The sequence below is a fragment of the Streptosporangium sp. NPDC002544 genome (assembly GCF_040295965.1).
GTDB lineage: Bacteria > Actinomycetota > Actinomycetes > Streptosporangiales > Streptosporangiaceae > Streptosporangium.
Window position 1 is genome coordinate 1 of record NZ_JBEOWJ010000023.1, and the last position, 115343, is coordinate 115343.

Below are 115343 nucleotides of genomic sequence, written 5' to 3' on the forward strand. Positions count from 1 at the left end.
CGGTCACCGCAGCACGCTGCGGCTCCCTCCTCCGCCTTGCGAGACACCACCTGACCGATCCTCGCCACGGCAAGATCCGCAGGACAGGGCCTAGCCGTAGAGGGACTCGACCTGCTTGGCGAAGTCGCGCATCACGACGGCGCGCTTGACCTTGAGGGTCGGGGTGAGGTGTCCGCTCTCCTCGCTGATGTCGACGTCGAGCACGGTGAACTTCTTGATCTGCTCGGCTTTGGAGACGAACTTGTTGGCGTTGTCCACGGCCTTCTGCACCTCGGCGACGATGGCCGGGTCGGAGCTGAGGGTGGCGAGGTCCGCGTCCGTCCTGCCGTTGGCGGCCTTCCACTGCTCCAGGGCCTCGGCGTCGAGCGTGATGAGCGCCGCGACGAACGGCCTGTCGTCGCCGACCACCATCGCCTGGCTGATCAGCGGGTGGGCGCGGATGTGGTCCTCCATCGGGGCCGGGGCGACGTTCTTGCCCGCGGCGGTGACGATGATCTCCTTCTGGCGGCCGGTGATGCGCAGGTAGCCGTCCCCGTCCAGCTCACCGATGTCGCCGGTGTGGAACCAGCCGTCCTTGTCGATCGCCATGGCGGTGGCCTCGTCGTTGTTCCAGTAGCCCTCGAAGACATGGCGGCCCTTGACGAGCACCTCGCCGTGCTCGCCGATGCCGATGGTGACGCCGGGGAACGGCTTGCCGACGGTGCCGATCTTGTTGGCCCCCGGCAGGTTGACCGAGGAAGGCGCCGAGGTCTCGGTGAGGCCCCAGCCCTCGAGCACCTCGATGCCCACGCCGCGGAAGAAGTGGCCGAGCCGCTCGCCCAGGGCGGAGCCGCCGGACACGGCCGCGGTCAGCCTGCCGCCGGTCGCGGCGCGCAGCTTGCCGTAGACGAGCCTGTCGAACAGGGCGTGCTTGAGCCTCAGGCCCAGCCCCGCGCCGCCGGTGGACTCCGCCCTGCTCCAGGCGACGGCGGTATCCGCCGCGGCGTGGAAGATCTTCCCCTTGCCGTCGGCGGTGGCCTTCTGCTCGGCGGCGTTGTAGACCTTCTCGAACACGCGGGGCACGCCCAGCAGGAACGTGGGCTTGAAAGCCTGCAGGTCGGGGCCGACGTTCTTCATGTTGGGGGTGTGCGCGAGGACCGTGCCCGTCTCGATCAGCACGATCTCGATGATGCGGGCGAAGACGTGCGCGAGCGGCAGGAAGAGCAGCGCCGCCCTGTCGTCCACGGTGAAGAGGCGCTCCAGCGGGCCGTGCGCGACGTTCCTGGCGGTGAACAGCAGGTTGTCATGGGTCAGCCGGCAGCCCTTGGGCCTGCCGGTGGTGCCCGAGGTGTAGACGATGGTGGCCAGGTCGGCGATGCCGCGGCTGGACCTGCGCTCGGCGAGCGTGTCGTCGCCGACCTCGGCGCCGAGCGCGGTCAGCTCGTCCAGGGCGCCACCCTCGATGCGCCAGACGTCCTTGAGGCCGGGCAGCTCCGAGATGCCCTCGCGGACCGTCTCCTCGTTCGAGTCCAGCTCGACGAAGACGGCCTTCGCGCCGCTGTCGGAGATGATCCAGGAGGCCTGGTCGGCCGAGGAGGACTCGTAGATCGGCACGCTGACCGCGCCGGCGGCCCAGATCGCGTAGTCGATCACGGTCCACTCGTAGCGGGTGCGCGACATCAGCGCCACCCGGTCGCCGGGTTCGACGCCGGCCGAGATCAGGCCCTTGGCCACTCCCGCGACCTGGTCGCGGAACTCGCGGGCGGTGACGGCGGCCCAGTCGTCGCCGACCTTGCGGCGCAGGGCGACGGCGCCCGGCTCCTCTTCGGCACGCCGGAACACCGTGTCGGTCAGGTTGGCGGAGGCGGGGACATCCACCAGCACGGGGACGCTGTACTCACGCACGGATCACTCCTGGAGACGCACGGATCGATGGGCTGCCTGGAAGCTATCGCGATAAGTTACGCATGAGTAAATTCGTCACCCAGGCGTTATGAAAGGCGATTTCACCGTACCAACTGCTCTCGCCTGGAGTCATTGGCCGCGCCGCCGTGTGAGGTTTGTTACTTATGACGGTATTTGTGGGTGGTTAGGATGTCCGGCATGCGGGTTCATGTCGTCAGCGACGTACACGGGAGAGCCGACGCGCTGGCCCGCGCGGGGGACGGCGCCGACGCCCTGATCTGCCTGGGGGACCTGATCCTGTTCGTCGACTACGACGACCACTCCCAGGGCATCTTCGCCGAGCTCTTCGGGGCGGAGCGGGCGACGGAGTTCATCGCGTTGCGGACGGCCAAGCGGTTCGAGGAGGCGCGGGCGATGTCCTCGGCGCTCTGGGCGTCGCTGGAGGGCGGCCCGCGCGAGCACATCGAGCGCTCCGTCAGGCGGCAGTACGGTGAGATCTTCGCCGCGATGCCGACCCCCGCCTACCTCACCTACGGCAACGTGGACCTGCCGCACTACTGGCCCGATTACGTGCGCGAGGGCCACCGGGTGCTCGACGGCGAGACCGTGGAGATCGGCGGCCTGCGCTTCGGCTTCGTCGGGGGCGGGCTGCGCACCCCGTACCGGACCCCGTACGAGATCGACGAGGAGGAGTTCGCCCGCAAGGTGGAGGCCGTCGGCGAGGTCGACGTGCTCTGCTGCCACATTCCGCCGGCGATCCCCGAGCTGCTCTACGACGTGGTGGCCCGGCGGTTCGAGCGGGGCAGCGAGGCCACTCTGGAGGCGATCCGGCGGACCCAGCCGCGCTACGCCCTCTTCGGTCACGTGCACCAGCCCCTCGCCGCCCGCACCCGGGTCGGCAGGACAGAGTGCCTCAACGTGGGGCACTTCAGGAACAGGGGTGTTCCCTTCGCGTTGGAGTGGTAGCCACCACCGGCCCCGCCGGGCGTACGCGGACGATCGTGAAGCAGTACGGTTGGCCCATGGCTGATCGCACCACCTCCAGCATCACGATCGGCGCGGACCGGTCGACCATCATGGCGGTCATCGCCGACTTCCCCTCCTACCCCCAGTGGGCGGGCCAGGTGAGGTCCGCGCGGATCCTCTCCACCGGGGAGGACGGCCGCCCGGCCACGGTCAGGTTCGTCCTCGACGCGGGTGTGATCAGCGACGAGTACACCCTCCGCTACACCTGGAACGGCGACGAGTCCGTCGACTGGAGCATCGCCGAGGCGGGGAAGATGCTCTCCGGGCTCACCGGGAGCTACCGTCTCACCGACGCGGGCGGCGGCACCGAGGTGACGTACGAACTCGCCGTCGACCTCAAGGTGCCGATGATCGGCATGATCAAGCGGAAGGCGGAGAAGGTCATCGTCGACACCGCCCTGAAGGGGCTGAAGAAGCGCGTCGAGACCCGATGAGGTCGCGGAACCGTCCCTCGGGAGGATGACGTGAGCCGGGTTCTGCTCTTCACCGGCAAGGGCGGCGTCGGCAAGACGACCGCCGCCGCGGCCACCGCCACCCTCGCCGCCCGGTCCGGCCTCAAGACCCTGGTGGTCTCCACGGACACCGCCCACTCGCTGGCCGACGCCCTCGGCGTGCCCGTGGGGGAGGAACCCACCGAGATCGCCCCCGGCCTCTCCCTGCATCAGGTCGACACCCAACGGGCGCTGGAGCGCCAGTGGGGCGAGCTGCGCGACTATGCCAGGGGCGTCTTCGCCGAGCTCGGCCTCGACGAGGTGACCGCCGAGGAGATCACGGTGCTGCCCGGCGCCGAGGAGGTCATCGCGCTGCTGGAGCTGCGCGAGCAGGCGCGCAGCGGGCTGTGGGACGTCATCGTCATCGACTGCGCCCCGACCGCCGAGACGCTCAGGCTGCTGGCCCTGCCCGAGGCCCTCGACTGGCACGTGAACCGGCTGCTGCCCGTAGGCAGGCGGCTGCTGCGCACCCTCTCCCCGCTGATCCGCCGCCTGGCGCAGGTCAGCGTGCCGGAAGACCACGTGGTGGGCGCGGGGGAGCGGCTCCACCGGGGGCTGCTGGAGGTGCGCGAGCTGCTCACCGGGCCCGGCGCGAGTGTCCGGCTGGTGCTCACCCCGGAGGCCGTCGTGCTGGCCGAGGCCCGCCGCACGCTCACCTCCCTCAGCCTGTACGGCTACCGCGTCGACGCGGTGATCGCCAACCGGGTCTTCCCCTCGGAGGGCGCCGACGAGTGGCGGCAGCGGTGGGTGCGGGCCCAGGCCCTGCACCTGGCCGAGGTCGAGGAGTCCTTCGCGCCGCTGCCCGTGCACACCGTGCCCTACCTCGAGGCCGAGCCCGTCGGCCTCGACGCCCTCGCCGGTGTCGCCGAGGCCATGTACCGCGGGAGCGACCCCTTCGCCCCACCCTCCGTCGACCCGCCGCTGCGGATCACCGCCGAGGGCGAGCTGATCCTGGCCCTGCCGCTCGCGGACAAGAACGAGGTGGATCTGGCGCGCAAGGGCGACGAACTGATCGTCAACGCCGGTTCCTACCGCCGGGTCCTGGCCCTGCCCGCCGCGCTGGCTCGCAGGTCGGTGCGGGAAGCCGCGCTCCGAGATGGATTTCTCCGGGTACGGTTCGAAGCGGGAGGGCCTGATGACCGATAACACGAATGACGCAGAGAAGACCCCGAAGCCGCGTGCGCCCAGAAAGCCGCGTAAGGCCGCCGACGTTGTGACCCCGGAGGTCGCCGATACCGGAGGCGCCGAGAAGGCCTCGAAGCCGCGTGCGCCCAGAAAGCCGCGTAAGGCCGCTGACGTCGTGACGCCGGAGGTCGCCGCCGAGGCCGTCGACACCGGAGGCGCCGGGAAGACTTCGAAGCCGCGTGCGCCCAGAAGGCCGCGTAAGGCCGCTGACGTCGTGACGCCGGAGGTCGCCGCCGAGGCCGTCGACACCGGAGGCGCCGAGAAGGTCCAGAGGAGCCGCCGCGCGAAGCCTGCCGGGGGAGCCGCGAAGTCCGGGCGTACCGAATCGGCCGAGCCTGTCAAGCCGGCTGAGGCGAGGACCGAGTCCGTCGAGCGGATCGAGGTCGTGGCCGAGGCTTCGGATTCCGGGCGGCCCCCGACCTCGGAGCAGGCCGAGCGCGACGCGCGCGCCGAGTGGTTCGAGCGCGCCGATCGGGCCCGGCGCGAGGAGCGGACCGGCTGGACCCCGTGGGGCCGCCCCGGCGAGCGCGAGGAGCCGGGCGGGAACGAGGAGCGCGGGCGAGACGAGCGCGCCGGGCGAGACGAGCGGGTGCGCGAGGAGCGGGCCGAAGCAGGTAGGGACCCGCTGGGCACCGCCGCCGAGGAGGCGTTCAAACTCTTCGACACGCTGCAGCAGAAGGCGGCCAGGGAACTGGGCAAGAATCTGATCAAGGGCACGATGACCGGTTTCGGCAGCGCGTTCTCCGGTGGCGGTCGAGGAAGAGAGCGGGACGTGTGGGAGGAGGCGGTCTCCGAGCCCGAGGAGTACATCTGCCGGGCCTGCCCCGTCTGCCGCGCGATGGCCGCGCAGCGTGAGTCGGGAGCCGCCGTCACCGACCACCTCATGCAGGCCGGCACCGAGTTGTTCGCCGCCTTCAAGTCGGCGGTCGAGGGGCTCGGCAAACCCGCGCCCGGCCAGCGGACACGGGAGCGCGAGGACACCCCCGTGGAGCACATCGACCTGGGGTGAGCCCAGGGGGAGAGGAAGAAACGGACAATGGCGCTGACCATCGGCGTGGACATCGGCGGTACGAAGGTCGCGGCGGGAGTCGTCGACGAGGACGGCCAGATCGTCGCGCACCTGCTGCGGCCCACCCCGGCCGAGAACCCCGAGCAGGTCGCCCACACCATCGGTGACGCGATCCTGGAGCTCGCCAGGGGCCGCGAGATCGAGGCCGTCGGTCTCGGCGCCGCCGGGTTCGTGGACGAGACCCGGTCCATCGTCCGGTTCGCCCCCAACCTCGCCTGGCGCGAGGAGCCCCTGCGGAAGAAGGTCTCCGACCTGGTCGGCCTGCCCGTCGTGGTGGAGAACGACGCCAACGCGATGGCGTGGGGTGAGGCCAGGTTCGGCGCCGGCCGAGGGGAGAGCCACCTGGTGTGCGTGACCGTCGGCACCGGCATCGGCGGCGGCATCGTGCTCGACGGCTCCCTCTACCGGGGGCGCTGGGGCATGGGCGCCGAGTTCGGCCACATGCAGGCGGTCCCCCAGGGGCGTCAGTGCGGGTGCGGCAACCTCGGCTGCTGGGAGCAGTACGCCAGCGGCAGTGCCCTGGTCCACGAGGCCAGGAAGATCGCCGAGGCCGAGCCGGACAGGGCCGTCACGCTCTTGAAGATCGCCGGCGGTACGCCGGAGCAGATCGAGGGCCACGAGGTCACCGAGGCCGCCAGGCAGGGCGACCCGGCCGCGCTGGCCGCGTTCTCCTCGATGGCCCGCTGGATCGGCCGGGGGCTGGCCGACCTCGTCGCCGTCCTCGACCCCGGCTGCTTCGTGCTCGGCGGCGGTGTCTCGCGCGCCGCGGATCTGTGGATCGACGAGACCCGCGAGTTCTTCGCCACGCACCTGAGTGGCCGGGGGCACCGCCCGCTGGCCGACATCCGGCCGGCCGAGTTGGGTGCCTCTGCGGGCCTGGTGGGGGCCGCGGATCTCGCCCGCAGGCGCTGACCGGGGTCCTCCTCGAAAAGACGCGCTGAGGAAGGCCCCGCCGGGCCGCCCTCAGCGCGTCCGGCAGGAGCACCGCTCGGCCCTGCCCGGTTTCGGGCCGCGCCTGCCGTAGACCTCCGCCGGAGAGCTTGGGCGGTCGGCACGCACCGCCGCCCGCCGACGGCCCGTATACCGATTAGGGATGGATGGCTGGTATGTCCGGCGGTGCGCGGTTACCCTCGCGTCACGCGTCGCGAAGTGAGGCAGCCGTGGTGCTCAGGATCGCCAGCTACAACGTGCGTTCGATGAGGGACGACATCCCGGCGCTGAAGCGGGTGGTCGCCGCGCTCCGCGCGGACGTGCTCTGCGTGCAGGAGGCGCCCCGGTTCCTCTGCTGGCGCCGCAGGCGCAGACGGCTGGCGGCCTTCGGCGGACTGTCCGTGGCGGCCGGCCGCCGCAGGGGCGGTGTCGCCGTGCTGACCGGTCCCGGCGTGCGGCTGCTGCACGGGGAGGGGCACCTGCTGGAGCCCTTCTTCCCCCTGGAGCGGCGGGCCATCGCGATCGCCGTGGTGGAGGCGGAGGAGCGGCGGGTCGCCGTCGGCTCCATCCACCTGGACCTCGACGAGACGGCCAGGCGCCGGCACGCGGGCGAGGCGGTGAGGCTCCTGGGAGAGGTGGCCGGCCGGTTCGGCGCGTTGCCGGTGCTGGCCGGAGACATCAACGAGCAGTCCGGGCAGCCGAGCTGGCAGCACCTCGCCGAGCGGCTGACCGACTGCTACCCGGTCTCACCGCGCGGTGACGGCTTCACCTTCCCGGCCAGGGGGCCGCACAAGCGGATTGACGCGATCTTCGCGATGGCCGGCCTCTCCGTGCTCTCCTGCGGGGGTGTCGAGGCCGATCCGGCAGACCTGGTGGCCGCCACCGACCACCTGCCGGTGGTCGCTGAACTGGATCATCGGCACCCCGGACCTCACCCCTGAAGAGCCGGCTTTCCCGGGGAGCTGAGAAAACCGGTGGGATCAGGGTTTTCGTGACGAACGGTAGGGCGTCTTTCCGGATCGCGCCCGTCAACTGGAGAGACCGGGACACGGGGAGGGGACGAGCCCCGTACCATTTGAAACATGACCCGTCGCCTTCCGCGGCGTGCGCTGGCTCTCTGCGCGGGAGGCCTCATCCTGCTGTCCTCGCACACCTTTCCAGCACATGCCGATCCCGTCAGCCCGCCCGTGGCCGAGGCCTGGCAGGCTCCGGCCAGCGCGGGCCTGAGCAGTGACGGATCACTCTCCGACGTGGTGGGCGTCTCGGCCACGAGTGTGTGGGCGGTGGGCCAGCAGAGCGTCTGGGACGTCTGGCAGAGCCGTGGCGCGATCACCCACTGGAACGGTTCCTCCTGGAAAGAGGTCGGCATCCGCAACGACCCGACGGGCGCGGGGCCCCTGCGTTCCGTCGCGGCCGCCTCGGCGTCGGAGCTGTGGGCCGTCGGTGAGGGACATGACGGTCTTCCCTACCTGGCGAAGGGAGACGGGGCGGCCTTCGACAGGGTCGTCGTCGACAAGCTGCACGCGGGTGACTGGCTGGGCGGGGTGGCGGCCGTCCCCGGCAGGGTGGTCGCCGTCGGCCGCCGTGACAAGCAGCCCCTGCTCGTGACCGGCACCGGTTCGAAGTGGAAGCTCACCCAGCTTTCCGGCAGGGGCATGTTGTACGGCGTGGCGCTGTCGGGCAAGAGCGACGGGTGGGCGGTGGGCGACGCCGCGGGCAGGCCGTTGATCATGAGGCAGTCCGGCGGGCGCTGGAAGCCTTTCAAGACCCCCGAGATTCCCGGCGGCTACCTGCGTGACGTCCACCTCGACGGGCCGAAGCGGGCACTCGCCGTGGGTGGCCTCTACCGGGGGGCCGGCGAGACCGTCCCGTTGATTCTGTCGTGGAACGGCAAGAAGTGGTCCCGGGTGTCCCTGCCCGCCGGTGACATCCGCCTGTACGGGGTGACCGGTGACCGCAAGGGCCACTTCTGGATCTCCGGGGTCGATCTGGACCGGCCCGGCGAGGCGTTCCTGCTCCGCTACGACGGGCACAAGGTCAAGGCGTTGCGCGGTCCCGAGAGCACCGACTCCCGGACGGTGAGGCTCCAGGCCGTGACCTGTCTGCCGGGCACCGGCACCGTGTGGTCGGTCGGCCACGTGGTCGACGCCTCCGGCAAGTACACGGACGTGATCGAGCGCTTCGGCACCCCGGTGCGCGCCAAGCCGTAGGGCCGGGCCCCGCTCAGATGACCGCGCCGTCGTCCCAGCCGGAGTCGTTGGGCGGGCCGTCGCCCATGCGGACCACCAGCGCCACGAAACCGCCGATGAACGCGGCGACCGCGGTGAACAGCATCCAGCCCTGCAGGTTCCAGCTGAGCGCGGCGCTGAGCAGCAGGTAGGCGGGCCCGCCGAACAGGGCCAACCATGCGATCTTGGTGGTGGCGTCGGTCTTGGGCAGCGGGGGTGGTGGCGGAGGCACGTAGTGCTCCTCCTCCTCGCCGTCACTCCGTTCGCTGTCGGAGTCGTCGTCGGCCGGGTCGTCCTCACGCAGGAGGTCTTCCTCGTCCGACTGCTTGATCACCCGTCGCGGAGGTTCGGCCGGAAGGTTCTCGCTGTCCGGCCAGGGCTGATGTGCCGAGTCATGCTCGGCGGGGTCGTTGAAGGACGCGACGATCTGACGCCAGACCTCGTCCTCGTCACTTTGAGGTGTCACTTAGCTGGGCCCATTGTTCATCGGCCGATCACTTTCTCCCGGAGACCGCGCATCCTCCGCTCGGGATCAGTCTCTCTGCAAGGGTACAGACGCGTTCGTCTTGATGAACTCCAGGCTCCCCGCAAAGATCTGATCCGCATCGTTGTCAAGAGTCGCGACGTGGTAGCTGTTGGCGAGCTCCACCACATTCAGATTCCCCCCGGTCAGCCTCTCACGCAGAATACGCACACTCGCCGGTTTCACAACATGATCCTGTGGACTATGGAAAACCAGTACGGGCTGGGTGATCTTGCTCAGCTCCGACTGCGTCAGTGACCAGAGCCGGGGGAGGGTGGCCGCGGCCTTGACCGGTGTGCGCGGGTAGCCGAGCTCGGTCGCCCCCTCCTTCTTGATGTCCCCCGCCACGCCGGGCACCGACGCGATCACGAACCTGAGCAGGGGGGCCAGCCTGAGCAGCGGCACGTCGTTGGCCACCGACGGGTTGACGATCACCAGCCCCCTGATCCGGTCGCCGTGCACCTCGGCCAGCCGCAGCGCCATGCAGCCGCCGAGCGACAGGCCCATGACGAAGACCTCGGCGCAGTTGCCACGCAGGTCCGCCAGGGACTTGTCCAGCTCGGCGTACCAGTCCTCCCAGCGGGTGTGGCTCATCTCCTGCCAGGTGGTGCCGTGGCCGGGCAGTCGTGGCAGCGACACGGTGATGCCCGCCGCCGCCAGGTACTCGCCCCACGGACGCAGGGACTGTGGCGATCCGGTGAATCCATGACAGAGCAGGACGCCGATCTGTCCTCCCACATGGTGGTACGCCTCCGCACCGGGCATGACTGGCATCGCGGCTCCTTGTAAGGTTCGCCCGATCGTCGCACGACTGGGGCGTGTTTTGCGAGAGGTCGATTTGGGTGGTTCGGTGGTGTAGGTGACCGAGGCCGGAAGTGGGAGGATAACTCCAGGTCCTCGCCTGTCAACTGAAGGAGCATGGAGTGTTCTACTGGGTGGTGAAGGCGATCCTCGGACCCCTACTCCACGTGACTTTCCGCCCGTGGGTGGAGGGCGTGGACAACGTGCCGAGGCAGGGGCCGGTGATCCTGGCCGGAAACCACCTGTCGTTCGCCGACCATTTCTTCGGTGCGCTCTTCCTGCGGCGCAAGGTGATCTCTCTCGGCAAGTCCGACTACTTCACCGGCCGCGGCCTCAAGGGCATGCTGAGCAGAGCCTTCTTCAGTGGTGTCGGCACCGTCCCGATCGACCGCTCAGGGGGCAAGGCCAGCGAGGCGGCGCTCCGCACCGGCAGGCGCATCCTTGACGAGGGCCATGTGCTCGCCATCTACCCCGAGGGCACCCGCTCCCACGACGGCCGTCTCTACAAGGGCAAGACCGGGGTGGCCCGCCTGGCGCTGGAGTCGCGCGTGCCGGTCATCCCGTGGGCGATGGTCAACACCTTCGAGATGATGCCTCCCGGCCGCATCCTGCCCAAGCTGGGCATCCGTCCCGGTGTGAAGTTCGGCAAGCCACTGGACTTCACCCGCTACTACGGGATGGAGGAGGACCGCCTCGTGCTGCGCGCCGTCACCGACGAGATCATGTACGCGCTGATGGAGCTCTCCGGCCAGGAGTACGTCGACAGGTACGCCGCGAGTGCCAAGGCCGAGGCCGCCCGCGCCGCCAAGGAGGCCATCGTTCAGGCGCGCGAGCGCACCTGAACGTCCCGGGCGGCCGGCCAGGCGGAGATCAGCGGGTCGACTCGCGGACGATCAGCTCGGGCTGGAACATGACCTGCTGGTGGGCGTGGGACTCCGGGTTGTCGCACTCGTCGAGCAGCAGTTCGGTGGCCACCCTGCCGAGCCGGTGGGTCGGCTGCCGGATCGAGCTGAGCGAGACCGCCGACGCCGAGGCGAAGTCGATGTCGTCGTAACCGATGAGCAGGATGTCCTGGGGGACCCGCACGCCCGCGTGGAGCAGCCCCCGCAGCATGCCGAGGGCCAGCAGATCGTTCGCGCAGAACACGGCGTCCGGCAGCCGCCCCTCGGCGACGAGCTTTTCCGCGGCCTGCTGCCCGGATTTGGCGTTCATCGCGTTCATCGCGACCTCCTCCAGCGTCTGCCCGGGGTCGCGACCCGTCGCGGCCAGCGCCCGCTCGGCGCCGGTCAGGCGGTCGGAGCACTGGCGGATGGTGAGGGGGCCGGTGACGTAGGCGATCCGGTCGGCCCCGGCGGCCAGCAGGTGGGAGACCGCGAGGAAGCCGCCGGTGATGTCGTTGACCGCCACCGAGCACTGGTCGGCGCGCTCGGCGGGGTGATCCACCAGGACCACGTTGATGCCGCGCTCCCTGAGCTGGTCGAGCTTGGCCAGGTTCCCCCCGGCGGGGGTGATGAGCACCCCGCGGACCCGCTGCTCGGCGAAGACCAGCAGGTTGCGCTCCTCCTTGAGCCTGTCGCCCGAGGAGTTGCCCAGGATCACCGCGTACCCGCGCTCGCTGGCCACCTCCTCGACCCCGGCGGCCACATCCGTGAAGAAGGGGTTGCCGATGTCGATGACCGAGAGGCCGACGGTGCGGCTGTGCCCGGCCCGCAGACTGGAGGCGGAGCCGTGCCGGACGAACCCCAGCTCACGAATGGCCTCCTCGACCCGGGAGCGGGTGGACTCGGCGACCTTCTCCGGGCGGTTGAGCACGTTGGAGACCGTTCCCGGGGAGACTCCGGCCCGCGCGGCCACTTCCTTGATGCTCACCGAACTCATGTGCACTGATTAAAACGTAATAACGGGGCAAGTGCCAGTGAAGTCACCATCTACGGCCTACCTCCGGCTTTTAAATAAAACGTTTTGCTCCATATCGGGCGGTCAGCCTGTCAGCAGTTTCCTGGCGATCCTGAGCTGCTCGGCGATCTGGTCGGACTCGCCCCCCTCGTGGCCGTTGAAGGCCCACACCCGGATGTCCTTGTCGCCAGCGTAGTGGTTGTAGGCGGCGAAGACCGTGGAGGCGGGGGTGATGCCGTCGCGCAGGCCGACGGAGAAGAGCGCGGGCGTGGTGTTGCGGGCGGCGAAGTTCATGCCGTCGAAGTGGTCGAGGGTGGCGAAGACCTGGTCGACCCGGTGGCGGTTGGACTTGAGGAAGCGGCCGAGTTCGGCGTAGGGGTCCTCGTCGGTGATCTCGGCGGCGCGGCGGATGTGCGACATGAACGGCACGTCGATGAAGGCGAACAGCAGGCCGGGTACCAGCGCGCTCACCGCCATCGCGAGGCCGCCGCCCTGGCTGCCGCCGGAGACGACGATGCGCGAGGCGTCCACCAGCGGGTGCGCGCGGGCGGCCTCGACCGCCCTGACCCCGTCGGTGTAGAGGCGCCGGAAGTAGTAGTCGTCGGGGTCGGACACGCCCTGGGTGAGCTTGCCGCTGCTCTGCGCCCCGGTGCCTCCCACCGGGTCGGGTGTGTCACCGGGCCGCCAGCCGCCGCCCTGCCCGCGGGAGTCCATGACGAGGACCGCCCATCCGGCCGCGGGCCAGGTGAGCCAGTCGTGCGGCAGCCCCCGGCCGCCGTTGTAGCCGATGTACTGCACCACACACGGCAGCGGCTCCTCGGCCGCGGCGGGCAGCAGCAGCCAGCCCTTGATCTCCTGACCGCCGAAGCCCGCGTAGCCGACGTCGAAACAGCGGACCAGGGCCAGGTCCGTCTCCACCTCGGTGAAGACGGCGTTCAGGTCGTGCTCGCGGGTCTCGGCAAGCGTCCTCGCCCAGAAGGCGTCGAACCCGCCGGGTTCCCGGCGCTCGGGCCGGTACTGCCTGAGCCGGTCGAGGGGCATGTCGACGAACAAGAGACCTCCCGGGGGCGGAACGCGCTCCGACGCGCTCTGGGCGCCGGCCGATCACTACCGTAGGCCGTCGCGCTGACCGGGAGTAGTGCGCGGTTCCGGCCCGGCCGCCGAGGTCCCGCCGGCGAGGTGACGGCGGGACCTCACCCGGTCAGGTCAGGTGGGCGCGGATCTGGCGGATGTGCTCCGGCGTGGTGCGGCAGCAGCCGCCGACGAAGGCGGAACCCGCCGCGTTCCACCCGGCCGCCGCCTCGCCGAACTCCACCGGGTCGGCCAGCCCGAGCCAGCGGTGGTTCGCCGAGTCCCAGACCTCGCCGGAGTTGGGGTAGACCATGGTGGGCTTGCCCTTGATCTGGGAGATCAGGTTGAGCACGTGGCGCGGTGCCGTGCAGTTGACGCCGATCGCGATCACCTGGGGGTTGCCGGCGAACAGGCGGGCCGCGGTCCGCAGCGGGGTGCCGTCGTTGATGTGCTCGCCGTCGCGGCAGGAGAAGCTCACCCACGCCCGCATCCCCGGCGTCTCGGCCAGCAGCCGCCGGAGCGCCCTCGCCTCGGGGTAGGAGGGGATGGTCTCGCAGGCCAGCAGGTCGGCCTCGCTGTCGGCCAGGATGTGCCAGCGGTCGCGGTGCCAGTCGGTCAGGCCGTCCTCGTCGAGGTCGTACTTCCCGGTGTACTCGGCGCCGTTGGCCAGGTAGGCGCCGTACGGCCCGACGCTGGCGGCCACGGTGCCGGAGCCGTGGGTGTCCCTGGCCTGGGCGGCGAGGTGCACGGAGAGCAGGATCAGATCCTCGGCCTCGGCGGCGCTCAGTCCCCGCCGCAGGAACGCCGGTATGCTCGCCTGATAACTCGCCGTTATCGCCACCTCGGCACCGGCGGTGAAGTAGTCGAGATGCGCCTGCCGGATCACGGAGGGGTTCTCCAGCAGGAGCTTCGCCGACCAGAGGTCGTCTCGCAGGTCCGCGCCCAGCTCCTCCAAATGGGTGGCCAGGCCGCCGTCCAGAATCACCATTCCGCTACTTTATGTGGAGCCGCGAGGCCGGGGAGCCCGCTGTCCCGTACCGGCCCCGCCGGGCCGTGCCCGTAATGCCGGGAGTCGCGGCCCCGGGTGTCCCGCGCCGGAGAACGCCACGGGCGGCGGAACCCGGCGGACACCTGCTCCGGGCCCGGTCGTCCGGTGGTCCGACCGGGCCCGGAGGAGATCATCGCTTCCAGAACGGGCGGCGCCCGCCGGTGTCCACCAGGGCCTCCAGCACCTCCACGGCCCGCTGCCACAGGGCGTCCACGTCCCCGCCGGCCCGCAGCTCCTCGGCCAGGGCCGCCAGCTGCGGGTGGCCGCCGAGGTAGACCACCAGGGCCGCGAGGCGGCTTCCCAGGTCCTCCAGCACGCGCAGCCGTTCGGCGGCGGGCAGCGACGCGGCGGCGCGCAGCCGCTTCAGCTCCTCGGCGAGCAGTTCCCTCGGCGGCTGCTGCGGGCTGCCCTGCGGCTCGGGGGCCGGCACCGGGCGGGGCAGCATCCGGGCGCGGTCGTCAAAGCCACCGGCCGCCGCCTCCTGCGGCAGGCCGCCGCCGATCGCGCTCGCCGCGAACTTCGGCACGGCACCGGGAGCGGCCATCCCGGGCGGCCCCATGGGCCGCCCCATGGGCGGCCTGGGAGCCGCGCTCGGGGTGGCCATCGAGGTCAGCATCATCGGCGCCGCCGCGACGACGGGGCTCTCCCAGCCGCTAGGCAGCTCCACCGGCTGGATCACCCGGTGCCCGGGACCGCCCTCGGCGACCACCTGCGTGTCGACCGCGACGAAGGCGGTGAACCGGCAGAGCACCCCGTACCTGAGCGAGGTCTCCACGATCTCGGCCTCCAGCGACCGGTCGCCGATCGCGTAGCGGTCCTCCAGGGTCCGCAGCCGCTCCCGCGCCCAGATCGCCCGTAGCGCCGGGTTGTCCACCGTCGCCGAGGCGACCCGCCGCTCCCACGGCAGGCCCGCGGCGTCCAGGCCCCGTACGGTCAGCGCCCCGGTGGCGGCGCCACGGTAGCGGCCGAGGACGGTGAACGGGACGCCGGGGTAGATCGAGCCGACGTGGCCGACCGTCTCGGTGATCAGGTCGAGCCCGTCGGAGTGCAGGGCCAGGTCGGTGACCAGCGGGGCGCCGATCCTGCGATGGATGTGCTCCATCGCCTCGTCAAGCCGGTCCTCGGACTCGACCAGCTCGCACCGGCCCCCGCCCAGCCCGGCGAGCCTGCCCAGGAACCCGGCGTTGACCGCCCTGTCGATGCCGACCGTGTGCACCCGCACACCGGCCAGCCGGGATCCGGTCCGCTTCAGGATCTGGTCCTCGTTGCCCACCTGCCCGTCGGTGACCAGCACCAGCACCCGGTCCCTGGCGGAGTCGGCGAGCAGCGCGGCGGCCTGCTCAAGCGGGGCCAGCATCTCGGTGCCGCCGCGCGCCTCCAGCCTGGCCAGATGCTCCACGGCCCGGTAGCGGTTGCGGTCGGACGCCGCACAGAGCCCCTCGCCGAGCCCGTCCGGCTGCTCCACGACGGTGTCGAAGGAGAGCACCGCGAACCGGTCGCGTGAGGTGAGCGTGTCGACGATGCGGGCGGCGGCGCGCCGGGCGGCCACCATCTTCCAGCCGGTCATGCTGCCCGAGCGGTCGAGCACCAGCACCACGTCCTTGGCCCTGGCTCCGGCGGGTGCCGCCTCGGGGACGACGGTCAGCGTGAACGTGCCCTCGCCGTTCTCGTCGTCGGGGGCCAGCGCCAGGGAGGTGGAGGCATCTGCGGCCAGACGCAGGATGAAGTCGCGGTCCAGCCGCTCGCCCGGCTGGAGGCGGATCGTGCCGCCCTCCTGGAGAGTCACGTGCAGGCTGGAGCGGATCTCGCGCAACTCCAGCCCCGCCGGGTCGACGGAGACGGCCAGCGAGAGCCGTACCGGGTTGGGGAAGCCGGGCAGCAGCACCGGCGGGGTGATCCGGGAGGCGTCGGGGACCGCGTCGGTGTCCGGGGTCCACCCGTCGCCCGCCCGCTCGCCGTCCAGCGGGGTGCCGGGGATGTAGCGGGGGGCGACGACCAGCGGGAAGCGGAAGGTGGCCGCGCCGTCCTCGTACGGGAGCGGCTGGTTCAGCGTGAGATGGACGGTGACCCGCTCGCCGGGCACGATGTTGCCGACCCTGATGGTGAAGACGTCGGGGCGGTCCTCCTCGGCGATCGCGGCCCGCTTGCCCTGGGCGATCGCCTGGTCGTAGTCGGCCCTGGCCTGGCCGCGCTCCTTGAGCACGCCCTCGATGACCCGTCCGTCGGCCTCCATCCTGAAGGCGGTCACGGCGGCGCGGTCGGGCAGCGGGAAGACGTACGTCGCCTCCAGTGCCACGTCGTGCGGGTTGTGGAAGCCCTGGACCAGCTCGATGTCGGCCAGCAGGCCGGTCACGGCGGCGGTCACGTCCACGCTCTCCAGCGGCAGGTTGCCGCGCTCGGTGGTGAGCGTCCCCAGCCCGGCGTCCGGGACGGGCGAGCACTCCTCCGGTGACAGTGTTGCGATCGAGGTAATCATGGTTGCGTTCCTTCCGGAGGTGTGAGGCCGCGTTCGCGCAGGAGCGACAGGAGCTCCTGTGACGCGGCGGCGATCTCGGCGAGGTCGTCGGGTGAGGGGGGGCGTCCGCCGCCGCCGTCGAGCAGCAGCGTCACGCCGTCCGTCAGGCGTACGCCGTGCACGATCACGGCGGGATGGGGGGCCACTGCGGGTACGCCCGCCCGGGGCGTGGGCCGGTGGGACGGGGCCGAGCCGTGCGCGGCCTGATCGGGTGAGGCCTGGCCGGAGGGTGCCGGGTGGGACGCGGCCTGGCCGGGGGGAAGCGTGGCCCCGCCGGACGAGGCCGGAAGGGGCGGGGTGCTGGAGGGGGCAGGTTTCGGTGGTGGCGCGGGTTTCTGCGGTGGTGTGAGGCCGGTCTCCGCCGGGGCCGAGGACGGCTCGGCCCAGAAGCGCGGGCGTGCCGTCCTGGGGGAGACCGTCTCGATGGCGTGCTCCGGCGACCGCTCGGGGATGCGGGCGATCGACTCCAGGGTCTGGTCGGTGGCTCCGGTCAGCTCGGCCTGGATCTCGGCGATGGTCCGGCCGTCGGCCTGGCGCCGCTTGACCGCGATGAGCTGGAGCAGGTGGCGCCTGCCGTACAGGGCCACCCGGCCGCGTCGGGCCAAGGGGGGATCGAGCAGGCCGATCGTGGCGTACCACCGGATGAGCCGCTCGTTGGGCACGTCCCTGACCCGCCCGTTGAGCTGGGCGGTGGGGGCCAGCGCCGCGGACGCCCGCTCAGCCAGTTCACCGATGGTCCATTCCATATGTCGATAATGACACTGTCATCATGACACTGTCAATCTAAGAGGCTGGATAGGGATGCGGATAGATGGGTACGGACATTCCGTAGCAAACGGGAAACCGAGCTCGAAACAGGGGGAAAATTCCATGTCCTCGATCACCAGTCCACTCAAGCCAGAAGACAAGAAGGTCGTCGGCCAGGCGCTCCAGGGGGCGCTCGTCGACCTGCTCGATCTGTCGCTCCTGACCAAGCAGGCCCACTGGAACGTGATCGGCCATAACTTCCGCACACTGCACCTGCAGCTCGACAAGATCGTCTCGTCTGCCAGGAAGCACGCGGACACCGTCGCCGAGCGCGCGGTCGCCATGGGGTGCAACCCCGACGGCCGGTCCACCACGGTCGCGAACCACACCGAGGTGCCGCAGCTGGAGGCGGGCTACATCAACGACGGCAAGGTCGTCGCCGCCATGACGGACATTCTCGGGTCCATCATCCGCCGGATGCGCGAGCGGATCGCCGCCACCGAGAAGCCCGACCTGGTGACCCAGGACCTCCTGATCGAGATCACTCAGGACCTGGAGAAGCACCACTGGATGATCGAGGCCCAGCGCTAGATCGTCTCGCCAAGGCGCTCCGGCCCGTGGGCCGGGGCGCCTTTTTTGGCCGAGAGACTCCCGGGAGTGTGACGGTTCTACCGGAGGCGGGGCCGTTTGCCGGCACCTGTTTCGCGGGGGACGAGAGTGGCGAAGGCGCCTGAAGAACGTGAAAACCCATGGTTTCCCTGTCCCGGCAGGGAAACCACGGGCGAGGTGATGCCGATCAGATGCAGTTCACCAGATATGCGGCCTTCTTGACCGGCTTGTTATGGTTCAGTACATCGATGGCGACCGTTCCGCTGGTCTTCGAATCCCGGTACCAGTGAGCGGACTGGAGGCTGAGGACTCCGCTGGATCCGACCGTGAACGTGGTGGTGTCACCCGGCTTCCCGTCGATGACCCACCGGTAGCTGACCTCCGTGCCCGGAGCCGCATAGAGGTTTGCCCACGCGGTCGGGTACGGCGCGGCGTCGCAGTCGCCGTAGTAGGCCACCGAGGTCAACTCGCCGATGCGGACCGTGCCCGGCGTCGGGTTCTTCGGCACACAGGTCCAGGAGTAGGTCTGCTGGGTGAACGGCTTGTTGTGGTTGAGCACCTCAAGCCGTACGGTGCCGCTTCCGCTGCTCAGTGTGGACTTGTTCCAGAAATAGCCGATCGTCTGGGTGACGCCGGGTTTGAGCACCTCGCTCAGGACCGGCCCCGGCTCGCCGTCGGCCACCAGACGGTACCTGACCTCGGTCTCCCGGTCCGTCGTGAACAGTGCCTCCGCGCTCAGGGTGAAGACGTCGCAGTCGCCCTCGTAGAGCGGCACGGTCATGTAGCGGAAGGTCAGATTGGCGTCGTTGGGCCCTTCGTCGCAGGTGAAGGTGTACGAGCGCTCGTCAGGCTGGGAGGGGCCGCCCTCGACCATGAGGCCGACCTTGTGCGGGCCGTTCCCGGCGGTACCGAGGGTCCAGGAGGCGGAGACGTCCTGGGAACGGGCCTGGGTGGAGGCGGGGAAGTCCAGCACCTGCTGCTGCCAGGCGGCGCCGTCCACGAGCCACCAGTACGTGACCTGCTGTGCGGCTCCGGCGGGGAGCGTGACCTGCCCGGCGGCCCGGTACGCGACCGGCTCCACGCAGGTGCCCTTGTAGTCGCCCGGGGTGAGCTCCACGATCTGCCGTCCCGGCGTCAGCGGAGGCTGCGTGGGCGTGGACGTCGGGGTGGACGTGGGCGTCGACGTCGGGGTGGGCGCCGGGCCGGCCTTGCAGGTCACCGTGTAGTCGGCGCGGCCGGAGTCGTGTCCGCCGGGGGTGAGGATGCGGACGGCCTTCCAGCCGCCGGTGGAACTGCCCACGCTCATCGGCAGCGTGACCTGGCGGATGCGCGACCCGCCGGCGGCGAAGTACAGCGACTCCGGCCGTCCTTCGCCGGTGATGCTGTCGATCCACTGGTAATCGACGGTGGCCGGGGTGCGCGAGACCTGGATGGTCGCGGTGAACAGCACCGTCGCCGGGCAGACGCCGGTGTAGTCGGCCGGGCTGACGTCCACGTCCGCCGCCGACTTCAGGGCCCGGCCGGGCTGGGCGGGCAGCGGGTGGGAGACGTCCCACACCTGCGCGGGACCGGCACAGGCGACGCTGAACCGCGCCTTGCCCGACAGTCCCTTCTTGCCCAGGATCTCGACGGCCTGCCAGCCGGTGGTGTCGCGGTCGAAGGTCTGCCGGTCTCGCACGACCACCTTGCGCGAGCCGTTGACGCGGAAGCTCTTGACGACGCTCTTGCTGCCGTCACCACGCACCCACCTGTAACGGACGGAGCCCTTGCCCTTGGCCGTCACCACCGCGGAGAATCCCACCGTGGTCGGACAGGCGCCCGACTGCTTGGCGGGGCTCGCCTTCACCTGGGCCACGGCGGTCTTGAGCGCCGGGGCGGACGACGGGGCGGACGATGGGGCGGCGTACGAGGGGGTGGCGGCCAGCAGCCCGCCGAGCACCACCGTGCTCAGCAGCAACGCTGTCCTCTTCATCAGGTTCCCTTTCTTCTTTGCGAAAGATTTCCATGATCAATGTCTCTACTTGGGAATCAGTTGGGTTTTAGTTGTAGTCCGGCCACGGCATCGGCCGGCCTGACCGCCGAACTCGCCGATGACGGCACCGAGTCGACCGGTGCGCCCGCTGGGTGAGACGCGGAAACGTTCACGGCCGGCTGGTCCCTGGTGGTCGAGCCGGCCGCCGCTCTCATCTGTCACCGTCGCCTCGCCAAAGGAGAGACGGACGTCAGGATCAGGCCTGGCCGCTGAGCCGGGCGTAGGCGGCGGGCGGCATGCCGACCGCGGCGGTGAAGTCGCGGGTCAGGTGGGCCTGGTCGGCGTAGCCGAGCTCGGCGGCCAGCGTGGCGAGGTCGAGGCCCTGGTAGACCCGCTCCGCGGCCTCGTGCAGCCGGAAGCGGCGGATCACCCACTTGGGGCCGATGCCGACATAGTCCCGGAACAGCCGCTGCAGCGAGCGCACCGACCGCCCCGATCTGGCGGCCAGCTCGTCGACCCTGGTCACGGACACGTCGTTCGCCACCATCGTCACCAGCGCCGCGACCTCTTCCGTCAGCGGATCCTGATTCGGCCTCAGACTCAGCAGGAACGTCTCGGTGAGCGCGATGGCGGCCCGGGTGTCGGGCTCGGCCAGGACCTGCTCGCCCAGGGTCACGCCCGCTGCGCCGTACATCTCGCCGATCTCCACGAAGCGGCCGGTCAGCTGGGACACCGGGCCGCCGAGGAACGGCCGGAAGCCGCCGGGGCGGAAGCGCGTGCCGAGCACGCGGCCGCTGCCCCGCATCGTGTAGGAGAACCCGCCCTTGATCACTCCCGCGATCCGATGGAAGTCCGCGGTGATCGTCATGTTCACGGTGGGGTGCGAGACGATGCGCTGTTCGTACGGCTCGGCGAGGTCGGTCCAGGTGACGACCCAGAAGTAATCCACATACGCCGAGATTTCGGGCGATGGCGCCTGGCGGGCGAAATCGAAGGTGCTGAGCCCTGTGTACGGGTCGACCCAGCCGCGCTGTCGCGTTTCTACAAGCCGCGCCTCAGGTAGACGGGGCATGATGGCTGCCATGGACGACATGATGCCGCTGATGACGCACGCCACCGAACGGACCGCGGGATTGGTGCGCGCGGTACGGCAGGAGCAGCTCGGGTCCTCGACGCCATGCGCGAAGTTCGACGTCAAGGACCTGATCAACCACCTCGAGTGGGTGGCGGAGATGTTCGAGTCGCTGGGGCGCAAGGGGCCGAACGTCGAGCAGGGACCTTACGCGGGCGACTTCCCCGAGCGGGCGGAGCACATGCTGGCCGCCTGGTCGCGGCCCGAGGCATGGGAGGGGACCAGTCCCGGCATGGGCCTGCCGATGACCACGCTGGCCCACATGTACCTCGTCGACATGGTCGTGCACGGCTGGGACCTGGCCAGGGCCACCGGTCAGGAGTACGAGCCGGACCCCGAGGCCGTCTCTCGGGCGCTGCACTTCGCCGACCAGATGGCGGAGACGGGCAGGCAGCGCGGTGCCTTCGGGCCGCCGGTGGCGGTGCCGGACGACGCCCCGCGATTCGACCGCCTGCTCGGCGTCATCGGCCGGGACCCAGCCTGGACGCCGTGATCCGCTCCAGCCCTTTAAGACGGCTCCCGGCACGGTGTCTCGTGCCGGGAGCCGATGCCTGTGCACACTTCCGTGAGATCTACGGGGTGGATTCCCGCACGCCGCCGTCGCCGAACCAGACCAGGTCGGAGTGGAGTCGCCGGGCGGCGCTGCGGGCGCTCGTCCACAGGCCGAACCCGCGGCCGTTCGCGCCGACGGTCGTCACCGTGCCGCCCGGCAGCGCCATCCCGTAGGCCACCACCACCGCGTCGACCTCTTCGCCCTCCTCTCCGAACTCCTGGATCAGCGCGAACAGGCGCGGCGACCCGCCGGTCAGGGCGTACGTTGCTTCGCGGACCTGTGCCGGATCCGCGTTGCCGGTGAGGCGTTCGCCGAAGTCCGGATCATGGCAGGCGGATGGTCGACCGAGGTCAGAGCGATGTTCCATGACAGGTGCTCTCTTCCTGCTGATGCCGCTGAAGGTGGTTTGACGGGGCGATTTCGGCCGGTTTTGTGTCGGTTCGCTGGGGAGCCTCTCTGCGTCAGAGGTGAGCTGGCTCCTGCTGTTCTCCGGCCCGCTTCAGCTCTATAGTGTTCTAGAGCACCAATGAAGTCAACGACTGATTTAGAGTGCACTAGAACAGGAGGCTCCCGATGGCTGACAACCCGCAGGCAATGGCTCCGTACAAGCGGATCGCCGCTCAGATCAGGGCCAGGATCGAGAGCGGGGAGATCCGGCCGGGCGATCGCATCCCGTCGGTGCGGGAGATCATGCGCGACGAGGGAGTGTCCACCGCGACCGCCACCCGGGTCGCGGCCGTGCTGAGGGCGGAGGGCTACGCGGAGTCGGTGCCGGGAGTCGGAACCCTGGCCTGCCTGCCGAAGAAGGTCACGGCAGGTTCCGATCGCCTGCGAATGCTGAGGGCGACCGGGAACGGATATCGCTCAGGTGAGCGGGCCGAGATCCTGAGCGCCGGAATCGTCCCGGCATCCGAGGAGATCGCGGATGCGCTGGGAGTCGAGCCAGGGACCTCCGTCGTTCGGCGGCGCCGTGCGTATCACGACGACAGGGGTGCCGTCGTGGTGTCCACCTCGTGGCTTCCCGGTGAGCTGGGCGAGGCGGCGTCCGAACTGCTGGTCGCGGAGCCGCTCCCTCAGATGACCTTCGGGCTGGTCGAGGACCGAACCGGCCGAAGGGCCGTCCGGCGCCGTGACGTCGTCGCCATCAAGCCGGTTCCCGAGGACATCGCCTCGGTGTTCGGCGTGCAGAACGGTCTGCCGGTGCTCACCATGACCAACCTCTACTGGGACCAGTACGGTGACGTGACCGAGTACGCCGTGGATTTCCTCGCTCCTGAGCGCGAGCTCTCGGCTGACCATGACCTGGAATAGTCCCGCACTTCATCGCTGACGCAGGTGGTCCGAGAGGCACGTGCCGAGTCGCGGGTGAGCCGGTCGGTGGCTGCGAACCCCTGCTCGGTGCGGGCACAGGTGGGGCGGCCGCCGTGCCGCTGCTGTCTGTCGCGCACCGACAGAGTGAATACGAGCCGGGTATGGCAAACGGCAGAGCCGGTGGTCACCACCAGTAGGTGGGGTAGCGCGGTGTCACTCCGCTGCGTCCGATGAGCATGCCGACGAGCACCAGGACGACGGTCGCGGCGACGAGTATCGGCAGGAACGGCACCAGGGGCTGCTGCTGGGCGACCACGACCGTCGCGGTGGCGGCGGCGGGCGAGTGCGGCGTACGAGTCAGGGCCGTGACCCCGAGGGCCAGACCGCCGGCGACGGCGGCGGCCCAGACGGAAGAGCCGGCGACGGCCAGTACGGCGAATCCGGTGAGCGCCGCCAGCAACTGACCGCCGATCACGCTGCGCGGTTGCGCCAGCGGCAGGGTCGGCGCGCCGAAGACCAGGGCGGCGCTGGCGACGAGCGGGGGCATCAGCCAGACCTGGTCCAGCACGGTGCCGAACGCGACCAGGGTGACCAGGGCGATCGTGGCGCCCGCGGTGAAGACGGCGATGGCCGCCGTCTTCGGCCGGGCGGGTGCGCGGCTCCTGAGGCCCCGCCAGGCGTCCGTCGCGGTGGTCTCGTCGGACATCCCGGCTTTCCCGCTCGTCGGCGAGACGAAGGCCGTCTTCTCGTCGTCCTTGCCGAAGGCAACCGGGTACGCCACATAGGCGGTCCGCCCGGGCCGCGACGGCTCCACCCGGGTCTCCGGATCCGGTGTGGCCTTCAGGTGCGTCCTGCCTCCCGGCGAGATCTCCTTCGTGTCCCCGATGGCCTGCGGAGCGAGCCGCGCGGTCGCCAGGACCTCTTCCGGTCCGGACGCCTGCGGCAGGAACGGCGTCGTCCACCTGCGCATCCGGCCGGCCGGGAAGAAGTTGCGAACCCCCATGGAAAATCTCCTGCGATCTCGGTGCCGATGCCAAAAGTCGCAGAAGGTACTTGTGCCTTACTTGGAGGTCAGCGCAAGCGCCTGCCCACCGGGCAAACGTTGGCTGATACGGCACTACGGCGGTTTGTCAGGGCGGGGTGTAGAGGTTTGCGGGGGCGTCCTGCGGCGAGGGCTGTGACCAGGGCGTGGAGTTCAGCGGACAGGGGGCCTGCCCGACCGGTCGCGCCGCCGGCGTCGCAGCAGTGCGCAGGGGGGCGGCCGACCGCAGATCGCGCGAACGCCGCCGGGGCTTCAACCCCTACTGCGGATTCAAGAGACAGGCTCTGGCAGAGACAGCCGGTAGTAGACCTCCTCTACCGGCGGAAGGGGAGCCGACAGGAGCTGGACATGGCCGGACGGGACGAAGCCGAAACGCTCATAGAAGCGCCGGGCCTGGGTATTGTCGGCCGCCACCCACAGGCCGATCTCCCTGTGTCCGTCAGCGCGGAGCTGATTCGCGGCGGCCGTCATGAGCGCGTGGCCGAGACCGTTGGACTGCGCCTCGGGCAGCACATAGATGGCGAAGACCTCGCCGCCGCCGATGCGCTCGTCACGGCAACGGCCGAGGTTGACGAAGCCAACGATCCTGCCGCCGATCTCGCCCACCAGAAGCGGTGTGCGTCCCTCGGCCAAGGCATTGGCGAGCGCCTCCTCCATGCGTGCTACCGCGTTCGGCTCGACCTTGAGCGCGTCGAGGTAGTCGTCGGGCATGATCCCGCGATAGGCGGCCTTCCACGTGGTCACACGCACGTACTCGCGGGCTTCGATGTCCTCGGGCACGCCTGGGCGGATTTTGTGCGTCACGCGCACATGATGTCTGCTTGCCCGGCCACGATCATCCGAATATCGCGAGCCTCTCAGGAGCAGTCGCTGTCCTGTAGCCGATCTGGATGGGTTTCGGGCCGCAGCTTATAGCCATTGGCCAGGAGGAAGGCGCGCCGGTACGAGAGCGCGCCGGGTTTCGTGCCGCAGTGCAGCCCGGTGAGCTGGAACGGCCTTCCCCGGTCCTTGATCAGGATGCGTTTCTTCTCGTTGGCGATGAGGTAGTCCACCTGGAGATAGAAGGTGGAGTGGTGACGTTTCTCGTTCAGCCGGACGATCAGCGTTTTCTGTTTGCCGTCGGGGAGCGAGATCACCTGCTTCTCGAAGTACGGCTCGCCCTCGGTTCCGTCACCGAACGGGTTCCCGGCCACCACTTCCCGGGCCACCGGGATGGGTTCGTGGAGGTTGATCACCATGCGGGCTATCGGCGTGCCCCCCTGCGACGGCACGCTGAACAAGGTGCCGCCCAGCCCGGCCGACCTTTTGAGGATCACCGGCCGGATGTCGACGATCCGGATCTCTCTTTTCCGCCGCCCCTCGAAATTGATCCGCAGGGTGAGCTTGCCGAGATTGACGCCCCCCATCGCCCGCAGCCGATCGTTCAGTTCGGAGGACACCGCACCGTTCTGCCGATTCATGATTTTCAGCAGCGAGGCGTCCGGTAGCACGACGTCGGCGAAGGCCATGGATCTGCCCTCGTCCTCTCCGTAGATCGTCTCCACGTGATAGTCGAGGTCGTCGTCCCCTCTGATCTCTGCACGGACCTCGTCCTTCAGGGCGGCGTCATCGACCAGTTCGGGCCACAACCACCCCAGGCCGGCCAGCGCCACACCACCGACGACCGTGGCGACCACACCGCCGATCCAGACCGCCGGCTTGGTGTACCACTTCTCCTTTGTGTCCTCTTTGGGGGGATTCTCCTTTGCTGGGGCCGCCGGGTCTTTCGCGCGATTCCGGGCTGCCTTCTTCTTTCTCGCCATCACCCACCGCCCCTCGCCGGACGCGGCAGAGCGGCCCGGATCGGCTACGCCCGCAACGCTAGGTAGGTCGGCCGCCGCCCATCGCCAACATCATCAGACCGTTATAAGTCCTGACGAACATCATGAATTCTCATCGGATATTCGGCGCTCAAAGGAGATAGCGGGCCAGATCGGCGATGGGGTGGGGGCGGGAGAGCAGGTCGCGGAGGGACTCCAGGTGGGGGGAGTCGTGGCTGGTGAGGCCGGTCTCGTGGACGATCCGCTCCCAGGCCGGATCGTCGCTCGCGGCGGCCTCCAGACGGCGCAGGATGCTCACCCCGTCGATCTCCCTGGCCAGCAGGGTCAGCAGGTGCGGCCACTGGACGGCCAGCGCGGCGAGCTTGGCGACCTCGCCGTCCGAGGCGGGGGCCGCCCCGGCGAGGGCGCGGCGGTAGGTCAGGAACGAGTAGAAGCGGAAGACGTTCACGTACCGCTTGATCTCGCGTGGGTTGAAGAAGGTCAGCGCGGGGAGCACGAACTCGATCGCCAGATAGGCGTTCTCGTCGCTGTAGAGGTCGTCGAAGACCCGGTCGGCGGCCTCGCGGGTCGCCGCGCACAGGCCGCCGACGGCGTCCGAGCACTCGATGCCCAGGGCGTCCTGGGCCAGCCGCGCCGCCTCGTCGAGCGTCGTCGTGGTCGGGCGCAGTGCCCAGATGGCGTCCTGTAACCGGCTCACCTGGACCGGGTCCGGCGGCTCGGCCGCCCACGGGCCCGGTGCGAGCGAGCCGTCCTGCGGTGTGTGCGATCCCGTTACGTCCGTCAGCGGGGACGGTCCCAGCGCCTCCACCGGCGCCCACAGTTCCAGTCTCCGCGCGCCCGCCGGTGGTACGGATGTACGCCGCCCCTGCACGGCCGCTCCCGACCGCGTGGCGGTGCCGGACGAGCCCGGCGTGGCCGCGTCGTGCGGGAAGGGCCGTGCGGGAGGCAGGGGACCGCGCGAACGCGGTCCGGCCGGATCCGGGGGCGGGTCGAGCCGTTCCAGGGCGGCTGGGGGACCCGCCGGACGCGGTCCGGCCGGATTCGGTGTTCCTATGGCGCCCGGGTCACCCGGTCGTACGGTCTCCAGGCCGGGGAGAACGTCCGCGGGCCGGACGGTGTCGGCGACGCCGAGCAGTGCCCGTACGAAGGCGGGCAGCCGGTCGGCGTCGTCCAGCAGCGGCACGCTCAGCGGTAGCTGCACGATCTTCTCCAGGAACCGCCAGCCCAGGCCGGACCGCCCGCCGGTGGGCAGCGTCCCGGCCAGTTCCGGGTAGGCGGCCTCGACGTGCGCGACGACCACCTCCGGCTCCATGGCCAGCACGAACACGCAGTTGGGGAACTCGCCGGCGAGGAACAGGTTGATCGCCTCGATGACCTGCGCCACCGTTCCGGACGAGCAGCGGTCCAGGTCGTCCACGAACACCACCAGCGGGCGCTCCTCGGTGGCGACCAGGTCGAGGACCTGCCGCATGTCGGTCTGCACCAGGTGCAGGAAGCCGGTCTTGGACCGGTATCCGGGGGTGGTCGCGCCCTCGCCGCCCGCCCCGTCGGCCGCACCCGGGCCGAGCAGGTCGGGCTGCGTGACCAGGCCGCGGAACGCGTTGTCCGCCGACTCCCCGAAGAACCGGGCCAGCCGCAGCGCGCCCGCCCCCACCACGGCCGCCGCGCCCGCCGAGCCGACGGCCGCCGCGGCGTTCCCCAGCAGGGAGCCGAAGGCGGGCAGCAGCGCGGCGGCGGCCAGCAGCGCCCCGGTGAGGACGAGGGTGGCGACCAGGCCGAGGGCCACCGGCGCCAGGCGGGTCAGCGCCAGGTGGTAGGCGCGGCTGCGGACCGCCTCCCGGTCGATCCTGGACAGATTCAGCTCCAGCCAGAACCGCTCCCGCTCGGCGCGGGGCAGCCGCCGGGTGACCTGACTGATGATCTCGTGTGCCAGTCCGGCCCAGACCTGCTCACCGTTCTGGTACATCCACGGGTTGAACCAGACCGTGGGCCGCCAGTCCGCCCGCCGCAGGGGGAGCGGGTCCGGCTCCGCCCACCCGGCGCTCCCCCTGGGGCGCCGGCCGGTCCTGGCCAGCACCTCGGCGTTGGTCAGCGCCCGCTCCGCGCGGGAGCCGGGCAGGTGGATCGGGGCGGGATCGTCCCCGGCGGCCCCGGGGTCCAGCAGGTCCTGAATCATCCGCATCAGGGAGGTCTTGCCGGTGCCCCACGGCCCCTTGACGCCGATCGTCAGCGGGGGCCGGGTCTCGGGGTGGCGGACGAACGCGGCGATGGCCTCGGCGTAGACCCGGTGCCCGAGCTGGTCCTCGGTGGTCCACCGGTCGGCGGTGAGCCTGGCCCGGGGCCGTACCGTACGGAGCCCGGCCCGGCGGCGGCGGAGCAGCGCCGAGGTCTGCGCCCGCTCGGCCGCCGAGAGCCGCGAGTGGCCGAATCTCCGCACGTCCGGATGGACGAACGTGGTCGTCTCGCCCAGCAGGCCCCACTGCCTGAGCTCGGCGGCGTCGCCGAGGATCTCGTCGATCGGCTCGCCCTCGTCGAGCAGGGCGGCCCTGCGCAGCAGTTCCCTGGCCGGCTCGCTCAGGTGGAGTTCGTAGACCCGCCGGACGATCTCGATCCCGCAGCTGGGCGGGGCGTGATCGCCGAGCCGAGCCAGGGCGCGGGTGAAGGCGGCGTGCGGGGTGGCGGCGTCCCTCGCCGGGGTCAGGGCGACACCGGCGACGGCTCCGTAGGCGATCAGGATGGGGGTGCGGGCGGCCGAGACCGCCGTGTAGCGGGCGAGCGCGTAGGCGTGCAGGTCCCCGACGCTGATCGTCCCGTCCCCGTCGAGGTCGGCGGCCCGCGTCATCAGGCCCTCCGCGATGACGTCGGTCAGCGTGCGCACCGGGCCGGGCACCGTCTCGTCGAGCCTCAGCGTGAGGGTCAGCGCCGCCGCCGCCACCCTCGGCTCCCCGGCCACGGCGAGCTGCCTGACCGGTTCGGCGGAGCCGTCGAGGGCGCTCCAGCCGAAGTCCACGATCAGCAGCACGGCGGCCGCCAGCGACTCGCCGACCTGCCGCCCGAACGTGCCGATCATCGATCCCAGCTGTCCCGAGGTCCAGCCGCCGTCGGCGGGCAGCCGGATCAGCAGCAGGTCCCCCTCCCGCGCCGAGCGCAGCAGGTTCCACACCCGCTCGCCGTCCGCGTTCGCCCCGCCGCTGGTCTCGGCGTCGACGGTGAACCCCTCGGCGCGCAGCGCGCTCGCCAGTCGCGCGTCCGGCCGCCCGGTACCCGGCCCCGCGGCGTGCGGCCCGGTGGTGTGCGGCCCGGTGGTGGAGGTGCCGGGGGGCGGTGTCGTGGCCCGGTCGTGTGGCCGGGCCGGGTGCGGGACAGGGGCCTGGAGCGGATCGGGGGCCGAGGGCGGAGCGGGGGCCCGGGGCGGGAGCGTGTCCGGCGGGGAGTCGAGGAAGACGAGAGCTCGGCGGGTGCCCACCCGGGGCGTGGTCTCGAAGACTGGATTCGCGAACGCGAGTCCCTCGCTCAACGGTCCTCCCGATCCGACAACGGTGAAGATTCCACTGTGGACGCGTCCGGCGGGACAGATGGCGATCTTGGTGATAGGCCGACCTGGTTTGGCGGATGTTTGTCCTTCGGTTCGCGCAAAGTTTGCGCTCAAGGAGTCTCGGCGTTCATGTGAGTTCGATCGGCTTGCGGCGTACCGTGAGGGACGACGAGGAGGGGCCATGCTTCGCCGCACGTTTGTACGTACCGGAGGTCTGACCGCCGGTGCGGTTCTCGCGGGCTCGCTCTGGCAGGGGGTCGCGGGTGCCGTCGCCCCGAGCTTCGAGAGCCCCTACGGTCCGCTTGGCGAGCCCGACGCCAACGGGGTCGCGCTGCCCGAGGGGTTCACCAGCCGGATCGTCGCCCGTACCGGCCGCCGGGTCGGCGGGCTGCTCTGGCACCCGGCGCCGGACGGCGGTGCGTGCTTCCCCGACGGCGACGGCTGGATCTACGTGTCCAACTCGGAGATCCCGCTGCTCGGCGGGGCGTCGGCCATCAGGTTCGGGCCGGGCGGAGCCGTCGTCGGCGCCTACCGCATCCTGTCGGGCACCAACCTCAACTGCGCGGGTGGCCGCACCCCGTGGAACTCCTGGCTGTCGTGCGAGGAGATCTTCCGCGGCAGGGTCTTCGAGTGCGACCCCTACGGCTCGCGGGCCGCGATGCCGCGCCTCGCCATGGGCCGGTTCAAGCACGAGGCCGCGGCCTGCGACCCGGAGCGGCGGGTGGTCTACCTGACCGAGGACGAGCCCGACGGCTGCTTCTACCGGTTCCGGCCGGTCTACTGGGGTGACCTGACCTCGGGCACCCTGGAGGTGCTCTGCGCCTCCGACTCGGGCGCGGTGACCTGGCGGCGCGTGCCCGATCCCGGCGCGCTGCTGAAGGCCACCCGCGACCAGGTCGCCGGCGCCACCCGCTTCTCGGGCGGGGAGGGCTGCCACTACGCGGACGGTGTGTGCTTCTTCACCACCAAGGGTGACAACCGGGTGTGGGCCTACGACACGGAGCACGAGCACCTGGGTGTCGTCTACGACGCCGACGCCCCGCTGAACGGCGTCGACAACATCACCGGCACCCCGTCCGGGGACCTCTACGTCGCCGAGGACGGCGGTGACATGGAGATCAACCTGATCACTCCCGAGCGGGTCGTCACCCCCGTCCTGCGGATCGCGGGCCACTCCAAGTCGGAGATCACCGGACCCGCCTTCTCACCGGGCGGCGACCGCCTCTACTTCTCCTCACAGCGCGGCGCCCGCGGTGACGCCGCCGGTACCGACGGCGTCACCTACGAGGTCACCGGGCCCTTCCGCCGCTGACCGACGCGGCCTGTCTGACCACCTCGGTCAGCTCCTCACGCAACTCGGCGAAGAGCGGGTCGGTGCGAGGGTGCTCCCCGTACGGCACGGCCGAGGCGCGGTCGGAGACCACCCGGCCGGGCCTGCCGCTCAGCGCGAGCACCCGGGTGCCGAGGTAGACGGCCTCGTCCACGCTGTGGGTGATGAAGACCACGGTCGTGCCGGCCCGCCGCCACAGCTCGCGGACCTCCTCCTGCATGCGCTCCCTGGTGAAGGCGTCCAGGGCGGCGAACGGCTCGTCCATCAGCAGCAGCGCGGGGTCCGGGGCGAGCGCGCGGGCGATCGCCGCGCGCTGCTGCATGCCTCCCGACAGCTCGTACGGCCTGGCCCTGGCGACGTCGGCCAGGCCGGTCAGCTCCAGCAGTTCGGCCACCCGCTCGCGCCGCGCCGCCCTGGGCAGGCCGCGCAGCCCGAAGCCGACGTTTCCGGCGACTGACAGCCAGGGGAAGAGCCGGTGCTGCTGGAACACGAAGCCCCTGGTGGGGGCGGGCCCCGACACCGCCGCGCCGGAGGCGGTGATGGTTCCCGCCGAGGGTGCGGTGAAGCCCGCCACCAGCCGGAGCAGCGTGCTCTTGCCGCACCCCGACGGGCCCACGATCGTCACGAACTCCCCGGCGGTGATCTCCAGGTCGATCGGCCCCAGCGCGTCGACGATCCCGGCGCGTCCCCGGTAGGAGTGCGCCACCCCGGTGAGGGCGAGCGCGGTGTCCCGCGCCGCCCCCGGATCGGCCGCCGGGGCGGTCTTTCCGTCGTTGGCGGGAGCACTCTCGTGCGCGGTGCCGTTCGAGGTGGCCGGGTCCGCTCCGGGGGCGGTGGTGCCGGCGTCAGCTTCCGGCGAAGGCATCCGCGAGCTCCTGCGTGGCCAGGCCCTTCTGGAAGACCGCCGGATCGGGGACGGCGTCGATCTTCTGCTGGCCCTTGAGGAACTCGGCCGCGCTGTGCAGGTTCTCGGCGAGCTTGCCGGGAGCGTCCGGGGTGCCGAGATAGTCGGCGGAGCGCTGCTCGCTCGCGTCGAGGAGCACGAGCTGGCCGAGCTGGCGCGCGGCCTCGGCCGGGTCGAGGTTGAGCTGGCGGCCGATGGCCGCGGCGGCGGCGCCGGTGTCGCTCCTGGCCAGCTTGACCGCGCGGTCCTGCTGCTGGAGCCAGACGCTCAGCGCCTTCGGGTACTTCTTCGCGAAGTCGTCGCTCACCACCGCGAGGTCGGCGGTGAGCCTGCCCCGCTGGGCCAGCTCCCGGCTGGTGACCAGCGTCGTGCCGCCGTTCTTCTGCAGCTCGGCCAGGGTGGGCGTCCAGACGTAGGCGGCGTCGATGTCGCCGCGCTGCCAGGCGGCCTGGATGTCCGGCGGCTCCATGTCGAGGATCTTCACGTCGGACTCGGAGAGGCCGGCCTCGGTGAGCGCGGCGAGCAGGCTGTAGTGGGTGGTCGAGGCGAAGGGGGCGGCGACCCGCTTGCCCGCGAGGCCCTTGACGCCGGTCACCCCGCCCCGGGCGACGAGCGCCTCGTTGTCCCCGATCACGTCGAAGATCCACGGCACCCGGTACGGGATGTTGAGCGGCGCGGACAGGCCGCGGGTGACCGGGCTGCTGCCCGCCAGCCCGATGTCGAGCGAGCCGGCGATCATGGCGGTGTTCACGTCGCCGCCCGAGTCGAATTTGCTCCAGGTGATCTTGGTGTTCGGCAGTGCCTTCTCCAGCCACTGCTGGTCCTTGACGATCAGGTCGCCGTTGGGAATGAGCTGGTAGCCGATGCGCAGGGTCGCGGGGGAGCCGTCGGCGGCGGGCTTGGCCTCCTCCGTGCCGGACCCGCAGGCGGCCAGGACGAGGGCGGCGGCGGTCAGGGCGAGGGCTATGCGTTTCATGGGGGTCTTTCCTAGGTACGGCCGCGCCAGGGAACCAGGCGGCGGTCCAGCGTTTGCAGAAGGAAGTCGATGAGCAGACCTGACAGGCCGATGACGATGATGCCGAGCACGACCACGTCCGTCTGGTTGTAGCGCTGGGCGTCACGGACCATGCCGCCGATGCCGGGCACCCCGTTCACGGTCTCGGCGGCGACCACCGTGGTGTAGGCGACGCCCACGGCCACCCGCACCCCCGTGATGATCTCGGGCAGCGCGCTCGGCAGCACCACGCGGAGCGGCAGCTCGTGCCGGCGGGCGCCGAGCGAGCGGGCCGCGTTCAGATAGTCCTCGTGTACCCCGCGTACCGCGTCGGCGGTGGCCACCGCGACCGGCGGGAGCGCGGCCAGCAGCAGGAGCCAGATCTTGGGCTCCTCGTCGATGCCGAACCAGATCACCAGCAGGCTGAGGTAGGCCAGCGGCGGCAGGGTGCGGACGAACGTGACCAGGGGGCCGAGCAGCGCGCGCAGCGTGGGGACCATGCCGATCAGCAGCCCCAGCACGATGCCGCCGCTCACCCCGTACAGGCAGCCGAGTCCGATCCGGCGCAGGCTGGTGAGCAGGTGTTCCTGCAGGGTGTGGCCGCTCACGCCGTCGGCGGTGGTGCGCAGGAACTGGTCCCAGACCGCGACCGGCTCCGGTACGAAGACCGGTGGCCAGATCTCGGCCATGGCCACGGCCTGCCAGATCGCGACCAGTGCGACGATCGCTCCGGCCCGCAGCGCCAGGGCTCGCCAGAGGGTACGGCCGGCGCCCGGCTCGGTTCCGAGGACGCTCACGCGACGAGCGCGGGGGCCGCCAGCCGGGGAAGGACGAAGTCGCCCACCCGCCAGGCCTCCTCCAGGTGCGGCCAGCCGGACAGCACGAACTCCGACAGGCCCAGCCCGGCGTATTCGCGGAGGCGTTCGGCCACCTCCGCGTAGCTGCCGACCAGCGCGGTACCGGCGCCCTCGCGGACCAGGCCGACCCCGGCCCAGAGGTTGGGGGAGATCTCCAGGGATTCGGCGGAGCCGCCGTGCAGGTCGGCCATCCGGCGCTGTCCCACCGAGTCCATCCGGGCGAATCGCGCCTGGGCGGCGGCGATCCTGCCGGGGTCCATGCCCGAAAGCAGCCGCCTGGCGTATGCCCAGGCCTCGTCGGCGGTGTCGCGGGCGATGACGTGGAGCCGGATGCCGTACCGGAGCTCGCGACCCGCCTCGGCGGCGAGCCTCCGCATCCGGGCGACCCGCTCGGCGATCATCGCCGGGGGCTCGCCCCACATCAGGTGGACGTCCGCCCCGGTGGCGGCCACCCGCTCGGCGGCGGGGGAGGCTCCGCCGAAGTAGATGTCGGGGGTGTCGAGCAGCGGCGTGGCCAGTCCGCCGCCCGACACCCGGTAGTGGGTACCCCGGTGGTCGAACGGCTCGCCGGCCCAGGTGCGCCTGAGCACCTCGATGAACTCGCCGGTCCGTTCGTAGCGGGCGTCGTGGTCGAGGAAGTCGCCGTAGGCGCGCTGCTCCTGCGGGTCACCGCCGGTGACCACGTTGAGCAGCAGCCGCCCTCCGCTGATCTGCTGGAAGGTCTGCGCCTGCTGGGCGAGGAGCGTCGGCAGGGTGAAGCCGGGCCGGAAGGCCACCAGCAGCCTGAGCCGCTCGGTCCGCGCCGCGACCGCGCTGCACGCCACCAGCGGGTCGGGGCAGCCCGCTCCGACCGGGGTCAGCGCAGCCTCGAAACCCGCGGACTCCGCGGCCCGGGCCACCTGGGACAGGTAGCCGAGCGTCGCGGGCCGGTCCGCGGCGGCACCCGCCGCGACGGTGGTCGTGGCGGGCCTGACGTGGTGGCCGTCGCCGGTGGTCGGCAGGAACCAGTGCAAGCGCATCTTCGCCTCATACAGAGCTCATCCGGAACGGGCTGGTGCCCCCGATATTAATCACATAATACCTATCTAGAAAGAGGGAATTTAGGTCGCGCCCCCTCCGGGGTGCGGCGACCGGAAGCCGGGGCGGCCCGCGAGCGGGCTCTGGGGGTGGCGGGCGGTCGCCGGTCAGTCGCCGGGGAGCGGGCCGGCTCCGCCGCGAAGAAGACGAAGAAGAAGGGTCAGAGGTCGCGGACCCAGATCTCGTCGACGATGTCGCCGTGCTGCTCCTTCTCGACGAGCTCGAAGCCCGCCGCCCGGTAGATGCGCCTGGCGCCCAGCAGCACGTCCCTGGTCCACAGCCTCATCCGCCGGTAGCCCGCGGCCCTGGCGAAGCGCACACACTCCGCCACGAGCAGGCTGCCGATGCCCATGCCCCGCACGGACGGCTCGACCAGCAGCAACCGCAACTGGGCCGTCTCGTCGTCCTTGCGCACGCAGAAGACGCAGCCGGCCCGCTCGCCGTCCACCTCGGCGATCCAGCCCGCCTCGCGCGCCGGATCGTGATGGTCCACGTAGTCGGCCGCGACCCTGGCCACCAGCGCCTCGAAGTCCATGCCCCAGCCCTGCTCGGAGCTGTAGAGCGTGCCGTGCCGGTGGATCACCCAGCCGAGGTCGCCCGGACGCAGCGGGCGCAGGACGTAAGGAGAGCCCGTCCTCGGCTCCGCGCCGAGGATCTGCTCGATGACCGCCATGCTCGCGACCAGCCGCCCGCGGTCCTCGTCGGTCACCCCGGCCAGCAGTTCGCGCACCTCTTCGGCCGCGCGCCCGTCGAAGAGCGCGAACCTGGTCCGGCCCTCGTCGGTCAGCTCGACCACCTGCCGCCGCGCGTCGGTGGCGGACCGCTCCCGGACGACCAGTCCGTCGCCCTCGAACCCGGCGAGCATCCGGCTGAGGTATCCGGCGTCGAGCCCGAGCAGCCGCCGCAGGTCGCCGGTCTCCATGCGATCCGCCCGGTCCAGCTCGAACAGCACCCTCATCTCGGTGAGCGAGTAGGGAGTGTCCAGGATGCCCTGGTGGAGCACGCCGATGAGCCGGGTGTAGAAGCGGTTGAAGGCCCGGACCTCCGCCACGTGTCTCTCCATGCTTGACAGCATCAACGAATTCATTGACCAGGTCAACGAAATGATGAGAGATCTTTGCGGGCGGGTAACTGTGAGATCACCGGCTAACTGCGCTAACTTCGCATTTTGCCTTGGAACGGACGATGAGCTGGGGCGGCGCGTGCCGTGCCCATGGCGGGAGCATGATGGCTGAGGTCGCGTACATCGGTGGGTACACCCCGGACACCGAAGGGTCCGGGCCGGGGATCACCCTGGTGGAGCTGGGAAGCCTCGCCCGGCTCGGCGAGACGCCCGCCTCCGGGCCGTCGTTCCTCGCCGTTCACCCCGTCCTCCCGGTCCTGTACGCGGTGGGGGAGGGCGAGCGCGGTACGGTCGGCGTCTTCGCCCGCGCCGGCGACGGCACGCTGAGCCCGCTCGCGCAGCGGCCCAGCGAGGGGTCGGCCCCCTGTCATCTGGCGGTGGACCCCACCGGCACGCGCCTGGCGGTGGCCAACTACGGCGACGGCACCCTCAGCGTGCACGGCATCGACGGATCCGGCCTGCTGACCGACACGTGGATCTTCCCCTACCGCGAGGGCGCCCACGCCCACCAGGCGGTCTTCGGCCCCGACGACGTGCTGTACGTGAGCGACCTGGGGGCCGACGAGATCCGTCGCTACCTGGTCGGCGACGAGGTGGTCCCGCACCCGGAAGGACCGGTCAGGCTCGCCCCCGGCATGGGCCCCCGGCACATGGCCATGGCGGGCGGCCACTGGTACGTGGCGGGAGAGCTGGACGGCACCGTGCGCGCCTACGACGCCGAATGGCGCGAGATCCACGTCGCCCCGGCCAGCGGGAGCGGGGGGCGGAACCAGCCCTCACACCTGGAGGCCCGCGGCGGGCTCGTCTACGTCGCCAACCGGGGTCCCGACACGATCTCGGTCTTCGCCGGCCCCGAGTTGGAGCCGGTCGCGGAGGTCGCCTGCGGCGGCGCCTGGCCGAGGCACTTCGCCATCGCCGACGGCCACATGTACGTGGCCAACCAGCATTCGGACACCGTCGCCGTGCTCCCGCTGAAGGACGGCGTCCCGCGGCCCGCGGGGGAGGTCTTCGCCGTCGGCACCCCGTCCTGCGTGCTGCCGCTGCCCTGAGCCGCCGGTGAGAAGGGGGTCGGTGGTTCCGGGTGGGTATGACCTATGAGGTGGCCGGGGATTCCCGGGCCCGGAATCCCGCAGGTGACGTGCGCGACCTGTTCGGCACCGGACCTCGGGTCCGATGGAGGCGCCCATGTGTCGCTTCTCCGTCGATCGTGGGAGGCGACATATGAGGACTAGTTCTATTTGGTCTAGACCACTGGCGCATCTGACGGCAGAATGCGTTTCGTCGGTGGCGGAAATCCGTCGCCGATCGGCCCATGCCCTTTAGTCTGATCATCTTGGCTCGGACTCATAACCGGAGGATGTCATGCGTATCGGAGTGCTCACCGGGGGCGGCGACTGCCCCGGCCTGAACGCCGTTATCCGCGCTGTCGTGCGTAAGGGAGTGGGCGTCCACGGGCATGAGTTCGTCGGGTTCCGCGACGGCTGGCGGGGTCCCCTCGAGGGCGACACCATGCCGTTGGACATCGAGGCCGTACGCGGCATCCTGCCGCGCGGCGGGACGATCCTGGGCTCGTCGCGGACCAACCCGATCAAGATCGACGGCGGCGTTGAGAAGATCAAGGAGAACCTCGCGAAGGGCGGGGTCGACGCGCTGATCGCGATCGGCGGCGAGGACACCCTCGGTGTGGCCAAGCAGCTCTTCGACAAGGGGGTGAAGGTCGTCGGCGTGCCCAAGACGATCGACAACGACCTCAACGCCACCGACTACACCTTCGGCTTCGACACGGCGGTCAACATCGCCGTCGAGGCGATCGACCGCCTGCACACCACCGCCGAGTCCCACCACCGCGCGCTGATCTGCGAGGTCATGGGCCGTCACGCGGGCTGGATCGCCCTGCACGCCGGCATGGCGGGCGGTGCCAACGTCATCCTCATCCCGGAGAAGCCCTTCGACATCGACCGGGTCTGCGCCTACGTCGAGTCCCGCTTCAAGACGAAGTACGCGCCGATAATCGTGGTCGCGGAGGGCGCGCACCCGGTCGAGGGCCAGATGACGCTGCAGGCGGGCGAGCTCGACGCCTTCGGCCACGTGAGGCTCGGCGGCATCGGCGAGAACCTCGCCAGCGAGATCGAGAAGCGCACCGGCAAGGAGGCCCGTACCACGGTGCTCGGCCACATCCAGCGCGGTGGCACCCCCACGGCCTTCGACCGGGTGCTGGCCACCAGGTTCGGCCTGCAGGCCATCGACGCGGTGCAGGACGGCGACTTCGGCAAGATGGTCGCCCTCCAGGGCACCGAGATCGTGCGGGTGGGTCTCGACGAGGCCACCAAGGAGCTGAAGACCGTGCCGGCCAGCCGCTACGAGGAGGCCGAGGTCTTCTTCGGCTGAGACGTCACTGCGGCCCCTCGCGGAGAGTGGCCGTTTGCAAGCGTTCTGCAAGCGCCCGGTCCTAGCCTCCTGACTGGGCGGCCGGCCGCCTGCGATTCCCCTCCATGTACGGCTTGCGCCCTGACCAAGCGGCCCAGCGGGCGCAGGCCGTACATCATCGCTCTTGGGAGTCGAACAAAGACGGGCCCTTCGGTGCCTGAGCGGCGGGCGGGGTGACCGGCTCGTGCAGCCGGGCCTCGGCGCGGCGGTTCTCCAGCCTGGCCAGCAGGGTGGCGTCGTGGTCCAGCTCCGGCTGCGACGGCGACAGGATGACGGTGAGCAGCAGGCCGAGGGTCAGCAGGCCCAGCACGGTCAGCGTGGGCAGCATGAAGTCGATGCCCTTGGCCCCTCCGAGCGGTGCGGGTGAGAGCCGGGGGTGCACCTCGAGCGCGAACATGCCGGTGTAGTGCATGCCGCAGACCGCCAGGGCCATGATCATCGCGGCGCCGCCGGTGGCCGGCACGCCGCTGATCCGCAGGCTGAACCAGAGCGCCACGATGGACGCGGCGATCGCGATCGCGACCGAGACCCCGACCAGCACCGGATCGTAGGAGAGGTGGGCCGGCATTCTCATCGCGAACATGCCGATGTAGTGCATGCCCGCCACGCCGAGACCGGTGAGCACGCCGCCGGAGACCAGCGGCACGAACCTCTCGCCCTGGTGGGAGACCAGGAACAGGCCCGCGCCCACGACGACGACGGCCAGGGCCGCCGAGCCGATCGTCAGCGGCACGTCGTAGCGGATCTGGCCGCCGCCGACGGAGAAGCCCATCATGGCGACGAAGTGCATGACCCAGATACCGGTGCCGCCGATGGACAGTGCCCCGCCCACCAGCCAGCGGACCCGTGCCGCCCCCGCCGCCTCGCGGGCTCTGGCGGTGAGCAGGAGGCCGAGCATGCATCCGACGCTCGACATGACATAGGCCAGCACGGGGGTGAGCAGGCCGTAAGAAAAGTGATCTACGTGGGACATGTTCCAGTTTTTCGTGAGAGAGAAATCGGTGGATTATTGCAGTACGCCGCTTTCTTGTTGAGAGGTAGGGCTGGCGTGTGACGGGAATCGAGGGGCCGTTCTGGCGGGCGGTCGCGGTGTTCCGCGTCGCATCCCTTGGGTACGCGGCGGTTCTGCTCATCCGTGCCGGGGGGTACGCCCACCCGGCGATCGGCTGGCTGGTGATCGGCGTCATGGCGCTGTGGACCGCGGGGACGATCTTCGCCTACTCCGTCGAGGAGCTCCGCGGCCGGCCGCTGCTCGCCGCCGACATGCTCGTGACCGTGGGCTGCCTGCTCGCCACCCCGGCGGTGCAGGGCGCCTACCAGGAGGGCAGCCTGCCGATCACCGGCACCTGGATGGGCGGCGCGGTGCTCGCCTGGGGCGTGTACGGCGGGCGGCGGCTGGGGGCCGTGGCCGCGTTGATCGTCTCGCTGGCCGACCTGTGGCTGCACGGTGTCCCCGGAGGCGGCTTCGAGACGCTGCCGATCAACGGCACCGTCCTGCTCTTCCTCGCCGGGACCGTCGTCGGGCACGTCGCCCGGCTGGCCAAGAAGGCCGAGGAGCGCATGGAGCAGGCGATCGAACTGGAGGTCGCGGGGCGGGAGCGGGAGCGGCTCGCCCGGGGAATCCACGACTCGGTGCTCCAGGTGCTCGCGCTGGTTCAGCGGCGCGGGCAGGAGATCGGCGGCGAGGCGGCCGAGCTGGGCAGGCTCGCGGGCGAGCAGGAGGCGGCCCTGCGCGAGTTGGTCAGGCTCAGGCCGGAGGCACCCGCCGCGGGCACCGCGGACCTGTGCGCCCTGTTGCACAGGTACGGCTCGGCCACGGTCACCGTCTCGGCCCCGGCGACCCCGTTGATCCTGCCCGCGGCCACCGCGGCGGAGATGGCCGCCGCGGTCGGGGCCGCCCTGGACAACGTCGCCCGCCACTGCGGGGCGCGGGCGCCCGCGTGGGTCTTCGCCGAGAGCGATGACGGGCTGGTCACCGTGACCGTCAGGGACGAGGGGCCGGGTATGGCACCCGGACGCCTGGAGGAGGCCGCCGCCGATGGGCGGCTCGGCGTCGCGCAGTCCATCCGGGGCCGTGTCGCGGACCTTGGCGGCACGGTCAGTGTGATCTCCGCTCCCGGCCGGGGCACCGAGATCGAGATGTCGGTGCCGACCGGCTAGACCGCCTCTCGCGACCGCCACGGTGGGCGGGCCGGGCTGTCCTGGCGCTGTGCAGCAGGACGGGCACCTCCGGAGGAACGGGCCTAAGGTAGGCCAATGCGCGTGATGGTGGTGGACGACCACCCGATGTGGAGGGACGGGGTGGCCAGGGACCTGGCCGAGGCCGGATACGAGGTGGTGGCCGCGGTCGGGGAGGGGCGGCAGGCGGTCCGGGTGGCCGCGGCGGTCCGGCCCGAGCTGGTGGTGCTGGATCTGCGGCTGCCCGACCTGCCGGGGGTCGAGGTGGCCAGGAGGCTGGCCACCTCGGAGCCGCCGCCCAGGGTGCTGGTGCTGTCGGCCAGCGGCGAGCAGGAGGACGTGCTGGAGGCCATCAAGGCGGGAGCCTCCGGGTATCTCCTGAAATCCGCGAGCAAGGAGGAGTTCCTCGACGCGGTCCGGCGCACCGCGGGGGGCGACGCGGTTTTCACCCCCGGACTGGCCGGGCTCGTGCTGGGGGAGTATCGGAGGCTGGCGGCCAGGCCCGCGCCCGAGGCGACGCCCCGCCTGACCGAGCGGGAGACCGAGGTGCTCCGCCTGGTCGCCAAGGGGTTGTCCTACAAGCAGATCGCCGAGCGTCTCGTGCTCTCCCACCGGACCGTGCAGAACCACGTCCAGAACACGCTGAACAAGCTTCAGCTCCACAATCGGGTGGAACTGGCCCGCTACGCCATCGAGCAGGGCCTCGACGAGTCGTAGTCCCGACTAAAGTAACAAGGTCGAGAGGTTGTCTTTGCGCGAACGCGCGAGAGACTTGACGAAGCCCTACCACGAAACCCTGCATATCCCCTCGAAGCTCCACCGGAGGTTGCACCATGACCATGTCCGCCTTGGGCGAGCCCTGCGTTCTGCTCAAACTGGGCGAGGTCGTCCTCAAGGGCAACAACCGTGAGCTCTTCGAGCGGAGGTTGCAGGCCAACATCAAGGCCGCGCTGAAGGATGTCGGCGTCAAGGTCGACGTCCGGCAGCGCCACGGCGTCATCGCGCTCTTCCTGCCGGACGGCACCGAGGTCGAGGTCGCGGACACGGTCGCCGAGCGCGTCTCGTACGTCCCCGGGCTGGTCTGGATCCACCGTGCCTGGCGGGTGGCCAAGGATCCCTCGGCGATCACCAAGGCCGCCATCGAGCTGCTGGCCGACCGCGACGACGTCAGGCGCGGCGTCTCCTTCGCGGTCCGCTCCCGCCGCCGCGACAAGCGCTTCCCGCTCACCTCGATGCAGCTGGACCGCTCGGTCGGCGGCGAGCTCAACGACATCTACGGACTGCCGGTCGACCTGAAGCGTCCCGAGCTGGTGGTCTCCATCGAGGTCGACCGCGACGAGGCGTTCGTCTTCACCGGCGGGCTGCCGGGCCAGGGCGGGCTGCCGGTCGGCACCAGCGGCCGGGGCCTGGTCCTGATGTCCGGTGGCATCGACTCCCCGGTGGCCGCCTACCGGATGATGCGCCGCGGCCTGCGCGTCGACTTCCTGCACTTCTCCGGCATCCCCTTCACCACCTCCGAGTCCATCTACAAGGCGTACGCGCTGGTCAGGGCACTCGACAGGTTCCAGGGCGGGTCCCGGCTGTGGGTCGTCCCCTTCGGCAAGGCCCAGCAGTCCATCAAGGCCTCCGGCCAGGACCGCCTGGCGGTGATCACCCAGCGCCGTCTGATGCTGAAGACCGGCGAGGAGGTCGCCCGCCGCCTGCGCGCCGGTGCCCTGGTCACCGGTGACTCCCTGGGCCAGGTCTCCTCGCAGACCCTGCAGAACATCACCGCCCAGGACGACGCGGTCGACATGCCGATCCTGCGTCCGCTCATCGGCCTGGACAAGACCGAGATCATGGCCGAGGCCCGCCGCATCGGAACCCTGGCGATCTCCGAACTGCCGGACGAGGACTGCTGCTCGCTGCTGGCCCCCCGCCGCGCCGAGACCGCCGCGAAGGTCGCCGACCTGAAGAAGATCGAGCGTCGTCTGGACGCCGAGGAGCTCGCCGTCCAGCTCGCCGGATCCCTGCAGGAGTACCGGCTCGACGCCTGAGATCGGATCACCCGGCCCCGGGGGCGCACCCGGGACCGGGGGCCGTGGCGAGCGGATGGGTCAGGCGGGGGCCAGGGCGTCGACGGCCGCGACCTTGCCCAGCAGCGGCGGGAACCGCTCCATCACCCGGGCCAGCTCGCCCAGGTCGCCGTCGACCAGCGCCTGGGGGCCGTCGCAGAGGGCCTGGTCGGGGCGCGGGTGGACATCGATGATCACGCCGTCGGCGCCGGCCGCGATGGCGGCACGGGTGAGCGGCAGGACCAGGTCGCGGTGGCCGCCGGAGTGGGACGGGTCGACGATGACCGGTAGGTGCGACAGCCGCTGGGCGAGCGGCACCGCGGAGACGTCCAGGGTGTTGCGGGTGGCGGTCTCGAAGGTGCGGATGCCGCGCTCGCACAGCACGATGTCGAGGTTGCCGCGCTGGGCGATGTACTCGGCGGCCATCAGCCACTCCTCGATGGTGGCGCTCATCCCGCGCTTGAGCATCACCGGCTTGCCCGCGGCGCCGACGGCCTGGAGCAGCGCGAAGTTCTGCGCGTTGCGGGTGCCGACCTGGAGCATGTCGGCGTAGGAGGCCACCAGTTCCACGTCGGCCGCGTCGACGACCTCGGTGACGACCGGAAGCCCGGTCTGCTCGCGCACGTCGGCGAGGATGCGCAGGCCGGCCTCGCCGAGCCCCTGGAAGGCGTACGGGGAGGTACGGGGCTTGTAGGCGCCGCCGCGCAGCAGGGTGGCCCCGGCGGCAGCGGCCATCCGGGCGGCCTGAAGGGTCTGTTCGGGGGTCTCCACCGCGCACGGGCCGGCGATCAGGGTGACCGTGCCGGGACCGATCGGCACACCGCCGACGCGGACCGTGGACCGCTCGGGGTGGTTGTCGCGGCTCACCAGCTTGTACGGCGCGCTCACCCGCATCACGTCGGCCACCCCGGTCATGCCTCGCAGGTCGAGGGTGGTGAACTGGGCGACATCGCCGACCAGGCCGATGATCGTACGGCTCACGCCCCGGCTGACGAACGCCTCGCCGCCCGCCGTGCCGATGACCTCCACGATCGCCTCGACGTCCTGCTCCGTGGCGCCGGGTCCCATGACGATGACCATGTCTCTCCCTCTTCGACGGCTCCGGCCGGTCCGACCGGCTCCGAGGTCTGTGGTGTGTTCGATGAAGACCGGGAAAAGCAGAAGGCCCCGAGTCCGAAACCGGACCCGGGGCCTTCTGTTCGCCAGGCTGTCAGCGCAGCATCTGGTGGCGAACGGTCCGACTCACGGGTCCGTCGCCATAAAAAAACCAGAACGCTGTACGCATAGTGGGAAATGATAGCGCACGGTCAGAGCGCCCCTGCCCCGCCAGGCGAGAGAACGTTATTCGGTAGCCGCCGGGGAGCCGGGAAGTCCGCGATGGCAGGATTACCACGTGCCATAGGGGAAACGGCGGAGGGAGTGATGGTGGAGCAGTCCGAACCTTCGTGGGAGGAGCCTCGCCTGCCTCCGGGCCAGTACGTCCCCCGGGGCCGACCGGTGATCCACTACGGCCGGGTGCCCCGGTTCCGCCCGGAGACCTGGCAACTGCACGTCATGGGGGCGACGGCCTCGGGTGAGCAGCACCGTTTCACCTGGCCCGAGTTCTCCGCGCTGCCGCGCACCACGGTGGTGGCCGACTTCCACTGCGTCACCAAGTTCTCGATCATGGGTAACGAGTGGGGCGGGGTGTCCGCGGCGACGCTGATGGAGGTCGCCCCGCCCGCGCCCGGTGTGAAGCACGTGATGATCTGGGGCGAGTACGGCTACAGCGCCAACGTGCGGATAGGCGACTTCGACCGCTCACAGACGATGCTCGCGCTGGAGCTGGACGAGAAGCCCATCGCCCTGGAACGCGGGTTCCCGGTGCGGATGGTCGTCCCGCACCTGTACGCGTGGAAGAGCGTCAAGTGGGTGCGCGCCGTGGAGTACCTGCTGGAGGACAGGCGCGGCTTCTGGGAGGAGCGCGGCTATCACAACATCGCCGACCCCTGGCGCGAGCAGCGCTACTCCTATCAGGAGGAAGCGGGCGAAGGTCCGCCCTGATCGGTCCGTGATCGGCGTTCGCCCCCGATCTCCGGGGTGGGTTGACTACGGTTTTCCGCATGTCGACCACGGGCTGGGTGCTGCTCTGCGCCTTCAGTGCCCTTCTCGGACTCGTCCTTCCCCGCCCACGCCGGCGGCCCCCGGACCGGCAGGGCGGTCCGACGGACGAGGCCACCTTCCTGACACTGCACATCGCGGCGATGGCGGCTCCCTCGCTGCGGTCCGGGCTCACCCACGAGTCCGCCCGCAAGGCGGTCCGCCACCTGCGTACCCTGCTGGGCACCAGCGCCGTCGCGGTCGCCGACAGCGGCGGCCTGCTCGCCTGGGACGGCGCGGCGGGCTGCCACCGCGACCACGCGCCCGAGCACGCCAGGACCGTACTGGCCTCGGCGCGCCCGCACGTGGTGACCGGGGACGAACCGGCCTGCGACACACCGGGCTGTGCCACCGGGGGCGGGGTCGTCGTACCGCTCACCGTCGACGGGCGGGTGGTCGGGACGCTCGCCGCGTATGACGCCGTGGTGAGCGTGGTACTGGTGCGGACCGTCACCGAGGTCGCCAGGTGGGTCTCGGGGCAGCTGGAGCTGGCAGAGGTCGACTCCTCGCGGCGGCGGACGATGGAGGCGGAGATGCGGGCGCTGCGCGCCCAGATGTCTCCGCACTTCGTCTACAACGCGCTGACCACCATCGCCTCGTTCGTCCGCACCGACCCCGAGCGGGCGCGGGAGCTGCTGGTGGAGTTCGCCGACTTCAACCGGTACGCGCTGCGCCGGGCACGCGACTTCACCACCCTCGCCGAGGAACTGCACTGCGTGGACCGCTACCTGCTCCTGGAACGTGCCAGGTTCGGCGACCGGCTCCGTTTCACCCTCAGGGTCGCGCCGGAGGTGCTGTCGGTCTCCGTCCCGTTCCTCTGCCTGCAGCCGCTGGTGGAGAACGCGGTCAAGCACGGCGTGGCCGCCGCGGGGCGTCGTGGAGAGGTGCGGGTGGTGGTCAGTGACGCCGGAGCCGAGGCTCACATCAGTGTGCAGGACGACGGCCTGGGCATGCCCCCCGAGCGGGCCAGGGGGCTCCTCGACGGCTCCGCGCCGCCGGGAGAGGAGGGCGGGATCGGGCTGGCGGGCGTCGACGTGCGCTTCCGCCAGATCTACGGCGAGGACTACGGCCTGGTCGTGGAGAGCGCCCCGGACGCGGGCACGACGGTGCGGCTCCGCGTTCCCAAGCTCCACCCCGCCAATAGCCATTTGTAGTCAAACCATTACCTGAAGTTGCCATGAGGCTTGCGGCGGGTGTGGTTCAGAGGGCAGCGTGGGGTCATGTTGCGAGTCCTGGCCGTTGACGACGAGGTCCCCGCCCTTGAGGAGATCGCCTATCTCCTCCGCCAGGACCCCCGTATCGAGCACGTCTCCACGGCCGCGGGCGGGGTCACCGCGCTCCAGGACATGGTCCAGATGATCGGCGCGGGCGAGCGGCTGGACGGGGTGTTCCTCGACATCCGGATGCCGGGCCTGGACGGCCTCGACCTGGCCAGGCTCATCGCGGGGTTTCCCAACCCGCCCCGGCTGGTCTTCGTCACCGCCCACGAGGAGTGCGCGGTGCAGGCCTTCGAGCTGGAGGCGGTCGACTACCTGCTCAAGCCGGTCAGGGCCGACCGGCTGGCCGAGGCGGTACGGCGCCTGGAGTCCATGATTCCGGCTGCGGCCGACCCCGTGCTGGAGGACGTCATCCCGGTCGAGCTCGCGGGGCGGACGCGGTTCGTGCCCCAGCAGGCCGTCTGGTTCGCCGAGGCGCAGGGCGACTATGTCCGGCTCCACACCGACGAGGGCAGCTACCTGGTCCGCATGTCGCTGGCCGCCCTGGAGCGGCGCTGGGCGGGGTCGGGGTTCATCCGGGTGCACCGCAGCACGCTGGTCTCGGTGCGGCACGTGAGCGAGCTGCGCTTCGACGGCGGCAGGGTGATGCTCCGGGTGGGCAACGAGACGCTTCCGGTCAGCCGCCGGCACGCCCGCGAGGTCCGCGAACGGCTGGTCCGCCAGTTCCGTGACCGCCCGGCCGTCCCCGGTGTGGTCCGGGCCAGGCCCCTGCCCTCCGCGGCCGCCCTGCGGTAGCCACGGCACGCTCTCTGTGGGCCCTCGTGCGGTGATTCGCGCCCGTGCGGGCTTCCGCGGCCGTGCCACGGTCGCCGTCCCCTTGGCGTCTCTCCGCGCGCCGACCGGCCCCGCGCCTTCCGTGCGCCGTTCCACGACCGTACGGCTCATCGCGTTTCCCCGGCACGGGCGGGTCCCAGGGGTCCCACGAGCCCCCGATCGACCGTTCGTCGCCCGCCGTGAGCCGTTCGTCGCGCCGGAGCTCTCCGCACATCGACAACTACTGACCGTTAATCGCGCTGGCGGGAAAGCGCCGCTCGCTCGTCTGGACGCGCCTCTAGTGTTCCCTCATCGGAGAGCGAGACCCGCCGGATCAGGGGGGACAGGGCCGTAAGGCTCGCACAGGACCTGATGCGCGGACACGGGGTGACCGCCGGCATCCGGCCACCAGGTCCTTGACCGGAAGGGGGAGGGGTCGCCGCTCTCCGATACGACGGGACGCCCGCGTTAGCCAGCGGGCCGGACCGTGATCCGGCCACACGGGGGCGGCCGGATCACGAGGACGGGCGTCCCGTCCGACCTTCCGGCAGGTCAGGAACTCACCCGGTCGCGGAGCTTCTTGAGCGCCTCGATGTCCTCGCGGTGCTTCTCGGCGCCGCCCGGTGTCTCGATGCAGAACGGCACCCCGGCCATCACGGGATGGCTCAGCATGTCGGCGAAGGGCTCGGCGCCGATGTGGCCGGAGCCGATGTTCTCGTGCCGGTCCTTCCTGGAGTCGCACACGTCCTTGGAATCGTTGGCGTGGACCAGCTTGAGCCGTCCGGGGGCGATCGCGTGCAGGGCCTCCAGAGTCTCGTTGACGCCCTCGGAGGTCGACAGGTCGTGCCCGGCGGCGAAGGCGTGGCAGGTGTCGAAGCAGACCCCCGCCTTGGGGTGCCAGTCGAGGGCCGCCAGGTAGGGCTCCAGGTCCTGGACCGTCGCGCAGAGCACCGCGCCCTGCCCGGCCATCGGCTCCAGCAGCAGGTCGGGCCCGTCGTCGGGGATCTCGTCCAGGAGCGGCAGGAGATGTTCACGCAGCTGGCGCAGCGCCTCGTCGCGGGACTGGCTCACCGCCGACCCCGTGTGGACGACCACTCCCTTCGCGCCGATCGCGTGGCCGCGCAGCAGGTTGTGCCGCACGGTGGCCACCGACTTCTCCAGCGTCTCCGCGCTGGGCGAGCCCATGTTGACCAGGTAGGGCGCGTGCACGAAGGAGAGCACGCCCGACTCGAGGAGCTTGGCGTCCTGGGCGGGGTCACCCACGGCGAGCGCCCAGCCGCGAGGGTTGGTGACGAACACCTGGATCATCTCGGCACCGATGTCGGAGGCGTAGCGCAGCCCGCCCTTGGCGAGACCGCCGGTGACGGAGACGTGTCCGCCGATGGAGGAGAGAGAAGTCATGGTGACCTCAGTTTAGGCGGCGCCCTCGGCGCTTCACAGCCGACAGGCCGCCCACCTGACCTGCCCTCCCCGCACTCTGGGGCGAGGTGACCGGTGAGGGGCGCCGGTGGTGCGCTCAGCCGCGTCCCCCACGGGGAACCGAGCGCCGGGTACCAGCAGGTTTGGAGTATGTTGCGGAAATCTGCGGCGAACCCTTGGCATAGTTTGGGGTGCTTGCCGCTGGACTGTACGCGCCGGTGGTGTGTGTACTGCTCCCATGTCTAACGTGCACTCCGCGCCGCAGGCCGCGGGGCTGGCCGCCTTCAACGCGCTGGGCACCGAGGAGGCCGAGGCCGAACTGCTGGCCTGCTGCGCCTGCCGGGACTTCGCCGCGCGGGTGGCGGCGTCGCGCCCCTACCGTGACCTCGACAGGCTGGCCGAGGTCGCGGAGGCCACCGTGCGGAGCCTGGACTGGTCCGGCGTACGCGAGGCGCTGGCAGCCCACCCCAGGATCGGTGAGCCGCCACGCGAGGGCGGCCCGGTGGCCGGTCGTTCCGGAAGGGAGGCGGCCTGGTCCCGCCGCGAGCAGTCGGGGGTCGCGGCGGCGGGGCGGGAGGTCCTGGACCGGCTGACGGAGGGCAACCGCGCCTACGAGCGGCGGTTCGGCCACGTCTACCTGATCTGCGCCACGGGCCTGTCGGCCGAGGAGATGCTGGCCCGCCTCACCGAGCGGCTCGGCAACGACGAGGACACCGAGCGGGACGTGGTCAGGGCCGAACTCGCGAAGATCATCCGTCTGCGGCTGGCGAAGCTCCTGGGGGCGGCCACATGAGCCTGTCCACGCATGTGCTCGACGCCGCCCTGGGCAGGCCGGCGGCGGGTGTCGCGGTACGCCTGGAGCGGGACGGCGAGGTGCTCGCCGAGGGCGTCACCGACGCCGACGGGCGGATCGCGGGATGGACCTGCGGGGCGGGCGCCCACCGGCTGGTCTTCGAGACCGGGGACTACTTCGCCGCCCGCGCGGTGGACGCCTTCTACCCGCGGGTCTCGATCGACTTCACGGTGGCGGACCCGGGGGAGCACCACCACGTGCCCCTGCTGCTCAGCCCGTTCGCCTACTCGACGTATCGAGGGAGCTAGCATGCCCGTCGTTCTCGGACCCAACCGCTACGGCAAGGCGGAGACCCGCCTGGTCCGTGTCGTCAGGGACGGCGACGTCCACCACATCAAGGACGTCACCGTCGGCTCGGCACTCTCCGGCGACATGGAGGCGGTCCACCTCACCGGCGACAACGCCGCGGTCCTGCCGACGGACACGCAGAAGAACACCGTGTACGCCTTCGCCAGGAAGCACGGTGTCGCCCAGATCGAGGACTTCGCGATCCTGCTGGCCCGTCACTACGTGGACTCCCAGCCCACGGTCCACCACGCCCGGGTGGAGATCGAGGAGTACTTCTGGGACCGGATCCCGGTGAACGGCGACTCCGCCCCGGGAGCCGGGCACTCCTTCGTTCGCTCCGGCAGGGAGACGCGCACCTGCGTCGTCCACCACGACCGGGACGGCACCACCACCGTGGTCTCCGGGCTGAGGGACCTGGTGGTGCTCAACTCGACGGGGTCGGAGTTCTCCGGCTTCGCCCAGGACGAGTACACCACCCTGAAACCCACCAGGGACCGCGTCCTGGCCACCGAGGTCTCGGCCCGCTGGCGGCACCTGCCAGGCGTGCCCCCGCACGGGGACTCCTTGGGGGACTCCTTGGCGGATTCCCACTACGGGGAGTCCTACGACGAGGTGCGCCGCTGCCTGCTCGGCGCGTTCGCCGAGACCTACAGCCTGTCGCTGCAGCAGACGCTCTACGCGATGGGCGAGCGGGTGCTGAACACCCGGAAGGAGGTCTGCGAGGTGCGCCTGGCGATGCCGAACAAGCACCACTTCCTGGTGGACCTCACCCCCTTCGGGCTGGACAACCCCAATGAGGTGTTCTACGCCGCCGACCGTCCCTACGGGCTGATCGAGGGCAGCGTGCTCCGCGACGACACCCCCGACGCCCGCTTCGCCTGGGAGTGATGACCGTGGATTTCCTGCGACCCGCCACCTGGGCGGAGGCACTGGCCGCCAAGGCGGACCGGCCGGAGGTGGCGCCCATACAGGGCGGCACCGACATGATGGTCGAGCTCAACTTCGACGTGCGAAGGCCCGCCGGGCTGCTCGACCTGAACCGGATCGCCGAGCTCGCGACCTGGAGTGAGGAGGCGGACGGCAGGCTCAGGGTCGGTGCGGGCGTGTCGTACGCCCGGCTGATCGCCGAACTGGGCGACCGGCTGCCGGGTCTCGCCCAGGCCTCCCGTACCGTCGGCTCGCCGCAGATCCGCAACCGGGGCACGGTGGGCGGCAATCTCGGCGCGGCCTCGCCCGCGGGGGACAGTCACCCGCCGCTGCTCGCGGGGGACGCGGTCATCGAGGTCGCCTCCGCCGCCCGGGGCGTGCGGATGATCCCGGCCGCGGCCTTCTACCTCGGGGTCAAGCGCAGCGCGCTGGAACCCGACGAGCTGATCAGGGCGTTCTGGATGAGCCCGGCGAGCGGCCCGCAGTACTTCTCCAAGGTCGGTACCCGCAACGCCATGGTGATCGCGGTCTGCTCGTTCGCGATCGCGCTCCATCCCGCGGAGCGCCGGGTCGGCACCGGCATCGGCTCGGCCGCCCCGACCCCCCGGCGCGCCGTCGCGGCCGAGGAGTTCCTGGCCGCCGAACTCGACTGGGAGGCGCGGCTCGACCCCGCGCTGCTCGGGCGCTTCGGTGAGCTGGCCGCCGAGGCCGCCTCGCCGATCGACGACGTGCGCGGCACCGCCGACTACCGGCGTCACGCCATCGCGGTGATGGCGCGGCGCACCCTGACCTGGGCGTGGAACGACCTGCGCTCCGGGCGCTTCGAGAGGAGGGCAGGCTGATGCGCGTCACCTTCACGGTCAACGGCCGCAGCGAGACCGCCGACGACGTCTGGGAGGGCGAGAGCCTCCTGTACGTCCTGCGTGAACGGGTGGGCCTGCCGGGTTCCAAGAACGCGTGCGAGCAGGGCGAGTGCGGCTCCTGCACCGTCTACCTCGACGGGGTGCCCGTCTGCGCGTGCCTGGTCGCGGCCGGGCAGGCCGAGGGCCGCGTGGTCCGCACCATCGAGGGACTCGCCGACGGCGACCGGCTCGACCCGGTCCAGGAGGCGTTCGTCGAGTGCGGAGCCGTCCAGTGCGGGTTCTGCACCCCCGGCCTCGTCGTCCAGGCCCACGACCTGATCGAGCGGATCCCGCGCCCGTCCGACGCCGAGATCCGCGAGGCCCTGGCGGGCAACCTGTGCCGGTGCACCGGCTACGAGAAGATCCTCGACGCCGTACGCCTCGCCGCGGCACGCAAGGCCGATGCGGGGCCGGGGCCACGCGGCGAGGAGAAGGAGTCCCGTTGAGCGCCATCCTGATCGAGAACGCGCACATCGCCCCGGTGGTGGGCCCGGAGATCCCCTCGGGACACATCCACGTCGAGGGTGACCGGATCGTGGCCCTCGGCGCGGGCCCCGCCCCGGTGGTACCGGGTGCGGTCAGGATCGACGGCACCGGCTGCCTGGCCACCCCCGGTCTGGTCAACACCCACCACCACCTCTACCAGTGGGCCTCCCAGGGGCTCGCCCAGGACGCCACGCTGTTCGAGTGGCTGACGGCGCTCTACCAGGTGTGGGCCGCCATGGACGCCGAGGTGGTGAAGGGCGCGGCGGGCGCGGGGCTGGGCTATCTGGCCCTGTCCGGCTGCACCACCTCCAGCGACCATCACTACATCTTCCCGAAGGGGCGAGGGGATCTGTTCGCCGCGGAGATCGAGGCGGCCCGGGAGGTCGGGCTCCGCTTCCACCCCGCCCGGGGCTCGATGGACCGGGGTAGGTCGCAGGGCGGCCTGCCGCCGGACGTGGTGGTCGAACGGCTCGACGAGATCCTCGACGCCACGGCCGAGGCCGTCGACACCTACCACGACCCGTCCTTCTCCTCCAGGCTCCGCGTCGCGGTCGCCCCCTGCTCGCCGTTCTCCGTCAGCGCCGACCTGATGACCGAGGCCGCCGCGCTGGCCAGGTCCAAGGGGGTACGGCTGCACACGCACCTCGCCGAGACCCTCGACGAGGAGGAGCACTGCCTGCGGCAGGTCGGGCAGCGCCCGGTCGACTACATGGAGAAGCTCGGCTGGCTCGGCCCGGACGTGTGGTTCGCCCACGCCGTCCACCTGAACGACGACGACATCGACGTCTTCGCCCAGACCGGTACCGGCTCCGCGCACTGCCCGAGCTCCAACGGCCGCCTCGGCGCCGGCATCGCCCGCGTCTCCGAGATGCTGCGCAGGGGCGCGAACGTCGGCCTGGGGGTGGACGGCAGCGCCTCGGCCGAGCTCACCTCGCTCTCCGGCGAGATGCGCCAGGCCCTGCTGTTCCAGCGGGCCAGGTACGGGCCCACCGCGCTCACCGCCCGCCAGGCCCTGGAGATCGCCACCCTGGGCGGGGCGAGGAACCTGGGCCGGCAGGAGGAGCTCGGCTCGCTGGAGGTGGGAAAGCTCGCCGACATCGCCCTCTGGCGCACCGGGGCCTTCGCCTCCGCGGTCGCCGACCCGGTCTGCGCCCTGGTCTTCGGCACCCGGCAGCCACCGCTGGCCCGGCTGCTGGTGGGCGGCGAGACCGTCGTCGAGGACGACGAGCTGCGCACCGTCGCCCAGGACGAACTCGGCCGCGCCGGTGGCGATGCCCACCGCCGCCTCATGCGGCTGGCCGCCGAGCAGGGCTTCACCGCGGGCCAGGAGGTCGGCGGATGAGGACCGGGCGTCGGGGGCGCTCAGCGGTGGATGTGATGATTGTTCTCCGTTTCACCGGGGTCAGGCATTCGCTCCCCACCGGCTCGCACGGGCGGGGGGCGCGTGCCGCCCATCCGCCATTAGGGAGCAGGGTTGTCTGAGTCGTCGGGACATGTAGTGATCGCCCCGGACAAGTTCAAGGGCTCGCTGACCGGTGCCGAGGTCGCCGCGCGGATCGCCGCGGGTCTCGGGCCCGGCGTCGCCACGGTCGCGCTGCCGGTGGCCGACGGCGGTGACGGCACCGTGGACGCGGTCGTGGCCTGCGGGTTCACCCGGGTCGAGGTCGAGGTCACCGGCCCCGTCGGTGAGCCGGTCCTCGCCTCCTATGCCTGGCGCGACGCCCTCGGGGAAGGAGATGTGGCCACCGCGGTCGTCGAGCTGGCCGAGGCGTCGGGGCTGCGGCGGTTGCCGGCCGCCGCGGGGCCGGTCGCCCCGGCGGCGGGCTCGCTCGCGCACGAGGGCGTCGAGACGGCACCCCTCACCGCGACCAGCCACGGTACCGGCGAGCTGATCGCCCACGCGGTACGGCGCGGGGCCCGGCGGATCGTGCTCGGTCTCGGCGGCAGCGCCTGCACCGACGGGGGTGCGGGCATGATGCGGGCGCTCGGCGTCCGCTTCCTGGACGCCGAAGGGCGGGAGCTCCCGTTCGGTGGAGCCGCCCTCGGCGACCTGGCGAAAATCGATAAATCCGGCCTTATCAAGATTGATGATGTCGAGTTCGTCGTCGCGGGCGACGTGGACAACCCGCTGCTCGGTCCGCACGGGGCCGCCGCCGTGTACGGGCCGCAGAAGGGCGCGAGCCCCGACGAGGTGAGGCTGCTCGACGCCGCCCTCGCCCGGCTGGCCGCCGTCGCCGCGCACACCCACGGCCTGGTCGGGGCCGCCGAGCACGACGGCGTCGTCCGTTCGATGGGCGTGGCCGGGCAGCCGGGCGCCGGCGCCGCCGGGGGAGTGGGCTTCGCCGCGCTGGCCTTCCTGGCCGCCGAGTTCCGGCCCGGCATCGAATACCTCCTCGACCTGCTCGGATTCCACGACAGCCTGGAGGGCGCGCGCCTCGTCGTCACCGGTGAGGGCTCGCTCGACGAGCAGACGCTGCGCGGCAAGGCGCCCGCGGGGGTCGCGAGCGCCGCGGCCAAGGCGGGAGTCCCCGTGGTCGTGGTCTGCGGGCGCCGGGCTCTCGGCGACGAGGAGCTGAGCGCGGCGGGCATCACGGCCGCCTACGCGCTCACCGACATCGAGCCCGACCCGGCCGTGTGCATGTCGCAGGCGGGCCCGCTGCTCGAACGGCTCGCGCGCACGGTCGCCGAGAGGCACCTTTGAGCGCCGTTCCGGCACCGTCCGGGCGTGGCGGGGGCGGGAAGGGGACGCGGGGCCGATGAGCGTGAGCGGGGTACGGGCGTCCAGGCCGGCGCGTTCCGCGGCGAGAAGCGGGCAGGAACGGAGAGGCGATGAGTGCGAGGGCTGAGGACGTGCTGGATCTGGTCATCCGGTCCCGCCGGGCCGTGCTGCCCGGGAAGGAGGGACCGGCGGCCGTCGCGGTAAGGGACGGGAAGGTCGTCGGGGTGCATGCCCACGACGCCGAGCTGAACGCCGCCGAGCAGGTCGACCTCGGCGGTGTCGCGCTGCTGCCGGGCCTCGTCGACACCCATGTGCACGTCAACGAGCCCGGCAGGACCCACTGGGAGGGGTTCGCCTCCGCCACCCGGGCCGCCGCGGCGGGCGGGGTGACCACCATCGTGGACATGCCGCTCAACTCGCTGCCGCCGACCGTGAACGCGGACGCCCTGGCGGTGAAGAGGAGCGCCGCGGACGGGCAGTGCGCGGTGGACGTCGCCTTCTGGGGCGGCGCGATCCCCGGCAACGTCGCGGACCTGAGGGCGCTGCACGAGGCGGGTGTGCGCGGGTTCAAGTGCTTCCTGTCCCCGTCGGGGGTGGAGGAGTTCCCGCCGCTGGACACGGACGGGCTGCGGGCGGCCATGGTGGAGATCGCCTCCTTTGACGGCCTGCTGGTCGTGCACGCGGAGGACCCCGCGCTGCTCGCGGACCCGGTGGGACCGCGGTACCCGGAGTTCCTCGACTCCCGCCCCGGGGAGGCCGAGCGCCGTGCCGTCGAGCGGGTCGCCGCGCTGGCCGCGGAGACCGGGGTGCGGGCGCACATCCTGCACGTGTCGTCCGCGCTCTGCCTGGAACCGCTGGCCAGGGCCAGGCAGGAGGGGATCAGGCTCACCGCGGAGACCTGCCCGCACTACCTCACGCTGGTGGCCGAGGAGGTGCCCGAGGGCGCCACCCAGTTCAAGTGCTGCCCGCCGATCCGTGCCTCGGCCAACCGCGACGAGCTCTGGCGCGGGCTCGCCGACGGGGTGCTCGGCTGTGTCGTCTCCGACCACTCGCCCTCCACCCCCGACCTGAAGGTGCCCGACTTCGCCGCCGCCTGGGGTGGTATCTCCTCCCTCCAGCTCGGCCTGACCGCGGTCTGGACCGAGGCGGCGCGGCGCGGGCACGGTCTGGGCGACGTCGTGCGCTGGATGGCCACCCGCCCGGCCGAACTGGCCGGGCTGCGCGGCAAGGGCGCCATCGTCGAGGGCGCCGACGCGGACCTGGTCGCCTTCGACGCCGACGCCGTCCAGACCGTGGACGTCGCCAGGCTGCACCACAGGAACCCGGTCACGCCCTATCACGGCAGGACGCTCACCGGTGTGGTCCGCACGACCTGGCTGCGCGGCCGGGCCGTGCGGAAGGACTTCAGGGGCGTCCTGCTTTAGCGCTCCCGCGGAACGATCCGGCGGCCAGGATTCCGCTCCTCGTGAGAAAGGTTCTCTCCTTGATCGAGTTCACCGCACTGCCCGACCTCGCCCTGCGCGCCCTCGGTGGGTCGGTGATCGCGGCCAACGACGAGTCCTTCGCGGAGAAGGAGAGTCTCATCAGGCCTGGGCGCCCCGGCTTCCGCCCGCACACCTTCGGCGCCAAGGGCCAGGTCTACGACGGCTGGGAGACCCGCAGGCGGCGCGAGCCCGGCCACGACTGGGCCCTGGTCAGGCTCGGCATGCCCGGGGTGGTCCGGGGTGTCGTGATCGACACCGCCTGGTTCAAGGGAAACTACCCGCCGCACGCCTCCGTCGAGGCGTGCGAGGCCGAGGGCTATCCGACGGTCGCCGAACTGGAGACGGCCGACTGGGTGGAGATCGTGCCCGTGAGCGACCTCAAGGGGGACGCCGAGCACTTCTTCGAGGTGTCCGGAGAGCGCCGCTACACCCATGTGCGGCTGAACATGTTCCCCGACGGGGGCATCGCCAGGCTGCGGGTGCACGGCGAGATCAGGCCCGACCTGTCGGTGTACGAGGGACTCGGCCTGGACCTGGCCGCGCTGGAGAACGGCGCGCTCGTCACCGCCTGCTCCAACGAGTTCTACTCCTCGCCCAACAACGCCATCTCCCCGGGCCTCGCCCGCCACCAGGCCGAGGGCTGGGAGACCGCCCGCCGCCGCGACGGCGGCAACGACTGGCTGGTCATCCGTCTGGCGGGGCCCGGGATCGTCAGGCTCGCCGAGATCGACACCACCAACCTGGTGTTCAACGCTCCCGCCGAGGTCTCCGTCACCGGCAGCGCGGACGGCGCCACCTGGTTCCCGCTGCTGCCCAGGACCCGCCTGCTGCCCGACACCCGGCACCGCTTCCGCATCACCGACGCGCCCGAGGCCGCGTACGCCAGGGTGGACATCCACCCCGACGGCGGTCTCGCCAGGATCCGCCTGCACGGCTTCCTGGCCGAGGGCTGAGCACCCGGAGGTTCGTCCCGTGCCCGGCTGCCGGTACCGGCCGGAGCACGGGGATCCGTCTCGCCGAGCCCGCCAGGCCCGGCCGTCAGTACCAGATGGTGACCTCGGTGCCGGCCGGGACCGTCTGGCCGCCCGGCGGGATCTGGGCCAGCACCCTGCCCTTGCCCAGGGTCCGCCTCAGCTTCACCGTGACCCCCGCGGCGCGCAGCTCGTCGCGCGCCGCCCTGAAGTCCTTGAACATGATGTTCGGGATCTGCACGACGTTGCCGCCGTCGCCGGGAGGCTGCTCGCCGTTGTTCTCCCAGGGCCAGTGCCACTCGCCGGCGCACTGCGAAAGGGTCAGCCGGACCACGGCGCCCTTGTCGACCTCGGCCTTGGGCTGGGGGTCCTGGGCGATGACCGTGCACGGCTGGGCGGCGTCGGTCTGCTCGACGAACTCGGGAGCGAATCCCGCCCCGCGCAGCACCCCGTCCGCCTGGTCGCGGGGCATGCCCATGACGTCCGGCATGAGCAGGCCCGCGCTCACCACCAGATCGACCTTGCTGCCCTCCTTGACCGGGTTTCCCACGGCGGGGACGGTCCGCATCACCTGGTCACGCGGCACGGTCTCGCTGGGCTGCCTCCTGACCTTGCCGACGACCAGTGAGGCCTCCGCCAGCCTGCTCCTGGCCTGGGGTTCGGTCATGCCCACCACGTTGGGCACCGCGACCCGCTTGGGGCCGGCCGAGGCGATCAGGATCAGCTTGCTCCCCGGCTCGGCCTCGGTGCCCGCCACGGGATCGGTGCGGAGCACGTTGCCCTTGGGCACCTTCTCGTCGTGCTCGGCCTCGCCCTCCTCGACGGTGAAGCCGCGCTGTCTGGCCTCGCTGGTGGCGACCGTGATGTTCTTGCCCACCAGGGTGGAGGGCACCACGATGGTGGTGTTCTGCGAGAACAGCCAGCCGGTCACCCCCACCGCGATCACCATGACCACGGCCAGCGCGAGCAGGAACCAGCGGGCGCCGGACATCTTGCGCGTCGTGGAAACGGGCGGTGGCTGGTCGCCCACCGGGCCGGTGGGCAACTCGACGCGGGGCTGGATCAGCGTGTGGTTGGCCGGTGCGGGCGGTGCGGACGGTGCGGACACGACGGTCTCGTGGGCGTGCGGCGGCCCGACGGGGACGGACGGCACCGGGCCGCTCTCCCTGGGCAGCATCCGGTGCGCGTCGACGGCGGCGACCAGCAGCGCGGTGGCGTCCGCGGGACGGTTCGCGGGATCGCGGGCCGTCGCCCTGGCCACCAGGGTGTCGAGCAGCGGGGAAGAGCCGGGGAGCAGCGCGGAGGGTACCGGCACCGTGTCGTGTACGTGCCGGTAGGCCACCGACATCGGGGTGTCGCCCTCGTACGGCTGGCGGCCGGTCAGGAGCTCGAACAGCATGATGCCGGCCGCGTAGACGTCGCTGCGGGCGTCGGCGGCCCCCGAGGTGACCTGCTCGGGGGACATGTAGCCGATGGTGCCGATCATGACGCCGGTGCGCGTCTGGTTGGTCGCCTCGATCGCGCGGGCCAGGCCGAAGTCCACCACCTTGACCCGGCCGTCGTCGGCGAGCAGCACGTTCTCCGGTTTGACGTCCCGGTGAACCAGGCCCGACTGGTGGGCGGCGCCCAGCGCGGCGAGCACCGGGATCATGACTTCCAGAGCCTCGCGGGCGGGCAGCCTGCCACGGTCGCGGAGCACGTCGCGCAGGGTCCGGCCCGGCACGTACTCCATCGAGAGGTAGACGTTGTCGCCATCCGTGCCCTGGTCGAAGACGTGCACCACGTTGGGGTGCGACAGGCTCGCCACCGACTTGGCCTCGCCGATGAACCGCCGTACGAAGGCGGGGTCCTCGGCGAGCGAGCGGTGCATCACCTTCACGGCGACAGTGCGGTCGAGCCGGATGTCCAGGGCCAGATAGACGGTCGCCATTCCGCCCCGGGCGATCCGGGACTCAACGCGGTAACGCCCGTCGAGGAGTTTCCCGACCAGGGGGTCCGTAAGCGTCGTGTCCACGTGGCCGAGTTTACGGGCGATTTGACGCCGACAGGGTCCCTGAATCCCAAACCGATGCCGAGACGTGGTCGTTTTCTATCGATGAAGAGGGGAGGAGGCCTCCGCGTAGCGACGCCGGGGTATCCGCCCGGCCAGGCGCGCCGCCCGGCCCGCCGCGACGGCCGAGCGCATGGCCTGCGCCATCAGCTCCGGACGCTGCGCCCGGGTGACCGCGGTGGCCAGCAGAACCGCGTCACAGCCCAGCTCCATGGCCAGTGCCGCGTCGCTGGCCGTGCCGATCCCCGCGTCCAGGATCACCGGCACGCTCGCGAACTCCACGATCAGCTCGATGTTGTGCGGGTTGCGGATGCCGAGGCCGGAACCGATGGGCGCCCCCAGCGGCATCACCGCCGCGCAGCCCGCCTGCTCCAGCCTGCGTGCCAGCACGGGGTCGTCGCCGATGTAGGGCAGCACCACGAACCCGTCGGCGACCAGCCGCTCGGCGGCGTCGAAGGTCTCGATGGGATCGGGCAGCAGGGTGCGCTCGTCGGCGATGACCTCAAGCTTCACCCAGTTCGTCTCCAGTGCCTCCCTGGCCAGCCTGGCGGTCAGCACGGCCTCCCCGGCGGTGAAGCAGCCCGCGGTGTTCGGCAGCACCCTGATGTCGCGCCGGCGCAGCACGTCGAGCACCGAGCCCCGCGCGGCCGGGTCGAGCCGCCGCATCGCGACGGTGGTCAGCTCGGTCCCCGAGGCGGCGAGCGCCGCATCCAGGATCTCCAGGGACGGGGCGCCCCCGGTGCCCATGATGAGACGGGAGGAGAACTTCTCGCCGCCGATGATCAGATCGTCCACCATGCCCCTCATCCTCCCTGAACCGCGGTGAGCACCTCGACCCTGTCGGCCTCCGCGAGCGGGGTGGCCTCCCAGGCGCCGCGCGAGACGACCTCGTCGTTCACCGCGACGGCCACCCCGCTCCGCATGCCGGTCAGCCGCTGCACGGCCTGCGCGACGGTCGCCCCGGCGGGCAACTCGTGCGCGGCGCCGTTGATGGTCACGTTCATGACAGCTCCTGCGGTGGGTGCTCCTGGAAGCGGAGGGGTGAGCAGATCGGGGAGAGCTCCGGGTCGGTCTCGCCCGAGCAGAGGTCGGCGGTGAGCGGGGCGAGCAGCACCCCGCCCCGGTGGTGCCCGGTGGCCATGTGCAGACCGGGCACGGTCGTGGGACCGATCAGCGGCAGGTTGTCCGGGGTGCCCGGGCGCAGTCCCGCGGCGACCTCGGCCACCTCCAGCTCGGTCACGCCGGGGACGAGCTCCCGCGCGTCGCGCAGCAACTCCCACAGCCCACCGGCGGTGACACGGGTGTCGAAGCCCATCTCCTCCTGCGTGGCGCCGAGGACGACCTCGCCGTCGCCGCGTGGCACCAGGTAGACGTTCGAGCCGTGCACGACCCCGCGCACGCATCGCCGCAGGATCGGCACGGGGGAGCGCAGCCGCATGATCTGGCCCTTGACCGGCCGCACCGGGGGCAGCGCCTCGGGCGGCATCCCCGGCAGGGAGCCCGACCAGGCGCCGGCGGCGAGGATCACCTGCTCGGCCCCGACGCTCTCGCCGGTCGCCAGCCGTACCCCGGTGACCGCTCCGGCGGCCGTGAGCAGCCCGGCCACGCGGGTGCGCACCAGGGTGCCGCCCGCCCGCTCCAGGGCGGTGAGGAGCGCGGTGGTGACCTTCCTGGGGTCCACCCAGGCGTCGCCGCCCGCCAGCAGGCCGCCGCGGACCGCGGGGGCCAGCATGGGTTCCAGGCGACGGCACTCGCGGCCGGTGAGCCGCTCGGCGGGCAACCCCAGCTTGGCGACGAAGGCGGCGAGATCGTCCAGCGCGGCCAGATCGTCCGAGCCGAAGGCGACGTCGAGGGTGCCGTCGGTGCGGTGGTCGAGGTCGTGCCCGCTCGCGTCCGCCAGTTCGGCGGCGAAGGCGGGCCAGCGTTCCAGGGAGGCCAGGCCCAGTCGCAGCAGCGGCTCCTCGGTGTAGGTGACCTCGCTGACCGGGGCCAGCATGCCCGCCGCCGCGTGCGAGGCGCCGGAGGCGGGCGCGGGGTCGGCCACCGCCACCCTCAGGCCCCGGCCGGCGGCACGCCAGGCCACCGACAGTCCGATCACCCCCCCGCCGACGACGAGGAGGTGGAAATGGTCCGCCATACGTACTCCGCTCCCTTCGCCGGCATGACCCGGATCAGGTTCGTGGCGGTCGAGGGCCCGCTCGCGGTCGCCTCCGGACCTCGCTCACCGGTGCCGTGCGGATCCGTTCCTCGCACACCACCTGGCTCGCGCCGGGTCCTTCGTCGCTCCGCGGCCCTCCTCTCAGCCCGGTGCGTTCCGGGCTCCCGCGCGTCTTCCCCCCCAACCCTAAGGGGTCCGGCAACACGCTTAGAGCGTTAGATGTGAGGTAAATACCGTTTTCGTTATCAACGACCGTTGGTAGGAGTACGGTGCTGACGCTTATGGTCGGGAAGTGTGAATCATGTCGTGGTGGTAGGCGCCGGTCTGGCCGGCGTACGCAGCGTCGAGGCGTTACGGGCCCGCGGGTTCGGCGGCAGGATCACGCTGATCGGGGAGGAGCGGCACAGACCGTACGACCGTCCGCCCCTGTCCAAGGGGGTGCTGCTCGGCGAGACCGACTCCACCGTCGTCGACTCCGACCTCGACGCGCTTGAGGTCGACTTTCGCGCGGGCGTCTCCGCCAAGGGGCTCCACCCCGGCGTGGTCGAGACCACCGAGGGCGAACTGGCCTACGAGGGCCTGGTCATCGCCACCGGCGCGCGCCCGATCCGGCTGCGCGGGGACGGCTCACAGCACGTGGTGCGCACCATCGACGACGCGCTCCGGCTGCGTTCCCTGCTCGGCAGGGGGACGAGGGTCGCCGTGATCGGCGCGGGCTGGATCGGCGCCGAGGTGGCCACCGCCGCCCGCAGGGCGGGCTGCGCCGTGACCGTGATCGAGGCCGCCGACGTCCCGCTGTCCGCCGCGCTCGGCCAGGTCGGCGCGTACACCGCCGCCTGGTACGCGGAGGCCGGCGTCGACCTGCGCCTGGGCACCATGGTCGCCTCGGTCGACCAGGGGGGGCTCACCCTGGCCGACGGCTCCGCGGTCGAGGCCGACGTGGTCGTCACGGGCGTCGGCGTGCGGCCCGCGACCGAGTGGCTGGTCGGCTCCGGCATCCGGCTCGACAACGGCGTGGTCACCGACGAGCATCTGCGCACCTCGCTGCCCGGAGTGGTCGCCGTGGGCGACTGCGCGGCCTGGTGGTCGCGCCGCTACGGCGTGCGCCTCCGCGTCGAGCACTGGGACACCGCCCTGGGCGCCCCGGACGTGGCCGCGGCCACGCTCGTCGGCGACGTCGCCGTCTACGATCCGGTCCCCTACTTCTGGTCCGAGCAGTTCGGCCACATGGTCCAGTACGCCGGGTACCACGACGGCGCCCGCCTGATCCGGCGCGGCGACCCGGAGGCCGAGGGAAACACCAGGTGGGCGGTGTGCTGGGTGACCGAGGACGACCGGCTCGCCGCGGTCCTCTCGGTCAACCGCCCCCGCGACCTCGTCCAGGGGCGCCGCCTCATCGAGGGCGGACGGCGCCTCGACGTCAATCGCCTCGCCGACCCTGCGATAGCGTTGCGCGACTGTACGGTGGCGTAACCTCGCCGCCAGGTGTTTGGCGAAGGGCTCGATGTGGTAGTGGTGGATTCGTGACGCTTTCTGTTGCGCAGATCGACCGGGAGACCGACCAGTTGGTGGGCGAGTGGCTCACCCTGACCGAGGTTGCCAGAAGGCTCAACCTGAGCGCCGGTCGCGCCAAGCAACTTCTCAAGGACCGCAAGCTCATCGGAGTGCGCAGGGGCGGTGGCGAGCCACAGGTCCCCGCGGCCTTCCTCGCCGGCGCGGACGTCGTCAAGGGGCTGCCGGGCACTCTCACGGTGCTCCTCGACGCCGGATACGACGACGTCGAGTCGCTCCGCTGGCTTTTCACCCCCGACGACACGCTGCCGGGCTCGCCGGTCGACGCGATCGTGGCGGGCCGCCACACGGAAGTGAAGAGACGTGCCCAAGCCCTCGGTTTCTGACGCCCGTCTGTATCTGTGCACCGACGGACGGCGTGACCGGGGAGATCTCGCGGACTTCCTCGACGCCGCCCTGGCGGGCGGGGTCGACATCGTGCAGCTACGCGAGAAGGGTCTTGAGGCGCGCGAGGAGCTCGACCTCCTCGCCGTCTTCCGTGCGGCCTGCGACCGGCATGGCAAGCTCCTGGCCGTGAACGACAGGGCCGACATCGCCTACGCGATCCGCCCCGACGTGCTCCACCTCGGCCAGGGCGATCTGCCGGTGCCGATCGTGCGCGACATGCTCGGCGACGACATCCTCATCGGGCGTTCCACTCACGCCCCCGAGGAGGCGTCCGCCGCGGCGGTCGAGCCCGGCGTCGACTACTTCTGCTGTGGCCCGATCTGGCCGACGCCCACCAAGCCCGGCAGGCACGCTCCGGGCCCCGGCCTGCTCAGGCATGCCGCGGCCCTGGAGACCGAACGGCCCTGGTTCGGCATCGGCGGCATCGACCTCACCAACCTGGACGAGGTCGTCTCCCATGGGGTGCGCCGGGTCGTGGTGGTGCGGGCGATCACCGAGGCCGACGATCCCAAGGCGGCGGCGGAGGAGTTCAAGCGGAGGCTGGCGGCCTCCGTCTGAAGTCCTTCCGCCCGGCGGGAGCGTGTCTTCGGCTGGGCGGACGGGACGCCGAGCACGGCGCCGGCCCGTGCACCGGACCGGTGCGCGCCGGCCCGTGCACGGGTCAGGTGCACGGGTCAGGTGCGTCGGGAGGTGGCGGCCACCGCGAGGTCGGCCAGGGCCGCCCGGGCGTCGGGGCGGATCGGGGCGCCCTCCAGCGAACCGAGGGCGTTCTCCAGGTACTCCTTGATCAGGTCCTCACACGCCACGAGAGCCCCCGTCTCCTCGATGATCCGGCGCAGCCGGTCCACCCCGGCCTCGTCCAGATCCGGGTCGCCGAGCGTGGCGCGTACCACCTGTGCCTGGGAGGCCGAGGCGGCGGCGAGCGTGCGGGCGATGAGCATCGTCCGCTTGCCCTCGCGAAGATCGTCGCCGGCCGGTTTACCGGTCTCGTCCGGGTCGCCGAACACGCCGAGGATGTCGTCGCGAAGCTGGAAGGCGATGCCCACGGACCGCCCGTACTCCTCGCAGAGCCGGTCGATCCAGGGTTCCCTGCCCTGGGCGGCCAGCACCAGCCCGAGCCGGAGCGGCTGTTCCACGGAGTACTTGCCGCTCTTGAAGAGGGCGACCCGCAGCGCGCTGTCGAAGGTGCCCTCGCCGTGCGCCTGCTCCAGCAGGTCGAGATACTGGCCGCACATCAGTTCGGTGCGCATGTCGTCGTGCACCTTCTGCGCCGCCGCCAGTGAGGCGGCCGGCAGACCGCTGTTGCGCCACATCTCACCGGACCAGATGAGCATCAGGTTGCCCAGCAGAATGGCCGCACCCTCGCCGAACTGCTCGGCGGAGCCGTGCCAGCCCGCCTTTCTGTGCAGTTCCTCGAACCTGCGGTGTGCCGAGGGCATGCCCCGGCGCAGGTCGCTGGCGTCCATCACGTCATCGTGCACCAGGGCGCTTGCCTGGAGCAGCTCAAGGGAGGCGGCCGCGGAGAAGAGCGCGGGGTCGTCGCCTCCGCCCGCACCATGCCAGCCCCAGTAGCAGAAGGCGGGGCGCAGCCGCTTGCCGCCCGCGAGGAAGTCCTCGGCAGCGGAGACAAGAGGGGCCAGCTCTGGAGCACTGACCTGCGGACGCTGCTGTTCGACGAACCGCCGGAGAGCATGGTCCACCTCGGACCGGATCATGTCCAGCGCGGTTGCAGAAGTGATCATCGAATACCTCCGGTATGGGGACCCCGGGCTTCAGCTCTGGGGAGGAAACGCGGTGCGGTGCCGCACGCCCTGGCACCGTGTCCGGCGGTGATGACACCCCGACCACCGTACGCATGGTCGACACGGGCCTTCCCGCCGGGGCGGCGGAGCGGCGGAACGGTTGCGGGGCCGGTGTGAGACACGACACCTCCGGGTTTCTCGCGACTGGTCATGAGTCAGGAAACCCAATCTATGAAAGTTGGGATCCCCCGGCTTCGGCGGCAGGAGGAGGTCAAGTAATGAGATTAACGGTCCAAGGGGATATTTCGATCTAGAAGAACGGTTGTTTCGCGTGGAGATCGTCCTGTAGGCGGCCGTGATCTGATCGGGCATCCGGGCGGCCGGGCCAGTATCCTTGCCCCATGGCTCTGGGTCGCCCGTCCGTTCTTCCAGATCGTGTCGCCACCGTCCGCGAACTCCTCGCCGCCGGTGCCCACTCGTTCTCCTTCGAGTTCTCCCCTCCGAAGACCGACGAGGGAGAGCGCCACCTCTGGCGTGCCGTCCGCGAGCTGGAGGCGCTGCACCCCACCTTCGTCTCCGTCACCTACGGTGCCGGAGGCAGCACCCGCGACCGCACCGTCGACATCGTCGAGCGGATCGCCCACGAGACCACGCTGACCCCGGTCGCCCACTTCACGGCCGTCAACCACTCCATCCGCGAGCTGCGCCACCTGGTCGGCCGGTTCGCCGGGGCGGGCGTCCGCAACATCCTCGCCGTGCGGGGCGACCCGCCGGGCGACGTGACGGGCGAGTGGGTGCGCCACCCCGAGGGCGTCCTGTACGCCGAGGAACTGGTCAGGCTCATCCGCCAGTCCGGCGACTTCTGCGTGGGCGTGGCCGCCTTCCCCTACAAGCACCCCAGGTCGCGCTCGATCGAATCCGACACCGAGTACTTCGTACGCAAGTGCCGGGCGGGCGCCGACTACGCGATCACCCAGATGTTCTTCCGCGCGGACGACTACCTGCGGCTCCGTGACCGGGTGGCGGCCAGCGGTTGTGACACGCCGATCATCCCCGGCATCATGCCCGTCACGCAGATGAGCACCATCGCCAGGTCGGAGCAGCTCTCCGGCGCGCCGTTCCCGCCCGAGGTGGCCGAGAGGTTCGCGGCCGTCGCCGACGATCCGGCCGCCGTGCGCAGCCTGGGCATCGAGCTGGCCGCCGAGCTCTGCCAGACCCTGCTCGACGAGGGCGCGCCCGGCATCCACTTCATCACCTTCAACCGCTCCAGCGCGACCCGCGAGGTCTTCCAGGCGCTCGACCACACGCCGAGGGCCCCTTCGCTGGGGGGCTGAGCGAGAGGGTCTCCCGCCGGCGGCTCAGCCGTCCAGCGGGAGGACCGCCCCGAGGATCGCGTAGCGCTCGTGCCCGCCGGGGAAGACGAACTGCGTGAGCAGGTCCACGAAGCCGATGCTCCGGTAGAGGTGCCGGGCCGCGGTGGGCCGGTCGCGGGTGGACAGCACGGCGGTGCGCTCCAGGCGGCCCGCGCAGATGCCCATGATCATCGACCGTCCGATGCCCTTGCCCTGGTAGTCGGGGTGGACGTGGATCTCGGCGAGCTCCAGCGCGTCGCCCAGCCAGCCGCGGGCGCTGCCCTCGCCGTGCTTCTCGGCGAGGGCCCGCCGGACCACGTCGTGCCACCACTGGCCGGAAACCCCGTGGAAACCGTAGGCGATCCCCACCGGGGTGCCGTCGGAGAGTTCGGCGAACAGGCAGGTGAAGGCCGGGTTGGTGGCGTGGTTTCCCATGATCGCCTTACGGCCGGCGATCTGGTCGGCGGGCGGGTTCATCGCCTTGGTGTAGACGTCAAGGACCGCGTCCAACCGGAGCGTGAACTCGTCGGGGCCGATCCGTCGCAGTCCGATCACGCGTCGCACCCTAGCAGGGAGGACATGACGCGGGTCAGCGCCGGTGGCGGGAGCGCCGTGCCGTGCTCACCGCCGGATCGCGGTCATTCGACCTCGACGGGGACCCCGCCGGTGATGCGGACGAGCTCGTCGAAGGAGGTCGGGAAGACGGTGTGCGGGTGGCCGGCGGCGGCCCAGACGACGTCGTACTTGTCCAGCCAGGTGTCGACCAGCGTCCGGACCGGGGCGGGATGGCCGATCGGGGCGACGCCGCCGATGACCTGGCCGGTGGCCGCCCGCACGAAGGCGGGATCGGCGCGCTTCACCTTCGCCACACCGGCCGTCCTGGCGATCAGGTCGGTGTCGACCCGGTGGGCACCGCTGGTCAGAACCAGGAGCGGCTCGCCGTCGGCGTCGAATATCAGGCTGTTGGCGATGGCGCCGACCTCGCAGCCGAGCTGCGCGGCGGCGCTGGCGGCGGTCGGGGTGGCCTCGGCGAAGGTGACGATCTCGCCGGGGACGGCGTGCTCACGGAGCACGGCGGCGACTTTCTCAACGTTCGGATGCAACTTTTCTGGCACCTGGCCACTCTAAACGGGTTGACCGTTGATTTCCGCTTCATAACCGGTCACTTGCACGGGGAACCCGTGCGCTATGGTCCCTTGACCTGATCCATAGTGATATGAGGAGTTGATGGAAAGTGGGGGTTGGACAGCGGCTGGGAGCGGCCGCGCTGATGACGGCGGGGGCCGTGCTCCTCTCTTCCGCGGGCGTCACCCTTTCCGCGGGCGTCGCCGAGGCCCGGGCCGCGGTCTCGGCCGCGCCGGCCGTCGCGACGAGGACCGAGGCGTCCCGGTTCGTCGCACCGGGCAAGACGCTCAGGCTCGGCGCGAAGGGCGCCACGGTGAAGGTGCTCCAGGAGAGGCTGGCCGAGCTCGGCTACGCCCCGGGCAGGATCGACGGCCGCTACGGCGGTGCGACCCTGACCGCGATCTGGGCCTTCCAGAAGGTCAACGGCATCTCGCCGACCAGCACCGTGGCGCGCAGGACCTGGCAGGCCCTGGAGAGTCCGCTGGCGCCGAAGGTGCTCGTCCCCGGGGGTAAGCCGACCCGGGTGGAGGTGAACCTCACCACCCAGGTGATGGTCCTCTACGTCAACGGCGCGGTGCGGCTGATCAGCCACACCTCCTCGGGCAGTGGGATCGCCTACTGCGAGACGGCCACCTGGGAGGGCAAGACCCAGCGGTTCTGCGGCGACGCCCGCACGCCGACGGGCGACTACAAGACCACCTGGCGCAGGGACGGCTGGCACAAGTCCTACCTGGGCCAGCTCTACAACCCGATCTTCTTCAACGGCGGCATCGCCTTCCACGGCGCGCTGTCGGTGCCGCTGGCACCCGCCTCCCACGGCTGTGTCCGGCTGCCGATGCACGTGGCGGAGGTCCTTCCCGGTCTGCTCGGCACCGGGGTGCCGGTGCATGTCCGAGGCAGGTTCGCCCGGTAGCGCGGCGGAGCGGGCGAGCCTGCGGGCGGATCGGCGCTCGGCGAGCGGAGGCCCCGGGAGACGGAGATCTCCCGGGGCCTCCGTCATATCAGAAGATCGAACTTTTGTTCGCCGTTTTACTTGACAGTATTAGTGGTCGAATTTATGTTCGATGTAATGACGCGGGGCTCGCAGCCCGTGTCCAGGGTGGCCGGCCGGATCCACGTCGTCGGAGGAGACGATCGGGCCCAGGTCGGGACGGGCGGGGAGAGGGGAAGCTCCTCGTCCGGCCGCCCGGTGGATTTGTCGGTGGGGTCTGCGAATGTTGACACCGCCGGTGAAAACGCCGGGAGCCGCTTGCGACCAAGGAGGCTGACGCACATGACCCCTCGGCTCGGCGATTCCGGTGGGCCCCGACTGTCCCCCACGGTGCGGGCGCACCTCACAGACGCGCGCGACTGTCTCGAAGAGGCCGCCGCCGCCCGGACCTCCGCCGCTCGTTACGTCGCGGCCCACCTCGCGGCGCTCAGGGCGGCCGCCGCCGTCCTGGCCGCGCGCCCCCGTCCCATGCAGGGCCGCAGGCGCAGGCTGCGCAGTGCCTGGGAGCTGCTCCCCGAGGCCGAGCCCCGGCTGGCCGAGTGGGCGCCCTACTTCGAGACGAGCGCGGCCAAGCGGGCCGCCGCCGAGGCGGGGCTGACCCGCACGGTGTCGCCGCGAGACGCCGAGGAGCTCATCTCCGAGGCGGAGCGCTTCGTCATCGAGGTCGAGAACCTGCTCGGGGTGCCGGCGCAACCCGTGCTCCCGGGCCACGTCCCGCTGGCGGGTTAGGTCCCCTCCGGCGGATCTCGCCGTGGCGAGGTCGGTCAGACGGTTGGTTCAGACGGGTTGGTTCAGAGGGTGTCGCGAGGCCGGAGGAGGGCGTCGCGGCGTGCCTTGATGACCGGCGGTGGTGACCGGCGACGACGCGGCGTGGCGCCGTCCGACCGGCCGTGGCGGGCAGGACCCGAGGCGGTCTACGCCGCGGAGGAGTTCTCCTGGACGGCGCGGTGGCGCAGCAGGAGCATGGCGGCGTCGTCGCCCAGCGGTCTGCCCACGTGGTGGAGCAGGTCCGCGCGCAGAGCGTCCAGCGACCCCTGAGGGTCGTCCTCACCGTCCAGCAGGTGCGCCCGCTCCGGCAGCGGGTAGAACTCGCCGAACCCGTTGCGCGCCTCGATGACCCCGTCGGTGTAGAAGAGGACCTGGTCTCCCGGCTCGAAAGGGATGTGGTGCGGCTGCGGCTTGCTGGCCTGTAGTGCGCTCATGCCCAGCGGCAGGGCCTCGTCCGGCGGGTCGGCGAACCAGATCGTGCCCTCGGCGTCCAGCACCATGGGCGGGGGGTGGCCACAGTTGATGACGGCGATGGTGGAACCGCCGCGGATCTCGGCCAGTACGGCGGTCACGAACTGCTCGCCGGACAACTCGCGGGTCAGTGCCTTCTCCAGCCGTGCCACGACGCCCTGGAGCTTCTTCTCGTCGTGGGCCGCCTCGCGGAAGGCGCCGAGCACCACGGCCGCGGTCTCCACGGCCTCCAGGCCCTTGCCCTGCACGTCTCCCACGATGATCCGCACCCCGTGCGGGGTGGTGACGACCTCGTACAGGTCACCGCCGATCCTGGCCTCGGCCGTGGCGGAGGTGTACGAGACGGCCACGCCTATGCCGGGACCGGCGCGGCGGGGCACCGGGCGCAGCAGCACCCGCTGGGCGGCCTCGGCCACCGAGCGCACGTCGGCGAGCTGGCGCTCGTGGCGCAGCCGCCCGGCGCTGGCCAGCACGCTGGCCACGGTGACGCCGAGGATGGCGAACATGGTGATGTTGGTACGCGGCGCCCAGAGGATGTCGTTGTAGAGGCCGAGCGCGACGCACAGCACCAGGGCGACGACGCCGATCACGGTGGTGCGGGCCAGGCCGCAGGCCACACTGGCGAAGGCCGGGCCGAGGGCGAGCAGCGGGAGGAGGCCGGACGTGGGGCCCGAGCCGAAGTCGATCACGGCCACCACGGCCATGACGACGAACGGCAGCAGCTTCAGGGTGTCCTGGGTCCTGGTGGTGCCGATCGATGCCAGCAACCGCAGGAAGGTGCGCGTCCTGGTCGATCCCAGCGACACCATGACCGAGTGGAGACGGCTTTTTGAGCGCGGTCGAGAGTGATCGAGCCGATCATCTCCCGAAGTCATGTCCACCGTGTCTCGCCGATCGAATGTTTGCCTTTTCCTACCACAGTGGCCGTGAGCCGGGGCGGAATGAAGCTAACGTTCTGCTGAGAGCAAGATTTTTAGAGCGGGGTGGGCACGCCGGTCCCGGCGCACCCACGACCGGTCAGACGGTCAGAAGGACTCGACGGCGCGGCGTGCCTCGGGGTCCAGGACGCCCCAGCCGATGAGCTCCTCGGTGAGCTCGCTGGGGGACTTGTCGTAGATCACGGCAAGGGAGCGGAGGTCCTCCTGGCGGATGGACAGCACCTTGCCGTTGTAGTCGCCACGCTGGCTCTGGATGGTGGCCGCGTAGCGGGCAAGCGCGCCGGCCTTCTCCTTGGGGAGCTGGGCAAGGCGCTCAAGGTCGATCACAAGTTTCGGGGTCGGGCCCAGAGGACTGGGAGCAGCCCCTCCGGGCAGCAACTCCGAGACCGGCACCCCGTAGAAATCAGCCAGCTCGGCAAGCTTCTGCACGGTGACGGCACGGTCGCCACGCTCGTAGGAGCCCACGACGACCGCCTTCCAGCGCCCGCGGGACTTCTCTTCGACTCCGTGCAGGGACAGGCCCTGCTGGGTGCGAATGGCGCGGAGTCGTGCACCCAGCGATTTGGCGTACTCAGACGGCATGGTGTGGCCCCCCGGCTCTGTATGTACTGCTCTCAACTTGATTGTGCTACCTCGCAACTTATGCCCCGGTCACCGGGTTGGCGCCCGGGGTAGGCGTCTTCGGTGACCGGTGCGTCAGGGTTCACCCGATAACGCCACGAGGTGTGGTTACGGACAGTGACGGTAAAGCTGTGGGCGCCTAAGGTCAAGCTGATTGGAAAAAAGATGTCGAATCCGGTCCGATGTGGTCCGCCTCAAACGCGGTAGTTGTCCTACCGCGCATCGCGAAACCTCTAGTTTTTACGGGATTTTCGCCGGATGCTGGCTTCTTCTGGGGGATTCGGGGCAACATCATCTTCGGGTGCGGCGACCAGAGTATGATCTTCGACAAGGTGGCCGGGAGGAATACCCGGTGCGACGGTCCCGTCCGGCCGGAGGTGTGGATCGGCGTTTCGCGGCGGCGACCCGCCCGGCTCCCGGGAGGGCTCAGCTGCCGTCGCGTTCCAGCGGGCAGCTCATGCAGCGCGGGCCGCCCCGGCCCCTGCCGAGCTCGCTGCCCCGGATCGTGATGACCTCGATCCCGTTGCGGCGCAGGTGGTTGTTGGTGGTGGTGTTGCGCTCGTAGGCCACGACCACGCCGGGTCGCAGGGCCAGCACGTTGCAGCCGTCGTCCCACTGCTCCCGTTCGGAGGCGTACACGTCCTGTGTCGCGCTGAGGACCTTGATGTCGTCCAGGCCGATCGCCCGCGCGATGGCTCTGTGCATGTCCTCGGGGGGATGGTCGGTGATCTTGAGTTCCTTCTCGTTGTCGCCGGGCTCGACGGTGTAGGAGGGCAGCATGCCCAGCCCCGCGAACTTGGTGAACACCCCGACGTCCACGTTGGTCATGACCGTGTCCAGATGCATGAAGGCCCGCGCCTTCGGCATGTCCAGCGCGACGATCCTCGTCGCGGCGCCCTTCGCGAACAGGCTCCGCGCGAGCATCTCGACAGCCTGCGGCTGGGTGCGCTCGCTGATCCCCACCAGCACCGCGCCCTGGCCGATGACGAGCACGTCGCCGCCCTCGATGGTGGCCGGAGCCGCGGGGATGCCGGGCATCCAGACGTGGTAGCCGCCCTCCTCGGGCCGGTCGTAGCCGGAGGCGAAGGCGGGGTGGTAGCGGTAGATCGCCTCCATGTTGACCGTCTCGCGGCGGCGGGCCTTCTTTCTCATCGCGTTGATCGAGACGCCGCCGTAGATCCAGCAGGAGGTGTCGCGGGTGAACAGGTGGTTGGGCAGCGGGGGCAGGACGAAGTCGTCCGGCCTGAGCGTGTGGAAGGCGAGGCTTTTGGGATCGGTGCCCATGTCCACCAGTTCGCGCTTGGTGATGCCGCCGGTGAGATAGCGCTGAAGCATCGTGGAGTCCATCGAGTCCAGCGCGTTGCGGATGGCGTCGACGGCCATCGGGCCGAAGTAGCGCTCGTCGGCGATGCCGTCCAGGATGTGCTTGCGCGCCTGGGGGATCTCGACGGTCTCATGGAGCAGGTCGGAGAGCATGTGAACGGTGACCCCCTGGTCGACCAGGAGTCTCTGCCACTCCTCGTGCTCCTCCACGGCGCGCTGCACCCACAGCACGTCGTCGAAGAGGAAGTCGTCCTTGTTCGACGGCGTGAGCCGTTTCAGGGCGAGTTCGGGCCGATGCAGCAGGACCTGGTGGAGCCGGCCGACCTCGGAGTCGACGTGAAAGGCCATTTCTCTTCCTTCGCGGCTGGTGACGAGAGAGTTGGGAGGGCGGCGCCCCGGACCCCGTGGGCGCGCTCGCCATACCTCGCGTTGGTACGGACCTAAAGCGCATACCCGCCAGAACCATGGGAAGTCAGCGAAGATCACGATATTTATTCACTTTTAGGAAGATCGCTGGGGCGGCTGTCCGGCGTCCGCCGAGGTGGGGCCGGTCAGGGTCCGGTCAGGGCGAGCCGTCGAGCGGCTGGTAACGTAAGAGTGCTGACTTCCTTTAAGACCCGTCCCGTGAGGCGGGAAAGGTGGTGTTACTCCTTGACCGATGCCATTTCGCATGCGCTGAGCGGTGCGCGCGCCGTTCTCGAGCAGCCCGATATCAACCGGGCCCTGGTCCGCATCTCCCACGAGATCCTTGAACGGACCAAGGGCGGCGAGAACGTCGTCCTGCTGGGCATCCCCACGCGCGGTGTCCACCTGGCCCGCCGCCTGGCCGCCCACATCAAGCAGTTCGAGGGCCGTTCCGTGCCCGTCGGCTCCCTCGACGTCACGATGTACCGAGACGATCTGCGCCTGCGTCCCGCCCGTGCGCTGGGCCGCACCGAACTGCCCGCCGACGGCATCGACGGCAGGACCGTCGTCCTCGTCGACGACGTCCTCTACTCCGGCCGCACGGTCCGTGCCGCGCTCGACGCGCTCAACGACCTGGGCCGCCCGCAGGCCGTGCAACTCGCCACCCTGGTCGACCGCGGCCACCGCGAGCTGCCCATCCGCCCCGACTACGTGGGCAAGAACCTGCCGACCTCCAAGTCCGAGAGCGTCAAGGTCTACCTGGAGGAGAACGACGGCCGCGACGCGGTCCTGCTGCTGAAGGAGGACGGCCGGTGAAGCGGCACCTGATCTCGGCGGCCGATCTGACCCGTGACGACGCCCTGCTCATCCTGGACACCGCGGACGAGCTGGCGAAGATCTCGGAACGTTCCATCAAGAAGCTCCCCACCCTGCGGGGCCGCACCGTGGTGAACCTCTTCTTCGAGGACTCCACCCGGACCAGGATCTCCTTCGAGGCCGCGGCCAAGCGCCTGTCGGCGGACGTCATCAACTTCTCCGCCAAGGGCTCCAGCGTCTCCAAGGGCGAGTCGCTCAAGGACACCGCGCTCACCCTGGAGGCGATGGGCGCCGACGCCGTCGTCATCCGGCACGGCGCCTCGGGCGCCCCGTACCGGCTGGCCGGCTGGGTGCGCGGCAGTGTCGTCAACGCCGGTGACGGCACCCACGAGCACCCCACCCAGGCCCTGCTCGACGCCTTCACCATGCGCCGCCGCCTGGGCTCGCTGGACGGCAGGAAGGTCACCATCGTCGGTGACGTGCTGCACAGCAGGGTGGCCCGCTCCAACGTGCTGCTGCTGGCCACCCTCGGTGCCGAGGTGACCCTGGTCGCCCCGCCGACCCTGTTCCCGGTCAACGTCGACTCCTGGCCGTGCGAGGTCTCCTACGACCTCGACGCGATGCTGCCCAAGTCCGACGTGGTGATGATGCTGCGCGTGCAGCGCGAGCGGATGAACGCGGCGTTCTTCCCCACCGAGCGGGAGTACAGCCGCCGCTACGGGCTCGACCGCGAGCGCGTCGCCAGGATGCCCGACCACGCCATCGTGATGCACCCCGGCCCGATGAACCGGGGGATGGAGATCGCGGCCGAGGTGGCCGACTCGCCGCGCTCGACGATCGTCGAGCAGGTCGCCAACGGGGTGACCGCACGTATGGCCGTTCTGTACCTGCTGCTTGGCGGCGCCGACCTCGGGGGAGAGATCTGATGAACGACCGCATCGGGGCCACGCGTGACGGCATCGTCATCAGGGGCGCCAGGATCCTCGGCGGAGAGCCCGTCGACATCCTGATCCGCGACGGTCTCCTGGTGGAGATCGGCCAGGGGCTGAGCGGCGGCGGGACCGTCGAGGCTGAGGGGTTGATCGCCCTGCCCGGCCTGGTGGACCTGCACACCCACCTGCGCGAGCCGGGACGTGAGGACGCGGAGACCGTCACCACGGGCACCCGCGCCGCCGCCCTCGGCGGCTACACCGCCGTGCACGCCATGGCCAACACCGACCCGGTCGCCGACACCGCAGGCGTCGTCGAGCAGGTCTGGCGCCTGGGCCAGGAGGCGGGCTACTGCGACGTGCAGCCCGTTGGAGCCGTCACGGTCGGCCTGGGCGGCGAGCACCTGGCCGAACTCGGCGCGATGGCCGACTCGGCGGCCCGGGTCCGGGTCTTCTCCGACGACGGCAAGTGCGTCTCCGACGCGGTGCTCATGCGCCGCGCGCTGGAGTACGTCAAGGCCTTTGACGGCGTCGTGGCCCAGCACGCCCAGGAGCCGCGGTTGACCGAGGGCGCGCAGATGAACGAGGGCTCGGTCTCCGGCAGGCTGGGCCTGACCGGATGGCCCGCGGTCGCCGAGGAGGCGATCATCTCCCGCGACTGCCTGCTGGCCGCGCACGTCGGCTCGCGCCTGCACATCTGCCACGTCTCCACCGCGGGCTCGGTGGAGCTCATCCGCTGGGCCAAGTCCAAAGGCTGGGACGTCACCGCCGAGGTGACCCCGCACCACCTGCTGCTGACCGACGACCTCGTCGAGGACTCCCCGGTCGGCTCCTACAACCCGATCTACAAGGTGAACCCGCCGCTGCGCACCCGCGCCGACGTCGAGGCGCTGCGCGCGGCTCTGGCCGACGGCACGATCGACTGCGTGGCCACCGACCACGCCCCGCACCCGGTCGAGGACAAGGAGACCGAGTGGGCCGCCGCCGCCATGGGCATGATCGGCTTGGAGACGGCGCTCGCGGTGGTCCAGGAGGCGATGGTGGAGACGGGGCTGCTCGACTGGGCCGGTGTCGCCGAGCGCATGTCCTGCGCCCCGGCCAGGATCGGCAGGCTTCGAGGGCACGGGCAGCCGATCGAGGTCGGCGCGCCGGCCAACCTCACCCTCTACGACCCGGCGGTGCGCGCCGCGGTCGACCCGGCGGGCTACGCTTCCAAGAGCCGCAACACCCCCTACCAGGGCCTTACCCTGCCCGGCCGTGTCGTGGCGACCTTTTTGCGCGGCAGGCCGACGGTCCTGGACGGGAAGCTCACGTGAGGACTCCCCGCTTTCGCGCGCCGGGCGTCGGATACCTTCGCCTTCCCGCACCGGGACGTGGGGGCGTCCCGCTCGGTGCGGCGACGGCGAATCGATGTGCCAGATATTTCATACTTTGCGGAGCTGGAGCCGAGATGATCGGGGTGTGTGAGTGACCGCAGTGCTAGTGCTGGAAGATGGACGTGTCTTCCACGGGACCCCCTACGGCGCCGAGGGCGAGACCTTCGGCGAGATGGTCTTCAACACGGGGATGACCGGTTACCAGGAGACGCTGACCGATCCGTCGTACCACCGCCAGATCGTCGCGATGACCGCGCCGCACATCGGGAACACCGGGGTCAACGACGAGGATCCGGAGTCCTCGCGGGTGTGGGTGGCCGGTTACGTGGTCCGCGAGCCGGCCCGGGTGGCCTCCAACTGGCGCTCCAACCGTTCCCTGGACGACTACCTCAGGGAGCAGGGCGTCGTCGGCATCGCCATTCCCGGCACCCGCGCCCTGACCCGTCACCTGCGGGAGCGGGGAGCGATGCGGGCCGGGGTCTTCTCCGGCAAGGCTCTGGCGCCGGTCGAGGAGCTGCTGGAGCGGGTGCTGGGCAGCCCCCCGATGGAGGGCGCCGACCTGGCGGGAGAGGTCTCCACCGCCAAGCCGTACGTGGTGCCCGCGATCGGCGCGCGGCGGTTCACCGTGGCCGCGGTCGACCTCGGGATCAAGGCGATGACGCCGCACCGGATGGCCGAGCGCGGCTGCGAGGTGCACGTGCTGCCGGCCTCGGCCACTACGGAGGAGATCCTCGCGCTCGGTCCGGACGGGGTGTTCTTCTCCAACGGTCCCGGCGACCCCGCCACCGCCGACGGACCGGTCAAGGCGCTTCGCGGGGTCCTCGACGCGGGTGTCCCGTTCTTCGGCATCTGCTTCGGAAACCAGCTCTTCGGGCGTGCCCTGGGGCTGGGCACCTACAAGCTGCGTTACGGCCATCGAGGTGTCAACCAGCCGGTACAGCACCGGGGAACCGGCAAGGTGGAGATCTCCGCGCACAACCACGGTTTCGCGGTGCGGGCACCGCTGGAGGGCGTGTTCGACACGCCGTACGGCCTTGCGGAGGTCAGCCACGTCAACCTCAACGACGACTGCGTCGAGGGGCTGCGGCTGCTGGAGCGCCCGGCCTTCAGCGTCCAGTACCACCCGGAGGCCGCGGCCGGCCCGCACGACTCCGCAAGCCTGTTCGACGACTTCTGCGCGTTGATGGCGGGAGAGCGGGGAACGGTCAACGGGGCGATCACAAGTACGGAGCGGTCCGGGGAACGAGCGGGCGGAGTGGCGGACGAGGGACGAGTCCTCCGCGGAGCCGGCGAGGAGCCGGACGCGACCAAGAGCACGGAGCGGTCCGGGGAACGAGCGGGCGGAGTGGCGGACGAGGGACGAGTCCTCCGCGGAGCCGGCGAGGAGCCGGACGCGACCATGGGTACGGAGGGAAGCAAGGGTGCCTAAGCGCACGGACATCCAGTCGATCATGGTGATCGGCTCAGGACCGATCGTGATCGGCCAGGCATGCGAGTTCGACTACTCGGGTACCCAGGCCTGCCGCGTGCTGCGCGCCGAGGGCTTCCGCGTGATCCTCGTCAACAGCAACCCGGCGACCATCATGACCGACCCCGAGTTCGCCGACGCCACCTACGTCGAGCCCATCACCCCCGAGATCGTCGAGAAGATCATCGCCAAGGAGCGCCCCGACGCGCTGCTGCCCACCCTGGGCGGGCAGACCGCGCTGAACACCGCGATCTCCCTGTACGAGGCCGGCGTCCTGGAGCGCTACGAGGTCGAGCTGATCGGCGCCGACGTCGACGCCATCCAGGCGGGCGAGAACCGCGAGCTGTTCAAGGGCATCGTGGCCAAGGTCGCCGAGGAGCACGGCCTCAACGCCGAGTCGGCCCGCTCGTCCGTCTGCCACACCATGGACGAGTGCCTGGCCGCCGCCAGGGAGCTGGGCTACCCGCTGGTGGTGCGGCCCTCCTTCACCATGGGCGGGGTCGGCTCCGGTTTCGCGCACGACGAGGAGGGGCTGCGCCGCATCGCCGGGGCGGGCCTCGACGCCTCGCCGACCACCGAGGTGCTCCTTGAGGAGTCCATCCTCGGCTGGAAGGAGTACGAGCTGGAGGTCATGCGCGACCGGGCGGACAACGTGGTGATCGTCTGCTCGATCGAGAACATCGATCCGATGGGCGTGCACACCGGTGACAGTGTCACCGTGGCCCCCGCGCTGACCCTGACCGACCGCGAGTACCAGAACATGCGCGACGTGGCCATCGCGGTCATCCGCGAGGTCGGTGTCGACACCGGCGGCTGCAACATCCAGTTCGCCGTCGAGCCGCGCACCGGCCGCATGGTCGTCATCGAGATGAACCCGCGCGTCTCGCGCTCCTCGGCGCTCGCTTCCAAGGCCACCGGCTTCCCGATCGCGAAGATCGCCGCGAAGCTCGCCATCGGCTACACGCTGGACGAGATCCCCAACGACATCACGAGGGAGACCCCGGCGTCGTTCGAGCCCTCGCTGGACTACATCGTGGTCAAGGTGCCCCGGTTCGCGTTCGAGAAGTTCTCCGGGGCCGACGCGACCCTGACCACTCACATGAAGTCGGTCGGCGAGGCCATGGCGATCGGCCGGTCCTTCCCCGAGGCCCTGCAGAAGGCACTGCGCTCGCTGGAGAAGAAGGGCGCCTCCTTCACCTGGGCGGGCGATCCGGGCGACAGGGACGAGCTCCTGGCCGCCTGCCGTATCCCGCACGACGGGCGCCTGTTCACCATGCAGCAGGCCATCCGCGCCGGGGCAGGCGCCGAGGAGCTGTTCGAGGCCACCCGTGTCGATCCGTGGTTCGTCGACCAGCTGATCGCGATCGACGAGATGGCCGCCGAGCTGCGCGAGGTGCCGCAGCTGACCGCCGAGGTGCTGACCAGGGTCAAGCGGTACGGCTTCAGCGACGCGCAGATCGCCGAGCTGCGCGGCATGACCGAGTCGCGGGTGCGCGACCTGCGCCACGCGCTCGGCGTCCGCCCGGTCTACAACACCGTCGACACCTGCGCCGCCGAGTTCGCCGCCCAGACCCCCTACCTGTACTCCACCTACGACGAGGAGAGCGAGGTCCCCTACGGGGAGCGCCCCAAGGTCCTCATCCTCGGTTCGGGGCCCAACAGGATCGGCCAGGGCATCGAGTTCGACTACGCGTGTGTGCACGCCTCCTTCGAGCTGTCGGCGGCCGGCTACGAGACCGTCATGGTCAACTGCAACCCCGAGACGGTCTCCACCGACTACGACACCTCCGACCGCCTCTACTTCGAGCCGCTCACCCTGGAGGACGTCCTGGAGGTCGTCCACGCCGAGCAGCAGACCGGCCCCGTCGCGGGCGTCATCGTCCAGCTCGGCGGCCAGACCCCGCTCGGCCTGGCCCAGGCGCTCAAGGACGCCGGTGTCCCGATCGTCGGCACCTCGCCCGAGTCGATCCACCTCGCCGAGGAGCGCGGCGCGTTCGGCCGGGTCCTCGCCGAGGCGGGCCTGCCCGCCCCCAAGCACGGCGTGGCGGTGACCTCCGACGAGGCGCTGGCCATCGCCGCGGAGATCGGCTACCCGGTGCTGGTGCGCCCCTCCTACGTGCTGGGCGGCGCGGGCATGGCCATCGTCTACGACGACGAGACGCTGATCGCCTACATGGCCAAGGCGGGCGCGGCCAGCGACCACCCGGTGCTGGTGGACAAGTTCCTCGACGAGGCCGTGGAGATCGACGTCGACGCGCTCTTCGACGGCGAGGAGCTCTACCTCGGCGGCGTGATGGAGCACATCGAGGAGGCCGGCATCCACTCCGGCGACTCGGCGTGCTCGCTGCCGCCGATGACGCTGGGAAGCTACGACATCAAGCGCATCCGCACCGCCACCGAGGCCATCGCCAGAGGTGTGGGCGTGCGCGGCCTGCTCAACGTGCAGTACGCCATGTCGGCCAACATCCTGTACGTGCTGGAGGCCAACCCCCGCGCCAGCCGTACCATCCCGTTCGTCTCCAAGGCCACGGCGGTGCCGCTGGCCAAGGCGGCGGCCCGGGTGATGATGGGCGCCACGGTGGCCGAACTGCGCGCCGAGGGCCTGCTGCCGGAGAGCGGTGACGGCGGCACCATGCCGCTGGACGCGCCCATCGCGGTCAAGGAGGCCGTGCTGCCCTTCAACCGGTTCCGCGGCGTGGACATCGTGCTCAGCCCCGAGATGCGCTCCACCGGCGAGGTCATGGGCATCGACGAGTTCTTCGGCACCGCCTACGCCAAGTCGCAGGCCGCCGCGTACGGCTCGCTGCCCACCAAGGGGCGGGCGTTCGTCTCGGTCGCCAACCGTGACAAACGCGCCATGATCTTCCCGGTCAAGGCCCTCGCCGACCTCGGCTTCGAGATCCTCGCCACCGAGGGCACCGCCGAAGTCCTGCGCCGCAACGGTGTCCGTGCCAAGATCGTGCGCAAGCACAGCGAGGGAGCCGGTCCCGCGGGTGAGCAGACCATCGTCCGGCGCATCCTGGACGGGGAGGTGGATCTCATCGTCAACACCCCCTTCGGCAGCCCCGGCCAGTCGGGACCCCGCCTGGACGGCTACGAGATCCGCACCGCCGCCGTGCTGCGCGCCATCCCCTGCATCACCACGGTTCAGGGCCTGGCCGCGGCGGTACAGGGCATCCAGGCGATCGTCCGCGGTGACATCGGCGTACGGTCCCTTCAGGAGCACGCGAAGCGGTTGCGGAGCGGTTGAGGAGTGAGGCCGGCGCCCCAGCGGAGGTGAGGAAGACGCCTGTTACTCCGGTGCAGGTGACAGGCACGGTGCTGACGACGCGCCGCGTCGACGCCTACCATGCGCTCACCGTGGTGGCGCCCGGCATCGCCGAGCGTTTCCGGCCCGGCCACTTCGTCGGGGTGGCCGTGGGCGGGGCGCAGACGTCGATGCTGACGCGCCGTGCCTTCTTCGTCCACGACGTCAAGCCCGACTACGGCGGTACCGTCGAGTTCGTCTTCTCGGTGAGCGGGCCGGGCACGGCCTGGCTGGCCGACCGGCGCGCCCGCGACACCCTCGACCTGGTGGGCCCGCTCGGCCGCCCGTTCCCGCTGCCCAGAGACCCGGTGACCTGCGTCCTGGTCGGCGCCGAGCACGGCTCGGCGACGCTGTTCACCGTGGCCGACGCCCTCCAGCGGCGTGGTTGCCGCGTCGACTTCGTGCTCGGCGCGGCCTCGGCCGACCGGGTGTTCGGCGCCCTGCGGGCCAGGAGGATGGGGGAGACGACCACGCTGACCACCGAGGACGGCTCCCTGGGCATGCGCGGCCGGGTGACCGACGTGCTGCCCGGCGTGATCGCCGACGTACGGGCCGACGCGGTCTACGCCTGCGGTCCGATGCCGATGCTGCACGGCGTCACCACGGTGGCCGTCGAGTTCGACATCCCCGTCCAGGTGGCGGTCGAGGAGCGGATGGCGTGCGGGATCGGCGTGTGCATGACGTGCGTGCTGCCGGTCATCGGGGACGACGGGGTGACCCGGATGGTGCGCTCGTGCGTCGAGGGACCGGTCTTCAGGGGGGAGCGCGTCCGCTTCGACGACGTCGGGACGATCCCGTTCGACGCGCTGGGAGCGCCCGGTGGAGGAATACGGAATGCCGGTTGACATGCGGACGTACCTGGGGCACGTGGAACTGGTCAACCCCGTCACCACGGCCGCCGGGTGCGCGGCGTCCGGCTCCGAACTCGCCCAGTTCTTCGACCTCGCCCGGATCGGCGCGCTGACCACCCGGTCGATCACGATGGCTCCCAGGGCGGGCCGTCCGACCCCCAGGATGGCCGAGACGCCCTCGGGCATGCTCAACGCCGTCGGGCTCCAGGGGCCGGGCGTGGACGCCTTCCTGGAGCGTGAGCTGCCCTGGCTGGCCCAGCGGGGCGTGCGGACCGTGGTGTCCATCGGCGGCGGCACCGTGGCCGAGTACACCGCGCTGGCCCGCAGGCTCACCGACGCGCCCGGCGTCACCGCCGTGGAGGTCAACCTGTCGTGCCCCAACATCGAGGACCGGGGCAGGGTCTTCGCCCGCGACGGCGCGGCCTCCGCCGAGGTGATCGCCTCGGTGCGCTCGGTGATGCGCTACGACGTGCCGGTGGTGGCCAAGCTCTCCCCGGACGTCATGGACATCGTGAGCGTGGCCCGCGCGTGCGTGGACGGCGGCGCCGACGCCCTGTCGATGATCAACAATCCGCTCGGCATGAGCATCGACACCGAGGCCATGCGGCCCGTGCTCGCGGCGGTCACCGGCGGCCTGTCGGGCCCCGCGGTCAGGCCACTGGCCGTACGCTGCGTATGGCAGGTCCACGCGGCCCTGCCCAGCGTGCCCATCATCGGCATGGGCGGCGTGCTGACCGGCAGGGACGCCTTCGAGTTCATCCTCGCCGGAGCCTGCGTCGTCGCCGTGGGGACCGCACTGTTCCACGACCCCTACGCCTGCCTGCGCATCCTCCGCGAGCTTGAGGAGATCCTGGCGGCCCGGGGGTTCCACCGGCTGGCCGACGCGGTCGGGCTGGCACACCGCCCGCCGGGGGCGTCCACCCGGCACCGGATAGACCTTGAGGAGAGTTCCCTGTGACGCCCGCACCCATCGCCGTCGCCCTGGACGCGCCAGACCTCGAGACCGCGGCTCACTGGGCCAGCCTGGTCACTCCACACGTCACCACGGTCAAGGTCGGGCTGGAACTCTACCTCCGCTACGGCCCCGACGTGATCGCCTCGGTCCGGGGGGCGAGCGGGGTGCGGGTCTTTCTCGACCTTAAACTCCACGACATCCCCAACACCGTCGCGGGCGCCGCCAGGGCCGTGGCCAGGCTCAAGCCCGCCATCCTGACGGTCCATGCCACCGGCGGCCCGGCGATGATCCGGGCGGCGGTGGAGGCCATGCCCAACACCCAGATCGCGGCGGTGACGTTGCTCACGTCGCTCTCGGAGGCCGATCTGGAGCAGATGGGCGTCAGGGGCCCGTCCGAGGACGCCGTGCGCCGCCTGTCGGCCATGGCCGTCGCCGCGGGCGCCCAGGCCCTCGTCTGCTCGCCGCGCGAGGTGGCCGCGGTGCGTGCCGAGGTCGGGCCCGACATCACGCTCATCACCCCCGGCGTCCGCCCCGCCGGCGCCGAGAGTCAGGACCAGGCAAGAGTAGCGACCCCCGAGCAGGCTTTCGCCGACGGGGCGGACCTTCTCGTGATCGGCCGCCCGATCACCGGCTCCGCCGACCCCGGCGCGACGGCCGCGGGCATCGCCGCGGCCCTCCGGCGCACCTCCGCGGCCGCCGGACACGGCGCATGACACAACCCCGGAAAACTCGGCGTTGAGCGTAGTTTTGTCCACACAGAGCGATGTCGCGAGCACGGAAAGTCACGAAGTAGATTTTCTAGGGGGATAAAGTGGTCTTGACGTTGCTTGAAGCGCCATGACCAGCTAGTTTCCCTTCCCGTCCGAGTACATCGACAGGAAATTCGAGGTGACCCGGCGTGGCTCTTCCTCCCCTAACCCCTGAGCAGCGCGCCGCAGCCCTAGAGAAGGCTGCCAAGGCCCGCCGAGAGCGTGCCGAGGTGAAGAACCGCCTGAAGCACGGTGCGGTCTCTCTGGCTGAGGTGCTCAAAGACGGGCAGGCCGACGACGTCATCGGCAAGATGAAGGTTTCGGCCCTTCTTGAGTCGCTCCCCGGCGTGGGTAAGGTTCGCGCCAAGCAGCTCATGGAGCGGCTTGGCATCGCCGAGTCCCGCCGCGTGCGGGGCCTGGGTACGAACCAGCGAGCTTCGCTCGAGCGTGAGTTCGGCGGGGCCGAGAGCTAATCTCGGTTCAAACGACCACGTTCACCCCATATGGGGACAGCATCACGGGGGGTTTGGAGTGACCGGAACGTCGCGGTCCGGCAAGAGCCGGGCTCCGGAGGCAACCGCCGAGGGCGGAGCCGGTCGCTCCACATCCTCGGCCGGAGGTCCGAAGGGGGCGCGAGCCCTCGCCGGACTCCCGGCCGGTAGGCGTCTGACGGTCCTGTCCGGGCCGTCCGGCGTCGGCAAGTCCACGGTCGTCGCCGAGCTTCGGCGGGCACACCCGGAGGTGTGGCTGTCGGTCTCGGTGACCACCAGGAAACCCCGTCCCGGGGAGACCCACGGGGTCGAGTACTTCTTCGCCGACGACGAGGAGTTCGACCGCCTCGCCGCCTCCGGCGAGCTGCTCGAGTGGGCCGAGTTCGCCGGGAACCGGTACGGAACGCCGCGCGGCCCGGTGCTCGAGAAACTCGCCGCCGGGGTGCCCACGCTGCTGGAGATCGACCTCCAGGGCGCCAGGCAGGTCCGGGCGACCATGCCCGAGGCCCTGCTGGTCTTCCTGGCCCCCCCGACCTGGGAGGAGCTGGAGAAGCGCCTGCGCGGCCGGGGCACCGAGCCCGAGGACGTCATCGCCCGCCGCCTGGCGGCCGGCCGGATCGAGATGGCGGCCGAGCGGGAGTTCGACCTGACGCTCGTCAACACGTCAGTCCAGGATGTATGTCATCGGCTGATAGCCTTGTTGGCTGATGCTCCCGAGGGTTCACGCCTCGGACGTTCACCTAGCTAGGGGAAATCACACGTGGCAACCAGCGCCGCCTACTCCGAAGGCATCACCAACCCGTCGATCGACGCCCTGCTCGACATCGTCGACAGCAAGTACAGTCTCGTGATCTTCGGCTCCAAGCGGGCGCGTCAGATCAACGCCTACTACTCCCAGCTCGGCGAGGGCCTGCTCGAGTACGTCGGCCCGCTCGTCGAGACCCACGCGCAGGAGAAGCCGCTCTCCATCGCGCTGCGCGAGGTCAGCGAGGGCCTGCTCACCTCCGAGCCGATCGAGGGCTGACCCACCTCGATGCCGACCTCCGTGGTTCCCCGCAAGCCGAGGGTCGTCCTCGGTGTGAGCGCGGGCATCGCCGCCTACAAGGCGTGCGAGCTGCTGCGCCTGTTCACCGAGTCCGGCCACGAGGTGCGCGTGGTCCCGACCAGGGAGGCGCTCCGCTTCGTCGGTGAGCCGACCTGGGCCGCGCTGTCCGGCAACCCGGTCACGACCGACGTCTGGGAGTCGGTGCACGAGGTGCCGCACGTCCGCATCGGGCAGGACGCCGACCTGGTGGTCGTCGCGCCGGCCACCGCCGACGTGCTCGCCAAGGCCGCCCACGGGCTGGCCGGCGACCTGCTGACCAACACCCTGCTCACCGCGCGCTGCCCGGTGGTGTTCGCCCCCGCGATGCACACCGAGATGTGGGAGCACCCCGCGACCCGCGCGAACGTGGCCACGCTCCGCGAGCGCGGCTCGATCGTCGTCGATCCCGCGGTGGGCCGCCTGACCGGGGCCGACACCGGCCCCGGCCGCCTGCCGGACCCGAAGGAGATCTTCGAGGTCTGCCGCGGCGTCCTCTCCGGGCGCCCCGCGGACCTGGCGGGCCGTCGCCTGGTGATCTCCGCGGGCGGCACCCGCGAGGCCATCGACCCGGTCCGTTTCATCGGCAACCGTTCCTCGGGGCTGCAGGGTTACGCCCTGGCCCGCACGGCCGTCGCCCGAGGGGCGGAGGTCACCCTGGTGGCCGCCAACGTCGCCCTGCCCGACCCCGCGGGGGTCAAGGTGGTCCGGGTCACCTCGGCCCTGGAGTTGCGCGACGCCGTGCTGGAGGCGGTGGAGGGCGCCGACGCCGTGGTCATGGCCGCCGCCGTCGCCGACTTCCGGCCCTCGGCGCGGAGCGAGTCGAAGATCAAGAAGACCGCCGACGAGCCTGACGCCATTCATCTGGTGAAAAATCCAGACATTCTTGCGGAGCTGGGGGAACGGCGCCGTGCGGGGCTCAAGCCGTACCCTCAGGTGATCGCGGGATTCGCGGCCGAGACCGACGACGTCCTCGCCAACGGGCGGGCCAAGCTCACCCGCAAGGGCTGTGATCTGCTCGTCGTCAACCAGGTCGGCGACGATCTCGCCTTCGGCACCCCCGACAACGCGGCGGTGGTCCTCCTCGCGGACGGGGAGCAGGTCGACATCCCGCGCGGTCCCAAGGAGGCCCTTGCCGACGTGCTCTGGGACCTCGTCGCCGCACGCCTGGCCTGACCACTTGCCGTAGCCCGACTCCCGGCGGATACTGCCTCCCAGAGCCCTGCCACATCGCAGCCGGGAGGGGTTTGGATCATGCCTGTCGCCGCCGCGGTCAGGGCACGATGCCGAGCGCTGCTTCCTCCGGGGGAGGAGATCCACTACGTCCTGCCGGCTCTGTCGGTGGGCACCCCGGGCATGGCGACCTTCCTCATCGTGATCACTGACCGCGCCATCTACCTGCTCTCCACCAAGTTCTTCGACCGCGACGCGCCGACCTCGGTGTACGCCACCCACACCCGGCGCACCCGGCTCGGCCCGCTGGAGTTCTCCGCGGGCGCGGCCATCGAGCTCGGTGGCATGGTGTTCGAGATCGAGGAGGAGTACGCCGCGGTGATCTCCGCCGCCGACGCCGAGGTCTTCGCCCCGGAGACGTTGCCGCCCGACCCGCTGCCCGATCTGTGAACCGGACTGTGAGCCCCTGGGGATCCGGGTGGGGCGGGGCTGCGCATCCCGCCCGCGAGATGTGGGTGAGCCCGGGAGCCGGGGCCTCGAGTCCCGGGCAGGTGAGGTGAGCCGGGGATTTCGTGAGCCCTGGACCCTTGTCTGGGCGGCTTCCGGAACGTGCCCCGCCTCACGTCATGGCGGGTGGGTTTCCCCGCGATGGATTCCGGTGAACCCGCAGCCCTTCCAGTACATGATCTGAACATTTAGGGTGACACGATCTGAGACGGTTTCGCGGCCCCGCATCAGGTGGGGCTAGAATTCGCCGGAGCGCTACTGGTGTCCTGCCGATGCCAGAGCCCCAGACGCCAGCAGCCGCTGCATGAGGAGCCACTGACTTGTCCCGTCGCCTGTTCACCTCCGAGTCGGTCACAGAGGGCCACCCGGACAAGATCGCCGACCAGATCAGTGACGCGATTCTCGACGCCATGCTCAAGGGTGACCCCAAGAGCCGCGTCGCGGTCGAGACGCTGATCACCACCGGTCAGGTCCACGTCGCCGGAGAGGTGACGACGGAGACCTACGTCGACATTCCCGGTCTCATCCGGGAGAAGATCCTCGAGATCGGTTACGACGCCTCGCACAAGGGCTTCGACGGCGCCTCCTGTGGCGTGTCGGTGTCCATCGGTGCGCAGTCGCCCGACATCGCCCAGGGCGTCGACGACGCCTACGAGAACCGCGAGGGCGAGGCGGGCGACGAGCTCGACCGCCAGGGCGCCGGTGACCAGGGCCTGATGTTCGGCTACGCCTGCCGTGAGACCCCCGAGCTGATGCCGCTGCCGATCCAGCTGGCGCACCGCCTGGCCGAGCGCCTGTCGCAGGTCCGCAAGGACGGCACGGTGCCCTACCTGCGCCCCGACGGCAAGACCCAGGTCACCGTCGAGTACGACGGCGACAAGCCGGTCCGGCTCGACACCGTGGTCGTCTCCACCCAGCACGCGGCCGAGATCGACCTCAAGGAGATGCTCGCTCCCGACATCAAGGAGCACGTGGTCGACCCGGTCCTGGCCGGCCTGGAGATCGAGACCGAGGGCTACCGCCTCCTGGTCAACCCGACCGGCCGCTTCGAGATCGGCGGCCCGATGGGCGACGCCGGCCTGACCGGTCGCAAGATCATCGTTGACACCTACGGCGGCATGTCCCGCCACGGTGGCGGCGCCTTCTCCGGCAAGGACCCGTCCAAGGTCGACCGCTCGGCCGCCTACGCCATGCGCTGGGTCGCGAAGAACATCGTGGCCGCCGGTCTGGCCGACCGCGCCGAGGTCCAGGTCGCCTACGCCATCGGCAAGGCGCACCCGGTCGGCGTGTTCGTCGAGACCTTCGGCACCGAGAAGGTCGAGATCAGCAAGATCCAGGAAGCCGTGGTCAAGGTCTTCGACCTGCGCCCGGCCGCGATCATCCGCGACCTCGACCTGCTCCGCCCGATCTACTCGGGCACCTCCGCCTACGGTCACTTCGGTCGCGAGGGCTTCTCCTGGGAGTCCACCGACCGCGCCGACTCCCTGCGCGCCGCCGCCGGTCTCTGACCCGCACGCTTCAAGACGGCCCCCGTGAGAACTCATTCACGGGGGCCGTCGCATGTCCGGACCCGCCGGTGCCCGGTTGCCCTGTGCACTGGGGGATGATCTCAGGGTGTGCGCCGATCTCGTCAGAATTCCGTGAGTCACAGCTCCGTATGTCCTACCCCCGGCCCGGTCCCTTCTGTCACGCGCTCGGGGACGGTGGCAAGTGAGATCACTTTGCGGCTCTGCTCACTATCCTCAAGGCATGAGGAAACTCCTTCTCCGAATCGACGATGATCTGCATCGGCGCATAGTCCGAAAGGCCAGTCGCACCGGTCGTTCCGTCAACGCCACCGCCGTGGAGATCCTCGCTCGTGGTCTGTCCGATGAGGCGCGAGACGCCCGGGCGGAGCTTCGCGCACGTGCGCACCGGCTCGGCGTGCTCGCCGAGCGTTCTCCGGCTCCCCCGGTGACCGAAGCCGATCGTGAGCGTGCACTTGCTGCCACCAGGGGAATTGGCCCTGTACTCGGCGATCTCTGGGCCGAGGGCCGCTGACCATCCTGGCCGTCTACGTCATGAGCGTTCGGAGGGGGGCCGAGGCTTTTTCGACGGTGAGCTGGGCCCAGACGGCGTGGCCGTGGGATTGGCTGCCTCGGCAGCCGACCTGGGAGGCCAGGGCGGTGACCAGGGGGAGTCCCCGGCCGCCCTCGCCGAGGAGGGCGGGGTGGACGATGGCGGGGACGGAGCCCTGGCCGGAGTCGTAGACCGTCACCCGGCCGGCCTCGGGCCTGCGGACGACCTCGACGACGAACGTGCCGTGGCCGCCCGCCGGCGGTGTGGCGGACGGCGTTGGCGGCGAGTTCGGCGACGATCTGCTTCGCGTCCCGCTGAAAGGACGAGTCCGCCGGCAGGAACCTGACGAAGCGCCGAGCCTCGGGAACCTGGGCGGGACGGCCGGGGAAGGTCCGTCGCCAGGTCAGGCCGCCGGGGCGGAGCCGTACCATCGCGTCGATCGGCTCCGGGGCCACACCGTCGTGGGTAGCGGTCATGCGCGCTCTCCTGGTCCCCTGGTCAGGGAAAAATCGTCAGCAGAACAGTGGTCCGGCCCTTGGTTGATGAATTTGCTTGCTGTGAAAGATGTCAGAGCAACGGACAAGGGCGGGAAGGACATCCCCCGTGATGGGGAGAAGGTGAGGAGAACATATGCCGCCGCCGGCGCCAAAAGGTCCGATGTAGATGATTCGATAAAAATACTCAATATGCCGGCCGGTGGCCTGGGGAGACGGGGACACAAGATTTCATCCGTCGATTTGGAAGCGCCGAGAGACGAGTTGGTGAAGAAGGATTAGCGCGTCAAAACAGTAACCACATCCTCTTCCGGCCGGCCTTCGATCTCGCGGATCCGCAGCGCCGCGGGCCGGTCGGCGCCGCCGAGGAAAGCGCGTTCAGAATTCTCGCGGTCTCCTTACCGATCACTTTCCGTGCCTGCTCCGACGACGCGATGAATTGCTCCATCGACTCCGGATCAATTCCTTGGTGTTCATCCGGAGACGACCCGTTCTCCGACGCCGCAGGCGGCGTCGGCCTCGTATCGAAAGCCTCCTACCGAAGGCAATCCCTAGTTTTACCTTAGGCATCCGGATCGATCGGCTGGGAGCCTCAGGCGTGGGCGGCTCCGGCGAGGATGCCGCCGTACTGGATGGCGACCAGGTGGCGGATCGGAATCGTCTCGTCGGGGGTGCCCGCCTCGGCCTCGGCGCACCATTTGGCGTAGGTGTCCGACAGCGTGCGGGCCCGCGCCCGGATGGTCGGGGTGCCGTTGCCGACGGCGAGTTCGCCCTCCAGTGCGCGCAGCAGCATGCCCCCGAACCTGAGCCGGACGCTGTGCGCGGTGTCGCGGCAGGACTGCCGCTCGGCGACGGTGGCCGGCCGGTCGCTCTCCGGCGCCCGCGCGTGGTGCTCGGCGGTGGTGGCCATCCCCTCGATGAACGGAACGAAGAACCTGCTGGCCCGGACGAACGGGGAGCGGGTCGCCAGGTCGCCGGAGACGGCGCCGAGCGTCTCGTCGAGGACGGCGAACGTCTCGCGCAGGTCCGCCGCGTGGGTCCGGATCAGATCGGCGTATCCGACCCCGGCGGGGGAACGGTCGTCGGCGGTGAGATCCCTCCAGTAGGGCAGTTCGGCGGTCAGGCAGAGCGTGCCGTACCGGGCGGCGTAGGAGTCGCTGGACCCGCCGGTGAGCTGCGCCGCCGGATCCTCGCCGAGCGCCTCGATGTAGTCGTAGGTGTCCTCCATCCGCGGGGCGAGGAAGACCGACTCCTCCAGGGTCCGTACCGAGGGGTGCTCGGGCTCGCCCGCGTGCAGCGGCACGCCGTACCGGCCCGGCAGGGACTTGAGCAGGGCCTGCAGTTCGGGCACCGGGCGGTTGAGGTAGAAGAACGCCCCGCCCATCTCGCTGTTGTGCAGGGTGGTCATGAACGCCGGGCGGGTGTCGTCGATCAGCCGCATCAGCGCCAGTGTCTCGGGCATCACCCGGTCGAAGTAGGCGCGCTTGTAGGCGAAGGGGAAGGTCCACTCGACCTGCTCGTCACCCGCAGGACGGTAGAAGTGCCTGCCGTAGTGCGCTTTGGTGAACGGCCCGGCGAACCACCCCTCGTTGAGCCTGGTCCCGTCCGGGTCGAGGCAGCCTACGATGTGCCAGGTGTGACCGGTGGCCTCGCGCAGCGCGGCGCTCTCGCACAGCCGGGTGGCGAGATGGATCACGGTGAGCCCGCCGATGGGCTCGTTGGGGTGCGGCATGGCGCCGACCAGCGCGTGACGCGGCCCGTCACCGACGCTGAGGCAGAGGATCGGCTCACCCAGGGCGGAGCTGCCCACCCGCCTCAGCGAGGCGACGCCGGGATGGTCGGCGGCCAGCCGGGTGAGGGCGGCCGTGATCTCGTCCACGGTGGCGAACCGGTCATGGTCGGGAACGGAGTCGAGTTCGTCGTTCAGCAGGGGGTCTGTCACCCCCGACAGTCTGCCGAGCGCGCCCCGGTCCCGGGAGTCCGGAATGAGTGATCGGTCGGGTTTGTCGGGCGGGGGACCCGTTGCCCCGGCAGCCGAGGGGAGGGGGCGTCGGCCGTCCGCCTAGAGTCTCCTCATGTCCTCTTCTGCTCGCCTGCTGCTGCGTAACGCGCGGATCGGTCTCGGTGGGCCGCTGCGCCATGTCCTGATCGTTGACGGCCGGGTCGCGGAGGTGGCCCCGGAGCCTCCTGCCTGCGACGAGTCGGTGGACGTCGGGGGCGCCACCCTGCTGCCGGGGCTGTGGGACGCGCACGTGCACTCCGTGCAGTGGGCACAGGCCCGGCGCAGGATCGATCTGACCTCGGCACGGTCGGCGCGGGAGGCGGTCGACCTCGTCGCCCCGCAGGCGGGTACGTCCGGGTTCACGGTCGGCTACGGCTTCCGCGACGGCCTGTGGCCGGACACGCCGGACAAGTCGTTGCTGGAGGCGGCGGCGCCGGGCTGCCCGATCGTGCTGGTGAGCAATGATCTGCACACCGCCTGGTTCAGCCCGGCCGCGCTGGCGGTGATCGGCAGGGGCGGGCATCCGACGGGGGTGCTGCGCGAGCGCGACTGCTACGACGCGATGGCCCAGATGCCTCCGCCCCCCGAGGACGAGCTGGACCGCTGGGTGGCCGAGGCCGCCACCGCCGCCGCGGCCAGGGGTGTCGTCGGCGTGCTGGACTTCGAGTTCGCCGACAACGTCACCGACTGGACCCGGCGGATCTCGCGGGGGGCGGTCGACGTCCGGGTCAGCTGCTCGATCCCGGTGAACCGGCTCGAAGAGGCGATCGATCGCGGGTTGCGCACCGGGGAACCGGTCGCGGGCTCGGGGGGCCTGCTGGAGGTCGGGCCGGTGAAGACGTTCGTGGACGGTTCGCTGAACACCAGGACCGCCTACTGTGCGGACCCGTATCCCGGTGGCGACGCGCGCGGGCTGCTGGAGACACCGCCGGAGGAGCTGTACGGGGTCATGGAGCTGGCCGCCGGGCATGGGATCGCCCCGGCGGTGCACGCCATCGGCGACCTGGCGGTGGGCATCGCGCTGGACGCCTTCGAGCGGGTCGGCTGCCCGGGGAGGATCGAGCACGCGCAACTGGTCCGCCCGGAGGACTTCGGGAGGTTCGCGAGGCCCGGTCTGGTGGCGGGTGTGCAGCCCGCCCACGCGCCCGACGACCGGGAGGTGGCCGATCTGCACTGGCGGGGGCGGACCGGGCGGGCCTTCGCCTACGCCGACCTGCTGGCCGCGGGGGCGACCCTGGAGCTGGGCTCCGACGCTCCGGTGGCGCCGCTCGACCCGTGGGACGGGATCGCCTCCGCCGTGGCCAGGACCGACGACGAGCGGCCGCCGTGGCACCCGGAACAGGCGATCTCGCTGCCGGTGGCGCTGGCGGCGGCCGGCCGGGGCCGCGCCGGGGTGCGCCCGGGCGACCCCGCGGACTTGATGATCACCGAGTACGATCCGGCGGGGCTGGACGGGGACGGTCTCCGTCATATGCCGATCCTCGGCACCCTGCTCGGTGGCCGCTGGACCCACCGCCGCGCCATCTGACCCGGCGGAACGGGGTGCGGTGGCGGTCCGCCCGGCCGGGTCCACCACCGTGCCACCCGTTCTGCCCGGTTCGCCCGCCTGGACTCGCCGGCCGATCCAGCCGGCCGATCCAGCCGGTCGGGTTCGGTGGTGGTCCGTCCGGTATGCCGTTCCATGTCCGGTGCTTCTCGCACCCGGTGCCATACCGCCGACGGGCCGACCGTCTGGACGGGGGCCGGCTTCTGGTAGGACAGGCGGGTGACCCACGCCAACCCCTCGCCGGACGATGACGCCCTCCTGCCGCTCGACGCCGTACGCGAGCGGCCCGTGCCCGGCAGGGCCGCCAGGGCGCGGGCGGGGGCCGTCCGAGCGGCGGGGGTGGCTCGGGCGCGAGGGGTGGCCGAGCAGGTCAGAGGGGTGCCGGAGCCGGCCGCGGAGCTGCCGGTCGCGCGGGTGGTCGTCGACACCCCGCTGCCGCACCTCGACCGGTTGTTCGACTACCTCGTCCCCGCCCCCCTGGACACCGCCGCGGTGCCGGGGTGCCGGGTCCGGATCAGGTTCGCGGGCAAGCTCGTCGACGGGTTCCTGCTGGAACGGGTGGAGACCACCGAGCACCAGGGCAAGCTGACCCGCCTGGAGCGGGTCGTCTCCGCCGAGCCCGTGCTCACCCCGGAGATCGCCGCGCTGGCCAGGGTGGTGGCCGACCACTACGCCGGGACCATGGCCGACGTGCTGCGCCTGGCCGTCCCGCCCCGCCACGCCAGGGTCGAGGCCGAGGCCGTTCCCGCGGCGGGTACGGTCCCGCCGGTGAAGATGATCGGCGTCGCGGATGAGACCCGGGGGGAGCCGGAATCCGAGCCGGGCCGGGGAGTGGAGAGCGGACCGGCCGAGGGGCCGGGACAGGGGCAGCGGACGGATCCGGAGCCGGGATGGGGAGTGGAGAGCGGGCCGGACGCGGGGCCGGGGCCGTGGGCGGACTACCGGGAGGGGAAGGCGTTCCTGGCGGCGCTGGCGAAGGGGGGCTCCCCCCGAGCCGTGTGGACCGCCCTGCCGGGCACCGACCAGGACGGGCCCGGGTGGCCGCGGGCGGTCGCGGTTGCCGTACGGGAGACCCTGCACGGTGGCAGGGGGGCCCTCGTGGTGCTTCCCGACGGCAAGGACGTGGCCCTGGCCGACGCGGCGCTGAGCGCCGTCCTGGGGCCCGGTGCGCATGTGGCGCTGACGGCGGACCTCGGGCCCGCGGAGCGCTACCGGCGGTGGCTGCGCCTGTCCAGGGGCCAGGTCCGGGTCGCCGTCGGCACCAGGGGGGCGGCGTTCGCCCCGGTCGCCGACCTCGGGCTGGCGGTGATCTGGGACGACGGTGACGACCTGCACTCCGAGCGGCTCGCCCCCTACCCGCACGCCAGGGAGGTCCTCGCACTGCGTGCCCACCGGGCCCGCGCGGGCCTGCTCATCGGCGGGTACGCCCGCACGGCGGAGGCCACCCAGCTCATCGCCACGGGCTGGGCGGGGCCCATCGTCGCGGCCCGCCAGGCGGTCAGGGCCAGGGCGCCGAGGGTCCGTCCGGCGGGAGAGGACTCTGAGCTGGCCAGGGACGAGGCGGCCAGGGCCGCCCGGCTGCCCAGCCTCGCCTGGCGGATCCTGCGCACGGGGTTGGAGAGCGGCCCGGTGCTGGTGCAGGTCCCCCGGCGGGGCTACCTGCCCGCGCTGGCCTGCCAGGGCTGCCGGGCGCCGGCCCGCTGCGGGCACTGCGGCGGACCCTTCGCGCTACGTGGTGGCCACGTGGCCCCGTACTGCCGCTGGTGCGGCCGGATCGCCGGCGAGTGGCGCTGCCCCTCCTGCGGCGGGGCACGGGTGCGGGCCCAGGTGGTCGGTGCCCGCCGCACCGCCGAGGAACTGGGGCGGGCCTTCCCCTCCGTACGGGTCAAGACGTCGGGCAGGGACGGGGTGCTGGCCACGGTCGGCGCGGCCCGGGCACTGGTGGTGGCCACCCCGGGAGCCGAGCCGGTGCCCGAGGGCGGATACGCGGCGGCGGTGCTGCTGGACGGCTGGGCGCTGCTCGGCAGACCGGACCTGCGCGCCGCCGAGGAGACGCTGCGCCGGTGGATGAACGCGGCGGCGCTGCTGCGGCCAGCCGCCGAGCTGGTCGTGCTGGCCGATTCCTCGTTGCCCGTCGTGCAGGCGTTGCTGCGCTGGGATCCGGTGACACATGCCGAGAGAGAACTGGCCGACAGGACAGAACTCGGTTTCCCCCCGGCGGTGAAAATGGCGACGCTCACCGGATCTCCGGCGGGGGTCAGGGAAATGCTCGGTGAGATGGCGCTGCCCCCCGAGGCACAGGTGCTCGGCCCGGTCCCGGTGGCCTCGCCCAGGGGGGATCAAGTGCGGGAACGTGCCATGGTGCGGATCGCGCGAGGCTCCGGCTCCACGCTGGCCGCGGCCCTGAAAGGGGCCGTGGGAGTGCGCTCCGCACGCAAGGCCGCGGAGGTGGTCAAGGTATGCATTGACCCCCTAGATGTGATTTGAGTTGTTTCCCCGATTCGCGGTGCTGGCAGTAAGCCGTTAATTTTCCCCTGTGTCGATCGAATGGGTGAATCGGGCCGTAGACGACCTGCGCGCGTGGGGGCGTGCGCGTGGCCTGGACGTTGACGTGGACGAGGTGCGGCTGCTCTGCGACTACGCGAGTGACTATCTGGACGTGAACGAGCTGGGTGATTTCACTCCTGTCGCCTTCGAGGAGCTGCTGCTCAACATCTATCCACGCAAGGTCATCGCCCCGCCGGAGAGTGCCCCCGAGACCGTCGCCGCCGCCCGCACCCTGGTCGACTTCCTGCTCTCGACCGAGGAGATCGGCGGCAAGATGGCCGTCCGGATGAGGAGCGTCCTCGACCGGATCGAGCCCGAGATGCCCATCGCCCTCGCCGACACCTCCAGGTTCGGCATGGCCAAGAGCCTCTTCAGCGCGATGGGCGCCGACTCGCTGGAGCGGGCCGCCGGGAGCACTGAGAACACTGGGAACGCGATCCTTTCCGTCTCGGCGGTGCAGGAGGAGCCCGCCGTCGAGCACTGCGACTGCCCCGGCTGCTCGCCGCTTCCCCCGGTGCGCCTGGCGCCCCGCGAGACGCTCGCCCAGAGCGCCCTGCGGGTGCCGCTGCTGACCGACGCGCGCAGGCTGGTCCAGTGGATGCTCGCGGGAGGGCGCACCCCCACCGTCAAGGGCAGGCTCAGGGTCCGTGACGCCACCGAGGCGATCGCCCAGCTCTCGGTGACCGACCCCGGTCTGCTCTGGGAACTCGCGGTCCACACCGGCCTGGTCACCGTCGAGGGCACCGCCATCTTCGACGGCGAGGACTTCGACCCGCTCGACATCTGGGCCGCGACCGTCGAGTTCGTCGTCGAGAAGGAGACCGGCGGTGCCGTGACGGGTGAGGTCTCCCTGGACGAGGAGCTCTACGGCCTGTGCGACATGCTCTACCGGCTCCAGGCACCCGTGCCGATCCCGCTGGTCAGGGAGTACCTGGACGAGATCGGCCTGGTGGAGGAGGGGGAGATCGACGTCCCCGAGGTCGCGCGGCGGCTCGCCTACTGCGGGATGGCCGAGCCGGGCGACGAACTCCTGGAGCTCACCCCGCTGGCCCTGTGGGGGCTGCACAGGCTCTACACCGACCTGGGCATCGAGGCGCCCCAGGCGGCCGATCTGGCCCTCGCCGACGCACCCGAGCTCATCGAGGGGCTGCTGTCGGGGATGCCCGCCGAGATGGCCGAGGCCGACATCGAGGGCTGGCTGCGGCACAGGAGCCCGGCGCAGGCGGTCACCGAGCTGCTCGGCTCCGTCTCGGGGGCGCCCTCGGTCGCCAGGGGCATCGCGGTGACGATCGTCGACCGCCTCGGCGCCGACGCGGAGGAGGCGGTACGGGCCTTCCTGGAGGAGCCGGAGCTGCGCCCGCACGCCATCCACTGGCTGACCGCGCGCGGTCTGGCGGCCCCCGCGCTCACCTCGGAGGAGGTGCTCTGGATGAGCGTGGACATGCTCGTCCTGGCCATGCCCTCCGCCGAGGAGGATCCGGAGACGTTCGCCGAGAACATGTCCGCCTCCGGGCCGCCGCAGAGCGTGATCGAGGAGATGTGGCGGGTCGACCACCCCGAGGTCGTCGAGGTTCTTGAGCTGCTCGGACGCTCCCTGAGGGACCACAACGCGGCCAAGGCGGCCCGCAAGGCGGCTTTCAAGGCACGTTCCCGCGCCATCGGCTGAGCCGTGTATGCGTGAGGCGCGAGTGCAGTAAGTTTCACGGGTGGCAAAGAGCGGGAACAGTGGGAACGTCTTCGACATCGGCGAGCTGCGCAGGCTTGTGGACGAGCTGGGAGCGGCACCCCGCGAGCTGCGAACAGCCGTTCTGGAGGAGTCGGTCACGGCCGCGGGCCGTGACTGCCCCCCGCGCGGCGACGCGCTGAGCTTCCCGCCGGTCGACCTCGCCCCGGACGCCGAGCTGGCCGCGTCCGTGCCGCTGGTGCCGCTGGTGCTCGACGCCCAGCGGCTGGCCGCCTGGACCGGCACCCGCGCGGTGACCCCCGAGGGACTGCTGCCCGACCCGTTCGCGCCGTGCGCGGAGCTCGGCCTGCCGGGCCCGGCGCGGCTGCACCTGCTCTGGGTGGTCGCGGTCAACACCGGCATGCTGCGCATCTCCCGCGGCCGGGTGGACCCCGGCCCGCTGGAGCTCTCCGCCGACCTGCCGCACCGGGCCGTGCTGGGGTTCTGGGACGGCGTGGTCATGGACGTCCTCGACCGTGCGGACGACGACCTGACCGGGTCTCCCGTGATCGACGATCACCTGGCCGAGATGCTCGCCACGCTGTACGCCGTGCGCGAAGGACTGTCCACCGCGACCCTGGTCAAGGGCATCCTGCAGTCGCACCGGGTGGCCTGCGGGGCCGGTCCCGCCGAGATGAGGACGCTGACCGGCACGCTGCCCGCCCAGCTGGAGTCGGCCCTGTCGCTCCTGGGCTACTGCGGGCTGGTCGAGACCTCGCGGGCGGGCAGGCCCCGGCTGACCCCGCTCGGCATGTGGGCCGTCCGCCAGGACCTCATCAGGGAGGGCCACGACGCGCCGACGGGCGCCGAGGTCGCCGTCTTCGCCGACCTCGGCGCGCCCGAGCTGGTCGAGGCGATCGTGAAGGGTTCCGCCGCGCCCAGCGCCGTCACCGTGTGGCTGGAGTCCCGCCACCCCGAGGCCGCCGCGCGCGAGCTGGTCAAGGTCGCGGCCTCGGGCACGGCAGGCCGGCGCGGTGTCGCGGGCGCGATCCTGGAGGAGCTCGGCCCCGAGGCCGAGGCTCCGCTCAGGGAGGCGCTCTCCGAGCCCGCCATGTGGCGCTACGCCGCCTCCTGGCTGCACATCCGCGATCTGCCCGCGCCCGCGCTCACCCCCGCGGACAACACCTGGCTCGCGGTCGACTCGCTCGCCTCGCTGCTGGAGCGGGGCGAGGCCTCCGAGGCGATCTGCGAGTTCGACGCGCTCGAACCCGGAGAGGACCTGGTACGCGTGGTCGAGGAGATGGCCCTGGTGGAGCACCCCGACACGTTCGCCGTCCTCGACCTGCTCGGCTCCAGGCACGGCACCGCCGCGGTGGCCAAGTCGGCCCGCAAGGCCGCCATGAAGGCCCGCTCCCGCTGAGGTGCGTGGGAAGGCCCGGGGGAGGCGGCCGGCGCCCTTAGACTGGGGCGATCCCCTGAAGCGTGAGGAGACCCCTGTTGGCCATTCAACCGATCCGCCTTTTCGGCGACCCGGTGTTGCGCACTCCGGCCGATCCGGTCAAGGACTTCGACAAGGAGCTGCGCAAGCTCGTCAAGGACCTCACCGACACGATGATGGACGCACCGGGGGCCGGGCTGGCGGCACCCCAGATCGGGGTCGGGCTCCGGGTCTTCACCTACTACGTGGACGATCAGCTCGGGCACCTGATCAACCCCAACCTCGACCTGTCGGACGAGGCGGACGAGGAGGGCGAGGAGGGCTGCCTGTCCTTCCCCGGCCTCTCGTTCCCCACGCCCAGGGCGCTGCGGGCCGTGGCGACCGGTTTCAACATGCACGGCGAGCCGGTGACGCTTGAGGGCACCGACCTGATGGCCCGTTGCTTCCAGCACGAGACCGACCACCTCGACGGCGTGCTGTTCATCGACCGGATGGACGCCAAACAGCGCAAACTCGCGATGAAGGCGATCCGCGAGGCCGACTGGAACGGTCTGGCGGCCCCCGCGTTCAAGTTCTCCCCGCACGCCACCCACGGGAAGGCTCTGTAGGAACCTTGCGCCTGGTCTTCGCCGGAACCCCGGACACAGCCCTGCCCGCGCTGCGGGCTCTGATCGACTCGCCCCGCCATGACGTCGTCGCCGTCGTCACCCGGCCGGACGCCCAGTCGGGCAGGGGCCGCAGGGTCCATCCGAGCCCTGTGGCCGAGCTCGCCGAGGAGGCGGGCATCGAGGTGCTCAGGCCGCAGAAGGCGGGCGACCCGGCCTTCCTCGACCGGCTCACCGAGCTCGCCCCCGACTGCTGCCCGGTGGTCGCCTACGGTGCGCTCCTGCCCCAGGCCGCCCTGGACATTCCCCGGCACGGCTGGGTCAACCTCCACTTCTCGCTGCTGCCGGCCTGGCGCGGCGCGGCGCCGGTGCAGCACGCCGTGCTGCACGGTGACGCGATCACCGGCGCGGCCACCTTCCGGATCGTCAGGGAGCTGGACGCGGGCCCGGTCTACGGCGTGGTCACCGAGGAGATCCGCCCCGCGGACACCAGCGGGGAGCTGCTCGCCCGGCTCGCCGAGTCCGGCGCCGGGCTGCTGACGGCCACCCTCGACGGGATCGAGGACGGCAAGCTGGAGGCGGTGCCGCAGCCCGCGGAGGGGATCAGCCTCGCCCCGAAGATCAGCGTCGACGACGCCAGGGTCGACTGGTCCGCACCCGCCATGCGCGTCGACCGGCTGGTCCGTGCCTGCACCCCCGCCCCGGGGGCGTGGACCGAGTTCCGCGGCCAGCGGGTCAAGCTCGGCCCCCTGCGACCGGTTCCCGACGCCTCGGGCCTGGCCCCCGGCCAGATCGCGGCGTCCAAGAACACCGTCCTGGTCGGCACCGCCACCTACCCGGTCGAGCTGGGCGAGGTGCAGCCGCAGGGCAAGCGCCTGATGAGGGCGGGGGAGTGGGCCCGCGGTGTGCGGCCCACGGACGAGGATCGGCTGGCCTAGAGATCATGAGCAGTGCTGGTGGTGACGGCCGTAACGCCGCACGAGGCGGGCGCGGCCGGGGGGCGACCCCGCGCGGCCATGGAGCGGGCGGGAACCGAGGCAGGGGCAAGGGCACTGCCGGGGCCGGGCGTCCGCCCAAGCCGGTCCGCGACGAGGCGCGCAACACCGCGTACGACCTGATGCGTGCCGTCGACGAGCGGGACGCCTACGCCAACCTGCTGATGCCCGCGCTGCTGCGCGAGCGCCGCCTGTCGGGGCGCGACGCGGGACTGGCCACCGAACTGGCCTACGGCACCCTGCGCGGTCTCGGCACCTACGACGAGATCATCGCGGCCTGCAGCGACCGGGCGCCGGAGGACGTCGACCCGCCGCTGCTCGACGCCGTACGGCTGGGCGTGCACCAGTTGCTCAAGACGCGGGTGCCCCCGCACGCCGCCGTCGGCACCACGGTCGATCTGGTGCGGCTGCGCGTGGGCATCGGCGCCTCGAAGTACGCCAACGCCGTGCTGCGCAAGGTCTCCACCCGGTCGCTGGAGCAGTGGGTCCCGATCGTGGCGCCCGACCCCGCCGACGACCCCGTCGGCCATCTGGCGGTGGCCCACAGCCACCCGAGGTGGATCGTCGAGGCGCTGCGCGACGCCGTGGGCGGCGACTTCGACGAGACGGCCGCCCTGCTCGCCGCCGACAACGAGCGTCCCCGGGTGACCCTGGTCGCCCGTCCGGGCCGCTCGTCGGTCGCGGAGCTCCTCGACGCGGGCGCCGAGCCCGCCGGATACTCCCCGTACGCGGCCTATCTGCCCGAGGGCGACCCCGGGGCGATCCTCGCCGTGGCCGAGTCGCGGGCCGCCGTCCAGGACGAGGCCAGCCAGCTCGTCGCGCTGGCCCTGACCCGGGTCCCGGTGGAGGGCGCCGACTCGCGCTGGCTCGACCTGTGCGCGGGCCCCGGCGGCAAGGCCGGCCTGCTCGACGCCATCGCGACCCACGGTGACGAGGCGGGCCTCGCGGCGGGCGCCGGGCCGGCGGCCTTCCCCGGTGGGGCGCGCCTGCTCGCCGCCGAGCTGCAGTACCACCGGGCGCGGCTGGTGTGGCAGACGACCCGGCAGGCCGCGGTGATCACCGCGAACGGCACCGTGCCCGCCTGGCGGCCCGGAGTCTTCGACCGGGTCATGCTGGATGCCCCCTGCACCGGCCTGGGCGCGCTGCGCCGCCGCCCCGAGGCCCGCTGGCGCCGTGATCCCCGGAGCCTTCCCGAGCTGGGCAGGCTCCAGCGTGACCTGCTCGCCTCGGCGATCGAGGCGGTCCGTCCCGGCGGCGTCGTCGGGTACGTGACCTGCTCGCCGCACCTGGCCGAGACCGACGTCGTGGTCGGCGACGCCCTGCGCCGCCGCGACGACGTCGAGGCGCTGGACGCCCGTGCCTACCTCCCCGAGGTCGAGGGGCTGGGCGAGGGGCCGTACGCGCGGTTCTGGCCGCACCGGCACGGCACCGACGCCATGTTCCTGGCCCTGCTGCGCCGCCGCTGATCGGCCCCCGGAGCCGTCATCGCAGGTCAGGGCATATATGGATGCCGCACGCCGTTCGACTGGGCATAACTGCTTCCAAGAGGACGCGGGGGTGGCGAAATGTGTGGAATCTGTGGATGGGTGGACTTCGAGGGCGATGTCCGGCAGTCACCGGACATCGCGAGGGCCATGACCGACACCATGGCCTGCCGCGGGCCCGACGACGCGGGGATCTGGCTCGCCCCGCACGTCGCGATAGGCCATCGGCGGCTGGCCGTCATCGACATCGAGGGCGGCCGCCAGCCGATGGTCGTCGCGGAGGAGGGGCTGCCGCTTGCCGTCCTCACCTACAGCGGCGAGATCTACAACTTCGTCGAGTTACGCGCCGAACTGGCCGCCCACGGCCATCGCTTCCAGACCCGGAGCGACACCGAGGTCGTGCTGCGGGCCTACCTCGAATGGGGGGAGGATCTCGCCGACCGGCTGAACGGCATGTTCGCCTTCGCGATCTGGGACACCCGCCGCGAGGAGCTGCTGCTCGTCCGCGACCGGATGGGTGTCAAGCCGCTGTACTACTACCCCACCGCGCACGGCGTGCTGTTCGGCTCCGAGCCCAAGGCGATCCTCGCCAACCCGCTCGCCGGGACGCCCACCGTCGACGCCGACGGGCTGCGCGAGCTGATCGCCTTCGTCAAGACCCCCGAGCACGCCGTCTACCAGGGCATGTACGAGGTTCGCCCCGGCCAGGCGATCCGGGTGACCCGCGAGTTCCTGTGCCGGCGCCGCTACTGGCAGCTGCACTCCCACGAGCACGTCGACGACCTCGCCACCACGGTCGCGGGCGTACGCGACCTGCTGGACGACATCGTCGGCCGCCAGCTCGTCGCCGACGTGCCGCTCTGCGCCCTGCTCTCCGGGGGCCTCGACTCCAGCGCCGTCACGGCACTCGCCGCGCTGGGGCTTCGGGAGCGGGGGGAGGGGAGGGTCCGGTCGTTCTCCGTCGACTTCGCCGGATACACCGAGAACTTCCAGCCCGACGAGATGCGCGACACCCCCGACACACCGTACGCGCACGAGGTCGTGCGGCACGTCGACGCCGACCACACCGACATCGTCCTGGACTCCGCCGACCTCATGGACCCGGCGGTGCGCGGCGCGGTCCTGCGGGCGCGGGATCTGCCGATCGGTGTCGGTGACATGGACACCTCCCTCTACCTGCTGTTCCGCGCCATCCGGGAGCGCTCCACCGTGGCGCTGTCCGGGGAGTCGGCCGACGAGGTCTTCGGCGGCTACCGGTGGTTCCACGATCCGGAGGCGGTCGCCGCCGACACCTTCCCCTGGCTGGTCTCCCCGGGGATGGCGCGGTTCGGCGGGCTGGGGGCGCTCCTCGACGAGGACCTGATGCACAAGCTGGACATCCCCGCCTACCGCGCGGACAGCTACCGGCACGCGCTGGACGAGGTGCCTCGGCTACCGGGTGAGGAGGGGCTGGAACGGCGGATGCGGGAGATCTCCTACCTGAACCTCACCCGGTTCGTGCAGATCCTGCTGGACCGCAAGGACCGGATGAGCATGGCCGTCGGGCTGGAGGTCCGGGTGCCGTTCTGCGACCACCGGCTGGTGGAGTACGTCTTCAACGCCCCCTGGTCGATGAAGACCTTCGACGGACGGGAGAAGAGCCTGCTCCGCGCCGCCACGGCGGACATCCTGCCGCCCTCGGTCGTCCACCGCCACAAGAGCCCCTACCCCTCGACGCAGGACCCCTCCTACACCGAGGCCGTCCGCGCGGAGGCGGCCCGGCTGCTCGGCCGCGGGGACATCGCGGCCGAGCCGCTGATCGACAGGGAGAAGGTACGGGCGGTGATCGGCCGGCCGGAGACGGACGGCGGCCCGGCGGGAGGCCGGGCGGCGCTGGAGGGGCTGCTGCAGTTCAACGCCTGGCTGGAGAGGTACCACGTCCGGGTCAACCTCTGATTCGAGATCCCGTCCCCTCAGCGCCGCCGGGGCACGTAGCAGAGCTTCACCCCGTCCTGGCCCGCTGAGGAGCTCCAGGCCAGGTTGGTCGAGATCACGCCGTAGAGGTCCATCACGCTCGCGGTGGGTATGGCGAGGAGGGCGACGGTGACGAGCAGCGGGAGGAGAATCGAACGCAGGGAGCGGGGGCGAAAGGACATCGCTCCCCGATTCCGATAAAGACTGAGAAGTCGGTCGGAGCGGAGGACCCCGAACCTCGCGCACCGTCTCGTTCAGTAATCCAGATGATTCCGGAAGGAAATTACTCCGGCAATCCCTCGTGTGCCAGGAGAGTTATGAGTTCGCGTCCTTGACATTCCCTGCCGTCTCCGAGTTCGGTGCGGGAGGCTCGGTAGTACGAGCGATATATCCGATATGTCATGTTTTATGTGGCGCGCGCCGTGTGTTGGATGATATGTGACGCGGGTCACGTGGTGGACGGCGGGTGACGGAGGGCAGGGCGCCGCCTCATAGAATCGGCCAATTATGGCCGTACAGATCTCGCCCAGCATCCTGTCCGCTGACTTCGCCCGCCTCGCCGAGGCGGCCGAGGCGGTCCCCAACGCCGACTGGCTGCACGTGGATGTCATGGACAACCACTTCGTCCCCAACCTGACCCTCGGGCTGCCGGTGGTCGAGTCCCTGCTCAAGGCGACCTCGATGCCGCTCGACTGCCACCTCATGATCGAGGACCCGGACCGCTGGGCCCCGTCCTACGCCGAGGCCGGAGCCCAGAGCGTGACCATCCACGTGGAGGCGGCCAAGGCCCCGGTGCGTACGCTGCGCCAGATCCGCAGCGCCGGCGCCCGCGCCGGCCTGGCGCTGAACCCCGCCACCCCCGTCGAGCCGTACGAGGACCTGCTCGACGAGCTCGACATGCTGCTGCTGATGACCGTCGATCCCGGTTTCGGCGGGCAGAAGTTCCTCGACATGGTGCTGCCCAAGATCCGCCGGGCCCGCGAGCTGATCGACCGCTGCGGCGGGCAGGTCTGGCTCCAGGTGGACGGCGGCGTCTCCGACACGACGATCGAGCGCTGCGCGGAGGCGGGCGCCGACGTCTTCGTGGCGGGCAACGCCGTCTACGGCGCCGAGGACCCGGCCCGCGCGGTCGACGGTCTGCGCGCCCTGGCCACTCGCGGCTGACCGGTCCCGTCCAGGAGGCGTCCGGGAGGACCGGACCGCCAGGCGGACAGCCGAACGGCGGAGGGCGGACCCGGGATGGGTCCGCCCTCCGCCGTTCTCTCACCGGGGATCACCGGCCGCGAGGACCGGCGACGGCCGGTGTCAGGTCTGCAGCGCCGGGTCCAGCACCACGTCCTGGCCGTGCACGGTCGGCTCCTCGGGGAAGTGGCAGGCGGTCAGGTGACCTTCCCTGTTGCCCTCCAGCCTGAGCAGCGGAGGCTCCTCGGTGGCGCACTTGTCCTGGGCCTTCCAGCAGCGGGTGCGGAAGCGGCAGCCGGACGGCGGGTTGATGGGGGAGGGCACGTCCCCCGCCAGGCGGATGCGCTCGCGCGGCTCGTCGTCCTCCTGCACCTCGGGCACCGCCGACAGCAGCGCGTGGGTGTAGGGGTGGCGGGGGCGCTCGTACAGGGAGGCGCGGTCGGCGACCTCGACGATCTTGCCGAGGTACATGACCGCGACCCGCTGGGAGAAGTGCCTGACGATCGCCAGGTCGTGCGCGATGAACAGGAACGCGATCCCCATGTCCCGCTGGAGCTGCTGGAGCAGGTTGACCACCTGCGCCTGGATGGAGACGTCGAGGGCCGAGACCGGCTCGTCCGCGATGATCAGCTTGGGGTTGAGGGAGAGCGCGCGGGCCACCCCGATCCGCTGCCGCTGGCCGCCGGAGAACTCGTGCGGGAAGCGGTTGTAGTGCTCGGGGTTGAGCCCGACGATCTCCAGGAGCTCCTGGATCCGCTTGGTCCTGCCGCCCGGCGGGTTGATCCCGTTGATCTCCATCGGGCCGCCGATGATGGTGCCCACGGTGTGCCGGGGGTTGAGCGACGAGTACGGGTCCTGGAAGATCATCTGGATCTCGGCCCGGATCGGCTTCAGCTCCTTGCGACTGGCGTGGCCGATCTCGCGTCCGGCGTAGCGGATGCCGCCCGCGGTCGGTTCGAGCAGCCGGGCCGCCAGCCGCCCGGCGGTGGACTTGCCGCAGCCGGACTCGCCGACCAGGCCGAGCGTCTCACCGGCGTGCACGGTCAGGTCGATGCCGTCCACCGCGTGGACCCGGCCGACCTGCCGTTTGAAGATGAGGCCGCCCATCACCGGGAAGTGCTTCTTCAGACCGGACAGCTCCAGCAGCGGCTCGGAGGTCGTCTCGCTCACTTGTGGATCTCCCGCTTCTGGGCCAGGGTCAGGTAGCACGCGTCGCCGTGGCCGCGGTGCGGGGACAGCTCGGGCCGCTCCGAGCGGCACAGCTCGGGCCCCGCCACCTCCATGAAGTCGCACCGCGGGTGGAAGGGGCAGCCGGACGGGACGTTGATCAGGCTCGGCGGGGTGCCGCGGACCGGCCGGAGCTGCACGTCCACCGGTGCGCTCAGCTTGGGCATGGAGGCCAGCAGGCCCCAGGTGTAGGGGTGGCGGGGTTCGCGGAGGACCTCCTTGACGGTCCCGCGCTCCACCGCGCGCCCGGCGTACATCACCAGCACCTCGTGCGCGGTGTTGGCGACCACGCCGAGATCGTGGGTGATCAGGATGATCGAGGTGCCCATCTGGTCCTGGAGCTCCTTGAGCAGGTCCAGGATCTGGGCCTGCACCGTCACGTCCAGTGCGGTGGTGGGCTCGTCGGCGATCAGCAGGTCGGGGTCGCAGACCAGCGCCATCGCGATCATCGCGCGCTGCCGCATGCCGCCGGAGAACTGGTGGGGATAGTCGTCCACCCTGGTCTTCGGCTGTGGGATGCCGACCCGGGTCAGCATCTCGATCGCACGGGCCCTGGCCTCGGCGCGGCTCGCGCCGGTGTGCTTACGGTAGACCTCGGAGATCTGCTTGCCGATGGTGTGGTACGGGGAGAGCGAGGTCAGCGGGTCCTGGAAGATCATCGCGACCTTGTTGCCGCGCAGTTTCTCCATGGTGGACCGGGAGGCGCCGATCAGCTCCTCGCCGTCCAGCCGGATCTCCCCGTTGATCGTGGTGGTCTCCGGGTTGTGCAGGCCGAGCACCGTCAGGTTGGTCACCGACTTGCCGGACCCGGACTCGCCGACGATGCCCAGCGTGGTGCCCTTCTCCACGTCGAAGGAGAGCCCGTCCACCGCGTGGACGACGCCGTCCTCGGTGTGGAAGTCGACGGTCAGGTCACGGACCGAGAGGAAGGGAGTTGACACTTTCTTCAGAACTCCTAGCTCAGCCGGACACGAGGGTCGATGAAGGCGTACAGGATGTCGACGACGATGTTGAAGAAGACGATCGCCCCGGCCGCCACGAGCACCGTGCCCATCAGCATGGGCAGGTCGGAGGTGTCGACGGCCTTGATGGAGAGTCGCCCGAGTCCCTGCAGCCCGAAGGTGGTCTCGGTGATGATCGCACCGCCGATCAGCGTGCCGAGGTCCACGCCGAAGATCGTGATGATGGGCGTCAGGGTGCCGCGCAGGGCGAATCTCATCACCACGCTCCGCCCGGACATGCCCTTGGCCCGCGCGGTGCGGACGTAGTCCTCACTGAGCTGTTCCACCATCGTCGAGCGCGTCATACGGGTGTAGTTGGCGGTGAAGATGATCGCCAGCACCACCCAGGGCAGCGCCAGCCCGCTCGCCCAGGCGATGGGGTTCTCGGTGAACGGCAGGTACTGGGGCCGTTCGAGGATCTGGTTCTTGTAGACGAAGAAGTAGAGCGCGAGCGTGCCGATGAAGTAGATCTGCACGGAGGCGCCGATCAGGGACGACACGCTGGCGATCTTGTCCAGCGGCTTGCCCTGGCGCAGGGCCGCGACGATGCCGGTCGCCATGCCGAAGACGAGGAAGACGACCGCCGCGCCGATGGTGAGGGAGACGGTGACCGGCAGCCGGTCCAGGATCGTCTCGAACACCGGCTCGCGGTTGACGAACGAGTAGCCGAGGCAGGGGGCCGGGCAGTGGCCCAGGCTCTCGTAGTCGCGGCCGACGAAGATGCCGGCCAGCCAGGCCACGAACTGGGCGAACAGGGGCTGGTCCAGTCCCAGGTTGTGCCGCGCCTGCTCCAGGAGGTCGGGCGGGCAGACCTTGCCGCAGGCGAGCCTCGCCGGGTCGGCGGGCACGGCGAAGAAGAGGAAGAACGTGACCGCGGCGATGATCAGAAGCGTGACCGCGGCGCCGAGCGTGCGGCGAGTGATGAATGGAAGCATTGCCTGTTTCCCGAGGTGGCTGGGACCGCTGCTGGGGCCTGACGGCCCCTTGGCCGTGGCCTCGCGGGGAACGGTGTCGTCCTCCGCGAGGCCACGGCCGCCGGTGTCTCCTAAGGCTTCGTGGGCGTTACGGCTTCACGAAGATTCTGTTCGGCTGGACGGTCCACGACTGCGGGTCGATCTCCGCGCCGCCGATCTTGGAGCCGTGCAGGGTGTTGGCGATCCGGTTCTCGGCGACGACCAGCGGGGTGATCGTCTCCTGGATCTCCTTGTCCAGCGCCATCCACGCGGCGTTCTGCGCGTCGATGTCGGTCATCGCGGTGATCTCGTCCATCTTCTTGGTGAGCGCCTCGTCCTTCAGGTGCGAGTAGTTCGGCGCACCGTCGGCGATCGGGCCGAAGATGACGGGCAAGACCGTCGAGCCGGACGGCCAGTCGGCACCCCAGCCGCCCCAGTACAGGTCGAACTCGTTCTTCGTCAGGCCGATGGAGTCGTAGTAGGTCTTGCGGTCCAGCGGCTTGGCCACGACCTTGATGCCGGCCTTCTCCAGGGCGCTCTTGATCACGACGGTGACCTGCTCCTGGACCGGCGTCTGGTTGTAGGCGTAGACGATGGTCGGCGTCGGGTTGCTCGACTCGGCCAGCAACTGCTTGGCCTTCTCGATGTCACCCTCGGGCTTGGTCGTCTTGTCGAACAGGTCGTAGGGCTGGTAGCCGACCGTGGTGTTCTCGTTGAGGATGGTGGTCGGCAGCGCCGCGGCGGCCGGGCCGCCCATGGTCTGCTGGATCTGCTTGGAGGGCCACGCGTAGTTGATGGCCTGGCGGATCTTCTGGTCCTTCATCCGGTCAAGGTTGAAGTAGTAGTAGTTCCCGTACGGCGAGGGGCTCTTCATCAGGCGGGGCGCCAGCGCCGGGTCGCCGAGCACCTGCTGCAGCCGCTCCGGGGGAACGGTCGCGTAGAAGGTGAAGGCGGTCTGGTCCGGGCCCGCGTCCGCCATCAGCCGGTCGGTGATCTGCAGGGGCTCCTGGCCGAACTCCAGACGCCACTTGTCGGGGTAGGCGCCGCGGATCGGGTCGGTGGCTGCGTCCCAGTGCGGGTTGCGCTCAAGGTCGATGGACTTGTCGACCACGTGGTTCTTGATGATGTACGGGCCGCTGGAGACAGGGGCCTTGTCGTACTTCTCCTTGGTGTCCTTGGCCTTGGGCACGATGCCGTAGCCGCCCATGGCGAAGGCGTAGTTGGCGTCGGCGTGCGGCGTCTTGAACTTGTAGACGATCGTCTTGTCGTCCGGCGTCTCGATGCTGTCCAGGCGCTTGCCGTCATAGGGGCCCTGGTAGGCCTTCTTGTGGTCGACCTCGGTCAGCCACTGCTGGATGTAGGTCGGGCCCTGGGTGATGAAGGACGCGAACGTCCGCTCCATGCTCCACTTCACGTCCTCGGACGTGATGGGCGTGCCGTCCTCCCACTTCACCCCGTCCTTGAGGGTGAAGGTCCAGGTCTTGCCGCCGTCGGAGGGGGTGCCGGTGTCGGTGGCCAGGTCGCCGACCAGCTTGTACTCGCTCTTGTCGGTGCGCTTGTAGCCGGTCAGGGTACGCGCGATCAGGAGGGAGAAGTTCGTCTCGGTGTTGACGTAGAGCTGGCCCGGGTCGAGGTGGGAGAAGTCGTCCCGGTCGATCATCGTGACGGTGCCGCCCTTGACGACGCCCTCCGGCTCGATGGCGGGGCCCTTGGAGTCCTCCGCGGTGCCGACCGTGATGGTCGGCGCCTTGTAGGAGGCCTCCGCGGCGGGGGCAGAGGCGCCGGCGGAGCCGCTGGGAGCGGCGGGGGCGCCCTGGTTGCCCTCGGCGCACGCGCTGGTAAGTGCGAGCGCGCCTATGGCGAGTACGGCCATCGCTGACCGCGTACGGACTTTCATCTCTCTCCTATTCAGGTCTAACGCTTGAGCTTGGGGTCGAAGGCGTCGCGGACCGAGTCGCCGAGAAGGTTGAAGGCGATCACGAAGATCAGCAGAGCCGCGCCGGGGAAGATCAGGTAGGTGATGTCGTTCTGGTAGACCTCGGTGCCCCGCAGGAACATCCGGCCCCAGTCGGGGATGGGCTCGATCATGCCGACGCCCAGGAAGGACAGGGCCGCCTCGGCGGTCACCATCGCGGGCAGCAGCAGTGTCGACTGGATCAGGATCGGCGTCCACAGGTTGGGCAGCAGCTCCTTGAAGATGATCCGGGCGGGGGAGGCGCCGGTCACCTTGGCGGCCTCGACGAACTCCCGTTCGCGCATGGAGAGCACCTGGCCGCGCAGCAGCCGGGCGATGCCGGCCCAGCCGAAGGCCGTCAGCAGGGTGATGAGCGTCACCGCCCGCAGCCAGACCGGGGTCTCCTCGTCGGGGCTGACGAAGAGGTTCTCCACCACCGGCATGAACGCGATGATGAACAGGGTCGAGGGGAACGACAGGACGATGTCGATCAGGCGGCCGATGAAGTAGTCGGTTCTGCCGCCGGTGTATCCGGCGACGATGCCCATGACGATGCCGATCATCGTGATGAGGACCGTCGCGGTCATGGCGATCAGCAGCGAGGTCCTGATCCCGTAGACGAGCTGCATGAACACGTCACGGCCCAGGCCCGGCTCGATGCCGAACCAGAAGTCCGAGCTCATGCCGCCGTTGGGCAGCACCGGGTAGCCGAAGTCGTTCAGCAGTCCCGGGGTGTCCTGGCCGTAGAGGGTGGAGTGGTCCTTGCCGTAGAGCCAGGAGATGACCGGCGCGAGGATCGCGACGAGGAAGAAGAAGATCACCACGCCGGCCGAGGCGATGCCGGTGGGGTCGCGGCGGAAGCGCAGCCACATCAACTGGCCGGGGGAACGGCCTACCGTCTCCGGTGTCTTCACCGCGGGGGGTTTCCCGGTGGTGGACGCGGCTGGTGCAGGGATGGTCATCGTGCGGGCGCTCCCAACGAGCATGGCTGAGCCTGATCCTTGGAACCATCGCAAAACAGTCAAGGTCAAATCAATGGTCTGCTCCTTACTCATTTTATTGTTGTGTAATTTCCACCTGTTCGTAGCTTCAATTCCGTTGACGCGGTGGGGGGGTGGGGTGAAAGAATCGAGGCACTTAAAAGCTGCTTTTCACGGATCTGTGACACTTTGATGACCTGGCCGTGACACCCTCGTCTGGATCCCGTTCCGCTTGTGTCACAGACCCGGGACATGTGTGCCCAGGCCCCCTCCGGTAGCGTAATTAACCACTTACGAGGGAGGCGGCGCATGGATCACGGGTTGTTCGGACCGGATTCGGTGACCTGGAAGGTGATGGGCGAGCCGATCCTGCTCGTCGGAGGCTTCAGGGCGCTGCTCATGCAGGGCCTGCACCCCCGGGCGATGCGCGGGGTCGCGCAGAACTCGGCGCTCATGGACCCTGCGGAGGCCTGGTCCCGCTTCGCGCGCACCACCGAGTTCGTCCGGGTGCGCACCTACGGTACGACCGAGGAGGTCGCCCGCGCGGGGGCCAGGGTCAGGAAGATCCACGCGAGACTCACCGCCCTCGACCCAGACACCGGCGAGCGGTTCCGTCTCGACGACCCCGCCGCGCTGCTCTGGGTCCATGTCGGCGAGGTCGACTCCTACCTGTCGGTCGCCCGGCGGGCCGGAGTGGGGCTGAGCGGCGAGGAGGCAGACAGGTTCGTCGCGGAGTGGCGCCGTGCGGCCGAGGTCGTCGGCCTGCGCCCCGAGGACGTGCCCGGCTCGGTCGGCGAGCTGGACGACTACATTCGGGCCTGCCGTCCGGGTCTCTACTTCGCGCCCGAGGTGCCCCATCCGCTCAGGCAGTCGCTCAACGCGCCGCTCCCGGCGCGCCTGACCCCGCTCAAGCCGGTGTTCCCCATGGTCACCCTGCTCGCCTTCGCGACCCTGCCGCGCTGGGCCCGCAGGCTCTACGGGCTGCCCGCGACCCCGCTGGGGGACCTGTGGGCGACGGCCTCCCTGCGGGCGCTGCACACCGGCATCGGTCTGGTGCCCGCTCCGGTGCGCTACTCCCCGGACGCGCGACGGGCTCGGAAGGTGATCGCCGAGCACGCCGCGTGATTTGACCAAGCGCTCGCTTGGTCCATATGCTGGAGGGGTGTGCGGTGCGGTTTGCCGGACATGGCACACTGGTGTACGGGAAGCGGGCCGCCTGTGGCGCGCTTTCCGAAGCAAGGCAGAGCAGCGTGCTCCGGGGTCGGTGAAATTCCGAGCCGGCGGTTACAGTCCGCGACCCGGTCGAATCCATCGACCGGTTGACCTGGTGAAACTCCAGGACCGACGGTTAGAGTCCGGATGGGAGGAAGCGCGCGAGCGGAGAGTGCCCTTTGGGGTCCTCCGCTGACCGGGTGTACGCACCCATCGAATTCCCCGGGGCCCGCCGTGGCAGACAGCTACTGGCGAGTAGGAGACCTCGGGTGACTGATCGGACGCGGACGCGCCCAGTGGCCGGGCCCGCCCCCCACGGGCATGGCGCCGCCGGCCCCCACCATTCCCTGACCGGGCACACCGGCTTATCCCGCTCTCCGAGCGCATGCCCCGCCGGCCCCCACGCGGCTTCCCGCCCTTCGGCGACGTTCCGCCTCCGGCCCCGCGACACCTCGGCCGCCCGCCTTCGCGCGATCCCCTGCAAGGAGATGTGAATGTTCACCGGAATCGTCGAAGAACTGGGTGAGATCGCCGGGATCGAGCAGCTGAGCGACGCGGCCAGGCTGTCCATCCGGGGCAGGACGGTCACCTCGGACGCCGGGCACGGCGACTCGATCGCCGTCAACGGCGTCTGCCTGACCGTGGTGGACGTGGCCGGTGAGGTGTTCACCGCCGACGTGATGAAGGAGACCCTCGACCGCAGCTCCCTCGGCGCGCTGAGGCCCGGCTCCCCGGTCAACCTGGAGCGCGCGGTCCGCGCCGACCAGCGACTGGGCGGCCACATCGTGCAGGGTCACGTGGACGGGACGGGCGTCCTGCTGTCGCGGGAGCCCGGCGAGCACTGGGAGGTCGTCCGCATCTCCCTCCCGTCCGATCTCGACCGCTACGTGGTCGAGAAGGGGTCGATCACGGTCGACGGCATCAGCCTGACCGTGGTGAGCGTCGGCTCCGGCGGCTTCGCCGTCAGCCTCATCCCCACCACTCTGCGCCTGACCACCCTCGGTGCCAAGCAGCCCGGAGACCCGGTGAACCTCGAGGTCGACGTGATCGCCAAGCACGTCGAGAAGCTCGTCGGCGCGTACGCCCCCGAGAGCACGGACGGCCAGGCCGGCAGGGGGGACGAGCGGTGAACCGGGCGGAAGCGGGATTCGAGGCCCCCGTGCCGGTCCCGGTCGGATTCGTCAACTGGCTCAAGGAGCACAGGTCGCGGACCGTGCTCGTCCCCGAGGAGGCCGTGTGATCAAGCTGGACCCGATCGAACGCGCGATCGCCGACACCCGCGAGGGCAAGGCGGTCGTGGTCGTCGACGACGAGAACCGGGAGAACGAGGGCGACATCATCTTCGCCGCGTCCAAGGCCACGCCGGAACTGCTGGCCTTCACCATCCGGCACAGCAGCGGCGTGGTCTGCGTGCCGATGCGCGGTGAGGACCTCGACCGGCTCGGCCTGCCGCTGATGGTGCACGACAACAGGGAACGCCTGCGCACCGCGTACACGATCAGCGTGGACGCCAGGGACGGGGTGAGCACCGGGATCTCCGCCGCCGACCGGGCCCGCACGATCCGTCTCCTGGCCGACTCCGCGACCGACCCGTCCGAGCTGGTACGGCCGGGTCACGTCTTCCCGCTCCGTTACCGGGAGGGCGGTGTCCTGGTCAGGCGCGGCCACACCGAGGCGGCCGTGGACCTGGCCAGGCTCGCCGGGCTGAGCGAGTCCGGCGTGCTCGCCGAGGTCGTCAACGACGACGGGACCATGATGCGGCTGCCGGAGCTGCGCCGCTTCTGCGACGAGCACGACCTGGCGCTCGTCTCGATCGAGCAGCTGGTGGAGTTCCGGCGCAGGACCGAGCGGATGGTGACCAGGGTCGCCGAGACCCTGCTGCCGAACAGGTTCGGCGTGTGGCGGGCCTACGGCTTCGCGAGCTCGGTGGATGGCGGCGAGCATCTGGCCCTGGTCTTCGGCGACATCGAGGACGGCGAGAACGTCATGGTCAGGGCGCACTCCGAGTGCCTGACCGGCGACGTGCTCGGGTCGCTGCGGTGCGACTGCGGAGTGCAGCTGGAACACGCGATGTCCCGGATCGCCGCCGAGGGCCGAGGCGTGATCGTCTACCTGCGCGGGCACGAGGGACGCGGCATCGGGCTGCTGGCCAAGCTGCGGGCGTACAGCCTTCAGGACGCCGGCAGCGACACGGTCGACGCCAACCTGGAGCTCGGGCTGCCGGTGGACGCGCGGGAGTTCTCCAACGCCGGGCAGATCCTCGCGGACCTGGGGGTGAAGTCGATCCGGCTGCTGACCAACAACCCGGCCAAACTGCGCGGCATGGACGGCTACGGCATCAAGGTGATCGGCCGCGAGCCCATGCCGGTGGCGATGAACCCGTACAACGAGAAGTACCTGTCGGTCAAGCGCGACCGCCTTGGTCACGACATCCCCCAGGAGCGCGAATGAGCGAGCGTGGCAGGAGAGCCGGTACGGACGGGGTGTTCGCGAACGCGAACCGCGAGCGGAGTGAGTTGATCAGATGAGTGGGACAGGACGGCCGGTGGTGTCGGCCGTGGACGCGCGGGGGCTGACCGTCGGCATCGTGGCCGCCCGGTGGCACGAGGAGATCACCGATCAGCTCGTGGCGCGGGCCGTACGGGCGGGGGAGGACAGCGGCGCGGCGGTGACCGTGGTCCGGGTGGCCGGCTCGCTGGAGATCCCGGTCGTGGTGCAGGCCCTGGCCAGGCGCTGCGACGCGGTCGTCGCCCTCGGAGCCGTGATCCGCGGGGAGACCGCCCACTTCGACTACGTCTGCGACTCCGTCACCGCGGGCCTGACCCGGATCTCCCTCGACGAGCAGGTCCCGGTCGGCAACGGAGTGCTGACCTGTGAATCCCTCGACCAGGCCGTGGACAGGTCGGGGGTGCCGGGCAGTCACGAGGACAAGGGCTACGAGGCCACCGTCGCGGCGCTGGAGGCGGCGCTGCTGCTGCGCGAACTCCGCTCCTAGCGCACCGCCGACGCACCCCGCCGCGCCGTGTGATCGGTGCGGCGGGGACGTGCGATAGGTTGCCATCGGCACCATGACCAGCCGTCGCAGCCGTTTTGATCGGTGGTTTCCCGAAGGATCGTGATCTGAGAGTGAGCCCGGAGAGCGTCTCCCCGCCCCCGTTGCCCGTCGTCTGGCGGCCCAAGAACGGGCGGATCGTGGCCTACGGCTTCGCGGGCGTGATCACGCTCGGCGCCATCCTGATGGCGATCTTCCTGCCGGCGCCGTTCACGCTGGCCGACAGGATCGGGATGCTCGTGCTGGGCTTCCTGATCGCCGGGGCCCTCCACCTGCTGGGGCGGTGCCGGGTGGAGGCCGACGAGCGGGGGATCACCGTCGTCAACCCGCTGAGGGTGCGCCGCTACGAGTGGGCCGAGGTGCTCGGGGTCACCCTGACCGCCCACGAGCCCTGGGCGAAGATCGACTTCGCCGACGGGATCACGGTCGGCGCCATGGGCCTGCAGGGGTCGGAGAAGAAACGCACGATGCGCCAGGTCCACGAGCTCGCCGCCCTCATCAGGGAGCGCGGCGAGGCGGACGAGGCCCGCTGAACCGCCGGCGGGCCGCCACCGCCTGAACGCGCCGGGTCCGGCGAGCCCTGTGGGGCCACTGTGGGGCCACTGCGGAACCCCGCGAGGCCGGGGTTCTCGGTGTTCAGGTCTCCTCGGCGAACCGCTCGGTCTTGTCGGTGTCGCCGGCCACGAGCAGGATGTCGCCGCTCTGCACCACCGTCTCCGAGGTGGCGTAGGTGAACCCGCCGCCGGGCTTCTTGATGCCGACCACGGTGACCCCGTACTCGCTGCGGATGCCCAGCCGGCCCAGGCTCTTGCCGTCCGCCCAGCCGGGCGCCATGGTCTTG

The 115343-nt window shown here is 70.9% G+C and carries 104 protein-coding genes, 1 pseudogene and 1 riboswitch (1 of these 106 running past the window's edge); of the genes and pseudogenes, 63 read left to right on the forward strand and 42 right to left on the reverse strand.

The features are described from left to right. Positions 1–90: 90 nt before the first annotated feature. The gene (locus ABT061_RS30165) at positions 91–1884 is read right to left on the reverse strand and encodes an AMP-dependent synthetase/ligase (protein ID WP_350924298.1); all 1794 of its coding nucleotides are present in this window, start codon (positions 1882–1884) and stop codon (positions 91–93) included. 198 nt (positions 1885–2082) lie between these two features. On the opposite strand from ABT061_RS30165, the gene ABT061_RS30170 reads away from it, so the two are divergent. The 7 genes from ABT061_RS30170 to ABT061_RS30200 all read left to right on the forward strand — a co-directional run bounded on the left by ABT061_RS30170 (position 2083) and on the right by ABT061_RS30200 (position 8795). Next, on the forward strand, positions 2083–2850 hold the full coding sequence (locus ABT061_RS30170; protein ID WP_350924300.1) for a metallophosphoesterase family protein: 768 nt from the start codon (positions 2083–2085) through the stop codon (positions 2848–2850). 56 nt (positions 2851–2906) lie between these two features. Next, a complete protein-coding gene (locus tag ABT061_RS30175; RefSeq protein ID WP_350924302.1) occupies positions 2907–3344 on the forward strand; it encodes an SRPBCC family protein in 438 nt (145 codons plus the stop codon). A gap of 30 nt (positions 3345–3374) precedes the next feature. Then, positions 3375–4547 (forward strand): ArsA family ATPase, encoded by a 1173-nt coding sequence (locus tag ABT061_RS30180; RefSeq protein WP_350924304.1) that lies wholly within the window; start codon positions 3375–3377, stop codon positions 4545–4547. Continuing rightward, positions 4537–5595 (forward strand): hypothetical protein, encoded by a 1059-nt coding sequence (locus ABT061_RS30185; RefSeq protein WP_350924306.1) that lies wholly within the window; start codon positions 4537–4539, stop codon positions 5593–5595. Before ABT061_RS30180 ends, ABT061_RS30185 begins: the two co-directional genes overlap by 11 nt. A gap of 27 nt (positions 5596–5622) precedes the next feature. Beyond that, the gene (locus ABT061_RS30190) at positions 5623–6567 is read left to right on the forward strand and encodes an ROK family glucokinase (RefSeq protein ID WP_350924308.1); all 945 of its coding nucleotides are present in this window, start codon (positions 5623–5625) and stop codon (positions 6565–6567) included. A 248-nt stretch (positions 6568–6815) separates the two neighbouring features. Then, entirely contained in the window at positions 6816–7526 is a 711-nt protein-coding gene (locus ABT061_RS30195; protein ID WP_350924310.1) for an endonuclease/exonuclease/phosphatase family protein, read from the forward strand. A gap of 141 nt (positions 7527–7667) precedes the next feature. Further along, positions 7668–8795, forward strand: a complete 1128-nt coding sequence (locus tag ABT061_RS30200) for a hypothetical protein (RefSeq protein WP_350924312.1) — start codon at positions 7668–7670, stop codon at positions 8793–8795. 13 nt (positions 8796–8808) lie between these two features. Here ABT061_RS30200 and ABT061_RS30205 read toward each other — a convergent pair whose 3' ends face one another. Both ABT061_RS30205 and ABT061_RS30210 read right to left on the reverse strand, forming a co-directional pair. Then, complete coding sequence (locus ABT061_RS30205) at positions 8809–9279, reverse strand: hypothetical protein (protein ID WP_350924314.1); 471 nt, start codon at positions 9277–9279, stop codon at positions 8809–8811. 66 nt (positions 9280–9345) lie between these two features. Continuing rightward, entirely contained in the window at positions 9346–10110 is a 765-nt protein-coding gene (locus ABT061_RS30210) for an alpha/beta hydrolase (RefSeq protein WP_350924316.1), read from the reverse strand. A 149-nt stretch (positions 10111–10259) separates the two neighbouring features. Here ABT061_RS30210 and ABT061_RS30215 point away from each other — a divergent pair, with 149 nt between their 5' ends. Further along, positions 10260–10979, forward strand: a complete 720-nt coding sequence (locus ABT061_RS30215; protein ID WP_350924318.1) for a lysophospholipid acyltransferase family protein — start codon at positions 10260–10262, stop codon at positions 10977–10979. Positions 10980–11007: 28 nt separating this feature from the next. Here ABT061_RS30215 and ABT061_RS30220 read toward each other — a convergent pair whose 3' ends face one another. The 5 genes from ABT061_RS30220 to ABT061_RS30240 form a co-directional block, all read right to left on the reverse strand. Further along, on the reverse strand, positions 11008–12015 hold the full coding sequence (locus ABT061_RS30220; protein WP_350924320.1) for a LacI family DNA-binding transcriptional regulator: 1008 nt from the start codon (positions 12013–12015) through the stop codon (positions 11008–11010). A gap of 102 nt (positions 12016–12117) precedes the next feature. Next, positions 12118–13086 carry an acetylxylan esterase gene (locus ABT061_RS30225; RefSeq protein WP_350924322.1) on the reverse strand — a complete coding sequence of 323 codons (969 nt, stop codon included), beginning with the start codon at positions 13084–13086 and terminating at the stop codon, positions 12118–12120. Between the two features lie 148 nt (positions 13087–13234). Further along, positions 13235–14092 (reverse strand): homocysteine S-methyltransferase, encoded by an 858-nt coding sequence (mmuM, locus tag ABT061_RS30230; protein ID WP_350924324.1) that lies wholly within the window; start codon positions 14090–14092, stop codon positions 13235–13237. Between the two features lie 190 nt (positions 14093–14282). Then, on the reverse strand, positions 14283–16628 hold the full coding sequence (locus tag ABT061_RS30235) for a VIT domain-containing protein (protein WP_350924326.1): 2346 nt from the start codon (positions 16626–16628) through the stop codon (positions 14283–14285). Further along, on the reverse strand, positions 16625–17413 hold the full coding sequence (locus ABT061_RS30240; RefSeq protein ID WP_350924328.1) for a MerR family transcriptional regulator: 789 nt from the start codon (positions 17411–17413) through the stop codon (positions 16625–16627). The genes ABT061_RS30235 and ABT061_RS30240 overlap by 4 nt, the downstream gene beginning before the upstream one ends. Before the next feature lie 124 nt (positions 17414–17537). Between ABT061_RS30240 and ABT061_RS30245 the strand changes: the two genes are divergently transcribed. Then, positions 17538–18005, forward strand: a complete 468-nt coding sequence (locus tag ABT061_RS30245; RefSeq protein ID WP_350924330.1) for a Dps family protein — start codon at positions 17538–17540, stop codon at positions 18003–18005. A gap of 205 nt (positions 18006–18210) precedes the next feature. Here ABT061_RS30245 and ABT061_RS30250 read toward each other — a convergent pair whose 3' ends face one another. Further along, positions 18211–19995, reverse strand: a complete 1785-nt coding sequence (locus tag ABT061_RS30250; protein WP_350924332.1) for a hypothetical protein — start codon at positions 19993–19995, stop codon at positions 18211–18213. Between the two features lie 256 nt (positions 19996–20251). Next, positions 20252–21079 carry a DUF6597 domain-containing transcriptional factor gene (locus ABT061_RS30255; RefSeq protein WP_350924334.1) on the reverse strand — a complete coding sequence of 276 codons (828 nt, stop codon included), beginning with the start codon at positions 21077–21079 and terminating at the stop codon, positions 20252–20254. Here ABT061_RS30255 and ABT061_RS30260 point away from each other — a divergent pair. Beyond that, entirely contained in the window at positions 21078–21620 is a 543-nt protein-coding gene (locus tag ABT061_RS30260; RefSeq protein WP_350924336.1) for a TIGR03086 family metal-binding protein, read from the forward strand. The genes ABT061_RS30255 and ABT061_RS30260 overlap by 2 nt on opposite strands. Positions 21621–21699: 79 nt before the next feature. Here the strand turns inward: ABT061_RS30260 and ABT061_RS30265 are convergent, their stop codons facing one another. After that, a complete protein-coding gene (locus ABT061_RS30265; protein WP_350924338.1) occupies positions 21700–22047 on the reverse strand; it encodes a hypothetical protein in 348 nt (115 codons plus the stop codon). Between the two features lie 206 nt (positions 22048–22253). Here ABT061_RS30265 and ABT061_RS30270 point away from each other — a divergent pair, with 206 nt between their 5' ends. Further along, entirely contained in the window at positions 22254–22991 is a 738-nt protein-coding gene (locus tag ABT061_RS30270) for a GntR family transcriptional regulator (RefSeq protein ID WP_350924340.1), read from the forward strand. A gap of 184 nt (positions 22992–23175) precedes the next feature. Here the strand turns inward: ABT061_RS30270 and ABT061_RS30275 are convergent, their stop codons facing one another. The 4 genes from ABT061_RS30275 to ABT061_RS30290 form a co-directional block, all read right to left on the reverse strand. Continuing rightward, positions 23176–23994 carry an HPP family protein gene (locus ABT061_RS30275; protein WP_350924343.1) on the reverse strand — a complete coding sequence of 273 codons (819 nt, stop codon included), beginning with the start codon at positions 23992–23994 and terminating at the stop codon, positions 23176–23178. Between the two features lie 309 nt (positions 23995–24303). Then, positions 24304–24837, reverse strand: a complete 534-nt coding sequence (locus ABT061_RS30280; RefSeq protein ID WP_350924345.1) for a GNAT family N-acetyltransferase — start codon at positions 24835–24837, stop codon at positions 24304–24306. Between the two features lie 53 nt (positions 24838–24890). Further along, positions 24891–25709, reverse strand: a complete 819-nt coding sequence (locus ABT061_RS30285) for a hypothetical protein (RefSeq protein ID WP_350924347.1) — start codon at positions 25707–25709, stop codon at positions 24891–24893. Positions 25710–25983: 274 nt separating this feature from the next. Beyond that, positions 25984–29370 carry a P-loop NTPase fold protein gene (locus ABT061_RS30290; protein WP_350924349.1) on the reverse strand — a complete coding sequence of 1129 codons (3387 nt, stop codon included), beginning with the start codon at positions 29368–29370 and terminating at the stop codon, positions 25984–25986. 199 nt (positions 29371–29569) lie between these two features. Here ABT061_RS30290 and ABT061_RS30295 point away from each other — a divergent pair, with 199 nt between their 5' ends. Further along, entirely contained in the window at positions 29570–30700 is a 1131-nt protein-coding gene (locus ABT061_RS30295; RefSeq protein ID WP_350924351.1) for an alkaline phosphatase PhoX, read from the forward strand. Here the strand turns inward: ABT061_RS30295 and ABT061_RS30300 are convergent. From ABT061_RS30300 to ABT061_RS30320, 5 genes are all read right to left on the reverse strand, one after another. Next, a complete protein-coding gene (locus ABT061_RS30300; RefSeq protein WP_350924353.1) occupies positions 30678–31583 on the reverse strand; it encodes an ABC transporter ATP-binding protein in 906 nt (301 codons plus the stop codon). The two genes, ABT061_RS30295 and ABT061_RS30300, sit on opposite strands and share 23 nt — an antisense overlap. After that, positions 31564–32598, reverse strand: a complete 1035-nt coding sequence (locus tag ABT061_RS30305; protein ID WP_350924355.1) for a taurine ABC transporter substrate-binding protein — start codon at positions 32596–32598, stop codon at positions 31564–31566. Before ABT061_RS30305 ends, ABT061_RS30300 begins: the two co-directional genes overlap by 20 nt. Before the next feature lie 11 nt (positions 32599–32609). Next, positions 32610–33413 carry an ABC transporter permease gene (locus ABT061_RS30310; protein WP_350924357.1) on the reverse strand — a complete coding sequence of 268 codons (804 nt, stop codon included), beginning with the start codon at positions 33411–33413 and terminating at the stop codon, positions 32610–32612. Continuing rightward, positions 33410–34492 carry an LLM class flavin-dependent oxidoreductase gene (locus tag ABT061_RS30315; protein ID WP_350924359.1) on the reverse strand — a complete coding sequence of 361 codons (1083 nt, stop codon included), beginning with the start codon at positions 34490–34492 and terminating at the stop codon, positions 33410–33412. Before ABT061_RS30315 ends, ABT061_RS30310 begins: the two co-directional genes overlap by 4 nt. A 218-nt stretch (positions 34493–34710) precedes the next feature. Next, positions 34711–35613, reverse strand: a complete 903-nt coding sequence (locus ABT061_RS30320; RefSeq protein WP_350924361.1) for a bifunctional helix-turn-helix transcriptional regulator/GNAT family N-acetyltransferase — start codon at positions 35611–35613, stop codon at positions 34711–34713. Positions 35614–35774: 161 nt separating this feature from the next. Between ABT061_RS30320 and ABT061_RS30325 the strand changes: the two genes are divergently transcribed. Both ABT061_RS30325 and ABT061_RS30330 read left to right on the forward strand, forming a co-directional pair. Then, a complete protein-coding gene (locus ABT061_RS30325) occupies positions 35775–36722 on the forward strand; it encodes a lactonase family protein (protein ID WP_350924363.1) in 948 nt (315 codons plus the stop codon). Positions 36723–37035: 313 nt separating this feature from the next. After that, positions 37036–38061 carry a 6-phosphofructokinase gene (locus ABT061_RS30330; RefSeq protein ID WP_350924365.1) on the forward strand — a complete coding sequence of 342 codons (1026 nt, stop codon included), beginning with the start codon at positions 37036–37038 and terminating at the stop codon, positions 38059–38061. 154 nt (positions 38062–38215) lie between these two features. On the opposite strand, the gene ABT061_RS30335 is transcribed toward ABT061_RS30330, so the two are convergent. Further along, complete coding sequence (locus ABT061_RS30335) at positions 38216–39073, reverse strand: MHYT domain-containing protein (protein WP_350924367.1); 858 nt, start codon at positions 39071–39073, stop codon at positions 38216–38218. 77 nt (positions 39074–39150) lie between these two features. On the opposite strand from ABT061_RS30335, the gene macS reads away from it, so the two are divergent. From macS to thiI, 3 genes are all read left to right on the forward strand, one after another. Beyond that, a complete protein-coding gene (gene macS, locus ABT061_RS30340) occupies positions 39151–40260 on the forward strand; it encodes a MacS family sensor histidine kinase (RefSeq protein WP_350924369.1) in 1110 nt (369 codons plus the stop codon). A gap of 105 nt (positions 40261–40365) precedes the next feature. Beyond that, positions 40366–40995, forward strand: a complete 630-nt coding sequence (locus ABT061_RS30345; RefSeq protein ID WP_350924574.1) for a response regulator — start codon at positions 40366–40368, stop codon at positions 40993–40995. Positions 40996–41111: 116 nt separating this feature from the next. Next, complete coding sequence (thiI, locus tag ABT061_RS30350; RefSeq protein ID WP_350924371.1) at positions 41112–42314, forward strand: tRNA uracil 4-sulfurtransferase ThiI; 1203 nt, start codon at positions 41112–41114, stop codon at positions 42312–42314. A gap of 60 nt (positions 42315–42374) precedes the next feature. Here thiI and aroF read toward each other — a convergent pair whose 3' ends face one another. Continuing rightward, on the reverse strand, positions 42375–43412 hold the full coding sequence (gene aroF, locus ABT061_RS30355) for a 3-deoxy-7-phosphoheptulonate synthase (RefSeq protein WP_350924373.1): 1038 nt from the start codon (positions 43410–43412) through the stop codon (positions 42375–42377). A 342-nt stretch (positions 43413–43754) separates the two neighbouring features. Here aroF and ABT061_RS30360 point away from each other — a divergent pair, with 342 nt between their 5' ends. From ABT061_RS30360 to ABT061_RS30370, 3 genes are all read left to right on the forward strand, one after another. Beyond that, positions 43755–44375: a molybdopterin-dependent oxidoreductase gene (locus ABT061_RS30360; protein ID WP_350924375.1), complete on the forward strand. Its 621-nt coding sequence runs from the start codon at positions 43755–43757 to the stop codon at positions 44373–44375. A 59-nt stretch (positions 44376–44434) separates the two neighbouring features. After that, on the forward strand, positions 44435–45625 hold the full coding sequence (locus tag ABT061_RS30365; protein ID WP_350924377.1) for a histidine kinase: 1191 nt from the start codon (positions 44435–44437) through the stop codon (positions 45623–45625). Between the two features lie 66 nt (positions 45626–45691). Beyond that, a complete protein-coding gene (locus tag ABT061_RS30370) occupies positions 45692–46483 on the forward strand; it encodes a LytR/AlgR family response regulator transcription factor (RefSeq protein ID WP_350924379.1) in 792 nt (263 codons plus the stop codon). Positions 46484–47053: 570 nt separating this feature from the next. On the opposite strand, the gene ABT061_RS30375 is transcribed toward ABT061_RS30370, so the two are convergent. Continuing rightward, on the reverse strand, positions 47054–47902 hold the full coding sequence (locus tag ABT061_RS30375; protein WP_350924381.1) for a deoxyribonuclease IV: 849 nt from the start codon (positions 47900–47902) through the stop codon (positions 47054–47056). 256 nt (positions 47903–48158) lie between these two features. Between ABT061_RS30375 and uraD the strand changes: the two genes are divergently transcribed. The 9 genes from uraD to alc all read left to right on the forward strand — a co-directional run bounded on the left by uraD (position 48159) and on the right by alc (position 56532). Further along, positions 48159–48713 carry a 2-oxo-4-hydroxy-4-carboxy-5-ureidoimidazoline decarboxylase gene (gene uraD, locus ABT061_RS30380; RefSeq protein ID WP_350924383.1) on the forward strand — a complete coding sequence of 185 codons (555 nt, stop codon included), beginning with the start codon at positions 48159–48161 and terminating at the stop codon, positions 48711–48713. After that, positions 48710–49021: a hydroxyisourate hydrolase gene (gene uraH, locus ABT061_RS30385; RefSeq protein WP_350924385.1), complete on the forward strand. Its 312-nt coding sequence runs from the start codon at positions 48710–48712 to the stop codon at positions 49019–49021. The genes uraD and uraH overlap by 4 nt, the downstream gene beginning before the upstream one ends. Position 49022: 1 nt before the next feature. Further along, positions 49023–49949 (forward strand): factor-independent urate hydroxylase, encoded by a 927-nt coding sequence (gene pucL, locus ABT061_RS30390; protein WP_350924387.1) that lies wholly within the window; start codon positions 49023–49025, stop codon positions 49947–49949. A gap of 5 nt (positions 49950–49954) precedes the next feature. After that, positions 49955–50830: an FAD binding domain-containing protein gene (locus ABT061_RS30395; protein ID WP_350924576.1), complete on the forward strand. Its 876-nt coding sequence runs from the start codon at positions 49955–49957 to the stop codon at positions 50828–50830. Then, positions 50830–51336 carry a (2Fe-2S)-binding protein gene (locus ABT061_RS30400; RefSeq protein WP_350924389.1) on the forward strand — a complete coding sequence of 169 codons (507 nt, stop codon included), beginning with the start codon at positions 50830–50832 and terminating at the stop codon, positions 51334–51336. The genes ABT061_RS30395 and ABT061_RS30400 overlap by 1 nt, the downstream gene beginning before the upstream one ends. Continuing rightward, on the forward strand, positions 51333–52718 hold the full coding sequence (locus ABT061_RS30405) for an 8-oxoguanine deaminase (RefSeq protein ID WP_350924391.1): 1386 nt from the start codon (positions 51333–51335) through the stop codon (positions 52716–52718). Before ABT061_RS30400 ends, ABT061_RS30405 begins: the two co-directional genes overlap by 4 nt. 132 nt (positions 52719–52850) lie before the next feature. Continuing rightward, positions 52851–54077, forward strand: coding sequence for a glycerate kinase (locus ABT061_RS30410; protein ID WP_350924393.1), 1227 nt, complete (start codon positions 52851–52853; stop codon positions 54075–54077). Between the two features lie 128 nt (positions 54078–54205). Beyond that, positions 54206–55519: an allantoinase AllB gene (allB, locus tag ABT061_RS30415; RefSeq protein WP_350924395.1), complete on the forward strand. Its 1314-nt coding sequence runs from the start codon at positions 54206–54208 to the stop codon at positions 55517–55519. Positions 55520–55578: 59 nt separating this feature from the next. Further along, positions 55579–56532, forward strand: coding sequence for an allantoicase (alc, locus tag ABT061_RS30420; protein ID WP_350924397.1), 954 nt, complete (start codon positions 55579–55581; stop codon positions 56530–56532). An 85-nt stretch (positions 56533–56617) separates the two neighbouring features. Here alc and pknB read toward each other — a convergent pair whose 3' ends face one another. The 4 genes from pknB to thiO all read right to left on the reverse strand — a co-directional run bounded on the left by pknB (position 56618) and on the right by thiO (position 60737). Further along, positions 56618–58564, reverse strand: coding sequence for a Stk1 family PASTA domain-containing Ser/Thr kinase (pknB, locus tag ABT061_RS30425; RefSeq protein WP_350924399.1), 1947 nt, complete (start codon positions 58562–58564; stop codon positions 56618–56620). 75 nt (positions 58565–58639) lie between these two features. Then, a complete protein-coding gene (locus ABT061_RS30430) occupies positions 58640–59398 on the reverse strand; it encodes a thiazole synthase (RefSeq protein WP_343979663.1) in 759 nt (252 codons plus the stop codon). A gap of 5 nt (positions 59399–59403) precedes the next feature. Then, positions 59404–59604 (reverse strand): sulfur carrier protein ThiS, encoded by a 201-nt coding sequence (gene thiS / locus ABT061_RS30435; protein ID WP_350924401.1) that lies wholly within the window; start codon positions 59602–59604, stop codon positions 59404–59406. Beyond that, positions 59601–60737, reverse strand: a complete 1137-nt coding sequence (gene thiO / locus ABT061_RS30440) for a glycine oxidase ThiO (RefSeq protein ID WP_350924403.1) — start codon at positions 60735–60737, stop codon at positions 59601–59603. The genes thiS and thiO overlap by 4 nt, the downstream gene beginning before the upstream one ends. 315 nt (positions 60738–61052) lie before the next feature. Here thiO and ABT061_RS30445 point away from each other — a divergent pair, with 315 nt between their 5' ends. From ABT061_RS30445 to thiE, 3 genes are read left to right on the forward strand one after another with little or no spacing between them, the layout of a single operon-like run. Next, the gene (locus tag ABT061_RS30445) at positions 61053–62231 is read left to right on the forward strand and encodes an NAD(P)/FAD-dependent oxidoreductase (RefSeq protein WP_350924405.1); all 1179 of its coding nucleotides are present in this window, start codon (positions 61053–61055) and stop codon (positions 62229–62231) included. Between the two features lie 50 nt (positions 62232–62281). Further along, positions 62282–62656 (forward strand): Rv2175c family DNA-binding protein, encoded by a 375-nt coding sequence (locus ABT061_RS30450; RefSeq protein ID WP_326638209.1) that lies wholly within the window; start codon positions 62282–62284, stop codon positions 62654–62656. After that, positions 62634–63275 carry a thiamine phosphate synthase gene (gene thiE, locus ABT061_RS30455; RefSeq protein WP_350924408.1) on the forward strand — a complete coding sequence of 214 codons (642 nt, stop codon included), beginning with the start codon at positions 62634–62636 and terminating at the stop codon, positions 63273–63275. Before ABT061_RS30450 ends, thiE begins: the two co-directional genes overlap by 23 nt. Before the next feature lie 116 nt (positions 63276–63391). Here thiE and ABT061_RS30460 read toward each other — a convergent pair whose 3' ends face one another. After that, a complete protein-coding gene (locus ABT061_RS30460; RefSeq protein WP_350924410.1) occupies positions 63392–64459 on the reverse strand; it encodes a polyprenyl synthetase family protein in 1068 nt (355 codons plus the stop codon). 401 nt (positions 64460–64860) lie between these two features. On the opposite strand from ABT061_RS30460, the gene metF reads away from it, so the two are divergent. After that, positions 64861–65793 (forward strand): methylenetetrahydrofolate reductase [NAD(P)H], encoded by a 933-nt coding sequence (gene metF, locus ABT061_RS30465; RefSeq protein ID WP_350924412.1) that lies wholly within the window; start codon positions 64861–64863, stop codon positions 65791–65793. Between the two features lie 24 nt (positions 65794–65817). Here the strand turns inward: metF and ABT061_RS30470 are convergent, their stop codons facing one another. Both ABT061_RS30470 and ABT061_RS30475 read right to left on the reverse strand, forming a co-directional pair. Beyond that, positions 65818–66366: a GNAT family N-acetyltransferase gene (locus ABT061_RS30470; protein ID WP_350924414.1), complete on the reverse strand. Its 549-nt coding sequence runs from the start codon at positions 66364–66366 to the stop codon at positions 65818–65820. An 83-nt stretch (positions 66367–66449) separates the two neighbouring features. After that, positions 66450–66926 carry a YbaK/EbsC family protein gene (locus tag ABT061_RS30475; RefSeq protein WP_502991503.1) on the reverse strand — a complete coding sequence of 159 codons (477 nt, stop codon included), beginning with the start codon at positions 66924–66926 and terminating at the stop codon, positions 66450–66452. 119 nt (positions 66927–67045) lie between these two features. Here ABT061_RS30475 and ABT061_RS30480 point away from each other — a divergent pair, with 119 nt between their 5' ends. After that, a complete protein-coding gene (locus ABT061_RS30480; RefSeq protein ID WP_350924416.1) occupies positions 67046–67849 on the forward strand; it encodes a L,D-transpeptidase family protein in 804 nt (267 codons plus the stop codon). A 360-nt stretch (positions 67850–68209) separates the two neighbouring features. Further along, entirely contained in the window at positions 68210–68656 is a 447-nt protein-coding gene (locus ABT061_RS30485) for an SAV_6107 family HEPN domain-containing protein (protein WP_350924418.1), read from the forward strand. A 185-nt stretch (positions 68657–68841) separates the two neighbouring features. Here ABT061_RS30485 and ABT061_RS30490 read toward each other — a convergent pair whose 3' ends face one another. The 3 genes from ABT061_RS30490 to ABT061_RS30500 all read right to left on the reverse strand — a co-directional run bounded on the left by ABT061_RS30490 (position 68842) and on the right by ABT061_RS30500 (position 72396). Then, positions 68842–69975 (reverse strand): PP2C family protein-serine/threonine phosphatase, encoded by a 1134-nt coding sequence (locus ABT061_RS30490; protein WP_350924420.1) that lies wholly within the window; start codon positions 69973–69975, stop codon positions 68842–68844. 216 nt (positions 69976–70191) lie between these two features. After that, on the reverse strand, positions 70192–70686 hold the full coding sequence (bldD, locus tag ABT061_RS30495) for a transcriptional regulator BldD (protein WP_030910010.1): 495 nt from the start codon (positions 70684–70686) through the stop codon (positions 70192–70194). Positions 70687–71151: 465 nt separating this feature from the next. After that, positions 71152–72396, reverse strand: a complete 1245-nt coding sequence (locus tag ABT061_RS30500) for an arginine deiminase (protein WP_350924422.1) — start codon at positions 72394–72396, stop codon at positions 71152–71154. 303 nt (positions 72397–72699) lie between these two features. On the opposite strand from ABT061_RS30500, the gene pyrR reads away from it, so the two are divergent. The 14 genes and pseudogenes from pyrR to metK all read left to right on the forward strand — a co-directional run bounded on the left by pyrR (position 72700) and on the right by metK (position 87664). Beyond that, positions 72700–73269 carry a bifunctional pyr operon transcriptional regulator/uracil phosphoribosyltransferase PyrR gene (gene pyrR / locus ABT061_RS30505; RefSeq protein WP_350924424.1) on the forward strand — a complete coding sequence of 190 codons (570 nt, stop codon included), beginning with the start codon at positions 72700–72702 and terminating at the stop codon, positions 73267–73269. Beyond that, positions 73266–74195, forward strand: a complete 930-nt coding sequence (locus ABT061_RS30510) for an aspartate carbamoyltransferase catalytic subunit (RefSeq protein WP_343979617.1) — start codon at positions 73266–73268, stop codon at positions 74193–74195. Before pyrR ends, ABT061_RS30510 begins: the two co-directional genes overlap by 4 nt. After that, positions 74195–75514: a dihydroorotase gene (locus ABT061_RS30515; RefSeq protein ID WP_350924426.1), complete on the forward strand. Its 1320-nt coding sequence runs from the start codon at positions 74195–74197 to the stop codon at positions 75512–75514. Before ABT061_RS30510 ends, ABT061_RS30515 begins: the two co-directional genes overlap by 1 nt. A gap of 151 nt (positions 75515–75665) precedes the next feature. Beyond that, positions 75666–76769: pseudogene (gene carA, locus ABT061_RS30520) on the forward strand (glutamine-hydrolyzing carbamoyl-phosphate synthase small subunit); the annotation flags it as partial. A gap of 226 nt (positions 76770–76995) precedes the next feature. Then, positions 76996–80292, forward strand: coding sequence for a carbamoyl-phosphate synthase large subunit (gene carB / locus ABT061_RS30525; protein ID WP_350924428.1), 3297 nt, complete (start codon positions 76996–76998; stop codon positions 80290–80292). Positions 80293–80342: 50 nt separating this feature from the next. After that, the gene (locus ABT061_RS30530) at positions 80343–81194 is read left to right on the forward strand and encodes a dihydroorotate dehydrogenase electron transfer subunit (RefSeq protein ID WP_350924430.1); all 852 of its coding nucleotides are present in this window, start codon (positions 80343–80345) and stop codon (positions 81192–81194) included. Next, positions 81184–82158: a dihydroorotate dehydrogenase gene (locus ABT061_RS30535; protein ID WP_030909991.1), complete on the forward strand. Its 975-nt coding sequence runs from the start codon at positions 81184–81186 to the stop codon at positions 82156–82158. The genes ABT061_RS30530 and ABT061_RS30535 overlap by 11 nt, the downstream gene beginning before the upstream one ends. Continuing rightward, positions 82155–82868 (forward strand): orotidine-5'-phosphate decarboxylase, encoded by a 714-nt coding sequence (gene pyrF, locus ABT061_RS30540; RefSeq protein WP_350924433.1) that lies wholly within the window; start codon positions 82155–82157, stop codon positions 82866–82868. Before ABT061_RS30535 ends, pyrF begins: the two co-directional genes overlap by 4 nt. A gap of 185 nt (positions 82869–83053) precedes the next feature. Next, positions 83054–83377: an integration host factor, actinobacterial type gene (mihF, locus tag ABT061_RS30545; RefSeq protein ID WP_030909986.1), complete on the forward strand. Its 324-nt coding sequence runs from the start codon at positions 83054–83056 to the stop codon at positions 83375–83377. Between the two features lie 193 nt (positions 83378–83570). After that, positions 83571–84143 carry a guanylate kinase gene (gene gmk, locus ABT061_RS30550; RefSeq protein WP_051752025.1) on the forward strand — a complete coding sequence of 191 codons (573 nt, stop codon included), beginning with the start codon at positions 83571–83573 and terminating at the stop codon, positions 84141–84143. 12 nt (positions 84144–84155) lie between these two features. Continuing rightward, positions 84156–84419 carry a DNA-directed RNA polymerase subunit omega gene (gene rpoZ / locus ABT061_RS30555; protein ID WP_030909981.1) on the forward strand — a complete coding sequence of 88 codons (264 nt, stop codon included), beginning with the start codon at positions 84156–84158 and terminating at the stop codon, positions 84417–84419. A gap of 9 nt (positions 84420–84428) precedes the next feature. After that, on the forward strand, positions 84429–85652 hold the full coding sequence (gene coaBC / locus ABT061_RS30560; RefSeq protein ID WP_350924436.1) for a bifunctional phosphopantothenoylcysteine decarboxylase/phosphopantothenate--cysteine ligase CoaBC: 1224 nt from the start codon (positions 84429–84431) through the stop codon (positions 85650–85652). Positions 85653–85730: 78 nt separating this feature from the next. After that, on the forward strand, positions 85731–86099 hold the full coding sequence (locus ABT061_RS30565; RefSeq protein WP_350924438.1) for a hypothetical protein: 369 nt from the start codon (positions 85731–85733) through the stop codon (positions 86097–86099). A gap of 377 nt (positions 86100–86476) precedes the next feature. Continuing rightward, positions 86477–87664 carry a methionine adenosyltransferase gene (gene metK / locus ABT061_RS30570; protein ID WP_350924440.1) on the forward strand — a complete coding sequence of 396 codons (1188 nt, stop codon included), beginning with the start codon at positions 86477–86479 and terminating at the stop codon, positions 87662–87664. Positions 87665–88209: 545 nt separating this feature from the next. Here metK and ABT061_RS30575 read toward each other — a convergent pair. Together ABT061_RS30575 and ABT061_RS30580 are read right to left on the reverse strand one after the other, a co-directional pair. Further along, positions 88210–88413 carry a hypothetical protein gene (locus ABT061_RS30575; protein WP_350924442.1) on the reverse strand — a complete coding sequence of 68 codons (204 nt, stop codon included), beginning with the start codon at positions 88411–88413 and terminating at the stop codon, positions 88210–88212. Between the two features lie 887 nt (positions 88414–89300). Further along, complete coding sequence (locus ABT061_RS30580; RefSeq protein WP_350924444.1) at positions 89301–90650, reverse strand: M14 family zinc carboxypeptidase; 1350 nt, start codon at positions 90648–90650, stop codon at positions 89301–89303. Positions 90651–90783: 133 nt separating this feature from the next. Here ABT061_RS30580 and ABT061_RS30585 point away from each other — a divergent pair, with 133 nt between their 5' ends. The 8 genes from ABT061_RS30585 to asnB all read left to right on the forward strand — a co-directional run bounded on the left by ABT061_RS30585 (position 90784) and on the right by asnB (position 102923). Further along, positions 90784–92238: an amidohydrolase gene (locus ABT061_RS30585; RefSeq protein ID WP_350924446.1), complete on the forward strand. Its 1455-nt coding sequence runs from the start codon at positions 90784–90786 to the stop codon at positions 92236–92238. A 237-nt stretch (positions 92239–92475) separates the two neighbouring features. Further along, complete coding sequence (locus tag ABT061_RS30590; RefSeq protein ID WP_350924448.1) at positions 92476–94743, forward strand: primosomal protein N'; 2268 nt, start codon at positions 92476–92478, stop codon at positions 94741–94743. A gap of 49 nt (positions 94744–94792) precedes the next feature. After that, positions 94793–96469, forward strand: a complete 1677-nt coding sequence (locus ABT061_RS30595) for a hypothetical protein (RefSeq protein ID WP_350924450.1) — start codon at positions 94793–94795, stop codon at positions 96467–96469. A gap of 40 nt (positions 96470–96509) precedes the next feature. Further along, positions 96510–97886: a hypothetical protein gene (locus ABT061_RS30600; protein WP_350924452.1), complete on the forward strand. Its 1377-nt coding sequence runs from the start codon at positions 96510–96512 to the stop codon at positions 97884–97886. A gap of 77 nt (positions 97887–97963) precedes the next feature. Beyond that, entirely contained in the window at positions 97964–98512 is a 549-nt protein-coding gene (gene def / locus ABT061_RS30605; protein ID WP_350924454.1) for a peptide deformylase, read from the forward strand. Between the two features lie 5 nt (positions 98513–98517). Then, on the forward strand, positions 98518–99447 hold the full coding sequence (fmt, locus tag ABT061_RS30610) for a methionyl-tRNA formyltransferase (protein ID WP_350924456.1): 930 nt from the start codon (positions 98518–98520) through the stop codon (positions 99445–99447). Positions 99448–99452: 5 nt separating this feature from the next. Next, positions 99453–100970: an RsmB/NOP family class I SAM-dependent RNA methyltransferase gene (locus ABT061_RS30615; RefSeq protein WP_350924458.1), complete on the forward strand. Its 1518-nt coding sequence runs from the start codon at positions 99453–99455 to the stop codon at positions 100968–100970. A gap of 99 nt (positions 100971–101069) precedes the next feature. Beyond that, the gene (gene asnB / locus ABT061_RS30620; RefSeq protein WP_350924460.1) at positions 101070–102923 is read left to right on the forward strand and encodes an asparagine synthase (glutamine-hydrolyzing); all 1854 of its coding nucleotides are present in this window, start codon (positions 101070–101072) and stop codon (positions 102921–102923) included. A 17-nt stretch (positions 102924–102940) separates the two neighbouring features. Here asnB and ABT061_RS30625 read toward each other — a convergent pair whose 3' ends face one another. Continuing rightward, positions 102941–103123, reverse strand: coding sequence for a hypothetical protein (locus ABT061_RS30625; RefSeq protein ID WP_350924462.1), 183 nt, complete (start codon positions 103121–103123; stop codon positions 102941–102943). Positions 103124–103448: 325 nt separating this feature from the next. Between ABT061_RS30625 and rpe the strand changes: the two genes are divergently transcribed. Continuing rightward, complete coding sequence (gene rpe / locus ABT061_RS30630; RefSeq protein ID WP_350924464.1) at positions 103449–104105, forward strand: ribulose-phosphate 3-epimerase; 657 nt, start codon at positions 103449–103451, stop codon at positions 104103–104105. A 141-nt stretch (positions 104106–104246) separates the two neighbouring features. Here the strand turns inward: rpe and ABT061_RS30635 are convergent, their stop codons facing one another. The 5 genes from ABT061_RS30635 to ABT061_RS30655 form a co-directional block, all read right to left on the reverse strand. Next, a complete protein-coding gene (locus tag ABT061_RS30635) occupies positions 104247–105293 on the reverse strand; it encodes an ABC transporter ATP-binding protein (RefSeq protein WP_451934990.1) in 1047 nt (348 codons plus the stop codon). Then, on the reverse strand, positions 105290–106291 hold the full coding sequence (locus ABT061_RS30640; RefSeq protein ID WP_350924466.1) for an ABC transporter ATP-binding protein: 1002 nt from the start codon (positions 106289–106291) through the stop codon (positions 105290–105292). Before ABT061_RS30640 ends, ABT061_RS30635 begins: the two co-directional genes overlap by 4 nt. Before the next feature lie 14 nt (positions 106292–106305). Further along, on the reverse strand, positions 106306–107286 hold the full coding sequence (locus tag ABT061_RS30645; RefSeq protein ID WP_350924468.1) for an ABC transporter permease: 981 nt from the start codon (positions 107284–107286) through the stop codon (positions 106306–106308). 127 nt (positions 107287–107413) lie between these two features. After that, positions 107414–109201, reverse strand: a complete 1788-nt coding sequence (locus tag ABT061_RS30650; RefSeq protein WP_350924470.1) for an ABC transporter substrate-binding protein — start codon at positions 109199–109201, stop codon at positions 107414–107416. Positions 109202–109218: 17 nt separating this feature from the next. Continuing rightward, positions 109219–110220 carry an ABC transporter permease gene (locus ABT061_RS30655; protein ID WP_350924472.1) on the reverse strand — a complete coding sequence of 334 codons (1002 nt, stop codon included), beginning with the start codon at positions 110218–110220 and terminating at the stop codon, positions 109219–109221. A gap of 327 nt (positions 110221–110547) precedes the next feature. On the opposite strand from ABT061_RS30655, the gene ABT061_RS30660 reads away from it, so the two are divergent. From ABT061_RS30660 to ABT061_RS30680, 5 genes are all read left to right on the forward strand, one after another. Next, positions 110548–111363 carry an oxygenase MpaB family protein gene (locus tag ABT061_RS30660; RefSeq protein WP_350924475.1) on the forward strand — a complete coding sequence of 272 codons (816 nt, stop codon included), beginning with the start codon at positions 110548–110550 and terminating at the stop codon, positions 111361–111363. A gap of 121 nt (positions 111364–111484) precedes the next feature. Continuing rightward, positions 111485–111615: riboswitch (FMN riboswitch) on the forward strand. A gap of 329 nt (positions 111616–111944) precedes the next feature. Beyond that, positions 111945–112580, forward strand: a complete 636-nt coding sequence (locus tag ABT061_RS30665; protein WP_350924477.1) for a riboflavin synthase — start codon at positions 111945–111947, stop codon at positions 112578–112580. Positions 112581–112686: 106 nt separating this feature from the next. Continuing rightward, entirely contained in the window at positions 112687–113901 is a 1215-nt protein-coding gene (locus ABT061_RS30670) for a bifunctional 3,4-dihydroxy-2-butanone-4-phosphate synthase/GTP cyclohydrolase II (protein WP_350924479.1), read from the forward strand. 73 nt (positions 113902–113974) lie between these two features. After that, positions 113975–114445, forward strand: coding sequence for a 6,7-dimethyl-8-ribityllumazine synthase (ribH, locus tag ABT061_RS30675; protein WP_350924481.1), 471 nt, complete (start codon positions 113975–113977; stop codon positions 114443–114445). Positions 114446–114576: 131 nt separating this feature from the next. Then, positions 114577–115035 (forward strand): PH domain-containing protein, encoded by a 459-nt coding sequence (locus ABT061_RS30680; protein WP_350924483.1) that lies wholly within the window; start codon positions 114577–114579, stop codon positions 115033–115035. 103 nt (positions 115036–115138) lie between these two features. Here ABT061_RS30680 and ABT061_RS30685 read toward each other — a convergent pair whose 3' ends face one another. Next, positions 115139–115343: the end of a potassium channel family protein gene (locus ABT061_RS30685; protein ID WP_350924485.1), read on the reverse strand. The gene runs 464 nt beyond the window's last position; only the last 205 of its 669 coding nucleotides appear in the window; the start codon falls outside the window, past its right edge; its stop codon occupies positions 115139–115141.

Excerpts from the sequence above, each read along its gene's own strand:
- ABT061_RS30170 (WP_350924300.1), top strand. The coding sequence starts at position 2,083 with ATGCGGGTTCATGTCGTCAGCGACGTACACGGGAGAGCCGACGCGCTG.
- ABT061_RS30175 (WP_350924302.1), top strand. The coding sequence starts at position 2,907 with ATGGCTGATCGCACCACCTCCAGCATCACGATCGGCGCGGACCGGTCG.
- ABT061_RS30185 (WP_350924306.1), top strand. The coding sequence starts at position 4,537 with ATGACCGATAACACGAATGACGCAGAGAAGACCCCGAAGCCGCGTGCG.
- ABT061_RS30190 (WP_350924308.1), top strand. The coding sequence starts at position 5,623 with ATGGCGCTGACCATCGGCGTGGACATCGGCGGTACGAAGGTCGCGGCG.
- ABT061_RS30200 (WP_350924312.1), top strand. The coding sequence starts at position 7,668 with ATGACCCGTCGCCTTCCGCGGCGTGCGCTGGCTCTCTGCGCGGGAGGC.
- ABT061_RS30210 (WP_350924316.1), bottom strand. The coding sequence starts at position 10,110 with ATGCCAGTCATGCCCGGTGCGGAGGCGTACCACCATGTGGGAGGACAG.
- ABT061_RS30220 (WP_350924320.1), bottom strand. The coding sequence starts at position 12,015 with ATGAGTTCGGTGAGCATCAAGGAAGTGGCCGCGCGGGCCGGAGTCTCC.
- mmuM (WP_350924324.1), bottom strand. The coding sequence starts at position 14,092 with ATGGTGATTCTGGACGGCGGCCTGGCCACCCATTTGGAGGAGCTGGGC.
- ABT061_RS30235 (WP_350924326.1), bottom strand. The coding sequence starts at position 16,628 with ATGATTACCTCGATCGCAACACTGTCACCGGAGGAGTGCTCGCCCGTC.
- ABT061_RS30240 (WP_350924328.1), bottom strand. The coding sequence starts at position 17,413 with ATGGAATGGACCATCGGTGAACTGGCTGAGCGGGCGTCCGCGGCGCTG.
- ABT061_RS30245 (WP_350924330.1), top strand. The coding sequence starts at position 17,538 with ATGTCCTCGATCACCAGTCCACTCAAGCCAGAAGACAAGAAGGTCGTC.
- ABT061_RS30250 (WP_350924332.1), bottom strand. The coding sequence starts at position 19,995 with ATGAAGAGGACAGCGTTGCTGCTGAGCACGGTGGTGCTCGGCGGGCTG.
- ABT061_RS30260 (WP_350924336.1), top strand. The coding sequence starts at position 21,078 with ATGGACGACATGATGCCGCTGATGACGCACGCCACCGAACGGACCGCG.
- ABT061_RS30255 (WP_350924334.1), bottom strand. The coding sequence starts at position 21,079 with ATGGCAGCCATCATGCCCCGTCTACCTGAGGCGCGGCTTGTAGAAACG.
- ABT061_RS30265 (WP_350924338.1), bottom strand. The coding sequence starts at position 22,047 with ATGGAACATCGCTCTGACCTCGGTCGACCATCCGCCTGCCATGATCCG.
- ABT061_RS30270 (WP_350924340.1), top strand. The coding sequence starts at position 22,254 with ATGGCTGACAACCCGCAGGCAATGGCTCCGTACAAGCGGATCGCCGCT.
- ABT061_RS30275 (WP_350924343.1), bottom strand. The coding sequence starts at position 23,994 with ATGGGGGTTCGCAACTTCTTCCCGGCCGGCCGGATGCGCAGGTGGACG.
- ABT061_RS30295 (WP_350924351.1), top strand. The coding sequence starts at position 29,570 with ATGCTTCGCCGCACGTTTGTACGTACCGGAGGTCTGACCGCCGGTGCG.
- ABT061_RS30300 (WP_350924353.1), bottom strand. The coding sequence starts at position 31,583 with ATGCCTTCGCCGGAAGCTGACGCCGGCACCACCGCCCCCGGAGCGGAC.
- ABT061_RS30305 (WP_350924355.1), bottom strand. The coding sequence starts at position 32,598 with ATGAAACGCATAGCCCTCGCCCTGACCGCCGCCGCCCTCGTCCTGGCC.
- ABT061_RS30315 (WP_350924359.1), bottom strand. The coding sequence starts at position 34,492 with ATGCGCTTGCACTGGTTCCTGCCGACCACCGGCGACGGCCACCACGTC.
- ABT061_RS30320 (WP_350924361.1), bottom strand. The coding sequence starts at position 35,613 with ATGGAGAGACACGTGGCGGAGGTCCGGGCCTTCAACCGCTTCTACACC.
- ABT061_RS30325 (WP_350924363.1), top strand. The coding sequence starts at position 35,775 with ATGATGGCTGAGGTCGCGTACATCGGTGGGTACACCCCGGACACCGAA.
- ABT061_RS30330 (WP_350924365.1), top strand. The coding sequence starts at position 37,036 with ATGCGTATCGGAGTGCTCACCGGGGGCGGCGACTGCCCCGGCCTGAAC.
- ABT061_RS30335 (WP_350924367.1), bottom strand. The coding sequence starts at position 39,073 with ATGTCCCACGTAGATCACTTTTCTTACGGCCTGCTCACCCCCGTGCTG.
- ABT061_RS30345 (WP_350924574.1), top strand. The coding sequence starts at position 40,366 with ATGGTGGTGGACGACCACCCGATGTGGAGGGACGGGGTGGCCAGGGAC.
- thiI (WP_350924371.1), top strand. The coding sequence starts at position 41,112 with ATGACCATGTCCGCCTTGGGCGAGCCCTGCGTTCTGCTCAAACTGGGC.
- aroF (WP_350924373.1), bottom strand. The coding sequence starts at position 43,412 with ATGGTCATCGTCATGGGACCCGGCGCCACGGAGCAGGACGTCGAGGCG.
- ABT061_RS30360 (WP_350924375.1), top strand. The coding sequence starts at position 43,755 with ATGGTGGAGCAGTCCGAACCTTCGTGGGAGGAGCCTCGCCTGCCTCCG.
- ABT061_RS30365 (WP_350924377.1), top strand. The coding sequence starts at position 44,435 with ATGTCGACCACGGGCTGGGTGCTGCTCTGCGCCTTCAGTGCCCTTCTC.
- ABT061_RS30370 (WP_350924379.1), top strand. The coding sequence starts at position 45,692 with ATGTTGCGAGTCCTGGCCGTTGACGACGAGGTCCCCGCCCTTGAGGAG.
- ABT061_RS30375 (WP_350924381.1), bottom strand. The coding sequence starts at position 47,902 with ATGACTTCTCTCTCCTCCATCGGCGGACACGTCTCCGTCACCGGCGGT.
- uraD (WP_350924383.1), top strand. The coding sequence starts at position 48,159 with ATGTCTAACGTGCACTCCGCGCCGCAGGCCGCGGGGCTGGCCGCCTTC.
- uraH (WP_350924385.1), top strand. The coding sequence starts at position 48,710 with ATGAGCCTGTCCACGCATGTGCTCGACGCCGCCCTGGGCAGGCCGGCG.
- pucL (WP_350924387.1), top strand. The coding sequence starts at position 49,023 with ATGCCCGTCGTTCTCGGACCCAACCGCTACGGCAAGGCGGAGACCCGC.
- ABT061_RS30400 (WP_350924389.1), top strand. The coding sequence starts at position 50,830 with ATGCGCGTCACCTTCACGGTCAACGGCCGCAGCGAGACCGCCGACGAC.
- allB (WP_350924395.1), top strand. The coding sequence starts at position 54,206 with ATGAGTGCGAGGGCTGAGGACGTGCTGGATCTGGTCATCCGGTCCCGC.
- ABT061_RS30430 (WP_343979663.1), bottom strand. The coding sequence starts at position 59,398 with ATGGTGGACGATCTGATCATCGGCGGCGAGAAGTTCTCCTCCCGTCTC.
- thiS (WP_350924401.1), bottom strand. The coding sequence starts at position 59,604 with ATGAACGTGACCATCAACGGCGCCGCGCACGAGTTGCCCGCCGGGGCG.
- thiO (WP_350924403.1), bottom strand. The coding sequence starts at position 60,737 with ATGGCGGACCATTTCCACCTCCTCGTCGTCGGCGGGGGGGTGATCGGA.
- ABT061_RS30460 (WP_350924410.1), bottom strand. The coding sequence starts at position 64,459 with ATGATCACTTCTGCAACCGCGCTGGACATGATCCGGTCCGAGGTGGAC.
- metF (WP_350924412.1), top strand. The coding sequence starts at position 64,861 with ATGGCTCTGGGTCGCCCGTCCGTTCTTCCAGATCGTGTCGCCACCGTC.
- ABT061_RS30485 (WP_350924418.1), top strand. The coding sequence starts at position 68,210 with ATGACCCCTCGGCTCGGCGATTCCGGTGGGCCCCGACTGTCCCCCACG.
- ABT061_RS30490 (WP_350924420.1), bottom strand. The coding sequence starts at position 69,975 with ATGGTGTCGCTGGGATCGACCAGGACGCGCACCTTCCTGCGGTTGCTG.
- bldD (WP_030910010.1), bottom strand. The coding sequence starts at position 70,686 with ATGCCGTCTGAGTACGCCAAATCGCTGGGTGCACGACTCCGCGCCATT.
- ABT061_RS30500 (WP_350924422.1), bottom strand. The coding sequence starts at position 72,396 with ATGGCCTTTCACGTCGACTCCGAGGTCGGCCGGCTCCACCAGGTCCTG.
- ABT061_RS30515 (WP_350924426.1), top strand. The coding sequence starts at position 74,195 with ATGAACGACCGCATCGGGGCCACGCGTGACGGCATCGTCATCAGGGGC.
- ABT061_RS30535 (WP_030909991.1), top strand. The coding sequence starts at position 81,184 with ATGCCGGTTGACATGCGGACGTACCTGGGGCACGTGGAACTGGTCAAC.
- coaBC (WP_350924436.1), top strand. The coding sequence starts at position 84,429 with ATGCCGACCTCCGTGGTTCCCCGCAAGCCGAGGGTCGTCCTCGGTGTG.
- ABT061_RS30565 (WP_350924438.1), top strand. The coding sequence starts at position 85,731 with ATGCCTGTCGCCGCCGCGGTCAGGGCACGATGCCGAGCGCTGCTTCCT.
- ABT061_RS30585 (WP_350924446.1), top strand. The coding sequence starts at position 90,784 with ATGTCCTCTTCTGCTCGCCTGCTGCTGCGTAACGCGCGGATCGGTCTC.
- ABT061_RS30615 (WP_350924458.1), top strand. The coding sequence starts at position 99,453 with ATGAGCAGTGCTGGTGGTGACGGCCGTAACGCCGCACGAGGCGGGCGC.
- asnB (WP_350924460.1), top strand. The coding sequence starts at position 101,070 with ATGTGTGGAATCTGTGGATGGGTGGACTTCGAGGGCGATGTCCGGCAG.
- ABT061_RS30625 (WP_350924462.1), bottom strand. The coding sequence starts at position 103,123 with ATGTCCTTTCGCCCCCGCTCCCTGCGTTCGATTCTCCTCCCGCTGCTC.
- rpe (WP_350924464.1), top strand. The coding sequence starts at position 103,449 with ATGGCCGTACAGATCTCGCCCAGCATCCTGTCCGCTGACTTCGCCCGC.
- ABT061_RS30645 (WP_350924468.1), bottom strand. The coding sequence starts at position 107,286 with ATGCTTCCATTCATCACTCGCCGCACGCTCGGCGCCGCGGTCACGCTT.
- ABT061_RS30650 (WP_350924470.1), bottom strand. The coding sequence starts at position 109,201 with ATGAAAGTCCGTACGCGGTCAGCGATGGCCGTACTCGCCATAGGCGCG.
- ABT061_RS30655 (WP_350924472.1), bottom strand. The coding sequence starts at position 110,220 with ATGACCATCCCTGCACCAGCCGCGTCCACCACCGGGAAACCCCCCGCG.
- ABT061_RS30660 (WP_350924475.1), top strand. The coding sequence starts at position 110,548 with ATGGATCACGGGTTGTTCGGACCGGATTCGGTGACCTGGAAGGTGATG.
- ABT061_RS30665 (WP_350924477.1), top strand. The coding sequence starts at position 111,945 with ATGTTCACCGGAATCGTCGAAGAACTGGGTGAGATCGCCGGGATCGAG.
- ribH (WP_350924481.1), top strand. The coding sequence starts at position 113,975 with ATGAGTGGGACAGGACGGCCGGTGGTGTCGGCCGTGGACGCGCGGGGG.